We start from the raw sequence: 115,343 nt of genomic DNA, 5'->3' as shown, positions 1-115,343 counted from the left end.
TCGAGGCGGACCTTGGCGGGGGACGCCGCCAGCACAAGATCGAGGACCAGCGCAAGCAGCAGGACCCCACACACCAGCAGGACAGTCAGCCAGGCCGGAAACACCACCAGTGGCACCAACCCGGCAAGGGCAAGGGCTACAAAGCGACCCGTGATGGCCATTCAGGCTCCCCGGATCGGGCAAGCAGAAATCATCGCGGCACCGGAACCGAGGCGAGGATGCTACCGAGGACATCGTCTACGTGAATGCCGTCCATCTGGGCTTCAGGCCGCAAGCCCACCCTGTGCCGGAGACAGGGAAGTGACAATGCCTTGACGTCGTCAGGGGTCACGAAGGTCCTGCCGGACAGCCAGGCCCACGCCTTGGCCGTGTTGAGCAGCGCCGTGGCACCACGGGGGGAAACACCAAGCTGGAAGGACGGTGCGGACCGCGTCGCACGGACAATGTCGACGATGTACGACAACAGCTCCGGAGCCACGGCAACCTGCGCCACAGCCGCTTGCGCCGTCGAGAGGTCCGAGGCTCCCGCCACAGGCCGGACACCAGCCGCGGCCAGGTCCCGGGGATCGAATCCGTTGGCGTGGCGCCGGATAACCTCGATCTCCTCCGAACGTCCAGGAAGGGGCATGGTCAGTTTGAGGAGGAACCGGTCAAGCTGTGCCTCGGGCAGGGGATAGGTGCCTTCGTACTCCACCGGGTTCTGCGTCGCTGCCACGATGAAGGGAACCGGCAGCGGACGCGAAACACCGTCTACGGAAACCTGCCGCTCTTCCATGGCTTCCAGCAGCGAGGCCTGGGTCTTCGGAGGTGTCCGGTTGATCTCGTCAGCCAGCATGATGTTGGTGAAGACCGGGCCTTCGCGGAACGTGAATTCGGATGAGTGGGAGTCATAGACCAGGGACCCGGTGACGTCGCCGGGCATCAGGTCCGGAGTGAACTGCACCCGCTTGGTGTCCAGGCTCAGGGCAGTGGACAAGGCCCTCACAAGGAGCGTTTTGGCCACACCCGGGACGCCTTCCAGGAGGACATGCCCGCCGCAGAGCAGGGCGATCAGCATCCCCGTCACTGTAGGATCCTGTCCAACCACGGCCTTGCCCACTTCGGCGCGGACGTTCAGGAGCGACTGGCGTGCCGGGTCCTCGACGCGCCGCGCTCCACCCGTGTACTGGCTGTTGCTGTCCGTGTAGCTGTTCGGCTGGCTGCTCATCGGTTCTTCGCCTCCTCTTCCATTCGTTCAAGTTCTTGTGCCCATTGCACCAGTTGCCCTTCGGTCCCCGGCATGAAGTCGACCAGGACGGAGTGGACTTCAGGTCCTGGCCGTTCCAGACGGCGGGCGGCAGCGTCCACCACCGCGTCCGTGGTGGCGTCCGCTCCGAGGTTGAAGTGCCGGGCCAGGCGGCTCAGGGTACCTGCCCTCAGGTTCCCGGCTGCACGGTTGATGGCCCGTGCGTCCTGGTACAGGCGGGCCCTTCCCTCGGCAGTCTCTGCCGCTTTGACCACTACCGGGAGGGGCTCGAACACCAAAGGTCCCATGCGGCGGCCGCGCCAGAGGATCGCCAGCAGCGTCACTGCGCCCAACCACGGCCCGGCGTAGGCCAACCATGCGGGGGCAAGTTCGCTGAGCGTTGGAGCCTTGTCCGTTGCGGCGACGTCCTTGACCCCGGGCAGGTACCAGAGCAGCTCCGGGTTGTTCCCGAGGGTGCGCAGGGCCAAAGCGGCGTTGCCTTGAAGGGCCAGGTGCTCGTTGTCCAGGATGTCCGTGCTCCCGAGGACGATGACCCGGCCGTCCGCCGAGGCCGCATACAAACCTGTTCCCTCGGTGGGCCCGGAGTAACACACCTTGGGTCCGGAAAATACGGATCCCTGAGCGGAGACGGGTCCCGCCGCCGTCGCATCCTCCACGGAGCAGCCAGGCTCGACGACGGTCTGGTCTCCCGGAATCACACCGCCGGGCTTGAAAGCGGGTCCGAGTCCGTTGAGGGTCTTGAGCCGGGGCTTGACCACCACCACACGGTCGGCGGCGGCAGCGAGTTCCTCCACCCGGGCGCGGTCGAGGTACCCGCGGGGATCGTAGAGCAGGATCGTGGCCCGGTCCTTGTCCGAGGCCACCGACATGGTCTGGTCAAAGGAATCCGTGGTGGTCACGTTCACTCCATGACGTCCCAGGATCTCCGCAGCAGCCATGGCTCCGTCCGGGGCCGGGTTCCGCGCGGATAAGGTCCGGGGATCCGCGGTTCCGGACATATTGGTTACGGCAAGATAGGTCACCAAAGCCACCAGCACGGCTCCGAGGGCCAGCCACGTGCGGTGCTTCCGGATCCAGCTGGAGAGACCCGGCCCGGTGGATCCCCCGGCTTGATCCGACTCCACGGGAGGGGCCTCGTTGGCAACCATCGTCATCGCGGTACCGCGAATCCTGAGTCGACGGACCCCGCGAAGTCAGGCTTCATCGTCAGCAGTTCGGCATCGAGGTCCCGTAGGAACCCGTAGTCTCCCCGCGTCGCACTTTGCTCCCCGTAACGCACGGCGTCGAAGAGGCTCGCCGCAGCGTCCAGCCGCTGTTGCGCCGCGCCGAACGCCTGACCCAGCTGGGCAGATACTTCGTCGGCGGTCCTGCCGGCGCGCACATCGATGATGTCGCGCTCTTCAGCCGACCGGACCACCGCGCGGAAGTGGTCGACGACGGCGGCCGCCCAGTCGCCGTCGTCGGCAGCTGCTGACGCGCGCGTCCGGTAGTCGTCGGCATTCATGGTGCGGTCGGCGCCGTAGATGTCCTCCTGCCGCGATGCCCGGCGTGCGTTCAGGCGGGGCCGGACCACCACAACGGCCACGACGATGAGTGCAACGGCCAAGATGACTATCAGGGGCAGGGCAAAGTTGGTGTCGGCACTTGTACCGTCTCCCTCCAGCGAGGACAACCAGTCAAGGAAATCCCGCCACAGCTGCTCCAGCCATCCGGGCGTGGCGTCAGGATATTGGGGTTTCGAGAGTTCCTCGATGGCCCATCGCCTGGCCTCCTCACGGTCCGGAGTCACAGGCGGTTCCATGGAAAGCAGGGGAACGATGACCTCGGCGGAGATTGCCGTCATGCCGGCGGCCAGGCTGCCGTGCCCGGCTGGACGAAAGGGCCACCCGGTACGCCGTCAGGGTTGGCACCGGTTTCCGCCATCCGCATCAGTTCGACGTCCAGTCCCTCGCGGCGCATGCGCAGGTCCATGTAGATCAGTGCGGAGACCGAAGACTGGAAGGCGAACGTCACAGAGCCCACCAGCGCTTGAATTGCCGTGGAAACGACAGTGCTGACCATCAGCAGGGACGCGGTGCTTTGTTCGTCAGGGTGGGGGGACACGGTCCCGCCAATGAAACCGATGGCCAGGGAGGCTGGAATCTGCACAATCTGGGCAATGATCCCCAGCATGATTGCCACGACGAGGGTGATGCCGAAGATCCTCCACCAGTTGTTCCGGGTCAGCCGCCATGAACGCAGCAAGCCATCGTAGATGCCCGTGTGCTCGACCACGATGACTGCGGGTGCGAGCATGAGTTTGAGGCCGATCCACACAAAAACAACCACCGAGCCAAGACCCAGGGGAAGCACGATCAGCACGGCACCAGGTCCCATGGCCGTAATCAACAACACGGCAATGCCCACTACGGCGGCCACGGCCAGCAACCCGCCCACGGTGAGCAGTCCTGCAACGCCCAGCAGCGGCAGGATCCGTTTCCCTGCCAGCTTCCACATCTGCGCGAAACCGGTCCGCCGGTTCAGGACCGAACGCGCCACCGGGACCGCCAACACGCCCTGAAGCACCGATCCCAGGAGGCCGATCAGGACGGAGGCGCCCATTGCTCCCGCGGCCAGCGCAATGAAGGGACCCATAGCCTGGTCGAATTCCGCCCTGGAATCAACGGACTCAAACGTAACCGTCATCTGGAACATCAGGAACGTGATGACGCCGATGATCACCGCACCCAGCGCCTGCACAATCAAGGCAGAGCCAAACATCGAGGCAGCGTTGCGGCGGATGGTCTGGAAGGAGCCGTCCAGGATTTCGCCGAACTGCAACGGCCGCAACGGGATAACCCCGGGCTTGGGAGGAGCAATGTACTGGGGCTGGCCATAGGGGGCACCCGGGGGCCAGCCTGGGGCACCTGCCGGCCAGCCGGGGGCAGGCGGGTTTTGCGGGCCGGGCCCGTACCCCGGCGGAGGAGGCCACGCGGATGCTCCGCCCCACTGCGGCTGGTTTCCCCATGCCGGTGGGTTGTTCTGCGGCTGGTTTCCCCACGCCGGTGGGCCGCCGGGTGGCCGATTGTGGCCGTGCTCAGGCTGTGACACGTTTCCTCCCCTTGAGGTCCTGTCCGCCGACATTCGACGTCCCCCATGCGGACCTCCGCACCCAGCCTATAGTCCCGGCGTCGTCCCTCATAGCCCGCCGCACGGCCGGTGTTTGCCGGTGACCCGTGCCTTGGTGCAGTACGGTGGAATTGCCCCTTGGGCGCCATGCCGTGCGCGGCGGCCAACAGGACAAAGACTTGGTGATAAGGGAATATATAACTATGAAGGCACGCATTCTGGTAGTTGACGACGACGAAGCACTCGCGGAGATGATTGGCATCGTCCTGCGCAATGATGGCTTCGAGCCGGTGTTCTGCGCAGATGGCGGCCAAGCTCTTGAGGTGTTTCGCTCGTCCAAGCCGGACCTGGTGCTTCTGGACCTCATGCTGCCGGGCTCGGATGGTATCGAGGTATGCCGCCAGATCCGGGGGGAATCGGATGTCCCGATCGTCATGCTCACCGCGAAGTCGGATACCTCGGACGTGGTCAGGGGACTCGAGTCCGGCGCGGATGACTACGTGCCCAAGCCTTTCAAACCAGCCGAACTCGTTGCCCGGGTCCGTGCGCGGCTCCGCCCGGGCGAACAGAAGGCCCCCGAGACTTTGCGTATCGCGGACGTGACCATCGACGTCGCCGGCCACTTGGTGACCCGCGGAGGCGAGCGTATCTCGCTCACGCCCCTTGAGTTCGACCTCCTGGTGGCCCTGGCACGCAAGCCGTGGCAGGTTTTCACCCGCGAATTGCTCCTTGAACAGGTGTGGGGATACCGGCACGCCGCTGACACGCGCCTGGTCAATGTGCACGTCCAGCGTCTGCGCTCCAAGATTGAACGCGATCCTGAGGCGCCCGAGGTCGTTTTGACGGTGCGTGGTGTCGGATATAAAGCAGGTTCCTGAGTCTCCAGCCGGAGACGCCGGCAAGTCGGATAGCGTCACGGAGTCAACAAGTACGGCCGAACACGCCGTGGGCACCGGCACCGCTGAACAGCCCGGCGCATCCGCTCAGTCCGACACGACTGAACCAACACCGCCGCGTAAGACCCGTGACCTGCGGTGGTTCCTGACGCGTGCCCGCATCTGGACCCGCCGAGGGCTGATCCTGATTCTCCGGGTTTCCCGCCTCGTTACCATTGGCGTACGCCAGATCAGGCCGGGCCTGCGCTTCCTGTGGCGTTCGATCCTTCGCCGTTGGCGGCGGTCCCTCGAATTCCGCACAGTCCTGACCACCCTGCTCCTTGCGGTGACATCGTTTGCCATCGTCGGCGCTTATCTGTCCAACCAGATCGCCAACAACCTGTTCCAGGAACGGCTCGCCCAGGCAGAGTCCGAGTCGAGATACAACGTCAAGCAGGTTCAGGACACGTTCGACGGCGCGCAGGTCACCGACCAGTCCAGCGTCATCACCCTGGTGTACGACACCTTGACGGCGGTGGAGGGCCGTGGCTCGGTCATCCAGCGAAGGTATGTCTTCGAAGCTGCGCCCGAACAGACCAAGCCCCGCAACCGATGGGTGGAGTCGCGTGCCTCGGACCAGTTGACCATCCGCGTGATTCCCCCTGATCTACGCAAAGCTGTCCAGGAAGGCGGCAAGCAACAATTCTGGGCTCCCACCCAATTCCCAGTGGGCAACGAGGACCGCCCCGGAATCGCGGTGGGAAACAAAGTGACCTTCAACGGCACTGTCTATGAGCTGTACCTGATCTATGACCTCAACACCGCACAGCAGACATTGGACGAGATCCAGAACGTTCTGTGGGCCGGTGGCGCAGCCCTTGTCCTGATGATCGGGGCGATCGCCTGGTACGTGACCCGAAACGTCGTCAGTCCGGTGAGCCATGCCGCCGTCGTGTCCGAGAAGCTGGCCGCCGGGCAGCTGCAGGAACGGATGGTGGTCAAGGGTGAAGACGAAGTGGCCAGGCTGGGGGCATCCTTCAACCACATGGCGGCGAGCCTCCAGGAGCAGATCACCCAGTTGGCCACGTTGTCGCAGATGCAGCAACGGTTCGTCTCCGATGTTTCGCACGAACTGCGTACCCCGCTGACCACCGTGCGGATGGCGGCTGAGGTTCTGTTCGACGCGCGTGATGAATTCGACCCCATGAACAAGAGATCGGCGGAGCTTCTCTACTACCAGGTTGAGCGTTTCCAGTCCTTGTTGTCGGACCTGTTGGAAATTTCGCGTTTCGACGCCGGTGCCGCCGTCCTCGACGCCGAACCGCAGGACATCTTCCAGGTGGTGGCACAGGTCATGGAAGGCGCGGCACCCGTGGCCGAGGAGTATGGATCCGAAGTCCGCCTCAATGCCAGGCAAAAGTCCGTCATTGTCGAGATGGATTCGAGGAGGATCGAAAGGATCCTCCGCAATCTTTTGCTCAACGCCCTTGAACACGGCGAAGGCAAACCGGTGCATATCTCAGTCGCGGCCAACCACGACGCCGTGGCCGTCTCCGTCAGGGACCACGGCATCGGGATGAGCCAGGCCGAAGCCGCCCGGGTGTTCGACCGCTTCTGGCGCGCGGACCCTGCCCGGGCCCGGACCACCGGCGGCAGCGGCCTCGGATTGTCCATCGCGGCCGAGGACACCAAACTCCACAACGGCTGGCTTCAAGCGTGGGGCCGCAAAGGTTCGGGATCCAACTTCCGGTTGACTCTGCCTCTTCGCCAGGGAGAGACCATCGCCAAGTCGCCGCTTCAGCTCGAGCCTGCAGACATAGAGTTTCCCGGCTCGGCCAGTGAGCGCCAGGTATTGGTCCTGGGCACGGAAGCTGCCAGTTCCCGGCCCGGTTCTGCACCGAAGGACGACAACGCCGCTGCCACGGATCACGAAGCGGGGGATAAGCCATGACCAAGCCCGGACCCCGGAACCGCCGGGCGATCGTGGCACTGCTTGCGGTGCTTATGCTCCTCCTGTCCTCCTGCGCTCAGATTCCCCGTTCCGGCCCGGTGGGCAAGAGCAAGGACGAAGGCGCAGGAAATCCCAACGCGCCGGTCTTCTTCCCGGCCGCGCCCCGGGCAGGGTCCAGTCCTGAGTCGATCATTGAGGACTTCTACATGGCCGGCAGCGGCTACGAGGACGACTATCCTGTGGCGCGGCAGTACTTGACCCAAGCGCAATCAGTTACATGGAAGCCGGATAAGAGGGCACTCGTTTTCCGCTCGGCGGAGGTGGTGAAGTCCGCTGTGGAGAATGAGTACCTTTACCTTCTGGACCTCGCCTACTCCGTGGACGCCGACGGCGTTGCAACCCAGTATCCGCCTGGGACGAAGGAGACCATCCCACTGACGCTTGAACAGGTGGAGGGGCAGTGGCGGATCTCCAAAGTCCCTGATGGGACAGCCATTCCGGAAGAAACGTTCAAAGTGATCTACGGGGCGTTTCCCATCTACTTCTACGACCCGACGTTCACGTTCGCCGTGCCTGATTACCGCTGGTTCATCAAGAAGAACACGGTCAAATCCATGACCAGCGCCCTGCTCGCCGGCCCTGCGCCCTACCTTCGTGGCGCGGTTGTCAGTGCTTTCCCATCCGGCATGAAGCTAGCCCGCGAATCGGTGCCGGTTGTCTCCGGCGCAGCCCAGGTGGATCTGTCGGCCAAGGAATTGTTTGATGCATCCGCCGAGGACAGGCAAAGGATGCAGAACCAGCTGGCGCTGACCTTCCGCAGCCAGCCGGACGTCATCAATGTCCAACTGCGCGCCGACCAGGACCTGGTCCGGGTGGAGGACAACGGAACAGTGCTGCCACCTGTGGTGGATAAGACAGTTCCTGCCCATCAGATCGCAGTGAACAACGGTGAATTGGTCCGCTACGAAAACAACCGGATCACGCCCCTGCCTGACATCCAGTCGGTCGCCGGGCTTGGACCGCATTCGCCGGCGGAGTCACCTGCTTCCCAGACGGCTGCTTTCCTGAACGGCGACAAGACCACCCTCTATTCGATCGAACCGGGACAGGCGCCCCGCCAACTGACCACCAGGAGTACGCTGACCGGTCCATCCTTCAGCCCGCAGGACTGGGTCTGGACGGCGGGCCCCGGGGCAAACGGGGCGGCCGAGGTCGTGGCCTACAAACCGACAGGGATCGCGCCGGGAACAGCCATTCCCAACGTCACCATCACTCCGTCCTGGCTCTCAGGCCGCACCGTGAAGGACTTCAGGGTCTCCAGGGAAGGGACCAGGGCATTGGTTATCTCGGAGTCTGCCGGAAAATCCACGGTTCAGATCACCGGCATTGTCCGTAATCCCGACGGTGCGCCCAAGGACCTCACTGCTCCCATCACCCTGCTGACTACCGGCGGGGCGAACCAAGGAGTCTGGGTGAATGCGTCCACTGTGGCGGTCATGGCCGGTTCGGCTACATCCACGGTGGTCCCTGAACTGTTGTCCCTGGCCTCGGGTGAGGCGCAGCAACTTGCGCCGTGGGACGGCCTGACCAGCATCAGTGCCGGCAATGGGCCCGAGCAGATCTATGGCCAGTCGGAGGCCGGAGTCTTCCAACGTGTTGGCAACGGATGGGAGCTTCAATTGAAAGGTCCCACGGAACCGGCTTTCCCAGGCTGACACTCTCTCCGGCGGGCGATGTCCCGGCCATCGAGCCAGATTCTGTGATGTGGCGGGGATATCCACATAGGACGCCGGGAGCCTTCTTTTCCGGATAGCGGGGGCGCAGGCTGGCTACATGATCGATCCACCCAGCGGCCCCTTCACGGGAGTGCAGCCAAACCGTCGAGGCAGGGATCCGGACCTGGCTGCGCCGGATCCCGTCAGTGCGCGTCGCCGCGGAAGGGACCGCAACCGGTTTGGCCGCTTGGTGAGGGCATTGGAAGGGACCCTGCAAGACTTCCGGGCCGTCCTGGTTCCCGTCGAGTGCATCTGCTGTGGCGCCGAAGACACGGTGCTGTGCGCTGATTGTTCCAAGCGCATACGCAGGATTTGTGCGCAGCCTTTCCGGGCAGAGCACCAATCGCCTGCTCTCGTCATGGTCGACGGCGTGGCCGGACTCGGAGTGGTTGCGGCAGGACCTTACCGCGACGAGTTGGCTCAGTGCCTGCTCTCTTTCAAGCACTTTGGCCAATGGCGTGCGGGCGGTGTGCTGGCAAGTTGCCTGGGCAAGGCTTTGGATGTGGCTCTGGGGCATCATGCCGGCTTCACCCTTGTGCCGGTCCCGACCAGCGGCAGGGCGTACCGCCAGCGCGGGTTCAGCCCCGTGCATCTGATCCTGCTCATCCTGCGTTTGCGCCGGATACACCCACAACACCGGCATCTGGACGCGTTGGAAAAGGTGCGGGTTCCGCTGTCCCTCAAGGGCAGCCTGACCCTGGTAATGGATTGGCTGAGGAGTGCCGTGGACGTTGTGCTCGAACGGAAAGGCCCCCACGGGGCATCCGGCCAAAAGGGGCTGGGACGTGGCGAACGGGCCCGGAAAGTCCGGGGATCCATGCGGGTCAAGCCTGGACGGGCGGGGCAGGTCAGGGGCCGGCGATGCATCCTGGTGGACGACGTTCTTACCACGGGTTCAACCCTCGCGGAGGCAGCACGGGCCGTGGAAGCCGCCGGTGGGGCAGTCTGCGGAGCAGTTGTTCTGGCGGCCACGAGGCCACCAGCCTACGCCTCAACGACAGTGCTCGGCGACCAGCGATGAAGTCATTAAGACTCAATCAAAAAATAAGTGGCCAAAGGATGAATAACGCGTGGCGATGAACTAACGTCGGTTGTGGGTACCAAGAAAAGATGTACCTGTCGATAGCGGCTCGGAAAGGGGCTCGACTGTCCGTCAGACCAGCCCCCAACAGTGCCGTTGTCGTGTCACCTGAGTTATTTGGAGGGCACCATGGAGTTCATGATCAGCGGACGAAATCTGACTGTTTCAGACCGCTTTCGCGAATATGCCGGCGAGAAAATCTCAAAGATTGAATCGCTGGGGGACAAGGTCCAGCGGGTAGACGCCAAGGTTTCGAAGGAAACCAACCCCCGGCAAACGCCGGGCGAGCTCACCGTCGAAGTAACTGTCCTGGGCCGTGGCCCCGTTATCCGTGCCGAGGCTACGGCCGCTGATAAATTCGCTGCCTTCGATCTTGCGTACAACAAGTTGCTCGAGCGGCTTCGTCGCGCGAAGGACCGGAAGAAGGTGCACCACGGCCGCCACACACCCAAGGCGGTGCGGGAAGCTACGGCAACCCTTGAACCTGCAAGCACCAATGAGCCGCTTTATGTCGAGGCCGGCAACCACCAGGAAGCCAACGGGCAAGCGGAAGAACGTTCGCCCTATGAGATCGAAAACGACATCCCGGCCGGAGATTCACCGGTCCTGATCCGTCGCAAGGTATTTCCCGCTGCATCCCTGACACTGGATGACGCCGTGGACAACATGGAACTGGTGGGACACAACTTCTACTTGTTCCTGGACAAGGAAACCAACGCACCGTCGGTCGTTTACCGACGCAGCGGTTGGACTTATGGTGTGATCAGCCTCGATTCCACGTGTGAGCCTGGCGAAGAAGCCGTCGAGGAAAAGATCATCGCCTATCGCTCCGACGATCAGGCCGCCAACGCCAAGTAAGGCCTGTACCTGACGAAGGGATCCCAATGACCGCTTCGCTGAGCCTGTCGCAGGCACGGCGGATCGCATTGGCAGCTCAAGGATTGGCCAAAGTCCGGCCCACCGGCCCCGTGACACCACGGGCGGTGGGCCGGACTTTTGACCGATTGCAGCTTGTCCAGATCGATTCTGTAAATGTCCTGGCACGAAGCCACTTTCTTCCCTTCTTTTCCCGGCTGGGAAACTACGATCCCGGCATACTTTCCGCCATGGCCGGAAGGAAGCCCCGCAGAATGATGGAGTACTGGGCGCACGAAGCAAGCTTCATCCGCCCACAGCACTTCCCCGATCTGCTCTTGTGGCAGAAGCGCGCGTGGGTTGGGGCACATCGCCTGGATCCCGGAATCCGCCGAGACATGGAGGACCGGATACTCTCGGCATTGGCGGTTGGCCCTCCCATGACGGCAGCGGAACTCACCGCGAAGCTGGGGCATGTCCCTACGGCAGAGCGGGAGAACTGGGGCTGGAATTGGAACATCGTCAAGAGGGTCCTGGAACACCTGTTTGAAGAAGGCCGGGTTTCGGCTGCTTCGCGAACACCGCAGTTCGAACGCAAATACACCCTCACCTCAAGGGTTCTCGCTAGCGGCACTGTGGCTGCCACCGACACCGGGGAAGCCCTTGATCGACTCATCGACGCGGCCGCCCAGGCCCACGGCATCGGCACGGTCCGGTGTTTTTCCGACTATTTCCGGACGCCGGTCAAGGCCGGAGCGGAGTCTATCCGAAGGCTCGTGGATGCCGGCGTCCTGGAACCGGTGTCCGTTCGGGGGTGGGACCGGGAGATTTTCAGGCATGTCAGCGCAAAGCTTCCCCGGAAGGCCGAAGGGCGGGCGCTCCTGAGCCCTTTTGACTCCCTCGTGTTTGAGCGGCGGCGTCTTGAGGAGCTTTTCGGGTTCCACTACAGGATCGAAATTTACACACCTGCTGCCAAACGCCGTTTCGGTTATTACGTGCTGCCATTCCTGCTGGGGGAGCGCATCGTGGCCAGGGTCGACTTGAAGGCTGACCGCGCAACCGGCCAGTTGCTGGTGCGCTCTGCGTACGGCGAGCCGGACGCCCCGGCAGATACCGCCGTCGAGCTGGCAGCTGAACTTGGGCTTATGGCGACCTGGCTTGGCCTGCACGAGGTGGTGGTATGGCCGGCAGGGGATCTTGCCGGCGATCTTGCGGCGGCTGTCAGGGGACAAACCGGCCCTCCCGTGGCGGAACCGCAAAACGCCGGTCCGCTCAGAGGTGAACCCGGACACGCCGCCTGGGTCTCTCCCGTAGACTGAAACAGCCAGAATTCGGCAGCATGAGACTGGGAGCACTTTCACGTGGCATCACTAATCGAAAAACTTCTCCGCACGGGTGACAAAAAGACCCTGAAGCAACTGCGGAACTATGCCGATTCCATCAATGCCCTGGAAGAGTCGTTCAAGTCCTTTACGGATGCTGAACTGCGCGCTGAGACGGACCGCCTCCGGTCCCGGCACCAGGACGACGGCGAGTCGCTCGATGCCTTGCTGCCCGAAGCCTTCGCTGCCGTGCGCGAAGCGTCCTCCCGCACCTTGGGCATGCGCCACTTTGATGTGCAGCTGATGGGCGGTGCGGCTCTTCACCTCGGCAACATTGCCGAAATGAAGACCGGTGAAGGAAAGACTCTGGTTGCGACGGCGCCGGCGTACCTGAACGCGCTTACCGGCAAGGGCGTCCACGTGGTCACGGTGAATGACTACCTCGCCGAGTACCAGTCCGAACTTATGGGCCGCGTTTACCGCTTCCTTGGCTTGACCAGCGGCTGCATCCTGGCAAACCAGGATCCCGCCGTGCGTCGTGAACAGTACGCAGCCGACATCACCTATGGCACAAACAATGAATTCGGCTTCGACTACCTCCGGGACAACATGGCCTGGGATGCCAGTGAGCTCGTCCAGCGCGGACACAACTTCGCGATTGTTGATGAAGTGGACTCCATCCTCATCGACGAGGCCAGGACCCCGCTCATCATCTCCGGTCCTGCACAGGGCGACACCAACCGCTGGTACAGCGAGTTCGCCAAGGTGGTCCTTCGGCTCCAGCCTGAGGTCGATTATGAAGTGGACGAGAAGAAGCGGACAGTTGGTGTGCTCGAAGCCGGCATCGAAAAGGTGGAGGACTACCTGGGCATCCAGAACCTCTACGAATCGGCCAACACGCCCCTCATTGGTTTCCTGAACAACGCCATCAAGGCCAAGGAACTGTTCAAGCGCGACAAAGACTATGTGATCCTCGACGGCGAGGTCCTGATCGTTGACGAGCACACCGGCCGCATCCTTGCCGGTCGCCGCTACAACGAAGGCATGCACCAGGCCATTGAGGCCAAGGAAAACGTCGAGATCAAGGCCGAGAACCAGACCCTGGCCACCGTAACGCTGCAGAACTACTTCCGTATGTACTCCAAGCTCTCCGGCATGACCGGTACAGCCGAGACCGAGGCCGCCGAGTTCATGAGCACGTACAAGCTCGGCGTGGTCCCCATCCCCACCAACCGCGACATGCAGCGCATCGACCAGCCGGACCTTGTCTACAAGAACGAGGTCGTGAAGTTCGACGCCGTCGTGGAGGACATCGCCGAGCGCCACGAGGCCGGCCAGCCTGTTCTGGTCGGTACCACGAGTGTTGAAAAGAGCGAATATCTCTCCAAGCTTTTGGCCAAGGAGGGTATCCGCCACGAAGTCCTGAACGCGAAGAACCACGCGCGTGAAGCGTCCATCGTTGCCCAGGCCGGACGCAAGGGCGCCGTGACTGTGGCCACCAACATGGCTGGCCGTGGTACCGACATCATGCTCGGCGGCAACGCGGAATTCACCGCCATCGCCGAACTCGCAAAGCGCGGACTCGATCCGGAGGAGAACTCCGAAGAGTACGAGGCCGCATGGCCCGAGGCACTCGCCGCAGCCAAGCAGGCTGTCAAGGATGAACACGAAGAAGTGCTGAACCTGGGCGGGCTCTACGTCCTGGGCACGGAGCGGCACGAGTCCCGCCGGATCGATAACCAGCTGCGCGGCCGCTCCGGTCGTCAGGGCGACCCCGGTGAGTCCCGCTTCTATCTGTCCCTTACCGACGACCTCATGAGGTTGTTCAACTCAGGGGCGGCCGAACGGCTCATGAACAGCTCGGTGCCGGACGATGTCGCTCTTGAGTCGAAGCTTGTTTCCCGTGCCATCGCCTCCGCCCAGGGCCAGGTCGAGGCGCGTAACGCCGAACAGCGCAAAAACGTGCTCAAATACGATGACGTCCTGAACCGCCAGCGTGAAGCCATCTACGGTGACCGCCGTCGGATCCTTGAAGGCGACGACCTCCACGAGAAGGTCCAGTACTTCCTTGAAGACACCATCAACGCCCTCATCGATGCTGCAACGGCAGAGGGCAACGGGGACGACTGGGACTTCAACCAGCTGTGGACCAACCTGAAGACCCTGTACCCGGCCACCGTCACGCCCGAAGAAGTCATCGAAGAAGCCGGCGGGAAGTCCCGGATCACCGCTGATTTCCTGAGGGAAGAAATCCTTTCCGACGCGCGCCTCGTCTACAAGGCCCGCGAAGAAGCCATCGGCTCCGAAAGTATGCGGGAACTCGAGCGGCGCGTTGTCCTGTCGGTTCTTGGACGCAAGTGGCAGGAACACCTCTACGAGATGGACTACCTCAAGGAGGGCATCGGCCTTAGGGCAATGGCACAGCGCGACCCCCTGGTTGAATACCAGCGTGAAGGCTTTGTCATGTTCCAGAGCATGATGGAGGCCATCCGTGAGGAAAGCATCGGGTTCCTGTACAACCTTGAGGTGGAAGTGACACCGGCCGAAGACGTCGTCGTGCCGGATGACTCCGCCGCCGGGGGACACACAGAACATCACGATCCGCAGATCCGGGCCGCGGGCCTGCAGGCGCCGGAGAAACCGGCCCAGCTGCAGTACACCGCACCTGGCGAGGACGGCGCCACGCAAACCCGGATCGAGGGCCGTGGATCCGGGCGCTCCGGCAACCCGGCCAAGGCTGCAAGCCAGGATCAGCGCAAACCCGCCAAGAAGAAGCGCCGCTAAGCTGGATCCGGCATCTGACCGGTAATCATCGCCAACGAAGGGGGCGATCCAAAGGACTCAATGTTCCCAGGGATCGCCCCCTTTGGCATGTGAAGGCGGAGGCCATTGGTCGAAGGATGGACCTAGCCGATCTCCAGCGCCGTAACCTGCCACACGCCATCTGTTCGTTCAAGCCGCATGGCGACAGCCCGGCAGCGGCCTTCCTCCGCGACAACGATGCTTGCTTCACAAATTGATTCGCTGATGGAACAGGCGCGCACCGACCGGACCATCGGGCTGAGGTGTGGCTGCGGATTCCCCTTGCTCCGCGCTGCATGTTTGCGTGTCAGGGCAGCCCGGTGCTGTAGGGCCACATAACAGTCGGGGTCCAATGATCCCGATAGTTGAACGAGTGGACGGGTACCTGCAAGCACTTCCACAGCGGCTTGGGCAATACTCCGTGCCACCAATCGGATGTCTGTATCGGCGGCACCCTTGGCGGCGGATGAAGCGGCGGCTCGTTGGACCCTTTGGCGGATGGGTGGCCGGTCTGCTGCAACGACGGACATGGTCATACCTCTGGCATTCACTACTTGAGCGAAAGCGCGGGGAACGCTCATGCTCGGGTGGCTTCTGCTGGGATGACGCTGGGTTTTGAGGTTGAGGCTTGATTCCGCCCCTGAGTGGACGGTTGCTGGATCAGGGAGTCTGGATCAGCCACGCGTTCGTGGCGGGCTGGAGCTGCTACGCGGGCTCTGGAGGTTGAAGGATCTGCCCCGGGATGAGCACGGACGGATCGGCCCCAATGATCGAGCGGTTGGCGGCGTACCACTTTGGCCAGGCAATGGCTACATCCACATCAGTCGAAAAAGGTGCAAGCCTCGCCGCGGCAATTGACCACAGCGTGTCGCCGGCTTTCACCTCGACGCTGGACCTGCCCGCTGGTGGGGCTTCCCTGGAGCCAGCCCGGCTGAGCAAGCCGGGAACAACCACTGGCGGCTTGGGCTGCCAGCTTGGATCGGGCACGTTCTTCGCCGGGCCGTTCTCCGCCGGGCCCTCGCCGTCGGCTGTGGGCAGCGGGGAGCCCGCTCCATCGACGGAGACCTGGTTCATGGCCCCGGGGGGTGTGCTGCTATGGGTCGAAGTCGGAAGCCACTGCGGGTTCGGAGCGGCGTCTGCGTACGCGAGACCAACGCCGAGAAGATTGATCCCGAGGACGGCTGCAGCGAGCCTGACCATGAAGGCGGGGCTGAATTTCGAGACGGTATCGGCTCTCTTGCCGGCCCCCGTCTTGTGCAGGAACGCTGCCACGAATGCCACCGCCAGGGAAAAAGCCCACCAGGCGACTATCGCGGTTCCAGTGGCACTGGCACAAAATCCGGCCAGCAGGTCGAACGAGAAATTCTGGTTGTGCCGCTGGGCGTTCTCCCACTGGATGACAAGGGTGTTGCCTATCAGGGCAAGGAGAAGTCCAAGCCCCAGAATCATCACAGCCAGTCCGGTGTCCCTGCGCAAGGATCGTGCCATTCAAAGCCCCCAAGCTTCATTTGATGCAGTTTGATGCAGTTTGATCAACCTTGGAGTACATTCTCAACACACTTTTACCCGCCTGTCCAATCGCGGGACAGGTCGCAGGACGGAATTGGTCTTGGCTCCGTTATGCAGCCTAGTCTGACCCCATGAGATGGGACTCTCTCTTCAACGATTTGGAAGCACAATTTTCGGCAGAACGTTCCTTGGAGAAGGAAACGGAGATCACCGAGCGGGCCAGAGTAGAGCTGGCAGGCATTGAGCTCCTCGATCGGTTGCGTGCTGTCGGTGCTGGCCGGGTCAAAGTTGTCCTGTCCGGGGGATCCGCACTCCTGGGAAGCATCAGTCATTTGGGAAACGAGTGGTTCGTCCTGGACGAAGGCGTCCGGCAGTGGCTGGTTCCCTTCCCCTCGGTACTCACCTATCAAGGAGTGGGACGGCTGGCAATGAAGGCTGCTCCGCGGCTTGTGAAACCGTTGGGCTTTGCTGCGGCCTTAAGGGCACTGTCCAGGGACCGCGCAACGGTGGTCGTCCATGTGGGGGCGTGGGGGCAGCAAAATCTTGAAACAAGGGGAGTCATCGACCGCGTAGGTCGGGACCACTTCGATCTCGCTGTGGTGCAGGAGGGTGAAGTGCGACGGGTGGGAAATGTCGTCGGTGTTGTGACGATCCCCTTCGGAGCGCTTGTGGCCGTCAGTTCAGCCAGTGCCCCGGAGTTTTAGGTGCGGCGCTGCCCCGTCAGCGTGACTTGGACTTGGACTCTTCAATCATTCGGCTGGCTTCTGCGTACCGGTCCTGAATGTACTGCTCAAGCATCGTTTCCTCGATACGCCACTGCCCACGGCCGCCCACCTGGATTGCCTTGAGTTCGCCACTGCGGACCAGGGCATACGCCTGCGGGGAGTTGATCTGGAGTTGTTCGGCGACATCGGCCAATGTCAGGAATCGGGGCATGGCTCCATATTGCCACTCCTGTAGGCGTTTGGTGTAGTTATCCACAGTTTCGCCCTCTTTGCAGCCGAACGCTTTGGTTGGCGTTGGCCCGCCGGTAAGAATGAGGAGGCAGGTCCGCCGACCATGCCTCTAGCCAACCCGGGGAGTCGAATACATGGGTCCGAGCGCAAGTCCTGCCGCCGCACGAATCAGCAAGCCATCGTGGAGGGATCCCCGGCTGCTGGTAGGCATCCTCTTGGTTTTCCTGTCTGTGGCCGGAGTGGTCGCACTCGTTGGAAATGCCGACAAGACGACCCAGGTGTATGCCGCGAGGGAAGACATCGCTGTGGGCCAACAGGTAACGGCTGAAGACCTTTCCATCGTCAAAGTGCGGTTGGATGAAGTTGAGGCAGGCTACGTAACTGTTGAGGATGGTCTGTCCGCGGGAAAAGTCGCGCTGCAACGCGTGGCCAGGAACCAACTCTTGCCTCGTGAAAGCCTCGGCACTGCCGATGCTTTGAACAGGAAACCCGTGGCCATCTCCATGGAGGAGGAGCTGCCGGCCCAGGCTGTTCCCGGTGCCCGTGTGGATGTCTGGGTTGCCATGCCGGGAACGGGAACGGCCTACGACAATCCGCAGTTGCTGCTACCCGGAGCCGAAATTGCCGGGATCACCCACGGCTCCACCACTCTCGGAGCATCAAAAACCACAACGGTGCTTGTGCTTGTCACGGATGCCCAAATGCCGAAACTGCTCGCTGCCCAAGCCAACAAGGCCAAAGTTTCGGTGGTCTGGAACCCGGCGGGCCTCGCCTCATGAGCATCCCGGTCGTAACGGTCGGCGCCACCCACGAAGCCGTGGTTGATGGCTTGGAGCGCCTGCACGGCCCGGTAACCGTTGTTCGCCGTTGTGCCGAACTCACCGAGCTGCTGGCTGCCTGCCAGAGTGGCCTGGCGCTCGCAGCCGTCGTCGGTGACGGATCGGAAGAACTTACAACTACGCTTGTGGACAGGCTGGGGGCCGTGGGCGTCTGCGTTGTTGCCTTGACGGACAACCCGGACGAGACGAAGCGGCTCCGCTCCATAGGAGTAGTCGCTGCCGCTGCGGATATTAAACCGGTGGTACTCGCGGCCGAGATTTCCCAGGCGGTGGAACGCGCCAGCAGGTATGGCCAGGCTGAGAGTCCACGCAGCACAGGTTTTGCCGATCCCGGCGGAGGTTCTGCCTTGCTGCCGCAGGCGACGGAGGTCCCGGAAGAGCCGGATGGTTCAGGGCGGATTTTTGCTGTGTGGGGACCCGCGGGTGCCCCTGGCCGGACGCTGCTTGCCGTGAACATGGCAGCGGAGCTTGCCGCCGATGGCCAGTCGGTCATATTGGTTGATGCTGACAGCTACGGTGCGAGTGTGTCGGCGATGCTGGGCCTTCTGGATGAGTCGGCCGGGTTGGCGCAAGCATGCAGGCTTGCCGACCAAGGACTCCTCGACCTTGAAGCTTTAACGACCACGGCGAGTGAGGTTTACACGAAGGCGGGCTCCTTCCGCGTATTGACCGGTACCACGCGGGCCGATCGTTGGACCGAACTGCGGGCCGCGGCTCTCACCCTTGTACTGGAAAGAGCCAGGCAACTGGCGGACATCGTGGTGGTTGACGCCGGCTTCTGCCTCGAAGCTGACGAAGAGCTGAGCTTTGACACATTGGCTCCCCGGCGCAATGCATCCACCCTCCGCAGCCTTGAGTTGGCGGACGTCGTGTTCGCTGTGGGATCCGCGGACGCCATCGGGGTGCCCCGACTTGTGCGGGGCCTGGCTGAACTCGAAGTGGCTGTTCCGCAAGCATCGCCGCGGGTGGTGCTCAACAAGGTCAAACGCTCAGCCGTTGGGTACGCCCCGGAGCAACAACTGGACGATGCGTGGAACCGGTACGGCCCGGGCATCAGCATCGAGGCGTACATTCCGTCGGATCCGGAAGCTTGCGATGCTGCGTTGCTTTCAGGCTCCGTCCTCCTGGAAACAGCGCCCGAATCGGACATCCGACATGCTATCGCCGGACTCGTATGTGCTGCTGTCCATCAAAAACGCCGATCCTTTGGACGAAGTACCAGAGCTCTTCGTCGCCTTAAGCGCTAGGCTCGGCATGTGGGCTGCAGAGTCGCAGCAATCAACTTGTGATGGAGGCGTTTGTCGATGTCGTCAGGATCCAGCGTGGAGGATCGGTCCGATGCAGCAGTTGTCCGTGAAGGGTTCTTCGGTGACTACTACGAGCACCTCGCAGAGGAGGACGCCGGGGCCTACTCCCCGGAACTGCTGATATCCAGGGCCACCAAGCACAAGGCCGTTGCGCAGTCCCGACGACCCGGCAATGCCGTGGTTGAGATCGGCAGCGAGTCTGACCGGAACGTTGTTTACATTGTTACCGACGACATGCCTTTCCTGGTTGACTCGGTCAACGCGGAGCTCGTGCGCCAGAATTGCGCCATCCGCATGGTCATGCACCCCTTGTTCGTCGTCACCCGGGACCGGGTCACCGGTGAGATGAGCAGCGTTTCGCGCGTTCCTTCCACTGTGGGAATTTCCAGTGGTGACACCGCTGCCCTGCCCAGCATCGCCCATCTTCTTGGCGATGGGGACAACGCATCCCATATGGAGTCTTGGATTGCGGTCGAAATCGACCGCGTCAGTGATGAGACGCGTGAACAGTTGATCGAAGGACTGCACCGCGTCCTAGGAGACGTGCGGGCCGCCGTCGAGGACTGGCCGAAAATGCGCAGCAAGGCGCTGGAGCTGGCCGAAGCACTGGGGGGAGTCTCCCACCCGGAACAAATTGCTGAACTGCGCCAGGCCCAGGACCTTCTCCGATGGCTGGACAACGGTAACTTCACTTTCCTGGGGTACCGCGAATACGACCTCGTGAATGAAGACGGCGAGGACGTACTCCAGCTTCGTGAGGACAGCGGTCTGGGGCTCCTGCGCGCCGGAGAGGGCAACCGTCAGGTCCAACACCTGACAGACGCCGGCCGCAAGAAGGCCCGGGAGAAGCGCGCCTTGGTAATCACCAAGGCCAATTCCCGCTCGACAGTCCACCGGCCTGCATACCTTGACTACATTGGCGTCAAGAGCTTCGACGCCCAAGGCAACGTCAACGGTGAACGCCGTTTCATCGGGTTGTTTGCTACGAGCGCCTACACCGGCTCTGTCCGCAGCATCCCCATTGTTCGGGACAAGGTGGATGCAGTACTGCGCAACGCGGGGTTCCCGATTGATTCGCACTCGGGCAAGGACCTCCTCGGCATCCTCGAGACCTACCCCAGGGATGAACTGTTCCAAATCGAGGTACCGGACCTGGCCGCGACGGCCATGGGAATCCAACGCCTGCAGGAGCGCCGCAGGACAAAGCTGTTCCTGCGGCCGGACATCTACGGCCGTTTCATGTCCGCTGTCGTCTACCTGCCCCGCGACCGCTACACCACCAGCGTCCGGCTCAGGATCGAGCAGGAACTTCGCGAGACGTTCCAGGCCGAGACCATCGACTACGAGGCCCGGATAACAGAATCCGCCCTTGCCCGTGTCTTCTTCCGGATCAGGCTTCCGCGCACCGCAGAACTCGCCGAGGTCAATGCACAGGAGCTTGAGCACCGGTTGATGCGGGCTTCGAGGTCCTGGAGCGAGGGCATCACCGAGGTCCTTCGCGAACACCATCCGGCCGAAACCGCCGATGCCCTGTCGGCCCTTTGGGCAGAAGCCTTCCCCGCCGGATACCGCGTGGATTATGAAGTTGAAGACGCCCTGCAGGACATCGAACGCTTCGAGAAGTACGGTGCCCAGGCAGAGCGGACCGGCGAGCCCATCAGGAACGTCAGGCCCGGGGTCCACGTCTATCTGCCTGAAGGTGCCGGCGAGGCATTGGAAGAGGACGCCCGCGTCAAGCTTTACCTGATGGAGCCGAAGAGCCTCAGCCAGATCCTGCCCTACTTCCACAACCTTGGCCTGGAAGTGCTGGACGAGCGGCCGTTCGAGATCGAAACCGCCGATCACCGCGACTTCTTCCTCTACGACCTCGGGCTGAAGTACCCCGCGGGAGTCGATCCCCTTGCCACCGGAAGCCTCTTGGCCGATTCCTTCGGCGCTGCGGTAACCGGCGCCGTGGAGTCGGACAACTTCGACCGCTTGGTGCTGCGTGAAGGCATGCACTGGCGCCAGGTAGTCATGCTCCGGGCTTACGCCAAGTACATGCGCCAGATGGGAAACACGAATTCCTTCGGCTTCATTGCCGATACCCTCCTGGGCAACCCGGATGTGGCACGTGGGCTCATTGACCTCTTCTCGGCACGGTTCGACCCATCCGTGCCGGACGATGTACGCGATGAACGCCAGGATGCAGCACGGGCCTCCTTGGCTGAGGCTGTAGAGCAGGTTGCCACTTTGGACGCGGACCGTGTCCTGCGCACCTTCATCAACCTCATTGAATCCACCCTGCGGACCAACTACTTCCAGAACAAGGAGTACCTCAGCTTCAAGCTGGACCCGACCTCCATAGAGGGGCTGCCGTTCCCGCGCCCGATGTTCGAAATCTGGGTCTACTCGCCACGCGTTGAAGGCGTCCACCTTCGCTTCGGCAAGGTGGCCCGTGGCGGTCTTCGCTGGTCGGACCGCCGTGAGGATTTCCGGACCGAGATTCTCGGGCTGGTCAAGGCCCAGACAGTCAAGAATGCAGTCATTGTTCCGACAGGTGCCAAAGGCGGGTTCTTCGCCAAGAAACTGCCCAACCCCGCCGTGGACCGCGCCGCATGGATGGCAGAAGGCATCGAAAGTTACAAGACGTTCATCCGGGGCCTGCTGGACATCACCGACAACCTCGTGACGTCGGGCGACGGCGAAAGGCTCGTCCCGCCGTCGGACGTCGTTCGGCACGACGGCGACGATTCCTACCTTGTGGTGGCGGCCGATAAGGGCACCGCTACCTTCTCGGACACGGCCAACGGGCTCGCAGCCGAGTACGGCTTCTGGCTGGGCGACGCCTTCGCTTCCGGTGGTTCAGTAGGCTACGACCACAAGGCGATGGGCATCACGGCCCGCGGCGCCTGGGAGTCGGTCAAGCGTCACTTCAGCGAGCTCGACCTGGACACCCAGACCGAAGAGTTCACCGTCGTGGGCGTGGGCGACATGTCAGGGGACGTCTTCGGGAACGGAATGCTGCTCTCACGGCACATCCGCTTGGTGGCGGCCTTCGACCACCGCCACATCTTCCTCGATCCGACACCCGATGCTGCAGTGTCCTTTGCTGAGCGGCAGCGTCTCTTTGAGCTGCCCCGCTCCTCCTGGGACGACTACGACCGTTCGCTCATCAGCGAGGGCGGCGGAGTTTATGCCCGCCAGGCCAAGACCATCCCGGTTTCGGAACAGGTGCGGAAGTCCCTGGGCCTGCCCGACGGCACGACACAACTCAGCCCACCGGAACTGCTGCGGGCGATCCTGCTGGCACCGGCGGACCTCCTTTACAACGGCGGCATCGGCACCTACGTCAAGGCCAGCACGGAAACCCATGCAGCTGTGGGGGACAAGGCCAACGACGCCATCCGTGTTGACGGGCGTGACTTGCGGGTCAAGGTTGTAGGGGAAGGCGGAAACCTTGGTTTGACCCAGCGGGGACGTATCGAGGCCGCCTTGCAGGGCGTCATCCTCAACACCGACGCCATTGACAACTCCGCGGGTGTGGATTGCTCGGACCATGAGGTCAATATCAAGATCTTCGTGGACCGGATGGTGGCGGCAGGCAAGCTCCAGGAGACTGAGCGGGCTGCCTTCCTCGCCGACATGACCGACGAAGTAGGCCGCCTGGTGCTCCAGGACAACATCGACCAGAACATCCTGCTGCTCAACGACCGCACACGGGTTGCCGAGTGGAGCCCCAGCTACGAGCGGCTCATGGACTGGCTGGAGAAGTCCGCCGACCTCAAGCGTGACCTTGAAGCCTTGCCGACCACCGACACCCTTCGTGCCCGCCTGGAACAAGGTCAAGGCCTGACGTCGCCGGAACTGGCCGTCCTTTCGGCCTACGCGAAAATTGAGCTCAGTACTGCGCTGCGCGACAGCAACCTGGCTGATGATCCCTGGTTCTCGGACACGATCCGCAACTACTTCCCGAAGCAGTTGCGCGAGAAGTTCGACGCCGATTTGGATACCCACCCGCTGCGGCGCGAGATCATCGCAACCGTGGTGGCCAACGACATCATCAACCTCGGTGGCATCACGTTCGCGTTCAGGGCCATTGAGGAAACCTCGGCCAACGAGGTCGCGGTAGCGAAGGCATTCGTAGCTTTGCGCGAAATCTACGACCTCGACCCCATGGTGGCGGAGCTGAACGCGATGCCGGCCTCCTTCCCGACCGAACACTGGAGCGAAATCCACCTGGACATCAGGCGACTGCTTGACCGGGCCGTGCGTTGGGTACTGGGGCAAGGAATTGCCTCCCAGCCCATCGCCAGCGTCGTGGATGCGTTCAAGCCAATGATGGCGCCCTTGCGCGCCAAGCTTTTGGACTACCTGCGTGGAGAAGACAAGGTCCGAATCAGCGGCTGGCTCGACAAGGCGCTGGGATGGGACCTTCCCGAACACCTTGCCCGCAGGTGGGCCGAGCTCTTCGAAAGCTATGCCCTTCTGGACATCGCGCGGATTGCCCAGACAGGCAAGGAGAGCGTTGAGAACGTGGCCCACGTGTACTACACGGTGTTCAACCGCTTCCACGTGGATTCGCTGCTGGAGCGCATCAGTTCCCTGCCGCGCGATGACCGCTGGCAGGCGCTGGCCCGCGCAGCCCTTCGGGATGACCTGTACTCAACAGTTGCCGACATGACTACTTCGGTCCTTGAAGCAACGGAGTCCAACGCATCCGCGGAAGACCGGTTGAAGGACTGGGAGGAGCTGAACGCCGAGCAACTGGGCAGGGCGAAGACCATGTTCGATGAGGTCAATGCACTCGAGGCCGACGACATGGCCTCACTGTCGGTAGCATTAAGGCTCTTGAGGTCAATCGTCCGACGCTAGGAAGTTCTCCGCGTCGCAAATGGAGGTGCAGTGGCAATCTTTACAGACCCCATCAGGGAACACGCTGATTTCGGGCCTGGAGATGCCGAATGGCTGCACCTCCTGGTTGGCGACTGGCAAATGGTCGCTGATCTGGCTTTCGCGGACCTGGCTCTTTGGTTTCCGCACCCCGAGTTTGGCTACATAGCCCTCGCCCACGTCCGTCCGTCGACATCGCATACGGTGTTCCACGCGGACTTCGTGGGCGAGGGCATTCGCTCGGACCTTCGTCCATTGGTGGAGAAGGCCTGGAACAGCAGGGCCATCGAACGCTCCAGCGAAACCAGTTGGAGCAGCGAGATGGCTCTGCGGGTTGAAGCAGTGCCCATGGTGCGCAACGGAAGAACTCTCGCCGTCGTGACCTCACACATGGACCTCTCCAGTTCCCGCATGCCCTCGAGGCTGGAACTGACTTATCGGCAGTGTGCCTACGATCTCCTGCGCATGGGGACCCTCGGGCTCTGGCCGGACTTTGCTTCCCCGACCGGCTCGCGTCGGGGCGCGCCCCGTGTCGGCGACGGACTGATCCGGCTCGATGCAGACGGCATCGTCCAATACGCAAGCCCGAACGGGGTCTCCGCGTTCCGCAGGCTCGGCGAAGTTGAGTCCCTGGAAGGCAGGTCGCTGGCGGAGGTCACCGCAGGTCTGCTGAAGGACCGCCGGATGGTGGATGAGACACTGCCCCTGGTAGTGACCGGTCGCATGCCCTGGCGAAGCGAGATCGAATCGAGGGGCGTCAGCCTGTCCCTGCGTGCCATCCCTTTGCGCGATGAACAACATCGGTTCGGCGCCTTGGTGCTGTGCCGCGACGTCTCCGAACTCAGGCGTCGGGAGATGGAACTTGTCACAAAGGACGCCACGATCCGCGAGATCCACCACCGGGTCAAGAACAACCTGCAAACGGTGGCCGCCCTCCTGCGTATGCAGTCACGGCGAATGGTCAGCGATGAGGCAAAGCAGGGCCTCGAACAAGCGATGCGGCGTGTGGCAACCATTGCACTGGTGCATGAGACCCTGTCCCAGGGCCTGACGCAGAGTGTCGATTTCGACGAGTTGATCGGGCGCCAATTCCGGCTTTCGGCGGAGGTGGCATCACCATCCCAACAGGTCAGAACTGAACGTTCAGGTCTATTCGGGGAATTGCCCAGTGATTTTGCCACCCCGTTGGCCTTGGTCATCAATGAACTCGTTACCAACGCCGTTGAGCACGGACTTGAGGGCCGCACAGGTACAGTGTGGCTTGTGGCGGACCGCGCTGAGGGAGACGGCAAGGACGAATTCCTGACAGTAACGATCGCCGACGACGGCGTCGGGCTGCCTGACGGACAATACACCGAAGGGTTGGGCTTGCAGATTGTCCGCACTTTGGTCACCAGCGAACTCGGAGGAACCATTCAGTGGAGCCCTCGGGAGGGCGGCGGGACAGCCGTGCAGATCGTACTGAATCTCGCACGCGCCTAGCCCGCCTGCACTGCCGGAGTTAAAAAGCAGAGGCCGCGGACCTGATGGTCCGCGGCCTCTTTCGCTGCTGCTTCTTAGGAGGCGCGACGTGCGCGTGCTGCGCGACGCTTGAGGGCGCGCCGTTCGTCTTCACTCATTCCGCCCCAGACGCCTGCATCCTGCCCGGACTCCAATGCCCACTGCAGGCAAGTGTCCACGACGGGGCAGCGGCGGCAAACGCTCTTGGCTTCCTCGATCTGGAGAAGTGCGGGTCCCGTGTTGCCGACTGGGAAGAAGAGCTCCGGGTCCTTGTCGAGGCAGGCTGCGCGATTACGCCAATCCATGCTGATCAGTCACTCCATTCGTGAGAACTAGAAAGGCCTTTTGTGAAAACATTCACGAGAGGCTCCAAAGGAAAGGGGCCCGCATGGGCCCCCTTGGTCGTCTGAGTCAAGCGTTTCATGTTAACGCCTTGTAAACAAGGGGTGTTAGTGGTCGAAATGCTCGGAATCCGTGAGCGATGCATCACATCAGCCGCCAGTGCCCTCACTGCTAGATGACTATGTCCGGTAGTGTGCCAGTGTGTCAAGACCTCCTGTAAACCCTGCCCAGCCACACTCCGGCCCTGATGGAAATGACGATTCCGACTGCCCAGGTCCGGGCAACGTCGGGACGTCGCGACCTCGCGGGATAGTCATTATTTCCATCGTCGTTGCCCTCGAAGCCACAGCCTTGCTCGCTGCTGCCGCTTGGTACGGTTTTGAACTCCTTACAGGTGCTCCCGTACTGACTTTTTGGGGAGCCGTCTTTACCTTGGTCCTGCTCCTGGCTTTCTCGGCCTGGCTGTTCGCGGTAGGGCATTTCCTGTTCCGGGGCTTCCGATGGACGCGCGCGGCTGCCTTGGTCGCCCAACTGTTCGTCCTCACCATTGGCTTCCCCACGATGACAGGTGGCCTTGTACTCCCTGGGTTGGCCATGATTGTTCCGGCACTGGCCGCGATCATCTTCCTCTTCCAGCGCGATGTCATCTCCTTTGCTTCGCGGGCGGGTGGCAGCACCGGCGCCCTGTGACCCAGCTGCTCCCGTGACGCAGCAGTTGCTGTCACTCTGGGGTCGGAAATCCGGCGGAAAGTACCCCTTGAAAGGGAATTGCTTCTCCTCGGTCAATGATGAAGCCCCTGCCCGGACGGCGGCCGGGGTCAGCGGGGAGCCGTACGCCCAGCAGCTCCCCATCAAGAGGGCTTCCGTGCGCCAGCAGCAAACCCATTCCTGACGCCTGCACTTCTTTGACCAAGGGAAGGTGGTGCAGGGCTGGACCGGGAGTGGCCGTCAAGATGATGCCGGCGACCTGGTCGGCCAAGGTGTCCAGAGCCCGTCGGCCCGTGGCGTCCAGGGAGTCGACGTCGTCCACCAACAAGACACTTTGCGGGTTGAGGTTTCCGTCGGCCGCCGCCGACGCCTTTGAAGCCCAGAAGGCTCCCGCAGCTGACCCGTCCGGAGGGAAAAGCCAAGGGATCTCCGGGTTCAAGCTCACCAGCGATCGGAGAACGGTGGTCTTGCCTGATCTTGGACTGCCGAGGACGATGCTGACGCCTCTTGTCTTCAGGGGGAACGCCGCCGGCGAAGCGTCGTCCCCGGCAACGCCGATCCACAGTGGCTCCGGGGTGTGGGGATCGAGCTGCAATTTTTCGTGGGGCGCACCGTCAGATGATGCACCGCCGCGTTCCGTCGCCGCGCTGGGTGCACCGCCGACGTAGCTGTCACCGCCAGCGCCCTGGAGCGTCGGCACTGGGGCATATCCGGAAGGTGGGGATGCGTCTTTGCGGCTCAGGAAATCTTCATGTGTCAGCAACAGGGGGAGCGGACGTAAACGAAACGGCGGTTCAGCTGCAGTGCGCTTCCCGAACGGCCACGTACCGGCCGCAGGTGCCTCTCTGAACTGCGCCGTCGCCGGCCGGGATTCGACAATGTTTCCCGAAACGAAAGCGCGCCCCGGGACGGCTTCCATTTCAGGCAAACGAGGCCAGTGGAAACGCGACTCCTCAGTGGTGCCCAGGGGGAAGTATGCGCGGTTTGGTATTGCCGCGAACAAGCGCGAGCTGACCAGTTCCCGTTCACCTGAGATCAACAACGTGATACCCAAGGGGCCTCCGTCCCTGGCGATGTCGTGGAGCATGCCCTCCGCCCACTCATAGGAGCCGCCTCGCAGCGCCGACATCCATGAACACCAGCCGGCGACAATCACCACAAGCGGCGAACGGTCATCAGGCAGATCCGGGGCTGCGCGCCTCGTCTCCATCTCAGCTGCCAACCGCGACAGGATCCGGGCCGCGAAGCCAAGTTGGTCCAAGCCTGCGTAAGCACCGATTTCTGGACCAGCTTCCACGTCGCACAGCAGCCGGTTTGCGTCCAGTATGTACAGGTGGGGTTGGGGTGCCTGGGTTGCCAGCATGGCGGCTACAGCCCGGAAACTATGGGTCATGCCGCTGGAGGGGCCGCCGACCATTGCGAGATGTCCGTGCGTGGCGGGCAACCAGTACAAGCAGTCCACGCGCTGCAGGGTGGGTTTGTCGAGGAGCGCAATGGGTCCCACCCGCCACGGCTCTGCAACGCTATCGGGCATCCCCGGCGGTTCCTCCACGAACGCAAGCCTGTCTTCCCAAGGGATGCGCTGCGGCAGCGGGGCGGCGATGGGGCTCCGGGGAGAGGGCTTGCCGAGGTAACCCCAGGCTTCACCTATGACAGACACGAGCCGTTCGACGCCCGTCTCCGTGTGGTTATCAACTTTCTCCATTCGGGGTACCCCACGCAAAGCACCCGGGGTAACGGTAGCGGGGGATTCACCGAGTGCTTGAGCAGCGGACTGAACCACTGGTCGAAGGGGGTCAACAATGCTGGCTGCCAATTCTGCAGAGCCTGAAGGTGCGGTGTCCGGATACAGGTAACTCAAAGACGCTGTCTGGAACTCCTGAGGCTCCTTGGCGGCCGTAGCAAGGAAGGCCCGGCCCGGGACATCAACGCCTATGGACGCAGCATCCTTGGAATTGATGATGTCCACGGATTCCATGTCCGACTGGACGCGAAGGGCGATGCTGGAGGTGACGTTGGCCCGGATGTCGGCGGTCAGCGCGCCCTGTGGTCTTTGCGTTGCCATCACCAGATGAATTCCCAACGAACGACCTATGGTGGCGATGCGCATGAGCTCGCGAAGGGCCGCCGGTGCCTCATCGACAAGAATGCGGAACTCGTCAATCACCAGAAACAGGTGCGCCAGTCCGACGCCTTCGGTACCAACCGATTTCTGGTAGTCAGCCAGGTCGGCTGCCCCCTGGACAGCGAAGAGCCCCTCCCGGTACTTGACTTCTCCCCGCAACGACTCCAGTGCGCGATCAATGTTCTGCCGGCTGAGATCGGTCAGCAAGCCCAGGCAATGCGGCAGCGAGGCCAAGGGACCCAGACCGGAACCGCCCTTGAAATCCAGGAACAGAAACGTCGCCTGTTCAGGCGGGACACTCAGGGCTATGGACGCAACGAGTGTCCTGAGGAGTTCCGACTTTCCTGAACCGGTGGTACCCGCAACCAGGAGGTGGGGACCGTCGCGCTTGAAGTTAAAGGTGAGCGGTCCATCGTGGCCTTCTCCCAGCACGGCTGTCACGCCGTCCTTCCAGGAGGCGGAGCGCCATCTGTTAAGGACCCGGCGGTGTCCGTACGGCAGTAGCGCGGCCAAGGAAGAACTACGCGGAAGCTCGCCTTCGCGGCGGCGCTCCGCCGTGCTGGCTGCTGCGGCGACGGTACGGCAGAAGAGGTCGAAAACATCGGCTGGGACGAGGTCGGGCACGAAGTCCAGGCGCTCGCCGTCGGACTCGAAGGATGCAGCTGTTCCGGAGGGCTCGATGGTGATGGTGCCCGCTGATGCTCCAGTTGCGCCCTGGCAATGCAGTACTTGCCAGTGGACGCGGTGGGCGGTTTGCACAGTTTTCCGTACGGCCTCATCGTCGTCGAAGGCAGGGCTTCCCATCACCACGAGCCGCCCATGGGGGTTATGCCTGAGTGTGTTCAAGGTGGCCAGGGCAGCTGTTGTGTTTGAAGCGAGCGTCACCTGGGGAAGGAACCGGGCGCTCAGCGGGAGCCTGCCGGTTGGTCCCAGGATGATGACCGGAGCGTCGGCTGAAGCCGGAAAACCGGCGAGCTGCATGAGCATGAATCGAAGCAGGCCTTCCACGTGCCCCTCGTCTCCGAGAATCGCAACGCTCCGATGCTCCGGATCCAGCGTCACGGGGCACGGGCCGAGCCGCGGCGGAGTGAAGTGGGGATCCTCCGGAACCACGCGGATATTCGCCGAAGATTCGGTGGTGCCCAGTCGTAACCAGACCGCGTGGTTCTCCAGTCGTGGTTCACCTTTGGAATCAGGCTGCGGAGTTGGATGAGCCCCACCCGTTTCGAATTCGTGGGCAGCGGGATCCTTGGCGAAGGCGGCGAGCATGATCTCAGCGGCGGAAGGGGCACGCCGGCGACGCCTGCCGGCATCGTCCTCGACCGCACGATCAAGGGCCCGCCGGTAATGCTGCCTGCCCTGCCTGCCCCGCATCAACGGGAGAAGTACACCGAGCGCCGATAGGGAAGTAAAGGCCAGATACATCCACATGCCGGTGGCCGCTGCGAGGCCTACGCCTGCAATCAAGGGCAGGCCGGCCGCCAGGGCAATGGTTGCACGATCCCCGTGGGTTCTTGTGCCGGGTACCTCAACAGGGTCTTTCACCGAACGGCCCGCATCCGTTGCGAGTACGGGAAAGTTGGTGCTGTCAGAGGAGAGGCTGAACGATGTTCGACCACAAACGATTGAGGAACGGGAGTTGACCAACAAGCGGCGGGTGGGGCGTCCGTCAACATAAACCGGATTCGATGCTGAGACGGCAGCTATCTCAAGTTGTTTCCCCGACACCTCCAGCACTGCGTGGTGCCTCGACATTGTTGGATCCGCTATTGAAATGTCTGCAGCAGCCCTGCCGATACCGTGCTGCCCCCGCGCAATCCGGAAGACGGATCCTGCACCCGGGCCGGTATGGACCAACAACATCAGTGGCAACGGTGGGTCGGGGGTCTGTGGCGGCGGGATCAAACCGTCCACCAAAACAGCTCCTGACACCAGGGGCGGCAGCCCGACAGTGAGCTTCGCAAGATCCTCCATGCCAACTCTGAGCGGGCCGGTATCGCGGGCTGCCTTGAGCAGATAAGCCAGGTGGGACCCAGACGTCCCGGGCGCCACGGCGATGGATAGTTCCTCCGGTCCTGCGGACGCGGCGGCACCGGGACCGCGAACCAGTGTGCACTCAAATCTCATGCTTTGTCTTCCCTTTCCACCACCATCGTTAGGGACGACCAAAGCGGACGGCAGCCTCGTTTGGGCTCTATGTGGACAACTTCGGCACCGCCATGGCAGATCCGGCCCTTGACGCCGCGGCTTTGTGTCTCGGCTAAGATGAAACTCGTTGTCGCGTGTGCTCAATGAGGAAGGACCTTCACCGGTGATAGTGGTTGCTGAGAGCGCCGATGTTTCAGACGAGGCGGTAATTGGTGATGGATCAAAGATCTGGCATCTGGCCCAAGTCCGCGAGCAGGCCGAACTAGGCGTCAATTGCATCGTTGGACGCGGGGCCTACATCGGCTCCGGAGTCAAGATGGGGGACAACTGCAAAGTCCAGAACTATGCACTTGTCTACGAGCCCGCGGAACTGGAGGCCGGGGTCTTCATTGGCCCCGCCGTAGTCCTGACGAACGACACCTACCCCCGGGCGGTTGCCCCGGACGGAACGTTGAAGAGTGCCCATGACTGGGAGCCAGTGGGCGTCACCATCCGTGAAGGCGCCTCCATTGGAGCCCGCGCTGTATGCGTTGCTCCCGTCACTATTGGCCGCTGGGCCACCGTGGCAGCGGGCGCCGTTGTGGCCAAGGACGTTCCGGATTTTGCTTTGATGGTCGGAGTGCCGGCCAAGCGCCATGGTTGGGTCGGCAAGGCCGGTTTCCCGCTGCAGCGCAGCGGCGATAACTGGGTATGCCCGGAAACCGGCGCCACATATGTTGAACAGAACGAGACCCTTCGAGAGGTAGAGGCATGAGCCCCGAATTCATTCCCCCCGCCAAGCCCATCATCGGTGATGATGAGCGCAAGGCAGTAGAGGCTGTTCTGGCCTCCGGCCAACTTGCACAGGGTTCGGAGGTTGCGTCCTTTGAACAGGAATTCTCGCAGGTCCTCCTTGACGGCCGGGCGGCCGTGGCAGTCAACTCAGGAACGTCCGGCTTGCACCTCGGGCTCCTTGCCGCAGGCATTGGTCCCGGCGACGAAGTCATTGTTCCGTCATTCACCTTTGCCGCTACAGCCAACTCCGTGGCATTGACGGGCGCAACCCCTGTCTTCGCCGATGTGGACATCAACCACTACACGCTGGATCCAGCTTCGGTCGAGTCGAAAATCACTGACCGGACGGCTGCCATCATGCCGGTTCACCTCTACGGCCACCCCTTTGATGTGGACGGAATCGGTGCAGTCGCTGCCAAGCACGGCGTAAAAGTCTTTGAAGACGCTGCCCAAGCCCACGGTGCCGCAGTCAACGGCCGCAAGGTGGGTACCTTCGGCGACTTTGCAATGTTCAGCCTGTACCCCACCAAGAACATGACTTCCGGCGAAGGCGGCATGGTCAGCACCGGTTTGGCCGACGTCGAACGGCGGCTTCGGTTGCTGCGGAACCAGGGCATGGAACGCCAGTACGAAAACGAGCTGGTTGGCTTCAACGCCCGCATGACCAACATCCACGCAGCGATTGGCCGCGTTCAGTTGACCAAGGTCGAGGGCTGGACGAAGACCCGTCAGGAAAACGCGGCGTTCTTCGATGCCAACATCGAAGGTGTCGTTACCCCGAAGGTTGTAGAGGGCTACGAGCACGTCTACCACCAGTACACCATCCGCATCGCCGAGGACCGTGATGGTTTCGCCAAGGCTCTGCGCGAGGAGTACAACGTGGGCTGCGGCGTGTACTACCCGATCCCGAACCACCGTCTCGCCCCGTTCCAGACCTCTGATGACCTGCCGGTCACCGAAGAAGCAGCATCCACCGTGCTGTCCCTTCCTGTGCACCCGTCGTTGAGCCAGGATGACCTGGACAGGATCGTTGCGGCTGTCAACGCTGTGGCAAAGGCAGGTAGCTAGTGGCTAATCTGCGCGCTGGCCTCATCGGACTCGGCATGATGGGACGACACCACGCACGCGTTATCCGCGAGCTTGACGGTGTCGACCTTGTTGCCGTTGCTGATTCCTTTGGGGACCCACACAACGTAGCCAGTGGCTTGGAGGTCTGCAGCTCCGTTGAGCAGCTCATCGGGAAGGGCATCGATATGGCTGTCGCAGCCGTGCCGACAATCCTGCACGAGGAAGTTGCCTTGCAGCTTGCCGAAGCCGGAGTGCACTGCCTGGTGGAAAAGCCCATCGCCAATGACTCGGTGTCGGGCCGTCGCATCGCCGAGGCTTTCGATGCCAAGGGCTTGATCGGTGCCGTGGGACATATTGAACGCTTCAACCCGTCCCTGCAGAGCCTCCGCGACCGCCTTGGCAATGGCGATCTCGGCGAGGTTTACCAGATCTCCACCCGCCGCCAGGGTCCCTTCCCCTCGCGGATCGCCGATGTTGGTGTGGTCAAGGACCTCGCGACCCACGACATCGACCTCACGGCATGGTTGGCTCAAAGCAACTTCGTCAACGTGGTGGCGCACACCACTTCCCGCAGCGGGCGCGAACACGAAGACATGGTCACAGCCATCGGGCACCTCAAGGATGGGGTCGTTACCAACCACATCGTCAACTGGCTCTCTCCCATGAAGGAACGCACCACTGTTGTTCTGGGCGAGCGCGGTGCGTTCATTGCAGACACGATTTCGGCGGACCTGACGTTTGTCGAGAACGGCACTTTCCAGACGGACTGGGACTCCATCGCGGCCTTCCGTGGCGTCTCCGAAGGTTCTTCGACCCGCTTTGCTCTGGCCAAGCGCGAACCGTTGAAGATGGAACACGAGGCCTTCCGCGATGCGGTCCTCGGCAAGTCCATGAACATTGTCACAATGGCCGAAGGGCTTGAGACCCTCCGCGTCGCTGAGGCCGTGCTCAAGTCGGCCGAAACCGGCGCCGTCGTCGCGCTTTAGCCGAAGGATACTTCGCACATTTGAACGGGAGGCTGGCGCTGGCCAAGCCTCCCGTTCGTTTTTCAGGTCAATCGCCGCCGTCCTTCCGCGCGCCCCCCGAATCGGGATTAGATCGTAACGTCGGGTAGCCTTGACCAGTAGACGTGGGCATTTCTGTGCCCGCACGCCAATACACAGGAGAGTTTGTGAACGCTGATCTCGTCGTCGTCGGCTCGGGTTTCTTTGGCCTGACCATTGCAGAACGCGCCGCTACCGAGTTGGGGCTGAAGGTTGCGGTGCTTGATCGCCGTCACCACATTGGTGGAAACGCCTACAGCGAGAACGAAGCAAAGACGGGAATCGAGGTGCACCGCTATGGAGCCCACCTCTTCCACACGTCCAACGAACGCGTTTGGGAGTACGTGAACCGGTTCACCAAGTTCACCAACTACCAGCACAAGGTGTACACCAGCCACAAGGGCGAGGTGTACCCCATGCCCATCAACTTGGGCACCATCAACCAGTTCTTCCGCTCGGCCATGAGCCCCTCGGAAGCGAAGGCGCTTATTGCCGAACAGGCCGGCGAACTTGCCGGAACGGATCCCCAGAACCTGAATGACAAGGGCATCCAGCTGATCGGACGCCCGCTGTACGAGGCGTTCATCAAGCACTACACGGGCAAGCAGTGGCAGACGGATCCCAAGGACCTGCCTGCGGAGATCATTTCCCGCCTTCCCGTGCGCTACAACTACGACAACCGCTACTTCAATGACACCCATGAAGGGCTGCCGGTTGACGGCTACACCGCCTGGATTGAGCGTATGGCGGATAACCCCAACATTGAAGTTGTCCTCAACACGGACTTCTTCGACGACGGCGAGTTCGGCCGCTCATCGGTCCTTGGCCAGGTGCCTGTTATCTACACCGGCCCGGTGGACCGCTACTTCGACTACGCCGAGGGAGACCTTTCCTGGCGCACGATCGACCTTGAGGAAGAGGTCCTGCCCATCGAGGACTTCCAGGGTTGTGCTGTTATGAACTACCCCGATGCCGAGGAAAAGTACACCCGCATCCACGAATTCCGCCACTTCCACCCCGAGCGCGACTACACCAAGGACGCCACGGTCATCATGCGCGAGTTCTCGCGTTTTGCTGAGAAGGGCGACGAGCCTTACTACCCCATCAACACCTCCGACGACCGCCAGAAGCTTCTCGCCTACCGCGATCTCGCCAAGGGTGAGAAATCGGTGCTGTTCGGTGGACGCCTTGGTACCTACAAGTACCTTGACATGCACATGGCCATCGGCTCGGCACTGTCAATGTACGACAACAAGATCAAGCCGCACTTCACCGGCGGCGCAAAGCTTGAAAGTGGGGGAGTGGACGCGTGACCGCCACAACAAATGAAAGCCAGGAGATCGCCATGACGGCTGCTACCGCCGCGGATGTTCCCGGTTCAACGGAAGAAAACCTGCGGATTGTTCAGCGGGTCATTTTCCCGGCGAACCGCGACCTTGACACCCTTCCCCTCTACGTGGACCCCGACACGAGCACGGTCCAGAAGGGCAGCCAGGGAAGCTCGGAAGTTCAGGCAGTAGGCATCGCCCGGCAGCTTCACCCCGAAGACATCCTTGACCGTGGTTCCGTCCAGGTCCGCCGCGGAGAACGTCTCTCATTCGGTTCCTACTTCAATGCCTTCCCTGCCAGCTACTGGCGTAAGTGGACGATTGCCACGAAGACCGTCCTCCACCTCGAAACCGAGGGCGAAGGAACCATCATCGTCTACCGCTCCAATGCCCGGGGAGCTTCCCAGCGCGTGGATTCCGTACTGGTTGAAGGGTCCGCTGCCAACGATTTCGAATTAACGCTGGCACCGTTTGGCGACGGCGGCTGGTACTGGTTCGACCTCATCGCCGGCGGCGAGGGTATGGCGCTGAAGAGCGCCCACTGGGCCGTGCCCGACGAGGGTCGCCCCCACGGCCGTGTCACCTTGGGTGTCACTACCTTCAACCGTGCGGACTACTGCCTGGAAACCATCAAGGCCATTGATGGCGACGCCGGCCTGCGGGAAATCCTTGCCGAACTGATCATCGTTGACCAAGGAAACAAGAAGGTCGCCGACGAAGCCGGCTTTGACGCCGTCGCTGAGTCCATGGGTGACCAGCTGCGGATCATCAACCAAGGCAACCTTGGCGGTTCGGGTGGTTTCGCCCGGAACATGTACGAGATGCTCGTGTCCGACAAGAGCGATTACGTCATGCTGCTCGATGACGACATCGAACTGGAGACAGAGGGCGTGATGCGCGCGGTAGCGTTCGCCGACCTCTGCAGGAAGCCGACCATTGTTGGCGGTCACATGTTCGACATGTACAACAAGTCGGTTCTGCACGCCTACTCCGAGGTGGTCAACTTCTACCGGTTCCTTTGGGGTCCGGTCGAAGGTCTGGGGAACCACGACTTCTCGCAGGCGGGTCTGCGCTCAACGCCGCAGCTGCACCGCCGCTGGGACGCCGACTACAACGGTTGGTGGATGTGCCTCATCCCCAAGGCCGTGGTTGAGACCATCGGGCTCTCACTGCCTGTGTTCATCAAATGGGACGACGCCGAGTACTCGCTTCGTGCCCGTGCCGCCGGCTTCCCGACTGTAACCCTTCCTGGTGCGGCGGTCTGGCACGTTTCCTGGGCCGATAAAGACGACTCCGTGGACTGGCAGGCGTACTACCACGAGCGGAACCGCCTCATCGCGACTCTCCTGCACTCGCCCTTCCCCAAGGGTGGTCGAATCCTCCGGGAGAGCCTCAACGCGGACATCAAGCACTTGGTCTCGATGCAGTACTACCCTGAGCAGGCCCGCGTTATGGCCCTGCGTGATGTCCTGGCCGGACCAGGCGATCTTCACAAGCAACTGCCCACCACCATGCCGAAGCTTCGTGCCATGCGTGATGAATTCCCGGACTCCCAGATCAAGACGGACCCTTCCGCCTTCCCGGAGGTCTTCCGGAAGCGTCCGCCGAAGAAGCCCCAGTCCTACAAGCAGCCCGGTGCCCTCGGCCTTCTTCCGTGGGCTGTCAAGACTGTCTTGAAGCAGACGCTGGCTCCTGTGCGTGACACCGCCAAGGCCAACCCGGAGGCCCAGGTGGCCCACCAGGACGGGAAATGGTGGAGCCTGGCGCATCTGGACAGCGCGGTGGTCTCGAACGCAGATGGCACCGGCGCATCCTGGCACCTGAGGGATCCCAAAATGGCCCGCCAACTGGTGGTTGAATCCGCCAAGCTGCACGCGCAGCTTTTCTCCAACTGGGAGACCCTCCGCACGCAGTACCGCGATGCACTTCCGGAGATTACCTCGATGGAATCCTGGCGCAAGACGTTCGAAGCATCGGAGCCTAACAAGTAGCAATGGCCACTTCCACTGATACATATGCTGTTCCGGGGGTAGGTGCCGGTCTGCTGGACGTTTACCGACGCCGGTACCTCCTGAAGTTGATTGTCCGTAAGGAACTCCGGGTCCGCTACCGTGGTTCGGTCCTCGGTCTGGCTTGGTCCTACGTCAAGCCCTTGGTCCAGTACGTGGTGCTGTTCTTCGCCCTGGGCATTGTGCTGCGTGTTGGGGACCAGATCCCCAATTACGCGCTGTACATGTTCTCCGGTGTCATCGTCATCAACTTTTTCTCCGAAGCGTTCTCGAACGCCACGCGCTCCATTGTTTCCAATGCTGCCTTGGTGAAGAAGATCTACTTGCCGCGCGAGCTCTTCCCGGTGGCATCGGTGTGGGTGGCCGCGGTTCACTTCCTGCCGCAGCTGGTGGTACTGCTTGCCGCTGCCCTGCTCACGGGCTGGCATCCGGATGTCTTCCAGCTCATCGGGGCGGCACTGGGCTTTGTCATCGTTGCCGTCACGGCTACTGGTCTTGGTTTGCTGGCCGGCGCCATCAACGTCTTTTTCAGGGACGCTGAGAACATCGTCGACATGCTGATGATGATCGTCACCTGGACCTCGCCCGTTCTGTACGACTGGACCATGATCCGGCGCCTGGCCCCGGAATGGGTGCTGGCGATCTATCAGCTGAATCCCATCACCGTAGCCGTTGAGCTCTTCCACTGGGCGTTCTGGTACCCCACCGTGAACCGACCCGTTGAATTGCCCCCGCACCTGATGTGGACGGGACTGCTCGGGTTCGGAATGGCTGCATTGTTCCTCATCATCGGCCAGCTTGTCTTCCGACGGCTTGAGGGCCACTTTGCGCAGGAGGTCTAAATGGGTGCTGCTGTAATAGTCAAGGACCTCAAGAAAACGTTCAACCTACGCCACTCGCACTCCTTGAAGGAGACACTCGTTTGGCTTGTTAAGGGACGCCGGGGAGACCTCACCAGGAAGTTTGATGCCCTCCATGACGTCAGCTTTGAAATCCAGCCGGGGGAGACCGTTGCCCTGCTGGGCTTCAACGGTTCCGGCAAATCAACGCTGCTGAAACTCATTTCCGGCGTTATTCTCCCTGACAAGGGCACGGTTCGCACCAAGGGCCGTGTAGCCGGGTTGATCGAGGTTGGCGCGGGGTTCCACCCGGACCTGTCCGGGCGCGAGAACGTTTTCCTGAACGCCGCCATCCTCGGCATGACGGAACAGGAGATCAACGAGAAGTTCGAGGACATTGTCGCCTTCTCCGAGATTGAACAGTTCATCGACACCGAGGTCAAGTTCTATTCCTCCGGTATGTTTTTGCGCCTTGCCTTTGCAGTGGCGGTGCATACCCAGCCGGATATCTTCCTCGTGGACGAAATCCTGGCCGTGGGCGATGAGCCGTTCCAGCGGAAGTGCCTGGCCAAGATCAAGCAGCTTTCCGACGAGGGCCGCACGCTCGTCGTGGTCAGCCACGACCTCGACATGATCTCCAGGATCTGTGACAGGGGAGTGGTGCTTTCCTCCGGCACGGTGCAGTTCGAAGGCCCTGCGGACGAAGCCGTGGCCTGGCTGCGGGAGCACTGAACCCCTAAGGGAGCCACAGCCACCCGAATCAAAAGGCCGTTGCGCCTCTGTTCACGCAGAGGCGCAACGGCCTTTTGTTGTCCACTTCCCCTTCCGGAAGGGGAGGCTGGAACCCCCAGCTTCATACATGCGAAAAGAGCGTCCACCCGTTGGGGTGGACGCTCTTATCCTGGCTACAGCCGTTCAGCGGGCTATACGGTGACCTTTTCGGCCGGTTGCTGGATTACCTGCCCGGCAGACTTCCCGCGGCGGTAGCGCCTTACGTAGTGGAACACGGTGAACAGCAGAATTCCGAACCACGCAGCAGCCTGTGCTGCCAGTCCCATGGTGAGTCCCGGCGTCGTGAAGGAGATGTCCACGGTCTTGGCACCCACGGGGAGGTCCACCATGATGACGCCGGCAGGGCCCTGGGTCAGTTGCTGCGTCTGGCCGTCTACCTTGACGGTGTAACCGGGCCAGGCGAGGCGGGCGAAGGTAAGCTTCCCGCCGCTCCCATTGCCAGACAACTGGACGTGCTCGTCATTACCGGTCCTCGTGGAGTCCTGGACTGTAATGCCGTCAGACACCCACGACACCGTCCCCGGGTGCGGCAAGGGGTTCTGGCGCTGGAGGATCGTCCGAGTCTCGTCCGATGCCACGATTGACCAGCCCGGTGCAATGTTCAGCTGATCCGGAGCGATCAGGGTCTTCTGGACGGCGACGGTCTCAACCTGGAGGACGTCGGCCAGAGTCGCGTTGATTTCCGGTGATGCCTGCTTGAACAACTCGGTGTAGGCCAGCGGGCACGTTTCACCGCGGTAGTTCATGCACAGGGCATTGACGTACGTAGTGAAGCTGATTCCGCTGTAGCGGCCCATGCTGTTGTTGACGTCGGCATTGAGGATCTGGTTGCCGTAGAGGAGGCGTCCCTCGGTGAATTCCTCACCAGTGATCTTCATGGTGTTGAAAATCTGGATGGTGTTGCCCTTGTAGTTGCTGGTCGAGTCCCGCAGGGTATCAGCATCCACGGGAGAGCCGATGCCGGCCACTGCGTTGTTGGGTACGAACTGCCGGGATTGCATGCCCAAGGTGGCGATGGTGCCGACGACCATCACGGCGGCAAGGCCACGGTATCCGAACCGCTTCCAACCCAGGACAGCAAGCGCGACAAGGACCAATGTCACGGCCAGCGTGAAGATCTGCCACTTGCCGCCCTCCGGCACCATGGACCACGCGCGGTAGGTGCCGAAGCCGAGAATGGCCACCGTGATGACCAGGCGCTTCTTCCAGGCAGTCGTTTTCAGGCCTGCCGATGCTACAACGGCCACCAGGACAATGACGCCAAGGTACACGTACTCGATAAGACGGATCGGCCAGCGGAAGACCAGAACCTGGGAAGGAGCAAACGTCAGGAGGAAGTAGATTCCCGTGATGATGTAGATGCTGAAGATCTGGCGGGACCGGTTGCGGAAGCTCCGGAAGTCAAGCCAAGGAAGCAACGGCAGGACGAACCAGGCCAGGTAGCTCGAGGGAACGTTGTCGATGGGGGCCCAGAAGTTGTTGATCCGGGGCCGCATGGAGGAGGTACTCATCGTCAACAGGGAAGACATGTCAGGCGAGAGGAACAGATCGTTGAGAATCTCGCTCTGCTGGCGCACTGTAACCGCGGAGCTCAGGGGCAACGGGAAGTACACCAGGACGGCGGTCAGACCAACCAGCGCGCCCACGATGACGATGGGAATCAGGCGACGCCAGTGCCGCATCAGCATCAGCTCGATGGCAACCGCAGCGAGAACCAGGATCACGCCGATAGCGCCATAGGGATTTCCCGCCGTCATGGTCATGAAGCCAAGAAGGAACGGCAGGAACGGTGAGGTGTTTCGACGGGCGTATCGGCGCACTGACCACCAGAAGACCGTGATCCAGGCGAACGCCATCAGGCCGCCCGGCCAACGGGCGGCCTCATAGAAGAGGGTAAAGCCGCTGAACGGAATGGCGACGCCGGCGGCAAGGGCCAGTGGCCTGTTGGAGCCGTAATCGCGGGCGAGCATGTAGGTGCCAAAGGCCAACAACGCGATGAACTGGACGATGATGAAATAGCTCGCCAGCGACAGGTTCTCGAAGTTGGAGACGATGACGGAGTTGACGATATTGACGGGGTTGAAGATTCCATAGCCCACTTCGGCAACAATGTTGCCGCCAACCCAGCCACCGGGTTCCATCAACGGGAACCGGCCGGAGCGGATCTCTTCACCCATGTGCCGCCACAGGGGAAGGAACGACTGCATCATGTCATCCCAGTAATAGAACGTGGGATTGAACAGCCTGGGAATGATGGAGGAGATAGCCGCGATGGCGGCGGTAACGATGCCCCAATGCCAGTCGTGCTGCATGAAATAGCGCCGCCTGGTGACCGGCTGGCGCTGGGCAGTGGCCCCGGAGGTTACTGCTGTCATGGTCGTACCTTGCTCCTTAGCGCGCGGCATAAGTTCGGATATTGCCCCGAAGAACGCCCGGGAATCATTGATTCCCGGGCGCGGGAAAGACCCACAGCATCAGCTGGGCTCTGAGGTGCTTTCTCCGGGTGATTTGGAAGCTGACTGTTGGCGCCACCGGAAGTGCACAAAGGCGATGCCGACGCAGAGCAGGTCTGCGACGGTGAACATGATCCGGGACAGCGCGGCAATTGCCGTTGCAGCACCGGCCGTCATCATGCCGGCCAATGCGAGGATGAGGATGGCCTCCCGCGCTCCCACGCCGGCGGGAAGCAGGAACGCGAGCACGCCCAAGGTCATCCCGAGCGCCAGGGCTCCTGTGAGGACCAGGAATGTAGCGAGATCCAGGGTTGCCTCGTGACCGACCAGGATCCACAAGTGCAGGCCGTAGCAGAGGTACATGAGGACGCCGAGAATGAAGGCCTTGACCATGGTGTTCGCCTGGATGCGCTCAGGCAGCGGCGGCCGACGGAACACCTTGAGCACGAGGTTGACCAGGAAGGTCACAACGTTCGGGTTCATCGCCAGGATGACGACGGGCAGGATCACGTACAGCCACTGCAGGTTGGGCTCGCGCTGGACGAGGATCGGCAGCGCTGAAGCTCCGACCACCAATGCCGCGCCGATGGTGATGCCGGTGCTCACCAGCGAGGCCACGAAGACCTGGGCCCTTGCGATGCCGTTCTTTCGGCCGAGCTCCATCTGGAGGACGAATGCCCACACGGAACCGGGAAGGTACTTGCCGATCTGGCCAACGAGGTAGATCTGGTTAAGGACCAAACCCTGCGGCTCGACGTCCACCGCCTTGAGCAGGCTGGACATGACGACCCGCCACATGTACATGCCGAGAAGAACACCCGGAATGAGGGCCAGCAGGGAAAGCAGGACCTGCCACCATTCCAGCGCAAAGACCGTGGCTTGGACCTGGGGCCATTGGACCGCAATGAAATAGACAGCAGCGGCAAAGACGATGACCACGAGGGCGCGCCGGGCAAAATCCACCAGCTTGGCTTTGGTGGATTTCGCGGGCGGCTGTTCCACGTTCACGTCGTTCTCGTTTGACGGGGTTTCTGCGATGGATCCTGTCATGAGGCGTGGGTCCCAGCGCTGGGGGCGGCTGCGAGTTCATTTTTCCGGCGGCGCATGGCCACCAGGCCTTTGAACATCTTGACGACGTCGGCAGTCCGGATGGTGGTTTCGCCGGGTTCGTCGTCGGGGGCCAAAGTGACGGGAACTTCCACGATGTCGAATCCCTGCTTTTCAGCGGCGTAGACGACCTGGGTGCTGAAGAGGAAACCGGGATCGTCAAAACGATGCACCATGCTCCGCAACCAGCCGCCGTCGACGATCAGCGTGCCCTGGGAATCGCCAACCTTGGATCCAAGAATCACCTGTCGAAGTGTCTTGAATCCGAAGGTGGTCAGTCCCCGCAGGGGGCTGCGCTGGATGTTCGAATTCTTGTGCGCCTTGGAACCGATGACCACGTGCGGCTTGGGGGTGAGCTTTGCATCTTCATCAAGATCATCCGTCCCGAAGGGGAGATCGTCCGCGGTCAGGAGGACGCGTCGACCGGAGCTGGCTTCAATGCCTTTCCGGTATGCGTTGCCCATCCCTTTTTCGCTTTGGAGAACATGGAACGTGACGTTCGGAGTGTCCACCGCGTGCTCACGGGCAACCTGAAGTGTGTTGTCGGAAGATCCGTTCTCCACGATGATGATCTCGGAGTTGCCACTGGTTAGATAGCCGGAAAGGCGCGCCATGGTTGCCGCCAATATCCGTTCTCCGTTATAGACCGGGATCACAACGGAGAGATCCGGTTGGCCTGCCTGGTCGAAAGTCAAGACTCTCCTCGGTAGTTCCTGCCGACGAATTCTTGACGCCAGCCGCAGCCCGCAACGCTGGCGTCACGAGGTCCTTGCAAACCCTCAGTCTAGTTCATGAGTGCAAACGTTCCGTGGAAGCACGGATGCGCTCACGGAACCCAGCCACGGAAAGGGGTGCACCGGATATTCTCCGATGCACCCCTCGAAACGGCAAGCCGGCGGTTCAGTCCACTAGGGGAGCGACGTGAATCCTTGCCATCCTGTTCCTACTTGACCCCAGGCCAGCCACCCACCGGTGCCGTTGCCTGGGTAGAGCCACAGATTGCCATTGGCATCCCTGGCCAGGACATCGGCCTTGCCGTTGCCATTGAAATCGCCTGGGCCGAGGAGTGCCGTCATGCCACCCCAGCCGCTGCCGATCTGGGTGCGGGTGCCCCAGCCGCCGGTGCCATTGCCCGGATAGAGCCAGAGGGCGCCGCCGGTATCCCGGGCGATCACATCAGTCTTGCCATCACCGTTGAAATCGCCGGTGCTGAAGATGGCATTCATGACGTTCCAGCCGGCCCCGACCTGTGTTGCCCCTGCGGTGAACTTACCCAGACCGTCGCCCTTGTAGAGCCACAGCACCCCTGATGCATCCCTTGCCAGAAGGTCGGACTTGCCGTCTCCACTGAAGTCGCCGGGAGCGACGATTGCCGTCATTCCACTCCAACCACTTCCCACGGACACAGCCGGCTGCCAACCGCCTGTTCCATTGCCTTTGAAGAGCCACAGTTGTCCGGCGGCATCCCGGGCGAAGACATCGCTGCGTCCATCTCCACTGAAGTCCTTGGTGGGAATGATCAGGTTGTAGTTGTTCCAGGAGGTACCAGTGTTGACCTTGCCCAGCCAACCGCCTGTGCCGTTGCCCGGGTAGAGCCACAGTGTTCCGGCCGCATCGCGGGCCAGGACGTCATTCTTGGCATCTGAGTTGTAGTCCTTCCAGGTATTGGCGGGGGCCGGAGGCACGGTGTAGGTCTGCGAGGCGACCGCCGATTGGTTTCCTGCGGTGTCGACGGCAAAGTACTTCACCGTGGTGGTTGCCGTGGGCGTGATCGTCACCGTCGTCGTTCCAACCTGGCTGTTCACAGTCGGGGTGGAATTATCGGTGGTGTAGTAGATCTTTGCCCCGGCCTCAGTAGTCAGCGTGACGCTTTGTCCCAGGGTGATGTTGCCGCCCTGGGGGCTGGCCGTGACAGTCGGCGCAACGTTGTCCAACACGTACACCTGTGTCTGTGGCGCAGAGGCGTTGTTCGACGCATCCACCGCCATGTACTTGAGCGTCTTGCTGCCCATCGCGATGGGGGCGGTGTAAAGCGTGCTGGCCGTAGTGGGTGTGCTGCCATCTTCCGTGTAGTAGATCTTCGCGCCGGCTTCATTGGCCGTGAGCGTGATCTTGCTCGACGGGCCGTAGGTGCCGGCGACGGGATCCGCCGTCACGGTCGGTGGTGTTGTATCAGCGACGAAGACCGTGAAGTTCACACCGGCCACCGTCGTGTTCCCCGCAGCGTCCCGGGCTTCAACTTCGAACCTGTTCGGACCGTTGGCGATGTCGGCGTAAACCTTGGGGGAGGTGCAGGCCGTGAAGGCATCTGTCCCCAGCCGACAGCGGAACCCGGTTACGTCCGGTGAAGTGGAAGCGAACTGGAACTGGTATCCGGCACCGACTGTGGCGCCACTGGCCGGAGCCGTGATTGCCACCTGCGGAGCCGTGAGGTCCGCTGTCACGTTCAAGGAAGCAGCAGGGCCGACGTTGCCGGCGGCATCCGTGCTCCTGATGCGCAGGGTGTGCGCACCTTCTGTGGTCAGCGTGAAGGTGTCACCCGGTACGCACGCCTTGAAATCAGCGTCCGCCGTGGAATCAACCGAGCAACTCAGCGTGGTTCCGGCTTCGAAGGTCGCACCGAGTACCGGCTTCCCGTTCACTACCTGTCCGCTGTTTGGCGCGGTGAAGACAGGCGCGGCAGGGGCCACGGTGTCCACGGTAAACGTCCGCGAAACAGGAACGCCTCCCGGAGCCGGCCGTACTGAGAACGTCTGCGGTCCGTTTGCCAGGACAGCTGAGGTGTACGTGCCACTGGTGCAATCCGTCCAGGCCCCACCGACGGAGCATTCCAGAGCGCTTCCGCTCGGATCCGCGCTGACACCAAACGTCGGTGTTGTGTCGTTGGTGTACGCGGGATTAGGCGACTGCGCCCCACTTGCCAGCGTCGGGCCGGAGGTGATCTGGGCTACGACTCCGCCCAGGAGGCTCATCTTGCCTTGGCCGGTAGCCGGTGTCGCGTTCAGCTGACCGGGATCGTCCAATACCAGCAACTGGCCACCACGCATGCCGAGGCCGCTGATCTTGCTGAAGCCCAAAGCCCAGGAGTTGTCGACAACCCCGGTGTCCAGATTCAGTCGTGAGACCTTGTCCTTTCCAGCATCGGCCGCAGTGGTCCCGGTGCTGGTGCCCGTGTAGATGATGTGGGCATCGTAGTCGTAGTAGATCGACGAGGCGACGCCAACGTTGTAGGACGCCAGCGGCACATAGTTGGTCATGTCGCCGTCGTCCGGGGCCGAAAAGGCCCGAAGTCCGGTGGTTTCCAGCACGTAGACGCTGACGTGACCGTTGCTGTCCCAGCCCGCGGCCACCAGGCCCAGGGCCTTGGTAGTGACCGAGGCGATGGTTTCGATGCTCGGGTGCTTGATGGTCGGATCAACGATCTTGATGATCGAGCGCGCATTCGCAAAGGAAAGGTAGATGTTGCCGTCGGGTCCGTCGCTGACGGCGTTCGGCCGGACATCGCCATCCAGGATGGAGAGCGTGCTGCTGTACTCGAAACGGTTAAGGGAAGGACTCCATTCGGCGCGTACCAAATGCGAGCTTCCCACCGAGGCGTCAGGAATGAACGCTATCTCGTCACCGCTGCCCACCTTGGCGGGCGTGGGATCGTAGATGCTGGCCACTCCGGGCACCTTTGCACCTTGCCCCGATCCGGGCAGGCTACCGCCCAGGCAGGTGTCCTTTTCTACGGTGCCGGGTTGTCCGTTGGTTGGCTCGGACATGCGGCAGAAGCCGGCGACACTGTCCGAAACCCATACTTTGCCGACGGGATCCACGACTGTGCCGGCAGCCTTGGTAAGACCAGTGCCGACCACTTGGCGCTGTTGGTCGGCGAAGGCCGGGGTGCTGGAGACGACGGCGGTCATTCCGGCAACGGCCAAAGCCGCTGCCGCCACCAATGTTGTCAGTTTCCTGCCGCGGAGCCGGCCTGGGGTGAAGACTCGGGCTGTGGACTGTTCCATCACGCCACTTCCTTCAGCCACTTGGTCAGGACTGCCGACTGAGGCGCCATGGGGGCCAGCGTCAGTGCGCCTTTGACGATCGGCGCCCCACCGAGCCCGTACAGCGCGGTACTGATGGTGGGGGGATTGCTGCGGGTGCATGCCTTGACTATTGCCAGGCAGATATCCGCCCGGTTACCGGAGGCCCCGGCTTCAATCGCGACGTTGACGGCAGCGTTTTCCTCGGCTTCAAGGACCTGGGGCTGCGGGCCGACGTAGGCAACCCGGACGTCGGCGAATTTCTTGTACTGGGTATTCGCCCAGACTTCCGGAAGGCTTGACAGGACCGCGAGCGAGTTTCCATCCGCCCCACGACAGTCAAACTTGTACCTTTTTACCGGTTCCGGTCTTTCGCGACGAGGAGTGTCGGCATCGCCGGCATTCGTTACGCCCAGCCGGAACGGCTCAACTTTTTGCGTGGCTTGGACAGAGCAGCCCGTAAGAACGAGACCGGCAAGGCCAAATTGGACGACAGCGCGTCTTGGCATATCCACCGAGGGATCCCCACTTCATTCGGATGCTCCCCAGCTCCGCATGCAGTTGGATGTTCGCCCCAGCCGTTGCCGGCTGCATTACTCCATCTTCTCCCATATTCCGCATTTGTCACTACTTAAGACGTCTTTTTCTGCAAGAAGAATTCCGGCTTGTCCTTCGACGGCGCCACCGGCCGCCTTTTGGCCGCCATCCGGCCCTTTGACACTCCAGATGCAGCCTTCCGGGGGCGTTTTCCGGAGATGGAATCTACCGGCGGCCAGGCCGCCGTCGCCCACTGCATGTTCGCCGTCACCGGCGCGGGCGCCGGCGGCCCACAGTGCAATGATCTTTCCTTGGGGCGCTTTAGGGCACAGCTGGCTGGCAGCCTGCAGGAGCTGGCGGCTGCTGCCGCCAAAAAGCTGCGAAGCGGAATCATCGCTGACGCGGGTGCAAAGTCCCAACGCCGCCAAGTAGGACTCCAGGCCTTGGGTCGGGTCCTTGCCGGGCTCGGCGATGGCAATGATCCTGGCTTCGTCTTCGGTGGGTTCGTAAGGTTGTGGACCCTGGTAGTTGGCCGTGCAGGAGTCCAAACGCACATAACCTGACGATGCCCAGACCTCGGCCAGGCTCGAGTAAGTGGTGTCGGGTACGCCATTGAGGCTGGTACAGGAGTAGGAGAAGCGGCCCGAGTCGTCCGGATCGCCGGCACCCTGTCCGCTGCCTTCGCCTGGGTCGCTGGAGGGATCTGACGGAGTTTCCGACGGCGGTGCGGACCGCGACGGAGAGGTCGGGCCGGCAGGGGCTGAGGACGTGGCGGACGTCGTGGGTGTTGGCCCCGGAGCTGAGGAACAGCCCGAAGCAAGCAGCAGCACCGCCGCAGCTGCGCAAAGGTAGTGAAATCGCATCAGGGCCTCCAGCTCCATGGTTCTCCGGAGCAGTCAGCCGGGTCAATGGAATGCCCGGCGAATCGGGTATCGATACCGCTACGGTTTGTGCAGCGGGTGACGCAGGAGTAACGAAGGCCCCGGCCAATGGCCAAGGCCTTCGAACCGCTTCTGCTTTACAGGGCCAGCATCTACTTAGGCCAGCATCGAGTTCAGGGTGTTGATAATGGTGGCTTCCACACCGCCGGTTCCACCGATGAAGTGGGCAATGTGGCCGTAGACGGTCATCGACCCGCCAGCGATCCCGGGATAGTCGGGATCCCATCCACCCTCATAACTTCCGCCCACCGAGTATGGCGGCAAAAACTGGGCGCTCGGCAGGTAGTAGCAGGACTCATTACCGTAGCCGCCCACAATGACGCCGTTTGCTCCGCCGTATTTCGAACGGAAATATGCTGCGTAGCCGCTGACCAGCTCCCCGCCGACAATGCCGATTTTCAGTTGCGGGCTTCCACCGAATTTCCAGACCTGGAACGGGCACGTGACGGTCGTGGCGTAGCTGCCGCTGTCGATTCGTCCGATCATGACCTGGGCGTGGCGTCCGTACCAGGCAGGGTTGCCGTCGAGGTTCGGCAGACGTGAAGCGTAGGCGGCCCTTACCGCTGCAAGGTTTCCAGCCGTGGGCGTGATGTCCAGCGGTATCTGGATCTCTTTGTAGCTTGTCTGCAGCGGACTGCCGATGGTTCGACCGGCAGTTTGCATCGCGATCGACACGGCTGAACCAAGTTTGGTGGCATATTCATCGCGAAGGTCCCAGCTGGGCTCACCCATGGGGTTTTGGTCGCCGGCTGCTCCTTGGAGGAACAGGGCAAAACAATTCGTGTTGTTGTTTTCGATGTAGTTGCAAGCTCCTGCCGGGAAATCTCCGTCGAACAGAGTCCGCATACCGGCAGCCACTGGGTGGCAGGCATAGTTGAAAATGACTGCTCGTGCTTTCCCGTTCGAGCGGCGGGCGACAATGACGGGAACCGTGTCTTCCAGGTACGGCAAACCCGCCCTGTTGTAGGCGATGCTCGCCGTCGTGACCTTGTAGTCGAGCGTAACCGCTGTCTGCGCGTTGTTCAGTGCTTTCTGGGCTGCATCCACGAGGTCGTCCTCGAGCTGCTTGCTGTAGGTTTCCACCATCGACAAGTCAGACAATCCGTAGCACATGAACGGGTGAAGGGTGTCAACCACTACCGGCCCGTTATGGGTGTGTGTCGACTGGATCAGGATGTCGCCGTTGGTCCAGCTTGCCAGCTGAAGGATCCTTGCCCTGGCACTCTGGTGTATTGAATGCGGCAAGGCGAGGATATCCACACTCATGATGAGGTTCGGCGAGCCGTCCTCCCACAGTACGATTGCACGGACCCACAGGGATTCGTAGGGTGCACTGCTGGTTGCCTCACGACCACCGTCCAGGGTCCCGTACCCCGCCATGTACGGATTGACATCTATGGACGGGGAAATACTGACCTTGGCCGTGGAAACGGTAAACGCCATGAAAGATCACTCCTTGATTGTGCGACAGTGGTGACCTTCGTTTGCCCCCAAACAAAGCCCGTTTCCCATTGCGCTGAACAGCCAAAACGTGAGACCACCTTCATTAGACCACGCAATCTTCGGATATGACGCCCATCCATTGCAGCGGAGAGCAATTGTTTCATTTCCGACGCTTTCCGGTGAATACCGGAAAGGGCCCGCATGCTCCATTCTGGAGTTTGCGGGCCCTTCCCAAGAGCTCGTTCCTTGCTTTGGCTACCTTGCTGCCGGTGAGAGGATTTTCAGGCCACCCCAGCCGGACCCGATCACGCTGGGCGAGCCCCATGTACGGTTTTGCCCGACGGGGTAGTAGCGAAGTTCACCGCCGGTTGTTCGACCGATGATTCCGGTTGAGTTCGCTCCCGCAAATCCGCGGATGGCTCCGTAGCTGTTGATGACATTCCATCCCGTCCCGACGGTTGACGGAGCTTCCGTGATGAAAACCCCGCTGCCGTTCGACCGGTACAGCATGAGGTTGCCGGAAGCATTCTTCGCCAGCAGATCGGCGTTGGAATCCTTATCGAAGTCCATTTGGACGATGTCCAGGCCTGACCAGCCTGTTCCGATCTGGGTACGCGTTCCCAGGGCGCCGCCGGAGGGATTGCTGATCTGGAACAAACGGCCTGCCGGGTCATAGGCCACGATGCCCGGCCGGGCATCGGACTTTTTCCACCGTCCCACGGTGAGGGTCCAGTCCTGCCAGCCTGTGCCGAGGCTGAGGGGGGCGCCGAAGCCGCGGCCCTGCACGCCCGGGTACATGCTCAGCCTTCCATCGCTCCATTGCGCGAGGATGTCCAAGGCACCGTCGCCGTTCCAATCGGTCAGGAAACCAGCCTTCAAGCCGGTCCATTGCGTGCCGATGAGCTCAGGAGAGTTCAGGGAGCCGGAGCCTGAACCGGCGTAGCGATACAGGTTGCCGTCCTGCCGAACGGCCAGGACATCGGGCTCGTCAACGCCCAGGGTGGACTCAACATTGACTGGCGCGCCGCCTATGAGCATGGCGTCGTTCCACCCCAAACCAGTCAGGAAGCGGTTGCCCCAGGAGCCGCCCGCGGCCGGGTAATAGTAGAGGTCGCCGTTGGCAGCGCGGGCCTGCAGTCCCTGCGAACCCGCACCATTGAAGCCCGCTGAAGAGCTGACGGAGGTCATGGCCGACCACCCGTTGCCAATGACCTGTGCCGGTTCGGAACGGAACGATCCGAGTCCGTTGCTGCGGAACAGCCGCATGGTACCGTCTGCGGTTCTGGAGACGAGGTCCTGGCTGCCGTCGCCGTCGAAATCCAAAAGGTTGAACTGGTGCCCGCTGAACCCGGTACCGATCTGGACGCCGCCGCTCAGCGCACCTCCCGAAGCATTTTGGTACCGGTACAAGTTGCCGTCGCCATCCTGGCCAATGACCCCGGGGAAAGCATCCCTTGAGTTCCACCATCCGGCGGCCAGTGACATTTCCTGCCACCCGCTGCCCACCTGGATCGGTGTGCTGAAGCCACCGCCGGAGGCACCTCGATAGACCTGCAGTGTGCCGTCGGCCCATTGGGCAAGGATGTCCTGGACACCATCCTGGTTCCAGTCGACAACATGGACCGACAGGGCATTGCCCCAGCCGGAACCGATGGTTACCGGGCCCGATATCCGACCTTGGCCGTCTGCTGGAAAGTTATCGAGCCGCCCGGAGGGCATTGCCGCCAGCACGTCCGCACCTGAACGGATCGAGGGATTTGACGGGGCAGGTACACCGCGGGCGAAGGTACGGAGCTCGTCGTAGGTGCCGTTGAAGATGTTGGAGTCGCCTTCAAAGGGGCCGGTGCTGCTGTACTGCCACATGGAGTAGTCGTTCCAGCTTGCCGGCAAAGACCCGGGCGCGTTGGTGGGGTTGTTCCAGTACGAGGCGATCCACAGGGGATAGTTCCCGAAGGTGCTGTTGCCAACGCAGGTGTTCCACCAGTCGGTGGTGCTGTAGATGACCGGGAATCTGCCGGTCAAGGCCTTGACGGTGTTGCCGAAGTCGGCTGCCCACTGGCCCAGTTGTGCCTTCGACATGTCATAGCAGGTGTTGCCGAAGTAGAAGCCGTTGATGGTGCGTCCGGCGTAGGGGTTGTACTCGATGTCCAGGACCGGCGGGAGGGTGTAGCCATCTGCCGACCAGCCGCCCCCGTTGGCCACGAAGTACCGGGCCTGGTCAGCACCGGATGACCAGTTGGGGATGGCGAAGTGGTACGCACCGCGGACCATGCCGACATTCCGGGAGCCGTTGTACTGCTGGGCGTAGTTTTCGTTGAGGTAGTAGTTGCCTTCGGAAGCCTTGACGTAGGCCCACCGGGAGCCTTGGCTCCATTGGCTTTGCCAGTCGACATTGCCCTGGTGGGCGCTGACATCCTGGCCTTGGATTCCGATGGTCGGACGCCAGTGGTCCGGATCGGCTGCCATTGGTACCAAAGCCTGGACCGCCCCGCCGACGGACTTGGCGCGGGCGGGTGCGGCCGCTTCCTTGTCCTTTTTGGCTGTGACGACCCTGGGGGAGCGCTGGCCCATTTCTGCGCCGCCGGCCGGGATGGACGCCCGCATCGCGGCCTTCATGGTCTCGGCGTCCGGCGCATTGCCCGGCATCGCCTTCGGCTTTGCTGCCTGCGCTTCGGCTTTGCTGTCGGTGCCGGGCGCGGGTGTGGTCGCTCCGCCAGGAGAAAGTTCGACGCCGGTGATAGGCGCTTGCTGGTCAGGCAATCTTCCGGGGGGAGGGCTGTTGTCGGCAGGAGTTGAAGCGGGGCCGTTTCCTGCTGGCTTCGGGCCCTGAGGTGATCCCGGTGCCGGAGCCCCGGAGGCCGGTGCCGGTTGTGGGGCGGGGGTTTGTGCCCAGGCGGGCGCGCCAAGGACGCTGCCGGCCGTGAGGGCGACGGTCAGCGCCAGCCCTATGCGCAGCGAGGGAATGCGTCCCGCCGGGACCATCAATTTATGTTTCATCATCATATCCGGCCCTGTACCGCGGCTCAGCGGTGCATGGTGTGGCTTAGGGACAAGCTTCGGGCGCCTGCGCGTGAGACCATAGGCCAGCTCCTAACGGGCTTTACCCTAACATTCTGAAACACGAGTGACTAGTGGGATTGAGGGTGCTGTTGTGACTGGAGTTTCCTAGTTATCCACATGGCCCCGCGACGGACTTGAGGCCGACCCATGGCTCACTTAGCGTAAGTCACTCGAGATGCGCCTCTCGTTTACGCAATCGTGACCATTGGGGAGAGCTGTGGATGCAGTAAGGATCGTCGAGGGAGAAGTCCGGGAGCTGATCCGGCGTCGAGGCTTGGATCCGCTCCAACAGACGGGCGACGTCCGCTCCCTGGTGGAGGAGGCGGTCAACGACTACGACGAACGGGCCCTCCTTGCACCGCTTCCTCCGTTAGGTCATCTCGAGACTGCCCGGCGCCTCATTTTCGACGCCGTCGCGGGTTTCGGGCCGCTTCAGCCGTTCCTTGACGATGATGCCATCGAAGAACTCTGGATCAACGCTCCCCATGAGGTCTATGTGGCCCGTAACGGGGAGTCCGAACTGACCACCGTGAGTCTGAGCGAGCAGCAGGTCCGTGATCTGGTCGAGCGGATGCTGAAGACTTCCGGACGCCGGCTGGACTTGTCATCGCCCTTCGTCGATGCAGCGCTCCCGGACGGCTCCAGGCTCCATGTCGCCATCCCCGACATCACCAGAAGGCACTGGGCCGTAAACATCAGAAAGTTCACCGCCAGGGCCAGCAGGCTGGAACACCTCGTTGAGCTCGGCAGCTTGTCACCCCAGGCGGCAAGGTTTCTCGGCGCAGCAGTGGCCAGTGGACTCAATATTCTTGTCTCAGGGGCCACACAGGCTGGAAAGACCACCCTGCTCAATTGCCTTGGGGCCCACATTGGCTCCCGGGAACGCGTCATCACCGTTGAGGAGATCTTCGAACTGAAGTTGCCATTGCGTGACGTCATTGGCCTTCAATGCCGTCAACCGAACCTGGAAGGTGAAGGCGAGATACCACTCCGCCGACTGGTCAAGGAAGCCCTGCGAATGCGGCCGGACAGATTGATTGTTGGCGAAGTCCGGGAAGCTGAAAGCCTGGACATGCTGATCGCGCTGAACTCCGGACTTCCCGGGATGTGCACCGTACACGCGAATTCAGCCCATGACGCCGTCACCAAGATCTGCACGTTGCCCCTGCTGGCCGGAGCCAACATCGCCAGCGCTTTCGTGGTGCCCACTGTGGCCTCGTGCATCGATCTGGTGGTCCATTGTGGCCGGCATCAATCAGGGCGGAGACAAGTCACCGAAGTCCTTGCTTTGGGCCGACGGGTGGAAAACGGGATCATCGAGTCATCCACCGTGTTCGGGATGACGGCAGGCCAGCTCCAGCCCAGACCCAATGCGATGCCGGCCGCGGAGAAATTCGCCCGCGCGGGCTTCGATGTCTCCGCTCTGCTCGAGGTGAATTGATGGCACCGCTCCTGGGAGTTCTGTGCGGCTTCGGGCTGTTTCTCATCTGGTGGTCGATGTGGGAGCAGCCGGTTCCAAGGCTTGGAAAAAACAGGCGGCGCGGGTTGGACCAGCTGCTTCTGTCGGCCGGGATAGAAAGGGTTACAGGGCCCACGCTCCTCCTCACCTGCGGGGGCTTTGGCCTGGTTGTAGCTATCGTCTTCTACGTCCTTACAGGATCGCCTGCAGTTTCGTTGTGCTTCGGGTTGTTCGGATCCTGGGTGCCTGTGGGGATCGTCCGCTGGCGGGCACGAAAGCGGCGTGCGGCGCTTCGCTTGCTGTGGCCTGATGTCGTGGACCACCTGCGCTCTGCCATTCGTGCCGGCCTTGCGTTGCCTGAGGCCCTCATCCAGCTGGGCTACAAGGGACCGGAAGAGCTGAGACCGCTTTTCTCTGACTTCGGTGCGGACTACCGCGCCGGCGGGAACTTTGATGGAGCCCTTAACAGGTTGAAAGACCGGCTCGCGGATCCGGTGGCAGACCGAATCCTTGAAGCCCTGCGAATGACCCGCGAGGTGGGTGGATCTGACCTGGGCCGGATGTTGGGAACGTTGTCGGACTTCCTCAGGGACAATGCCCGTACCCGCAGCGAGTTGGAGGCAAGACAATCATGGACCGTTAACGCGGCCAGGTTGGCAGTCGCTGCCCCGTGGATAGTACTGGTAGTGATGGCCAGCCGGCCGGAGGCGATGTTGGCGTACAACTCAGCGGCCGGTGCCATGGTACTCCTGGGAGGCTTGCTGGTCTCGGTGCTCTGCTATTCGTTAATGCTTCGCGTAGGCGCATTGCCTGATGACGAACGTGTTCTTCGATGAGCGCATCATTGGCCTTGGCCGTATGTGCCGGAGTGCTGCTTGGAGCCGGATTCTGGATGGTCCTGGTGCGTCTGCCGTTCATGCGTCGGGTGACTTTTTCCGAGCGCATCAGCCCGCAATTGAAGTCGAGGAATCTTGAATCCCGCCTACTGGCTGTCCCGGAACAAGACCTCACACCTTTTGGTCCGTTGGAACGGATTCTGCGTCCCTTTTTCCGGGACGCGGTGGTGGCAATATCGCGCTTGAACGTCGGGACAGCGGTCGTCTCAAAGCGGCTTGCCCGTTCGGGTTCCACAAAATCGATCCTTGATTTCCGGGTCGAGCAAATACTCTGGGCCGGTGGCGGCTTGGTCCTGGCGTTGTTGGTTGTCGCAGTACGTGCAGCAGCCGGACAGTTCAGTCCCGCCCTTTCATTCGTTGCCGCCATCGGGGCCGCCCTTGGAGGTTACGTGCTCCGCGATTTTGTGCTCAGCCAGCAGATACGGCGACGGGAAAGAAGAATGTTGTCCGAGTTCCCCAGCCTCGCAGAGCTCATGGCGCTGGCAGTGGCAGCCGGAGAGAGCGCGTTGGGGGCCATGGACCGGGTGAGCCGCAGCTCGCAAGGGGAGCTCTCCCACGAGTTCAGTTTGATCCTGGCGGACGCCCGATCGGGGAAGCCCCTTGCTGAGGCACTCCAGGCCTTTTCCGGCCGTGCAGAGTTGTCTCCATTGGTCAGGTTTTTCGACGGCCTGGTGGTTGCTGTGGAACGCGGGACCCCACTGGCCGATGTCCTTCGGGCACAGGCAGCTGACGTCCGGGATGCAGCCAAACGTGAACTGATGGAATCTGCGGGTCGAAAAGAGATAGCCATGATGGTGCCGCTTGTTTTCGGCGTCCTGCCGCTCACAGTCGTATTCGCAGCTTTTCCGGCCATCGCAGCACTGCAGCTGAACCTCTGAGGCTGGTGGCCTCACACCCACCGGATACCTGCTTTCAGTCCGCTCAGGCAACAACGTCATTAGACCACCACGATTGGGGAGAACCATGAGAATCATCGCAAGCACGTTGTCCATTGCAACCACAACATCAGTCCGGACCCTCGCGGCCCGAAGCCTGCTCTCGGGCATTGTCCTTCGGGCCGTCCCAGGGCCTGGGGAACGGGATCGTGGAGACGTGCCTGGCTGGGTCATGATCACACTGATGTCCGCAGCGCTGGTTGCCGGCCTTCTTGCTCTGGCGACGCCTGCATTGAATGACATGTTCAATCAGGCCATGGCAAAGGTGGGCAAGTAATTCGTGGTTCGGCGCGGCAGTATCGGCCGGCCGAGGAACGGGGATCGGCTGTGGTCGATTTCGTGCTGGTCGGAGCACTGTTGACCGTGTTCTTCATGTCAGTCATCCAACTCACTTTGATACTGCATGTCCGCAATACACTCATTGACGCCGCAGCATCCGGCGCGCGCTACGGCGCACTGGCTGACCGGACGTCCTCGGATGCCGAAGCCCGAACGGCAGAGCTGATCACGTCCGCCTTGAACGCAGGATTCGCGCAGGACATCACCACTGCCGAAATGGACATTGATGGCATCCATACGCTGGAAATCAGGGTCAGGGCACCGATGCCCGTTCTCGGGCTGATGGGTCCTGGCGGGTCGATGGAGGTGCGTGGACATGCTGCTCTCCCTGGCTGATCATGCGCAGTCCCTCGGCCGAGGACTCCGGCATAGGGCATGCAGGGCGCTTTGCCTGGCCGGAACGTCGCCGGATAAGCATCTGGATGCCCGGAGCCTCGAACCACAACGGGGGAGTGCGGTCGTGGAGTTCACCTTCCTGGCGATCCTGCTGATGGTGCCACTGATCTACTTCGTAGTGACTATGGGGCAAATCCAGGGGGCATCGTTTGGCGTGGTCGGGGCGGCAGACCAGGCAGCCAAGGTTTTCGTAAGCCAGACGGATCCGGTGATGGCGAAGCTTGCCGCGGAGCAGTCCATAGTGGTGGCCCTGGCTGACTACGGACACACCCCCGAGCAGGCAACCGTGGAGATTTCCTGCGATCAGCCGAACTGCCTGGCGGCCGGGACCAGCGTTACCGTGACAGTTCGCCTGGACGTGCCCCTTCCGATGGTTCCTTTCGGAGACACGCTGCACCTGAACGCCAGCAGACTGAGCGCCTCCGCCACACAAATCGTGGGACGTTTCCGGTGAGCAGGGCAGGTGTACGCCAAACGGCATGTCTTGCCCACTCCGTCGGGACAGGCAACCTGCCCCCGAAGCGCAACAGGCCCGGCGATGACGGTCAAATCACTGTGCTCATCCTCGGATACGTCCTGTTGGCACTTCTTCTGGCCACCGTGGTGATGGCCGCTTCCTCCATGTATCTGGAGCACAAGAAGCTCCTGTCCCTGGCGGACGGCGCTGCGCTCGCGGCCGCGGATTCGTACCTGGTGGAGGACCTTCAAGGCGGGAGCGTGCCTGCTGTGACGCTGGCCGATGACCGGGTGCTGGCCACAGCGGGGTCCTATCTCGAGAAAAGCAAAGCCTTCGCAGCGCATGACAAGCTGGTGGTGGCGGAGGGAACCGGCAGCGAACCCGGTGGCACGGCTGTTGTGGTCCTCAGGGCAGTGGCCCATCCGCCGCTGGTCAGTTTCCTGGTTCCCGATGGGATAGTCATTGAGGCGAAGGCAACCGCACGCTCAAGGTTGAGGCAGTAATGATGGGGCGGGTGGAGATGGAACCGCCAGTGCAGCCCGGCCGATAGCGTACGCTGGGATAACCATGGCTGAAATTGATTTTCCCGCAGAAATCCGCGCACTTCGAGCAACGTACAGCTCCATCGAGAACGTCACTGACGTTGATGCCCTTAAAGCTGAAATCGCCGAACTGAGCGAGCAAGCCGGAGCCCCTGACCTCTGGGACGACCCCGCTTCGGCACAGGTGGTGACGTCCCGCCTGTCCCACCGGCAATCGGAAGTCGAACGCCTGGAGAAGCTTGAGGCCAGGATCGACGATCTCGAAGTCTTGGTGGAACTGGGCCAGGACGAGGGCGATGAAGCGTCCCTGGCTGAAGCTGCCAAGGAACTGGAATCCATTCGCAAGGCCTTGGCTGAACTTGAAGTTGTTACCTTGCTCTCTGGGGAGTACGACGAACGCGAGGCCGTCGTGACCATCCGGGCCGGAGCAGGCGGCGTGGACGCAGCCGACTTCGCCGAGATGCTGATGCGGATGTATCTGCGATGGGCCGAACGTCATGGCTACCCCACCACGGTGATGGACACCTCCTACGCCGAAGAAGCGGGCCTGAAATCGGCTACCTTCGAAGTCAAGGCACCCTACGCTTTCGGCACCCTCAGCGTGGAGGCGGGCACCCACCGCTTGGTGCGCATCAGTCCCTTCGACAACCAGGGCCGGCGGCAGACCTCCTTTGCGGCAGTCGAGGTCATCCCCCTGATCGAACAGACAGACTCCATCGACATCCCCGACAACGAGATCCGCGTCGACGTTTTCCGCTCGTCCGGCCCGGGCGGGCAGTCGGTCAACACCACTGACTCCGCAGTGCGGTTGACGCACCTTCCCACGGGCATCGTGGTCTCGATGCAGAACGAAAAGTCGCAGCTCCAAAACCGGGCGGCGGCCATGAGGGTCCTGCAGTCCCGGTTGCTGCTGCTTAAGAAGGAACAGCAGGACGCCGAGAAGAAAGCCCTGGCCGGGGACGTCAAGGCATCGTGGGGTGACCAGATGCGTTCCTACGTTTTGAACCCCTACCAGATGGTCAAGGACCTGCGGACCGAACACGAAGTGGGCAACACTTCGGCTGTGCTCGACGGCGACATCGACGACTTCATCGACGCCGGCATCCGCTGGCGCACGGGTAACCGCAACGCTGCAGCCAGCTCATAAGCAGGAGGCTGTCAGGAGGTTTCCAGACTCGCCTTTTATTCGACGACACGCCCCCTAAAGCCGCGGGATGCGGGCCCGCCCGTGCGTATAGTCGAATGGCCGGTGCTCTCACTTCCCCCATCGAAAGCCCGCGCTCCGGCTGTTGGACTGGGCGACTAATGTCATGTCCGGCGGGGTACTAAGGGCCATGATCAGATTTGAGAATGTCACCAAGGTCTACGACCAGAATGCCCGACCGGCGCTCGATTCTGTCAGCCTTGAGATCAACCGTGGCGAATTCACGTTCCTTGTGGGCGCCTCGGGCTCAGGCAAATCCACTTTCCTCCGGCTGATCCTCAAGGAAGACAAAGCCTCTGCAGGATCTGTCTATGTCGCCGGCCAGAACGTTGCCAACATTTCGAGCTGGCGCGTTCCCAAGCTGCGCCGCGGCATCGGTGTGGTGTTCCAGGATTTCCGCCTGCTGCCGCAGAAGAATGTTTTCGCCAACGTTGCCTTCGCCATGCAGGTCATCGGCAAGAGCCGCTCCATCATCCGTGAAACCGTTCCCGAGGTCTTGAAGACCGTTGGCCTTGAAGGCAAGGAGCGGCGCATGCCCCACGAACTCTCCGGTGGTGAGCAGCAGCGTGTGGCGATCGCCCGCGCCGTCGTAAACCGTCCGGGGATCCTCCTTGCTGATGAGCCGACCGGAAACCTGGACCCCATTACCTCGATGGGGATCATGGGCGTCCTGGACAAGATCAACCAAAACGGCACCACGGTGGTCATGGCTACCCACGATGACGACATCGTGAACGAAATGCGCCGCCGCGTGGTGGAACTGAAGAACGGAAAGGTCATCCGCGACGAAGCGAAGGCTCTGTACACGTCCATGATTCCGGTGGTCGGCGAGTCCCGTCGACTGCGTGATGCCAGTGGCGAGGAACTCGACCGCGCTCAGGGGGCAAAGCTGTGAGGCTGCTCTTCATTCTCGGGGAAATCGGCAGCGGGCTGCGCCGGAACCTGTCCATGGTGATTTCCGTGGTCCTGGTGACCTTTGTGTCCCTGACCTTTGTGGGTGCGGCGGGCATGCTGCAAATGCAGATCAACCAGATGAAGGGCTACTGGTACGACAAAGTCCAGGTAGCCGTCTTCCTCTGCAATGACGGCTCGACGGCGGTCGGTTGCGCTTCAGGGCCGGCCACCAAGGAGCAGCAAGACAACGTCCGGGCCATGCTGGAGTCACCTGCGGTCAAGCAGTACATCAATGATTTCCAGTTCGAGTCGCAGGCCGAGGCGTACAAGCACTTCAAGGAACAGTTCTCCAACTCTCCGATCGTTGATTCGGTGTCCCAGGACCAGTTGCCGGCCTCCTTCCGCATCAATATGAAGAACCCCGAAAAGTACCAGATCATCAGCGAAACGTTCTCCTCCCAGCCCGGGGTAGAGACGGTCAGCGACCAGAGACAGGTCCTGGAACGTATCTTCTCCTGGATGAATGGAGCGTCGGTGGCTGCCGTAGGCGTCGCCGCAGTGATGATTTTCTGTGCGGTGCTCCTAATTACCACCACCATCCGGCTGTCGGCCTTCAGTCGACGGCGGGAAACGGGAATCATGCGGCTGGTGGGGGCTTCGAAGACCGTGATCCAACTGCCGTTCATCCTCGAAGGGGTCATAGCCGCCGTCGTTGGAGCGGTTCTGGCCTCCGTGACCTTGTGGCTGATGGCCCATTTCTGGCTGAACGGCGACCTCTCCAAGCAATTCCTTAACACCCCGTTCATCTCCTCCACCCAGGTCCTGGTGATTGCGCCGGTGCTGATCGCGCTTGGTGCCGGGCTGGCGGGGATCTCGTCGCTGTTGACTCTCCGGAAGTACCTGAAGGTATAGCCATGCCCTTGTTCTCCGGACTTTCCACTGCTGCAATCGAAAAGGATTCCTGATGACCACGTTGGACCCGATTACACTGCGTAGGCGCTTTGCGTCGGGCCAGGCGCGGATGCTGGGTGCCGTCCTCGCCGTCGGGCTGGCTGTCAGTCTCCTCTCCGGAGCGCCGACGGCCCATGCCGATAACCTCGATGACCAGCAAGCCGCTCTGGAAGCGGAGGCTGCACGGGTTCAGGCATCCTTGGAGTTCGTCGACGCGAACATTGCCAAAGCCGCAGGCGATCTTGTGATCTACCAGGGCCGCCTTCCGGGCGCCCAGCAGGCTCTGCTCGAGGCGCAGGGCCGCGTTGCAAGTGCGGTCAAGGAAGTGGAGGCCCTGGCAGCGCGCGTCGAGTTGGCCCAGCAGAACAAGGCCAAGATCACTGAGCAGCTGGAAAATGACAAGCAGAAGATCACCGATACCAAGAAGCTGATCGGGCAGATCGCGTCCCAGGCCTACAAGTCCGGTGGGGTGCCCACCAACGTCGCCCTCTTGTTTGGCTCCAGTGAGTCCGGCAATTTGACCGAGTCCATGGACCTGGCAGACCAGGCCATGCGAAGCCAAAACGCGGCAATGACAAAACTGACCCAGCAAAATGCCACCAACGTGAACTCGCAGGCCAGGCTCGTGGCTGTAGAGGAAGAAATCCAGGACCTTAAGGCCAAAGCGGACGCCGCGCTTGAAAGGGAGAAATCGGCAAGGGACGAGGCCGCCAGCAAGAAGGCCGAAGTGGACAAGCTGATCGAGGACACAACGCGCCTCAACGGACAGCTGCAGGCAGCCAAGCCCGGCATTGAGGCAAACCTTGCCAAGGTCAAATCGGAGCAGGACTCTGTTGCTGCGGAGATTGTGGAGCGTGACCGGAAGCTGCGCGAAGCCTGGGAAGCAGAACAGCGCCGCCTCGCCGCAGAGGCAGAAGCCGCGGCAGCTGCAGCGGCCGCTGCCGCCGGCAAGCCGGCACCTCCCGAGACGCCGTACGTCCCGCCGGCTGCCGGGTCGCCGTCGGCCTTTGGTCTGCGTCATCCTTTTGCCAGTTACGTTCCCATCACATCCGGCTTCGGATGGCGTGCGACGCCGCCGGGAACCATCGATTTCTACGGCACCGGCGGCTACATGCACACCGGCATCGACTTTGGCGCCCCCTGTGGAACGCCGGTCTACGCTGCCGCAGCCGGCGAGGTCTTTAACTCGGGGTGGAACTCGGCCGATGGCGGCGGCTGGCGCGTCAAGCTCTCGCATGGCGTCGTGCAGGGAAACTCGCTGACCACCATTTACTACCACAACAGCAGCATCGTGGTGGCGAATGGACAGAGGGTCGCGCAGGGGCAGCTCATTGCCTATTCGGGGAGCACCGGTAACTCCACGGGTTGCCACGCGCACTTCGAGACCTGGCTGAACGGCACCGCAGTGGATCCCATGACCCTGCTCTAGGGTCCGTCGGATGTGCGCCGCTGGCGTACACTGGTTCAAATCCGCATTTACTAAGGAGTTCTACCGTGCCCAAGGAAAGTGGCCGTAAGGTAGTGGCCACCAATCGGAAGGCCCGGCATGACTACCATGTCCTCGATACCTACGAGGCCGGCATTGCGTTGATGGGTACAGAGGTGAAATCCCTCCGTGAAGGCCACGCCTCCATGGTGGACGGCTTCTGCACCTTCTACAACGACGAGCTGTGGATGGAGGGCATCCACATCCCCGAGTACAACCAGGGCAGCTGGACCAACCATGCCGCCCGTCGTCGTCGTAAGCTCCTGCTGCACCGCGAGGAACTGAACAAGATCTCGCACAAGATCCGCGAGTCCGGCTTCACCGTGGTGCCATTGCAGCTGTACTTCCTGGACGGCCGTGCCAAGGTGGAAATCGCAATCGCCCGCGGTAAGAAGGACTACGACAAGCGGCAGACGCTGCGCGAGCAGCAGGACAAACGCGAGTCCCTCCGCGAACTGCGTGAACGCAACCGGCGGTGATAACACGCGCAGTGCCGGGCGGGAATGACAAGCCAGCCGAATGCGTTATGATAAGTAGTCCGACAGGGGCCTGAAAGCCCTTGCCGGTTTGGTAACAAAATACGGGGATGATCGGTTTCGACGATGTTAGTCGCGACAGGTGAAGCGGGCCGAGGATGCAGAATTATCTCGTAAACGCTGTCTGCAAACCAATAAGTGCCGAATCTAAGCGCACTGACTTCGCTCTCGCTGCCTAAGCAGTAAGACAGTCCGTCAGCCCGGGGTTGCTATCGCCCCGGTTCCTGGCGTCATTTAGATAGCCACTGCTGTTTGCCTTCGTCATTGAGGTAAACGGGACTTTTAGATGACTGGGCCCGGATCAGCCACCTGTTCGCAGGATGGCTGGGGCCGAGAAAATCCGACGCGAACTGCGCCCGGAGAAGCCCTGACAACACGACATCGGACGGGGGTTCAATTCCCCCCATCTCCACTCTGGGAAAGCCCCTGGACCCTCGCGGTCCGGGGGCTTTTCCGTGCCATGGGGTCGGTGGCACTGGATCCCAACCGCAAACCAGCCGTTCACCCACGGCGTAGCGCGCGCAGGACTACCGGCGCGGCGTCGACCGTTGAACTGGATAGGCGCTTCGCCGGATCTGCCGGCAAGCAGCGCTCGTGAGGCAGCGGGAGGCACAAGATGAGCATCGAGCCGGATTTCGCGATGGAGGACCCGGACGAGGGCCGAGCCCTTGATGATTACTCACGGGTGGTGATCAGGGTGGCGGAGTCCGTAACGCCCCATGTTGCCGCCATCGAGATGATGAGCACCGGCCGCCGGGGCCAGGTCCGCGTCGGCAGCGGTTCCGCAGTGGTCTTCACCGCGGACGGTTACATGCTGACCAACGCCCACGTGGTTGCCGGTCTCCAATCCGGCAGGGCTGTCTTCGCCGATGGCAAGCAGACGGACGTTGAATTGGTCGGGGCGGATCCCTTGTCGGACCTTGCCGTAGTACGTGGACTCAAGTCCACCCCTGCACCGGCCCTGCTGGGCGATGCCGATACCCTGCGCGTGGGCCAACTGGTGATTGCAGTCGGGAATCCGTTGGGACTCGCCGGCTCAGTGACCGCCGGCGTAGTGAGCGGCTTGGGAAGGTCCATTCCCGTCCGGGCCGGCGAGCACAGGAGGGTCATCGAGGACGTCATCCAAACCGACGCGGCCCTCAACCCCGGGAACTCGGGAGGCGCTTTAGCGGACACCAAGGGCCGGATCGTAGGGATAAACACCGCTGTCGCAGGCTTGGGACTCGGCCTGGCCGTGCCCATCAATGCGACAACCCAACGCATCATCGGTTCGCTCCTGCGGGACGGCCGCGTCCGCCGGGCCTATCTGGGACTGGTGAGCACTCCTATCCCGCTCGACGCCACCGCCGTGGTGAGGACAGGCCAGAAAGAAGGCCTGCGGGTGGTGGAGGTCATCGCGAACTCGCCCGCCGAGAAATCCGGGCTGCTGCCGGGAGACCTCGTACTACGTGCGCAGGGCCGGGCGGTGTCCAGCGCGGAAAGCCTCCAGAAGCTGCTCTTTGAAGGAGCCATCGGCCAAGCTTTTCCGTTGACGGTGCTCCGGAACGGCAAGACCGTCCAGTTGACCGCTGTCCCGTCGGAAATGAGTCAGCAGTGACGGCAGCTCAGGCCTTGTCCTCCGGCACGTCCACGACCCCGACAAAGCGGCTGCCCACGCCGTCGTACTCACTCCGGACTTCACCAAGGAAGAGCTTGGGCAGCTCGCTGTTCCTGTGGGTTCGGCAGTAGACGAAAGAAAAGTCAGGCCACCATTTCTTGGGCCGGACAGCCTCGGTGTAGCCGCACACCGCGCAGCTGAGGTGCACCCAGACAGGCCGCTTCCCTGTCCTGTTGGCCCGGGACTGCACCAGCCACGCCGGAGGATTGTCCTGCAGCTGCCGAAGATCAGCCTCGGAGAGGCGGGACGGAATGCCGTGGCGTTGGGCCATTTCCATCGGAATATCAAGGGCCAAGGCGGCATCACGTCTGCTTATCACCATTCAACGATACGGGACGTGGCGGGCGTAGGCTGTGCTCATGACTGACGCTCCTGCCCTGCCACCGAGTACCCCATTGCAAAAACGGGTGCTTGTCGTGGCAATCGTGGCGTCTTTCATCGCCATCCTGGACGGTTTTGTGGTGAATCTCGCATTGCCGGCCATCGGCAGGGAACTGGGCGGCGGCCTGGTCATCCAGCAGTGGGTGGTGGACGCTTATCTGCTGACCCTGGGGGCGCTGATCCTGGTGGCGGGTTCCTTATCCGACCATTTCGGCAGGGCTCGGATCCTTGAGTGGGGCCTGGCCGGCTTCGCTGTCACATCCATGCTTTGCGGTTTGGCGTGGACCGGCGAAATCCTGGTCGTTTCGAGGGCCCTGCAGGGGATTGCCGGCGCACTGCTCGTGCCAAGTTCATTGGCGATGATCATTACGTCCTTCTCCGGGCCCGCCCAGTCCAAGGCCATCGGCCAATGGTCGGGCTGGACCAGCGCAGCGGCAATTGTTGCCCCCTTGATCGGTGGCGCTGCGGTGGACCTCCTTTCCTGGCGTGTCATCTTCTTCATCAATGTGGTTCCGGCAGTGGCGATCTGGCCGGTGCTAGCAGGCCTTCGTTCCTCGGATGCGGCCCGGGACAGGACAAAGCGGATCGACTACCTTGGCGCATTCCTGGCCATGGTCGGCCTGGGCGGACCGGTCTTCGCGTTCATTGAGCAGGGCCGCCTGGGATGGGGGAGCCCCCAAGTATGGGCGCCGCTGGCGCTGGGTGTGCTGGCGATGATCCTGTTCCTGGTCCATGAAGGGCGCACCTCGGATCCCATGTTGCCGCTGGAGTTGTTCGCCATACGGAATTTCGCGTGGGGGAATCTGGCTACGCTGGCCATTTACGCCGGGATATCGCTCGGTTTCTTCGTGATGGGAATCTATCTGCAGCAGGTTGGCGGACTGGGCGCCACGATAGCGGGTGTTGCCTTGCTACCGGGAACCGTGATCCTGATGGTTGGGGCGTCCTACTTTGGTGGCCTCGCCGGCAAGTACGGTCCGCGCTGGTTCATGACGGCCGGTCCGGTGCTCTGCGGGGTGGGCTTCCTGATGTCACTGTCAGTGCAGGAGCCCCTCAATTACTGGACGCAGGTGCTGCCGGGGCAGATTCTTTTCGGGATTGGGCTGGCGACGTTGGTTGCGCCGCTGACGGCAGCCATCCTCGGAGCAGTACCGCAAAGCGAAGCCGGGATCGGTTCGGCGGTCAACAACGCCGTCGCCCGTATCGCAGGCTTGATCTCCATCGCTTTCGCGGGCGTCATTGTGGGGCCGGTCTTCACCAGGCAAGGGCTTTACAACGCCTTGGTGGCAACGGCGGTCCTGTTTCTGGCCGGGGCAGTTGCGTCCGCCGTCGGGATCCGTAACCCGTCCGCGCAGGCGACGGCCGCCGCTGACCGTGAACCTGGCGCAGCGTCCGACGACGGCGGTCCCGCCGGGCGGCGCAGCTGAACCTTTGCTGCCGCGATGGTCAGCGGGCGGGAAGCACGCAGCCCGGGTGGGGGCCTGCGCTCTGAACCCACAAGGCGGAGGCGACTTCGTCAGCGAGATCGAATTCGCGGCCGTTTTGGCCGCCGCCGATCCTGACCACCAAGGCCCCGCCAAAGGGCTTACGGCCCACCACCTCGACAGGAGCGTCCAGCGGAATGTCCTCTGAGGCCAGATACCTCAGGAGTTCGGGGTTGTCATCGCTGATGCGGGTGATGCGGCCCGAGTGTCCCTGGTCGAGCTCGTTCATGCGGTAGGCGTGCGGCAGCTCCACGGTGCCGTCTGCCGAGGGAATGGGATCACCGTGCGGGTCGCGTTCGGGATGGCCCAGCTTGGCAGACATGCGTTCGATGAAGGTATCGGACACAGCATGCTCCAGCATTTCGGCCTCGTCATGGACTTCGTCCCAGCTGTATCCGAGTTCCTCCACCAAGTACGTTTCGATGAGGCGGTGCCTGCGGACCATGGACAGGGCAAGGCGCATGCCCTCCGGAGTCAGGCGGATGGCGCTGTAGGGCTGATGGTCAACCAGGCCTTGGTCCTTGAGCTTGCGGACCATCTCGGACACTGATGAGTTGGCGACGCCAAGGCGCAGGGCGAGCTGCGAGGACGTGATCGGCTTGTCCTGCCACTCCGTGTAGGAGTAAATGACCTTGACGTAGTCCTCGATCGAGGAGGAGGGCGTACTGGTCTTCACACTCCAAGCCTACCGTGGCAAGGCATTGTGGACTTTATATGCCCGCCAGGTCTGCGTCAGGTAGGGCAGCTGGACGGTATCGCCGGGCGCATGGCCGAGGTGTTCGTAAAGGTACCACTGCAGGTTGCCCATGACTTTGGCGCGGGTGGCTTCGTTGGCGCGAAGGTAGTAACTGCGCGACTTGGTCAGCTCCATGATGTCCTCAGGCGTCAGCGGATCCTCCCACTCAGTGAGGTGGCGCTCCAACCTTTGGAATTCCGGACCGATAACTGGCCGGAATCCCGGCTTATGGACATCTCCGGCGTGCATGATGCGGGAGAGCCGGTGGACCCATGGAATGGAAGTATCCAGCTGGTTCCAGATCAGGCCCAATACGCCGTGGGGGCGGAGGATTCGTGCAATTTCCGTGCTCGCCTTAAGCGGCTCGCACCAGTGCCAGGCCTGGGCAACGCTGACGACGTCGAATGCTGAGTCCGCCAGCCCTGTTGCCTCGGCCGTTCCCTCCGTTGCGCGAATACCGGGATAGGCCTTTCGCAGTTGCTCCAACATGTCGGTGGAAGGATCGACGGCGGCAACCTCAAGTCCGCGTTCGGCCAAAAGGGCACTGAACTTACCCGTACCGGCGCCGAGATCTGCCGCTGTCTTTGAACCCCCGGGTACGAGCCATTCCACGGAGTCCAGCGGATAGCCGGGCCGCACACGGTCATAGTGCTCTCCGCCGTCCTGGAAGCTCCGGCCAAGCTCGTGCCGGCGCGAGGCATGGAGCTTGGGTCCACGGGGGCCGGCGGGCCCGGGTATGCCGGGAGCGCCATCCGGTGTACGCAGGGACACGCAGAACTCCTTCACGGGGTAGCCAAAAGATACCCTACGAATTTACCCTCGGTCCGGCATTTACGCTTGCTCAGCTGCGCCGTTGGCCGACGCTGCGCTCTTTAGTCGACAGTGCAGGGAGCTGCGCCCGCGGTTCCCGGGGTGTTGGGCGCCCACTCGGGGTAGGTGCGGTGGTCGTTGGCAGGTACCCAGCGGCCTTCGTCCACCACGTAGTCCCAGCCCAAACCGTTGCACTTGAGTTCCTGGATGCCCGCAAGCAGCCTGGTGGCGTCCTCCAACCGGGAGCCGACGCCGAAGCTTGCCCGCAGGGAACCCGATGGCAGCCCCAGTCGCTTGAGCAATGGGTGGGCACAGAAACGGCCATCCCGGAGGCCCACACCGTGCTCGGCGGCCAGATAGGCGGCGACCAGCCCGGCGTCGAATCCTTCAACGGAGAAGTTGACCACACCGATGGTGTCCTCCGAATCGCTGAAGATCCGGTGGACCGTTACGCCGTCGATGGCCTCAAGGCCCTCGACCAGGTAGCTGCGGATGCCGGCTTCGTGAGCGTGCCAGGCGTCCTCGTCCAGGGTCGCGAGGACCTGGGTCGCTCGGGCGAGGGTCGCCGCTCCGAGGACATTGGGGGAGCCGCCTTCGTGCCTGGCCGGACCCGTGGCCCAGCTGACCGAATCCAGACGGGCCTCACGGACAGCGCCGCCACCTGCCAGGTGCGGGACGCCGGCGTCGAGCCAGTCCGGGCGACCAACAACGACTCCTGCACCGAACGGCGCGTAGAGCTTGTGGCCGGAGAACACGATGTAGTCGACATCCGCTTCTGCGATGTTGACGCGGCGGTGCGGAGCAAGTTGGGCGGCATCCACGACGATCCTCGCCCCGTACTGGTGCGCCAAGGACGCCAGCTGGGCGATGGGCAGGATCTCACCGGTGACGTTCGAGGCGCCCGTTACTGCGAGCAGGCTGACGCCGCCCTGGGCCAGTTCAGCTTCGATTTTGGCTACTGTGCCGGCCAGGGTGGACTCCGCAACGACGCTGCGGTGCGGGACTCCCTGCCAAGGCAGCAGGTTCGCGTGATGCTCAATGTCCAAGTACAGGACCTCGCCAGCGAACTGGCCGTCCTCCTGGGGAAGGCAGCCGGCCAACAGGTTCAGCGAGTCGGTGGTGTTCCGGGTGAAAATGACGGAGTCGTCGGCACGTCCACCAACAAACTCACGGACAATGTTCCGCGAATTTTCATACACCGAGGTGCTGATCTGTGAGGCGAATCCCGCCCCGCGGTGGACGCTGGCGTAGTAAGGCAGGACCTCGTTGAGGTAGGCGGAAACGATCGTCAACGCTGGGGCCGATGCACCATAGTCGAGGTTCGCATAGCGGACGTGGCCACCCTGAATCAGCGGGGCCTGCAGTTCCGCGCCCGTGACGGCAGCGAGCGGACGGGCCGCGGCAGCTGTGGGGGAGTCTTCGATGAAGGAAGGAACGATGTTTGAGTTGAACGTGACAGTGCTCATGGGACCTCACTCAAGAGGGACCCCCTCAGGGGGATCCGCGCTTGCCGCATCCGTTCCGGACCGGCCGGGTCGTCACCCGGGGCACCCCACCGCGAATGGAGGGTTGCCGGCCAGCTAACCGGGGTTTAGCGCTGGCACTCGTGACCTGTAAAAAAGGCTAAGGCACGTCCGTGAAAGGGTCCAAAGCCGGAGAGTTTTGTTAAGCCGATTGTTACGCGGGTTGAAAATTGCCCGTTCTTGCGAATAAAAAGCGGCGGCTGCTCGCAAATGGGGGGCAGCCGCCGTCGAAAATTCGATGAACCGGAGGTGGCCCGGACTCAGGCCGGGGGCTGGAGGAGATCGTCCAATCCGGGGTTCAGGCGCTTCAGGACCTCCGAGTGGAGGATCGAATTCGTGGCCAGGGCGTTGCCGCCGAACGGGCCGTCTTCGCCTTCCAGGGAGGTAAAGCGCCCCCCGGCCTCGGTGACGATGGGAACAAGAGCGGCCATGTCATAGAGATTCAGTTCGGGCTCGCAGGCGATGTCCACAGCTCCTTCGGCCACCATGCAATAGGACCAAAAGTCACCGTAGGCGCGGGTGCGCCAGAGGTCCTCGGTGAGGCCCAGGAACTCGTCCAGGTTTCCACGTTCCTTCCAGCCGGAGAGGCTGGAGTAGGACATGGAGGCGTCGGCCAGGCGGGAAACGTTGGACACCTTCAGGCGCGTTGCCGATGCCAGGGACCGGCCCATGTAGGCGCCCATGTCCTTGGCTGCCCACCACCGCTTGCCCAAGGCGGGAGCGCTGACCACGCCTACAACGGGTTCGCCTTCGTCCACCAGCGCAATCAGCGTTGCCCACACGGGAACACCCCGGACAAAGTTCTTCGTGCCGTCTATGGGGTCGATGATCCAACGTCGCGAGCCGTGACCGCTGCTGCCGAATTCTTCGCCAAGGACCGCATCACGGGGACGCGAGCGCGACAACTGACCGCGGATGGCTTCCTCAGCGGCCTTGTCCGCATCGGTGACAGGTGTGAGGTCGGGCTTGGTTTCGATCTGCAGGTCCAGGGCCTTGAAGCGATCCATGGTCTGGGCGTCGACGGAATCGGCGAGGACGTGGGCAAGGCGCAGGTCGTCGTTGTAGGTGGAAGCGGGTTGGGTCATGCCACCAAACTATCCTGAAACGCCCGCAGCAGTGGGGACGTTAAGGCATATCCCTCAGTTAACCGTGCCCAGCTCTTTGGCTTCCTTGGCCTCCAGGCGAGGGTCCGCGCCCAGGAGGCGTCGCAGGGATGCCAGACGCGCTACACCGGAAGGCCCGGCATGGCCGTCGTTGACCCAAGCATCCAATCCGCAGTTCACGGCGGTCGCGTCATGCTTGCAGCCGCGGTCACAGGTCTCGGTGCCAGGCTCGAGATCCGGGAAGGAGTGCAGTATCCGATCAGGATCCACGTGGGCCAGGCCGAAGGAGCGGATGCCGGGGGTGTCAATGATCCAGCTCCCGGAGGGCGCATCGGCCAACTTGAGGGCCAGGGCCGATGACGAAGTGTGCCGGCCCCGGCCGGTCACTGCGTTCACGCCGCCGGTGGCACGTTCAGCTCCGGTCAGGGCGTTGACCATCGTGGACTTTCCCACGCCGGAGTGGCCAAGCATGACCGTCACTTTCCCGCCCAGGTAAGAGCGGAGTTGGGACACGGCATCCCGTTCCAAACGGGCTGAGAGGCCGTCATCGGAGCGGGCGTCGATGCCGCTGGCCTCGGAATCGGCAGTACGGCTGATGATCACGGGAAAATCGAGGCTGAGGTAGTTCGCCAGCAACTCCGTGGGATCCTTGACGTCGGCCTTGGTGATCAACAGCAAGGGCTCAATGCCGGCGTCATAGGCCGCCACGAGGGCTCGGTCGATGAATCCCGTGCGCGGCTCCGGGTTGGCGGCTGCAACCACCACCACGAGCTGGTCGGCGTTGGCTACCACTACGCGTTCAATCGGATCTGTGTCGTCCGCGCTGCGGCGAAGCAGCGTCCTGCGTTCTTCCACCCTGACCAGGCGTGCCAACGTGTCGGGCGAACCGGAGACGTCGCCCACCAATGCCACAAAGTCGCCGGGAACAACAGGGTTGCGGCGAAGCTCGCGGGCGCGGGCGGCGATGACGACGCGCTCGTCGGGAGTGTCTTCATCCACGATCGCCCGGTAGCGTCCGCGGTCAACGGTGATGATGCGGCCGATGACAGCGTCGTCGTGGCTGGGGCGGTCCTTTGTCCTTGGCCTGGTGCCCTTTTTGTTCGGCCGGATCCGGACATCGGATTCATCCCAGGAACGTGCGTCGCGTCCCATGGTCAGTTGTTGTCCCCATCCGCGGTGGCGGATTCGAGCATCCGCGTCCACATATCGGGGAACTCGGGCATGGTTTTGGACGTGGTGGCGATGTCCTCCACCTCAACGCCTTCGACGGCGAGTCCCAGGATGGCGCCGGCGGTTGCCATCCGGTGGTCGGCGTAGCTGTGCACCACCCCGCCATGAAGGGCCGCAGGGCGGATTACCAAGCCATCGGCAGTCTCCTCGGCGTCTCCGCCAAGCCGGTTGATCTCGGTGACCAGCGCGGCGAGGCGGTCGGTTTCGTGGCCGCGCAGGTGGGCAATGCCGGTCAACCGCGAGGGGCTTTCGGCCAAGGCGCACAAGGCGGCGACCGTGGGTGCAAGTTCGCTGGTTTCGTCGAAGTCGGCGCCCTGGATGGATGCTCCGCCGGTCACGGTCAAGGTTCCCTCATGCAGGCTCACCGTGGCCCCCATGGCTGCCAGGATGGTGCGCCACATATCGCCCACCTGGGTGGTGCCGGCGGGCCAGTTCGGGATCCGGACTGTGCCGCGGGTGGCCAGGGCTGCCGCCAGGAACGGCCCTGCATTGGACAGGTCCTGCTCGATCCGCCGGTCGAAAGCGTTGATGGTGCCGGGAGCTACGCGCCAGTGGTTCGGCACTGAATCATCAACAGTGACCCCGACGCTCCGGAGGACCTCAACGGTCATCGTGATGTGGTCGAGGCTGGGAACGGGTTTGCCGACGTGCTCCAAGTGGAGGCCCTCAGTAAAGCGCGCGCCCACCAACAGCAAGGCGGAAACGAACTGTGAGGAAGCGCTGGCATCGATGACGAGGTGCCCGCCCCGCACCTCGCCGGTGCCTTCGACCTTGAAGGGAAGGGCCGACGGCGTCCTGCCGCCTTCCGCTGCAACCGGTACTCCCAAAGCGATCAGTGCCTCGATGATGGTCCCCATTGGACGGTTGCGTGCATGGGGGTCGCCGTCGAAAATGGTTGCTCCGCTGCGCAACGCAGCCAGCGGGGGCACGAACCTCATCACGGTCCCGGCCAAACCGCAGTCGATGGCGGTTTCATCGCTGGAGGCTGTGGGATCCAGGGGAGTGATTTCCAGGTCGGGTCCGTAGTCGCCGTCACCGGGAACCTCTGTGACCGTAGCCCCCAATTGCCGAAGGGCCCGGATCATCAGCGCAGAATCGCGCGAATGCAGGGGAGCCCGGAGACGCGAGGGACCATCCGCCAAAGCTGCCAACACGAGGAACCGGTTGGTCAGCGATTTTGAACCGGGGACAGTCACTGTGGCATCGACTGGCCCTTTGGCATAAGGAGCCGGCCACAGCGGAAGGTCGGCGGCTTTGCCTGTTGCGGTATTGGCGGAGGTGGTTCCTGTCATGCTTCCTTATGCTCCAACTGCGTTGTCTACGGCCTTGCGCACCGCTTTATCTGCCTTCTTGATCTGCTTGCCGGTCACCTTGCGGGCATCGGCTGCCAGGTGCTCTGCCCGCCAGGCGATGCTTGGCCGCCCTTCAGTGTCCACCGATGCCAGCAGCACGCCGCCGGTCAGTGAAATGTTCTTCAGGAGCTGGGCCTTCCGGGCGCTGCGGGCCTCTTTGGTGCTGATGTCCGCCGAACGCCATTCGACGTAGGAGTTCAGGGCCGATGTCAACGCCAGAACCGTGGCGGCGAAACGGGAAAGCTTGCCGAGTCCGAGCAGCACCCCTGCACCAAGCTGCGCACCTCCAAGAACACGGGCGAGGGTCTTCTCATCGGTTCTGAAGGGAAGTGATTCCGAGGCGCGTCGCAGGACAGGGGAGAGCTGCTTCGCGGTGTCGTCAGCGTTCTTGAGCTTGTCCAGGCCTGCCACGACGAAGCTGGACGCAAGCATGGGCCGTGCGAGAAAACGGATAAAAGACATGGTGTGCCTCCTGGGTGGCTTGCCACACTGTTCGATGATTGTTGTGTTCACGGGGTGCAGTCGGGTTCTAGTCTTGCACCTTTGCGGAATATTTACCCAGCGGCGACCGTTGTGAGTTTCAGGTGCGGTGAAGACCGGACTGCGGCACGTCGTTGCCGCTGGCTGAACGGAGTTGGTTTTTTGACTTTGGTGAAGGACCGCATGGTTCTGCCCGAGGCCGGGTATGGGGTGCAGCCGGATTCTCCCAAGCTGACAGTAGACTTGGCAACGATGAGCACCATTGAACCGGCCGCAGCGGCCATGTACGAAGCAGCCGAAGCGACGGACGACGACAACGGTTCGGAACAGGCCGCCGTCGATGTCGCAGCGGAAAGCCCTGAGCAGCGGCGCGAACGTTTTGAACGCGACGCCATGCAGTATGTGGACCAGCTGTACTCGGCCGCCATGCGGATGGCTCGGAACCCATCGGACGCGGAGGACCTCGTTCAGGAGGCCTACACCAAGGCATTTTCGGCGTTTCACCAGTACAAGCCCGGCACCAACCTCAAGGCCTGGCTGTACCGGATCCTGACCAACACCTACATCAACCTCTATCGGAAGCGGCAACGTGAGCCGTTGCAGTCCAATTCGGACACGATCGAGGATTGGCAGCTGGCCAAGGCCGAATCGCATACCTCCGCGGGCCTGCGTTCGGCAGAAGCTGAGGCGCTTGACCATTTGCCGGATTCAGATGTCAAGAACGCGTTGCAGGCAATTCCTGAGGAGTTCAGGCTGGCTGTCTACTTCGCGGACGTCGAGGGATATGCCTACAAGCAAATCTCGGAGATCATGAACACCCCGATAGGCACTGTCATGTCGCGGTTGCACCGTGGCAGGAAGATGCTCCGGGACATGCTGGCGGACTACGCCGCCGACAGGGGCTTCAAGGCCCACACCGAAGATCAGGCCGCGGCCGGAAGCAACAATCAGGAGAAAGAGAAATGAGCGACTGCCAGGGATTGGGCGATTGCGACGATACGCGAATGCAGCGGATCTATGAGTACCTCGACGGTGCGTTGACCCGCGAGGACCTCACGGAGATCAAGCAGCACCTGGACACGTGTGAAGAGTGTGCCGAACAGTATGACCTTGAGTGCCTTATCCGCACCATGGTCAAGCGCTCGTGCACGGAATCCGCGCCCGAGAACCTCAAGAACTCCATCCTGGACAGGATCCATTCCATCAAGCCTGTTGATGCCTGATCCAGGGACTGGTTCGCAGCACCCCTGCTGATGAGTGCTTAACGCCAAGGGCCCCGGAAACCGCATGGTTTCCGGGGCCCTCGCTCTTTAAGCCTTGACGCTAAGCCGCTGGCTTAGGTGTTGGGACGCTTGCCGTGGTTCGCGCCGCCGCGCTTACGGTCACGACGCTTACGTGCACGCTTGCTCATAGCTGGCCTCCTTCGATGATTGATACTCAATAGAGCTGCCCTCCAGTTTCGCACATCAGGGTGCCGCGTCGCGAACCGGTCAGCTGTTCAGCGAATTCCGGATGGAGATCCGCGCCTGCTCCAGCACCGCACGCACGGTCTCCAATGCCACCGGTGTCAGGGGCCGGGAGGCTCCGTGCTGGCGCAACTCCACCCGTATGTCGTCCCGGAAGGCCTGCACCATCAGTTCTGCTTCCTTGAGGATCCGCTGGCCTTCAGGTGTGTAGCCGGCCGTGCGGCTGCCGAATGTTGCGGAGGAAGCGCCGGCACGGGCCGCCTCGGCGGTAGCGGCCAGATCCGCGCGCAGGCCGCGCATGTTGCTGCGGATGTCGGCCCGCAAATTGTCCGCCAGCCGCCTGACCGAAGCCGAGATGGTGTCTTCCACATCCGCCAGTTCTTCCCTGCGGCTGTCCAGTTCAGCGCGTCCCGCCGCTGTGATGGAGTACTTGGTGCGGCGGCCTTCTGTCTCCGTGGCGACGAGCCCTTCCTCTTCCAGCTTTCCCAAGCGTGGATAAATGGTTCCGGCGCTGGGGGAGTAGGTCCCGCCGAAGCGGTCACCAAGGGCCTTGATCAGCTCGTAGCCATGTTTTGGCCCGGACTCCAGCAGCGCCAGCAGATACAGCCGCAGGGCGCCATGAGCGAACACGGGGGGCATCACAGACCTGCTTCCCCTGGCGGGTGCGGGCGGTTGCCCGCCGCAGGTGCGGAGCCGTGGATGATGTACGTCTTGCCGGAGACTGTATTGGTGCGGACCAGCATGAGCCTCTCATCCGGACCCACGATGGTGTGCACATTGCTTCCCGGCTGGGCGTAGAGCTGGTCATCGATCACCACACTCCCGCTGGCCGACTTCGCCACGATGTCCAGCCCTACATCGTGTGGGAGCCTGATGGTCAGATCGCCGGAGACCGAGTTGGCTCCAAGGTCGTTCGTGTAGTCCTGCAGATCGAAGCTGAGGTCGCCGCTGACGGTACTGGCGCGGACGCTGGTGAAGGTTCCCGACGCCGTAACTTCACCCGAAACGCTTTTGGCGGTCAGGACGCCGTCGTGGTTCCTGGCGATAACCTCGCCACTGACCGTGTTCACGTGAAGTTCTCCGTTGGTGCCGTCCGCCATGACCGAGCCGGAAACGGTGTTAAGGCGGGTGCGGCCACTGATGCCGGAGACCATGCCGTCGCCGCTCACCGTTCCAGCTTCTACGTCGACGCCGGGTGGCAGCGCGATCCCGACCACCACCGAGTTGGTGCTTGTGTTGTTGACCGTTCCCATCAGGTTGCGGAACCACCCTTGGGGGCCCTGCAGCTGGTGGCGCACTTCCAGGCGTCCGTCCACAAGCGTCACTGTGAGGGGGTCGCCCGTGATTTCGCTGATTTCGATGCGCACGAAAGGTTCCTCGTGCGTAACGATGGCGAAGCGGCCTTTGACGATGCCCAGCTTCAGGGAGCGAACGTTGTCCACTTCGATGGTTTGCGGGCCCGTCACGGTCCATAGTTCCTCTGACATGATCCCTCCAAGTTGCGATATATCGCATTGATAAAATCACGATATATCGCGTCTTGCGAGAAGGCAAGGACTTCCAGGGTCAGGAAGCGCGGTACAGCTTGCCGATCAGGCCGCGGGCGATCACAACAGCGGGATCGCGCCCGTCGGCAGCCGGTGCCAGATTGGTCCAAACAATCAGCGTGACGCCGTTGGTGGGGTCGCTGCCCATGAAGGTGTTGAATCCCGGCAGCTCGCCCGTGTGGCCGTACAGCTTCCCGAACTTCGCTATTCCCAAGCCGTAGGAGGCGCCGTTGGGGTCCTCAGGTTTGGTAGGGAAGAAGGTCTCGAGGCGCCTTTTCTGCAGCTCCGCATTGAGGAGCTTCCCGTTGACCATCGCTTCGCCCAAGGTTTTCAAATCAGCGGCGGTGGAAATTCCCGAGCCGGCGGCCCATGCCCAGGATGGGTTCACGTCAGTGACGTCGTTGGGCTTCAGCGCGCCCGTGGACGCTTCCTTCTGCATGTCCCCGGGAAGGGCGGGATTGGTCATCGTCAGTACGTTATCGCCGTAAAAGTAGCCCTTCGGATGCGGTTCGGGGATGCTGTTGGACGAAATGTCCGGAAAGAGCGTGCCCTTCAAGCCAAGGGGCTCGAAAATGCGTTCCTTGAACAACTGTCCCAAAGGCTTGCCTTCGACCTTCTCGGCAACCAGGCCCAGAAGCACTGTATTCGTGTTGGAGTAGTGGAACCCTTGTCCGGGGGCAAAATACGGGGGATGGGCAAAGGCCAACGCGAGGAGTTCTTCGGGGTTCCACTGCCTTTGCGGCTGGTTGTCCAAGGCCGTGTTGAGCTCAAGGGTTTCCGTGTAGTTGAAGAGGCCGCTTCGCATGGTCATCATCTGTTCAAGGGTGATGGCGTCACCATTGGGGACATCAGGACGATACTTGGACACCGGGTCGGTCAGGGCCAGCCTGCCCTCCTGGACCAATTGGAGGACCACTGTGGTGGTCCAGGTCTTGGTGACAGAGCCGACGCGGATGTGGTCTTCCGCCGACACCGGACGATCGGAGCCGCGCACCCCTGTCCCGTAGGTCGAGGAGAGGTTCCCATCCGGCGTCTGCAAGAGGACGACGGCGCCGGGCACCATGACTTCCTTGGCGGCGCGTTCGAACTCGGTGCTTAACGTGCCGGCGTCGAACGGCTGCAGGGCAGCGTTTGCCGAGGCAGAGGCGGTGCCGCTGGAAGACCCTGCCGGAGGCGCAGGGGGTGGGGAACTGCAGGAAACTGTGGCGAGGAGGACGGCAGCGACGGTGGCTGCCAACGATGCTCTTACAGAAAGCTGCGCGTTCCGCGTCATGGCTACTCCGGTTGGGCGATATTAAGCCACTGGAACCAGCCCCGGTGCAGAACCAGCCACGCAATCAATCCGTAGCCTGCCTGGCCCGGTGTTCCCCCATTGGCTGCGAGGTCCGTCCTCCACTGCTCATGATTGAGCAACGGGGAGAAGGTGTCAACGTAGTGATGGTTCCTTCTTGTAGTGACATCCGCGAACGCAGTATTGAGTTCAGCGAGCCGCTTGTTGCGGGCCGGGTCAAGGGTGGGCGGCGGGCCCACAACAAAGACCTCGACGCTGCTGTGGGAAGCGCCGTCAAGGATGTTCGCCAGGTTCAGGCGGCTGCGCGCCGTCGAGAGGCCAAACTCGAGGTCACGACCAGACAGGCCAATCACCAAGCGGTTTTCGTGGGTATCGCTGAAGCGCCGGCCCGCCTCGTCCTGCCAACGGGCGGCCAGGCCCTCTGTACCTTCCATGGGACAGGGGAGCGCAAAGCTTTCCACCACGACGGAGTCCTGGGGCGTGCGGGCAAGGACCCTGCCGAGCCAGCCCAGGGCGCGGGGATCCCCCAGGCCCGCGAGCAGTTCATCTCCAACAGCTGCGATGCGCAGCTTCCTGTCTTCCACGGTTACCTCTTCACACTCGTTACGGTCCTTGCACAATTTCCGGATCATCAGCCGGTTTCAGGACCGGGGTTCAGTCCCATTAAACAGAACTGCCCGGCCTGAGGCGTGTTTATCGCTCCTCAGGCCGGGCAGTTTCGTTTTACTTACGTTCGAATGCCTGCTTGATCAGGGCATCCTGTTCCGCGGCGTGACGCTTCATGGAACCGGCAGCGGTGGAAGCCGACGCCGGGCGGGACACCAGGCGCAGCTTGCGATCGAGTTCCGGAGCCAGGTTCAGGCCCATGAACGGCCACGGCCCCTGGTTGGCGGGCTCGTCCTGTGCCCAGATGATGTCAGCGTTCGGGTACTTGGCGAGCTCCGCCTCGATCTCAGCCTTGGGCAGCGGGTAGAGCTGCTCCACGCGGATGATGGCGGTGGAGGTGTCGCCGGACTTCTGACGGTTGGACAGGAGGTCGTAGTACAAACGGCCCGAGACCAGGATGACCCGGTCCACGTTTGCAGGCTGGACTTCCGGATCCCCGATGACCGGCTTGAAGCCGCCCGTGGTGAAATCTTCGACGGCGGACGCGGCACCCTTGAGGCGCAGCAACTGCTTGGGCGTGAAGATGATCAGCGGCTTGCGCGGACGGCTGTACGCCTGGCGACGCAGCAGGTGGAAGTGCGAAGCAGCGGTCGTCGGGTTGGCGACGATCATGTTGTCTTCGGCACACAGCTGCAGGAAACGCTCGATGCGGGCAGAGGAGTGGTCCGGTCCCTGGCCTTCGTAGCCGTGAGGCAGCATCAGGACCAGCGAGGAGCGCTGGCCCCACTTCTGTTCGGCCGAGGAGATGAACTCATCGATGATCGTCTGGGCGCCGTTGACGAAGTCGCCGAACTGGGCTTCCCAGAGAACCAGGGCGTCGGGACGCTCCACCGAGTATCCGTATTCGAAGCCCATGGCTGCGTATTCGGAGAGCAAGGAGTCGTAGATCCACAGCTTGGCCTGGTTATCGGAGAGGTTGCCCAGGGGCAGCCACTCGTTGCCGTTGGCGCGGTCGTGGAAGACAGCGTGGCGCTGGACGAAGGTACCGCGGCGCGAGTCCTGGCCTGCGAGGCGCACGGGCACGCCTTCCATGATCAGGGAACCAAAGGCCGCGATCTCGCCAAAGCCCCAGTCGATGCCGCCTTCGCGGGACATCTGCTCGCGCTTTTCCAGGAGCTGCTTGAGCTTGGAGTGGACGGTGAAGCCTTCCGGAATCTCCAGGTGTGCCTTGCCGATACGGGCAAGGGTCTCGGCGGAGATAGCGGTTGAAGTGGGCGAGTTGGTGCCGAAATCGGCCTGCTGGGCAATCGGGCGCTCGATGTCCGAAACCGCTGCGGAGTCTGCGGTGATGATCGGAATCGGAGAGGTCTGCGCAGCGTGGGTCTCGGCGAAGACCCGCTCCAGGCGTTCCTGGTAGTCGCGCAGCAACTGCTCGGCTTCCTCTTCGGTGATGTCGCCACGGCCGATGAGGGACTCGGTGTACAGCTTGCGGACGGAACGCTTCGCCTCAATGAGGTTGTACATCAGCGGCTGGGTCATCGAGGGATCGTCGCCCTCGTTGTGGCCACGACGACGGTAGCAGACCATGTCGATGACGACGTCCTTGTGGAACCGCTGGCGGAACTCGTAGGCGAGCTGCGCGATACGCACCACGGCCTCGGGGTCGTCGCCATTCACGTGGAATACCGGTGCCTGGATCATCTTGGCAACGTCCGTGGAGTACGTGGACGAACGCGAGGACGAAGGCGCGGTGGTGAAGCCAACCTGGTTGTTCACGATCACGTGGATCGTGCCACCGGTACGGTAGCCGCGCAGCTGGGAGAGGTTCAGCGTTTCCGCCACCACGCCCTGGCCGGCGAAGGCTGCGTCACCGTGGACCATGATCGGAAGCACGGGGAAGGATTCGCCCTGGTCGAGGCGGTCCTGCTTGGCGCGGACAATGCCCTCGAGGACGGAGTCCACTGCTTCGAGGTGGGACGGGTTCGCTGCCAGGTACACCTTGGTCTGCTTGCCGTTGTCCGAGGTGAAGGTTCCCTCGGTGCCAAGGTGGTACTTGACGTCGCCCGAGCCCTGGACGGAGCGCGGGTCCTGGGTGCCTTCGAATTCGCGGAACACCTGTGCGTAGGTCTTGCCCGCGATGTTGGTCAGCACGTTGAGGCGGCCACGGTGGGCCATGCCGATCGCGACTTCATCCAGACCGTCGTCGGCGGCATCGGAGATGATGGCATCCAGCAGCGGGATCAGCGATTCGCCGCCTTCGAGCGAGAAGCGCTTCTGGCCCACGAACTTGGTCTGCAGGAAGGTCTCGAAAGCTTCGGCTGCGTTCAGCTTGGAGACGATGCGCAGCTGCTCTTCGCGGCTGGGCTTGGAGTAGGGGTGCTCCAGCTGGTCCTGGAACCACTTGCGCTCGGCCGGCTCCTGGATGTGCATGTACTCGATGCCCGTGGTGCGGCAGTAGGCATCGCGCAGAACACCGAGGATGTCACGGAACTTCAGCATCGGCTTGCCACCGAAACCGCCGGTGGGCCACTCACGGTCCAGATCCCACAGGGTCAGGCCATAGGTCAGGACATCGAGGTCCGGGTGCTTGCGCTGGACGTACTCCAGGGGATCGGTGTCCGCCATGAGGTGGCCGCGCACGCGGTAGGAGTGGATGAGCTGCTGGATGCGGGCAACCTTGTTGATCTCGTCAGCCGGATCCACCTGAAGGTCCGGGCTCCAGCGAACGGGCTCGTACGGAATGCGGAGGGCCTCGAAGATTTCATCGTAGAAGTTCTGCGCACCGAGCAGGAGCTGGTGGACGAGCTTCAGGAACTCGCCGCTGCCTGCACCCTGGATCACGCGGTGGTCGTAGGTGGAGGTCAGCGTGAGGATCTTGCTGATGGCGTTCTGGGCGATGATCTTCTCGCTCGCGCCCTGGAACTCCGCCGGGTAGTCAAGGGCGCCGACGCCGATGATGGCGGCCTGGCCCTTGGACAGGCGCGGAACCGAGTGCACGGTACCGATGCCGCCGGGGTTGGTCAGCGACACGGTGGTGCCTGCGTGGTCGTCAGCGGTCAGCTTGCCGTTGCGGGCGCGCTTGATGAGGTCCTCGTACGTGTGCCAGAACTCGGCGAAGTCCATGGTTTCGGCCTTCTTGATGTTCGGAACCATCAGGAGGCGGGTGCCATCGGGCTTGGGCATGTCGATGGCGATGCCGAAGTTGACGTGCGCGGGCTGCACGGCGCTGGGCTTGCCGTCAATCTCGTCGTAGTAGACGTTCATCGACGGGAACTGGGACAGCGCGCGGACCACGGCGTAGCCGATGAGGTGCGTGAAGGAAACCTTGCCGCCGCGGGCCCGGGCAAGGTTCGAGTTGATGACAACACGGTTGTCGATAAGCAACTTGGCCGGGACGGCTCGGACGCTGGTAGCGGTGGGAACTTCCAGGCTGGTCACCATGTTGGTGGCGATGGCCTTGGCTGGACCGCGGAGGACGGAAACGACATCCTCTTCCGGTGCAGTGGGAGCCTTGTTGCTCTTGGGCAGCTGGGCAGGGATTGGCTGCGCAGTGCTGCCGGCGGCGGGCTTCTTTGCACCGTCCCGGGCAACTGTTGCAGGTTCTTTCTTCGCCGGAGCGGGTGCTGCCGGAGCCGCGGGGGCGGCGGCCGGTGCCGCTGCGGGGGCTGCCGGCGCCGGTGCCGGAGCCGCTGCAGCCGGAGCTACGACGGGAAGTACTTGGGTAGGGGGATTGGCAGCTGCTGGAGCTGCGGAGGTTCCGTTGGAAGAAGTGCCGTCAGCGGAAGCAAAGGATTCGAAGAGGGGCCACCACTTGGTGTCCACCGAGTTCTTGTCCTGCTGGTACCGCTCGTACAGTTCGTCAACGAGCCACTCGTTTCCGCCAAATTCCTCTGGTAGACGGTGGCTGGGCTGCTCTGGCACTTGAAATACGCCTCTTCCATGAGTGTTGTTTTCCCGCTGGCCAAAGTTGCTTTTCCGCAACGATGGGACAGGGTCCGGGTCCCGCGAACTCAGACCCCTGACAGTCTAGTTAGGATCGTTGGTTAACTGCCAATAGTGGTGACCTAAATCATGTTGCTGTCGACTCAGTGGGTTCAGCCGGCATTTCGTGTTGCGATTTAAATCCTTCCACGGGGAGCCTGAAGCAGGCGGACTGTAGACTGAAGTTCTTATGGACAGTAAATCTAGGTGCCGGCCTGGGAACTGTCGGGGGAGCCAACCTGGCAACTCCGCACAGCGTGCCCGCCGAGCCGGCAATACCCGTTCACATGCCCATCATGCGCCGGCGTTCACTGCCGGTGGTGCCACGGACCATGCCTCCGCAGCACCCGACCAGCCTCCGCCGGGGCGAAACCCCGCGCCGAAGGTCCTGATCCCATTACACGTGCCTGCCCTTGGAGGGATGCGCTAAGTGGAATGGTTTCTTCTCCTGGCCGGTTTTGCCCTGATTTTCGGGACCGGCTTCTTTGTTGCGGTTGAGTTTTCCTTGGTTGCCCTTGACCAGGCAAGCGTTCAGCGTGCAGTCGATAACGGTGACCACGCCGCGGCTCCACTGCTGAAGTGCCTCAAGTCGCTCTCAACCCAACTCTCCAGTTGCCAGCTCGGCATCACGCTGACCACCCTTTTGACGGGTTTCGTCATGGAGCCCTCTGTTGGCCAACTGCTGCTGGGGCCGCTCAGCTTGCTGGGCCTTCCCAGCGAGGCCGTCCACTCTGTCGCATTGATCGTGGCCATGGCCTTTGCCACGTTGTTGTCGATGCTGCTGGGGGAACTGGTTCCCAAGAACATGGCCATCGCCCTGGCGTTCCCGCTGGGAAAGCGCCTGGCCCGCCCGCAGCTGATCTTCACCGCCGTCTTCAAGCCGGCCATCGTGGTGCTGAACGGGTTCTCCAACAAAGTGCTGAACCTGTTCGGCCTTGAGGCCAAAGAGGAGATCTCGGGGGCGCGGACTCCCGCAGAGCTCGCCTCCTTGGTGCGTCGCTCCGCCGAGCTTGGGACATTGGATGCGGGAACGGCGAACTTCGTCGCCCGGACCCTGAACTTCTCGGGGCGCACGGCGGCAGATGTCATGACGCCCCGCATCCGCATGGAAACCATCGACGCCGACCAGCCGGTGACCGACATCCTCGACGCCGCAAGGCGCACCGGGTATTCGCGTTTTCCGGTCATCGGCGATTCCACGGATGACATCCGCGGTGTGGTCCACGTGAAGAAGGCTGTTGCAGTTCCCGCGGAGCGTCGTGCCAAGCTCCAGGCGGGTGCCATCATGACCGATGTCCTGCAGGTCCCCGAGACCATCCACCTTGACGCCCTGCTGTCTGAACTGCGCGAGGGCAACCTGCAACTCGCCGTCGTGCTTGACGAATACGGCGGGACCGCCGGCATCGCCACCCTTGAGGACCTGGTTGAAGAGATCGTCGGTGAGGTAGCGGACGAGCACGACAAAGTGCGCCCCGGAGTGCTGCAAAGTGCCACCGGCGATTGGTACTTTCCGGGCTTGCTTCGGCCGGACGAAGTATCCGAGCAGATTCCGAACCTCACTGTTCCGGATGAATCCGCCTATGAAACTGTGGGTGGCTACGTCATGAGCCAGCTGGGCAGGATTGCCAAGGTGGGCGACGTCGTCGAAACCCCGGATGGGACCCTGACGGTCACCAGGATGGACGGCCGCAGGATCGACCGGATCTGTTTCCACCACATTGTCCGGGATGACGGCCAAAACGGTGCCGAATCCACGCAGCACGAGGCAGGTGCCGTATGAGTGACTGGGCAGGAATTGTTTGGCTTGTCATCCTGCTGATCGGCAATGCCTTCTTTGTGGGCGCCGAATTCGCCGTCATGTCGGCGCGCCGCAGCCAGATCGAGCCCCTGGCCGAGGCCGGCTCCAAACGCGCGCAGACGACACTTCGCGCCATGGAGAATGTGTCACTGATGCTCGCCTGTGCGCAGTTGGGCATTACCGTCTGCTCGCTCCTGATCCTTCAGGTTGCCGAGCCTGCCATCCACCATCTGCTGGCCGAGCCGTTGGAGCTTGTCGGTGTGCCGGTCGAGTTGGCGGACATTCTGGCCTTCGTGATCGCGTTGCTGTTCGTGACGTTCCTCCATGTCACGTTCGGTGAGATGGTCCCCAAGAACATCTCGGTATCCGTGGCAGACAAAGCGGCCCTCCTGCTGGCGCCACCGCTGATGTTCATTGCCCGGATAGTCAACCCGGTCATCTGGAGCCTCAACTGTCTGGCGAACCACATCCTGAGGTTGATGAAAATCGAGCCGAAGGACGAGGTCTCTTCTTCCTTTACGCTCGAGGAAGTGCAGTCGATCGTCCAGGAGTCCACCCGGCACGGCCTGGTGGATGACGAAACCGGGTTGTTGAGCGGCGCGTTGGAGTTCTCGGAGCACACGGCGTCCCACATCATGGTTCCGCTGGACAAACTGGTGGTGCTCAAGACGGCCTCAACGCCGGTAGACCTCGAGAAGGCGGTCAGCCGTACCGGCTTCTCCCGCTTCCCGATGGTGGACGACGACGGCGAACTCGCCGGATACCTCCACGTCAAGGACATCCTGTCCATCCCTGACGAGGGCCGCCGGCACCCCATTGCCGAAGGGCGCATCCGTTCGTTGGCCAACCTGTCTCCGGACGATGAAATCGAGCGGGCCATGTCCGTTATGCAGCGCACAGGCTCGCACCTGGCCCGGGTCGTCGGCGCGGGGGGTGACACCCAAGGTGTCCTGTTCCTTGAGGATGTCATTGAACAGTTGGTCGGCGAGATCCGCGATGCAACGCAGGCAACAGGCATTCGTCGTTTTGGTGCACAGGAAGCCTGAGGCCGAAGGCGGATAGCTTTTAAGGGCGGGCATCGGTGGCAAAACGATGCCCGCCCTTTTTCCTAAATAGGAATGATTCCTATTTAGGGTTACACTGGTTCCTGCCAGCAATTGTGTTTGATTCTCATTTTGAGTAGATCCGAGGTCTTCGTGCGTCGTACCGCCGCCCGCCTGTCCGTAGCCGCTTCCGCAGGAATCGCAGCGCTCCTGCTTTCCTCCTGCGCCGGTACCGCCGGGGCCAACAGTTCCTCGGCCGCCGGAGCCATTGAGGTTGTCACTTCCACGAACGTCTACGGCGACATCGTGAAAGCCGTCGGCGGCGACAAGGTCAACGTCAGCTCCATCATCACCAAGACAAGCCAGGACCCGCACTCCTACGAGGCCAGCGCCCAGGACAAACTCGTGATCTCCAAGGCCAAGCTCGTGGTGGAGAACGGTGGGGGCTACGACGAATTCCTGCACAAGATCGCCGATGAAACCAAGGTCGGCCACGACAACATGATCAGCGCCGTGGACATTTCCGGGCTTGCTCCCGCCGAGGCAGGCCACAGCGAAGACGCGCACTCCGAAGAAGGCCACAGCCACAGCCATGGCGACTTCAACGAGCACGTTTGGTACAACCTGGATGTTATGGGCAAGGTTGCCGATGCTGTGGCAAGCAAGCTCGGCAGCCTTGACGCGGCATCCGCCTCAACCTTCACGGGCAACGCCGATGCCTTCAAGGCAAAGCTCAAAGACCTGACCGGAAAGCTCGATGCCGTGAAGGCGGCAAACGAACATGCCCCGGTGGCGATCACCGAGCCCGTACCCCTCTACCTCCTGGAAGCCGCGGGTTTGGAGAACAAGACTCCAGAGGCCTACAGCGCCGCGGTCGAAGAGGGCTCTGACGTCCCGCCCGCCGTCATGAAGGAGACCACCGACCTTCTCAGTGCCGGTTCGGTCCGGTTCCTCGCCTACAACGAGCAGACCGCCGGCCCCCAGACCGAAACCGTCAAGCGGGCCGCCGAGTCCGCGAAGGTGCCGGTGGTGAACTTCACTGAGACCCTGCCCGATGGCAAGGACTACATCCAGTGGATGACGGACAACGTGGAGTCGGTCTCCGCCGCGCTCAGGAAGTAGTACCTTCCAGCTCCCGTAATGCGGTGAAGGGCCCCGCCGGCGTCCTAAGATGTTGAGGATGGCTGCGGGGCTTTTTGCTTGCCGCCACCAGGCAAGCAATCGCCCACGCCGGATAACCCCGGGCCGTTACACAAGGAATTACGTTCCAGCAACGTATGGATAGAGGACAACTTTTGACACCCGTAGTGAGCCTCCGCGGAGCCAGTCTGCAGTTCGGCAAGAGGACACTCTGGAAGGACCTTGACCTCGACATCAACCCGGGTGAGTTCTTTGCCGTCCTGGGTCCGAACGGCAGCGGCAAGACCAGCTTCCTGAAGGTCCTCCTGGGGTTGCAGGAACTCCACGCCGGAACGGTTTCCCTTGCCGGGCATCCGGTGGAACGCGGCAGCAAGCAGATCGGTTACATTCCCCAGCAAAAGTCCTTCGCATCGGACACCCCCTTGCGTGCCCGCGACCTGGTGGGCCTGGGCATCGACGGCCATCGCTGGGGGATGCGGCTCGCTTCAGGCAAAGTCAACCAGCGCATCGACGAATTGCTTGAGCTGGTCGGGGCATCGGACTACGCCAAAGTGCCGGTTGGCCAGCTTTCCGGAGGCGAACAGCAGCGGCTGAGGGTGGCCCAGGCGCTGGCTACCGAGCCGCAGGTGCTGCTCTGCGATGAGCCGCTGCTCTCCCTTGACCTCCACCACCAACAGGGCGTCAGCTCCTTGATCAACAAACAATGCCACGAGCGGAACAGCGCCGTGGTCTTCGTAACGCACGAGATCAATCCCGTGATCGAGTACGTGGACCGTGTGCTCTATCTGGCCGGTGGCCAGTTCCGTGTGGGAACCCCGCAGGAAGTCATGACCACGGAAGTTTTGTCCGAACTGTACAACAGCCATGTGGAAGTCATCCACACCAACGGAAGGATCGTCGTCGTCGGCCTTCCGGACGCCACCACGCACTTCCATGACGATGCCCACGCGACCGCAGGGGAGGAGCTCTAAGTGGACCTGGCCGGGATTCTGCAGACCATTTTCAACTTCGAGAACTACGGCGAACTGCTGGTGCTCGTCCAGAATTCGCTGTGGGCCGGTGCTGTCCTTGGGCTCCTAGGAGGCCTGGTGGGCACGTTCGTGATGAAGCGGGACCTGGCGTTCGCGGTCCACGGGATCTCCGAACTGTCCTTTGCCGGGGCAGCTTTCGCGCTCTTGATCGGGGCCGATATCATCCTCGGTTCCCTGATCGGCTCGGTGGCTGCCGCCGTCCTGCTGGGCTTCATGGGAGTCAGGGCCCGGGACAAGAATTCGATCATTGGCGTCATCATGCCCTTCGGGCTGGGCCTCGGGATTCTCTTCCTGGCGCTCTACGAAGGCCGTGCAGCGAACAAATTCGGGCTGTTGACCGGCCAGATTGTCTCCGTGGATACCGTCCAGCTGCAGGCTCTCGCAGGAACCGCCGTAGTGGTGATGATTGCGTTGATCGCGATCTGGCGCCCCCTCAGCTTCGCCAGCGTGGACCCGGAGATGGCAGAAGCCCGCGGCGTTCCCGTACGTGGACTGGCCATCGGTTTCATGGTGCTTCTGGGAGTCAGTGTGGCACTGTCCATCCAGATCGTTGGCGCTCTGTTGGTGCTGGCTTTGCTGATCACGCCGGCGGCCGCAGCCTTGCGGGTGACAACCTCGCCCAAACTGGTGGTCGTGTTGAGTGTTGCCTTCGCCCTGGCCTCGACGGTGGGAGGCATCCTACTGGCCCTCGGCAGCCGCATCCCGATCAGCCCCTACGTGACAACGTTGTCATTCCTGATCTACGTGGTGTGCCGGATCATTGGCCGGCTGCGGGTGAACCGTGGCTTGAACGGCCGCGTGACGCGGGACCAGCCTGCCCGGGCGCTCTAAAGCTTTCCGGCGGCCTTCTTGGCGGTGCACTCCGGGCACAGGCCAAAGATTTCCACCGTGTGCGCTACTTCCGTGAAGCCGTGCTCCGAGGCAGTGCGGGCTGCCCAGGTCTCGACGGCGGGTGCTTCGACTTCCACGGCCTTGCCACAGTTCCGGCAAAGCAGGTGGTGGTGGTGTCCGGTGACGGCGCAACGACGGTAGACGGCTTCGCCCTCGCCGTTGCGGAGGACGTCGATAAGGCCGTCGTCGGCCAGTGACTGCAAAATGCGGTAGCTGGTGGCCAAGGACACCGAGATGCCCTTGTTCTGCATCAGGCGGTACAACTCCTGGGTGCTGACGAAGTCATCCAATTCGTCCAGCGCTGCGCTGACGGCCAGGCGCTGCTTGGTGACGCGCTGCTCCTTGACTCCGCCCGTGGCCGCAGCGGCCGGCCTGCTCGGGTCGGTCGCGGCGGAATTGGTGCCGTGTGGCATTGAAAGGCTCACTTCCGTGGGGATGCTGGCAAACTTCGATTTTACCAGTTGGCGATCCTTGGAAACTGTCACAGGCCGCCCATAGGCTGTCCCCATGAAGCTCACCAAATACACCCATGCCTGTGTCCGTTTGGAGAAGGATGGGAAGGTCCTGGTCATCGATCCCGGCACCTTCTCCGAGTCGGCGGAAGCCCTCGAAGGAGCCAGCGCCGTGCTTGTTACCCACGAGCACAATGACCACATTGACCGTCCGGCAGTACTGGCGGCCTTGCGAAGCAACTCGGAACTGGAAGTGTACGCGCCCTCGGCAGTGGCCTCCGCGCTGAAGGAAGACAGTGACGTAGCTGCGCGCGTCCACGCGGTCGATCCGGGTTCGGCCTTTGACGTGGCGGGTTTCGGCATCCGGACGTTCGGGGGCCAGCACGCTGTGATCCACCCGCAGATTCCGGTCGTGGCCAACATCGGGTACCTGGTGGATGAAAACGTGTTCCACCCCGGCGACTCGTTCGTGGTGCCGGACGGGATCAGTGTCCGGACGCTCCTCGTCCCCATCAATGCCCCGTGGTCGAAGGTCGGGGAGGTAGTGGACTTTGTGATCTCGGTGCGTGCGCCCAAGGCCTTCCCCGTCCACGACGGACTGCTCAACGACCTCGGACGCGGAATCGTCGAAGGCCATGTCACAAGGATCGGTGCCCGCTACGGGACCAGCTACACCAAACTTGCCCCGCGGGACTCCGTCGAGGTCTAGCCCGTCCAGACCCCTGTGTCGTGGAAGCGGTTCAGCACTTGCTCGTGCGGAACCGGGTCCAGGCCATGGGAAGCCAGCCACCCGGCGTCGTAATAGCTGCCCACGTAACGGTCACCGGCGTCGCACATCAGCGAAACGATGCTGCCCTTGCGGCCTTCCGCCACCATCTGTGCCACCAGTTGCCATACACCCCACAGATTGGTTCCCGTGGAAGGCCCGGCATGGAGGCCGGTGAGTTTACGGAGGTGCCGCATGGCGGCAACGGAGGCGGCGTCAGGCACCTGGATCATGTGGTCAATCACCGCCGGCACGAAGCTTGGCTCCGAGCGGGGTCGGCCGATGCCCTCGATACGAGAGGGGAGCCCCGTGGCGGTAGTTGCGTTTCCGTCCCGCCACGCCGGGTAGAAGGCGGAGTTTTCCGGATCAACCACGGCCAGGCGGGTGGCGTACCTGTTGTACCGAAGGTAGCGGCCAATGGTTGCGCTGGTTCCGCCGGTCCCGGCGCCCACGACGATCCATTCCGGCACGGGGTGCTCTTCGAGCGCGAGTTGTTCGAAGATCGACTCTGCGATGTTGTTGTTCCCGCGCCAGTCCGTGGCCCGCTCAGCGTAGGTGAACTGGTCCATGTAGTGGCCGCCGGATGTCCGGGCGGTTTCTTCAGCGACGGCGTAGACCTCCGAGGCGTGGTCCACCAGCAAGCAAGAGCCTCCAAAGTCCTCGATCAAGGCGATCTTCTCGGGGCTCGTGGTTTTGGTCATGACAGCGATGAACGGCAATCCGATCAGCCGGGCAAAATAGGCCTCTGAGACGGCAGTGCTGCCGCTGGAGGCTTCCACGATGGTGGTTCCCTCGGTGATCCACCCGTTGACCAGGCCGTACAGGAACAACGACCTCGCCAGGCGGTGTTTCAGGCTGCCCGAACGGTGCGTGGACTCATCCTTCAGGTACAGCTGGACGCCCCAGTGCTCGGGAAGTGGAACGGCGTAAAGGTGCGTGTCCGCCGAACGGTTGTTTTCGGCCTCGATGGTGCGGATGGCCTCGCTGGCCCAGGTCCTGTCCTGAATACACGAATTGCTCACCGGATAAGCCTAGGCTGGAAACGTGGTTCCGGCAGCACCGCCGCCCGCACCCCCAATGAAGGAGAACGCATGGCCACCCTGATGACTGTCCCGGAACTGCACCAGCGCCTTGAAACAGGGGAGCGGACCGTTGTCCTGGACGTTCGGTGGGTCCTTGGCCGGGATGACGGGCACGTGAACTACCTCGCCGCCCACGTGCCGGGTGCGGTGTTTGTGGACCTCCCCACCGAGCTGGCAGACCATGCCGAGGCAGGACTGGGCCGCCACCCCTTGCCCTCCCCGGACCGCTTCCAGGAAGCTGCGCGGCGGTGGGGCATCAACGACGGCGACACGGTCGTTGCGTACGACGACAGCGGCAGCATGGCGGCAGCACGCGCCTGGTGGATGCTTCGGAATGCGGGAGTCGAGTCCGTTTACCTGCTCGACGGCGGCCTGGCCGCCTGGCGGGCCGCCGGCTACCCGCTGGAGCCAGGGGAGGTGACCGCCGTCGTCGGCAGTGTTTCCCTGAGTGATGGCCGCATGCCGTCCATCACCGAGCAGGAGGCCTCGAAGTGGAGCCGCGAAGGTGTGCTGCTGGACGCCCGGGCCGGAGAGCGGTACAGGGGCGAAGTGGAACCCATCGATCCCAGGGCCGGCCACATCCCGGGTGCCCTGAGCGCTCCGACGACGCAGAACGTATCTTCGGACGGTACCTTCCTCCCGGCTGGGGAGCTGCGACGCCGTTTCGAGGACCTGGGGCTGGATGAAAACTCCAACGTTGCCGTCTACTGCGGCTCGGGCGTTACGGCCTCCCACGAGATCGCGGCACTGGAGATCGCGGGCTTCAAGGCGGCCCTGTACCCCGGATCCTTTTCGCAGTGGTCGAACAACGCAGCGAACGACGTCGCCGTCGGTGACGCGCCGTTCGAAGACGGTGCTGGAGGCCCAAGTAGCATGAGCCCTGCTGACGGGAGTAGCGTCGAAGCATGAATCCTGGACGCCCCGTGCCCCCACCCCTCGCGAAGACCATCACCCTCGACACCTCCGAAGCCTCCGCCGGAGTGTTGGCGGCGGCGTATGGTGCCACCTCGCCCGATAGCGGCCTGGTGCCGTTGACAGTGGCACGCCGCGAGCCAGGTGAGGACGACGTGGAGATCGCCATCGAATTCTGCGGCTTGTGCCACTCGGATGTCCACGCGACCCGCGGAGAGTGGCGTGTGCCCCCGTACCCGCTGGTGCCCGGCCATGAGATTGTTGGCCACGTAACCCGCGTGGGTGCCTCGGTTGAGGACTTCTCCGTAGGTGACCGTGTAGGGGTCGGATGCATGGTTGACTCGTGCCGCGAGTGCGACAGCTGCCTTGAAGGCCTGGAACAGTATTGCGAGCGTGGCAACGTCGGAACCTACGGCGCTGCCGATCCCCGCCATGCCGATGCCATCACCCAGGGCGGCTATTCGACGTCGGTAGTGGTGGACAAGGGATTCGTGCTGCGGGTGCCCGAGTCGCTGGACCCGGCAGCAGCGGCACCGCTTTTGTGCGCTGGAATCACCACCTATTCACCGTTGAGGTACTTCGATGTCGAAGAGGGCGACTCGGTAGGAGTGGTCGGATTGGGCGGGCTGGGGCATATGGCCGTCAAGATCGCCAAGGCCATGGGCGCGGAGGTCACGGTCTTTACTACTTCCGAGTCCAAATTCGATGCCGCCCGTGAACTCGGAGCAGACCACGTCGTGCTCTCCAAGGATGCCGACGCGATGGAGGCCGCCAACCGGAGCATCGATGTCATCATCGATACCGTAGCCGCTCCCCACGACCTCAACCCGTACTTCCGCACCCTCCGGCTCGATGGGGCACTCTTCCAGCTGGGTCTTCCCGCCGACGACATGCCTCCGGTCAGCCCGGGCCTGCTCATCCGCCGCCGTCTCGCGTACGCGGGCTCGTTGATCGGCGGCATTGAGGAGACCCAGGAGATGCTGGACTTCTGTGCAGAGCACGGCGTAGCCAGCGACATCGAAATCGTCCGCGCGGACCAGCTCAACGAGGCTTATGACCGCATGGTGGCCGGCGATGTGAAGTACCGTTTTGTGCTGGACACCGCAACACTTCAGGAACCAGCTGAAAGGGCAGACGCATGAGTACCTTGTTCACCAGGATCATCAACGGGGAGATCCCGGGCCGCTTCGTGTGGAAGGACGAGGACCTGGTGGCGTTCCTGACCATCGCCCCCATCACCCAAGGCCATACCCTTGTGGTCCCGCGGGAGGAAGTCGACTCCTGGACGCACGCCACCCCGGAGCTTCTGGCCAAGGTCATGGACGTCTCCCAAAGCATCGGCAAGGTGCAGGAAGAGTTGTTCTCCGCCAAGCGCGTGGGTGTCCTGATGGAAGGCTTCGAGGTGGACCACCTCCATGTGCATGTGTGGCCCGCGTATTCCACCGCGGATTTTGAGATCCACAATGTCGACCACAACCCGGACCCGGCCGTGATGGATGCGACGGCTGTGAAGCTCCGTGCGGCGTTGCGGGCGGCCGGACACGGCGAGGCTGTCCCGGAGGACTGATGATATCCCTGCCAGTTAACCCGGCGGTGCTGTAAAGGCATCGCCGGGTTTTCTGCGTCTCCAGCTGTACGTCTAGGCCGGGGCGAGCGCCTGGTTCAGTGCTGTGCGGATCCGCTTCTCCGACACGGAGTAGGCCGTCCCGAGTTCCACTGCGAAGAGGCTGACCCGCAGCTCCTCGATCATCCAGCGCACCCGGGTTAACTCAGCGCCTGCCCGACGTCCGGGCAGCAGCGCGGACACGGCGTCGTCATAGTCGTCTTCCAAGGCCTGGACGATGCCCATGTTGAGGCTGTCCCGCTGGACATTGCCCGACAGCTTTTCCAGGCGCTTCTCCATGGCCTGCAGGTATCGCGGCAACTGGCTGAGCTGGGCGTAGCCCGTTTGTGCCACAAAACCCGGGAAGACCAGCTGCTCCAGTTGGCTCTTCATATCGTTGAGCGCACTGATCAACAGCAGGCTTGCGTTGGATTTGAGCGCCTTCTGGATGCGTCGGGTGCTGGCGAGGATACGTTCGACGACGGCGGTCACCGTGAAGACGGTATCTATCAGTTCTGCCCTGACTACTTCGTAGAGCGCATCGAAGGACTCCCGGTCCCACGGCAGTTCCTGGGGTACCAGCTTGTCGATCGCAGCCAACGCGCAGTCGGCAATGAGGGCACTGACTGACCCATGGGGATTCTGGCTGAAGGTCAGCTTTTCGGTGTTGCTGAGGTGTTCGAGCACGTAGCGGTCCGGGGAAGGGATCCGCAGGGCCAACAGCCGGATGACCCCGCCGCGCATGGCTGATTCCTGTTCGGCCTTGGTCTGGAACACGCGCAATGCCACGGACTTGCCCTCGTCGATCAAGGCCGGGAACCCGGTGACGGCGTGGCCTTTGACGGTCCGGCTGACCTGCCGGTCCACGTTGCCGAAATCCCATTCGGTGATCCCGGTCCGTTCTGCCACCGCGCCCTCGGTTGAGGCAGGGTTGCCGACCGGCGCGGAGCCGCCCGAGGGCGGTGTCGCCTGGCCGCCCGGCACGACCGAACCGTTCCCGCGTGAGGCGCGGGACGTCGTCGCGGGCGTGGCTCCCAGCGATTCGGCGATGGCGCGGCGGGTGGCCGGGGCAAGTTTTTCCTGCAATTGCGCGAGGTCCTTGCCCTCATCCAGGACCTTGCCCTTGCTGTCCACCACTTTGAAGCTGACACGCAAGTGGGGCGGCACTGCCTCCCAGTTCCAGGAGCCCGGCGGGATGATGTGCCCGCGAAGCCGCCGCAACACCAGCTCCAAAGACGGTTCCAGCTCATCCACTTCGGGATCGAAGCCGGCTTCCAACGCTTCGGTAGCCTGCCTTGCGACGTCCGGTGCGGGCACGAAGTTCTTCCGTACCTGTTTGGGCAGCGACTTGATAAGGGCAGTGACAAGGTCCACCCGCTGGCCCGGAATCTGCCAGCGGAAGGGAGCATCATCCAGTTGGTTCAGGAAAAGCACCGGAACCTCGGCAGTCACGCCATCGGAGGGATTGGGAGCAGAGCCTGGCGCCACGGGGTGGAATTCATAGCTCAGGGGCAGTTCAAAGCCCTTATGGACCCAGGTCTTCGGGTATGCGGAGTCGTCCAGGGCATCGGCCTCTTCGCTCATCAACAGCGACTGGTCGAAGTCCAGCAGATGGGGGTCCGATTGGCGGGCCTCCTTCCACCACCTGTCGAAGTGCCTTTCGGAGACTACGTCCTTGCCCACGCGGGCATCGTAGAACTCGAACAGGGTCTGGTCGTCCACCAGGATGTCCCGGCGGCGCATGCGGGTTTCGAGTTCCTCGATCTCCTGCAACAGGGCCCGGTTGCGATGGAAGAACTTGTGGTGCGTCCTCCACTCGCCCTCCACCAGCGCATGGCGAATGAACAGCTCACGGGACAGTTCGGGATCAATGCGTCCATAGTTCACCCGACGGTTCGGAATGATCGGGACGCCGTACAGCGTCACCTTCTCGTGGGCTAGCACCGCACCCTGGCGCGACGACCAATGTGGTTCGCTGTAGGTGCGCTTCACCAGTTCGGGGGCCACCTGCTCTGCCCAGAGGGGATCGAACTTGGCTGCAACACGCGCCCATAGCCTGCTGGTCTCCACCAGTTCGGCTGCCATGACGTACGTGGGCGACTTCTTGAACAGGGCCGAACCAGGGAAGATTGCGAACCGGCTTCCCCGGGCACCGGCGTATTCGCGCTTCCGTTCGTCCAGCAGTCCAATGTGGCTGAGCAGGCCGGACAACAAGCTGATGTGGATGCCCTCGTAGTTTCCTACGGGGTCGGCCTCGCGTTTGTTGTCCAGGCTGATGCCCAAGGGCTTGGCGAGTTGGCGGAGCTGCGTGAAGAGGTCCTGCCACTCACGAACGCGCAGGTAATTGATGAATTCGTTGCGGCACAGCCTGCGGAACTGCGTGGAAGAGAGCTCGCGCTGCTTTTCCTGCAGGTAGTTCCAGAGGTTGAGGTACCCGGTGAAGTCGGAGATTTCGTCACGGAAGCGTGCATGCTTTTCTGCGGCAAGCTGCTGTTTGTCGGTAGGGCGTTCCCGGGGGTCCTGGATGGTCAGCGCTGCGGCAAGGATCATGACTTCCCGGACGCATCCGCGCTTGCCTGCCTCCACGATCATCCTTCCAAGCCGGGGATCGACGGGAAGTTGGGCCAGTTTCTGTCCGACGGCGGTCAGTCCGCCGCCGCTGCGTCCGTTGCCGCGGGCGTCAGGGGACTTCTGCGCGCTCAAGGCGCCGAGTTCGCGCAGGAGCGTCACGCCGTCGTTGATGGCCCTGGTCTCCGGAGGTTCCACAAACGGGAAGTTCTCCACGTCCTTGGGGCCGCGGGCCACCCCCATGGCGGTCATTTGCAGGATGACCGCGGCGAGGTTGGTCCGCAGGATTTCCGGATCAGTGAACTGCGGGCGTGACTCGAAGTCCTCTTCCGAGTACAAGCGGATCGCGATGCCTTCCGACACGCGGCCGCAACGCCCTGAACGCTGGTTGGCCGATGCCTGTGACACCCGCTCAATGGGCAGTCGCTGGACTTTGGTCCGGTGCGAATACCGGGAGATGCGGGCCGTGCCGGTGTCGATGACGTACTTGATGCCGGGAACGGTGAGGGAGGTCTCCGCCACGTTGGTGGCCAGGATGATGCGGCGCTTGCCTCCGGGGTTGAAGACGCGGTGTTGCTCCTGGAGGCTCAACCGGGCAAAGAGGGGAAGGACTTCCGTGCCTTCCAGGCGCCGGTTGCCTTGGATGCGGCCGTTGATGGCTTCTGCGGCGTCGCGGATTTCGCGCTCGCCGGAGAAGAAGATGAGGATGTCTCCCTGGGCCTCCTTGGCGAGCTCGTCCACTGCGTCGCAGACGGCGTCGAGGGGATCGCGGTCCTCCTCGAGTTCGTCGTCGGAGTCCTCATCGTCGGGGTCGACAGGCTGGGAGAGCGGCCGGTAGCGGATCTCCACCGGGTAGGTACGGCCGGAAACCTCGATGATGGGGGCAGGGTCGTTATCGCTGCCGAAGTGCTTGGCGAAGCGTTCGGGATCGATGGTGGCCGAGGTAATGATGATCTTGAGGTCGGGGCGCTGCGGCAGGATCCGCTTGAGGTAGCCAAGGATGAAGTCGATGTTGAGGCTGCGTTCATGGGCCTCGTCGATGATGATGGTGCTGTATTTCCGGAGCAGTTTGTCCCGCTGGATCTCTGCCAGCAGGATGCCGTCCGTCATGAGCTTGATCTTGGTGGCGGCGCTGACCTCGCCGGTGAACCGGACCTGGAAACCAACCTCCTGGCCGATTTCGACGTCGAGCTCGGAGGCGATGCGTTCGGCGACCGTGCGGGCTGCCAGGCGGCGCGGCTGGGTGTGCCCGATCAGTCCTTTGTCGCCAAGGCCCAGTTCAAGGCACATCTTGGGAATCTGTGTGGTCTTACCCGAACCGGTCTCGCCGGCGATGATGGTTACCTGGTTCGCGGCGATGGCCGCCATCAGATCCTCGCGGCGCTCGGATACCGGCAGCTCTGCGGGATAGGAAATTTGAAGTGTCATGGCTGCTGCCAGTCTACTGTGGCCGGACCGGCGGCGGCATCGAGCCGGCGCGAAAGGTGCCGGGCGAAGGAGCGGAATTCCTCCGGTTCAAGAATTTCGAAGTCCAGGTCCAGCGCAGCCAGGTAGGCTGCCGGCGCGGCGAGGTTATCCCATCCGGACCGCAGGATGGTCGCTGCCGGTCCGTCAGCGCTCAGCGTTGCGTACTGGGAACTGACGACGGCGGCCGCCTCGGCCAGTGGCGCGCGCAGCCGCACCACGACGTCGAACCTGTAGGGCGAGCGCGTAATGGATTGCTGGACGTACGCTGCCAGATCCTCCGCCGGGAGAGGCCGGGGAGTGTACTTCCTGCGCTCGCCCGGCAGGGAAGCAAATCTGTCTGCCCTGAAGGTGCGCCAATCCTCACGCTCCACATCCCAGGCAACCAGGTACCACCGGCGACCGGTGTCCACCAGCCGGTACGGTTCGACCAATCGCCGTGAAGCCTCGCCCTCGGAGGTGACGTAGTCAAAGGAAATCTGGCGACGATCCGATATTGCCGCCGAAACCACGGTCAGTTGTTGGGGATCGACGGTTGCGGCGTTGCTGGGCAGGGACGTGACCGCTGCCTTGAGCATGGCAAACCTGGGCCGGAGCCGGGCGGGCAGGACCTGTTCCACTTTGGCCAGGGCGCGGACGGAGGCTTCGCCGATCCCCGCAACAGGGCCCGCAGCTACAGAGTTCAGGCCCAAGGCGACGGCAAGTGCTTCGTTGTCGTCAAGGAGCAATGGTGGCAACTGCGCACCGGCACCGAGCTGGTAGCCGCCGGCAATGCCGGGGGAGGCGTGGATGGGATACCCCAGGTTCCGCAGTTTGTGGATGTCCCGGCGCACCGTCCGCTCGGTCACTCCCATGCGGTCGGCGAGATCGGGTCCCGTCCATTCCCGGCGGACCTGCAGCAGCGACAACAGCTGCAGCAACCGGGCGGAGGTTTGAATCATGCAAGTGAATCTAGCCCATCAGCGGTGCCAGGGAAGTGGCAACGACACAGAAGGACGCCCGCCGGTGCAAGGATCCCTGCAGTGATCCCTGAAACGGCAGGCGTCGGATGGGTGGGTTGGTCCGGCAGTGCATCAGCCCGGCGTGGCCTAGTAGATGCGGGGATTCCAGTATGGGCCGCTGGGTGCTTCAAACGCGGTCCAGGGTTCTTTTGAGGAGACGGGTGGGTTGTGGCCGCGCCCATCCTTCAGGAGCGCTGAGACGGTAGCTGCGACGGCGGTGATGAGGACGATGAAGAGGATGATTCCGAAGATTTCCATGTCTCAAGACTGCTCCCCGGCGGGCGCAAGAAACAGTGGCAGAAATGCCCCATATGGACAATTTTCTGCCACACTGGAGATATGTTGAAATCAGTGGCAGTGATCGTGGTTCCGGACTTCTCCGTGTTCGAGTTCGGCACGGCTTTCGAGGTCTTCGGCATCGACAGATCCGACCGCGGCTCCGGTGTTCCGGCCTTCGACTTCCGGGTGGTCACACCGGAGCCCGGAGACGTCCGCATGAAGTCAGGGCCCTCCCTCCACGTGGACCTCGGACTCGAAGCTGCGGCGGATGCCGATCTGGTGATCATGGCGCCGTTTGGCAGGGACAAGGATGTCCCTGAGTCCGTCCTGGAAGCCCTGCGCGCGGCCCACGCCAGGGGAGCCTGGGTGATGTCCATTTGTTCAGGAGCCTATGCGCTGGCCCGCGCAGGATTGCTGGATGGGCGGCGTTGCACCACGCACTGGCACTACTCCCAGGACCTCGCCGGCCGGTACCCCTCCGTCAGGGTTGATGAGAACGTCCTCTACGTCCAGGACGGGACCATCATCACCAGCGCCGGCACCGCGGCAGGGATTGACGCTTGCCTGCACCTGGTCCGTGTGGAGCTCGGCGCCAACGTAGCCGCTGCGATTGCCCGCGACATGGTGGTGCCGCCGCATCGGGATGGCGGCCAGGCCCAGTTCATTGACCGGCCCATGCCAAGCTGCGGATCGGCGCCCATGGAGGCTCTGCTCCGGTGGATGGTCGAACACCTGGATGAAGAACACAGTGTGAACGAACTGGCAGCGCGCCTGCACATGTCGCCACGCACCTTTGCCCGCCGTTTCCGCGCAGAAACAGGGACCACCCCCGCGGCGTGGTTGAACTCGCAGAGGGTGCTGCGGGCGCAGGAACTGCTGGAAACCACCGAGTTGAACATTGACGAGATCGCCCGTGAAGCCGGCTTCGGGCACTCGGTCCTGCTCAGGCACCACTTCGCGAAAGTGCTCGATACCAGTCCACAAAGCTACCGGCGGGCGTTCCGGGGGCAACTGGCCGAGGCCATCTAGGGCTGGCCTGCTCGGGGCTCCGGCTTAGCGTCGTCGGCCGAGGGTGCCCCTGGACTCGGACCCCTCGGCCTTGGCGCATTCGATCAATTCCTGCCACGGTCCGGTGACAGCACGGTCCGGAAGCGTGGCCCGGCGCTGCCCGGCCCTGATGGAGTACATGAACCGGTCCGGCTCATTGACTGCCCGGGCCTGGCTCTTGGCTTCGTCCCAGGGGCAGGCCTCGACAATAGGAAGCCACCGCTCCTTGTCATCGGGGGACACCGCGTCCACGCTCCAAACACGCGTCATCGCGGCGACACCCCCACTGCGTTGGACCGTGATTTTCATGAGCCGCTGCTTCTCGTCCTACCCCTGCTGTGCCAGCGCGCAGGCGGACCGGCTACAGGTCCGGGCGCGCGACTAAACCTTGACCTTCACAGTGTCCCACGCCTTCCGGACGGCGTCATGCTCCCGTGAACCGCTCCCGAACAGTTCCTCGGCCGTTGCCAGCGTGGTCCTGGCGAATTTGCCGAAAGTGCACGTGGCGGGGAGCGCTCCACTGGTCAGGGTCCCGTACCAGATCTGGCCGGGAGCCTCCCACGCGTGGCCCCCGAGCTCAGCAGCCACCACATAGAAAGCCCTGTTGGGAATGCCGGAGTTGATGTGGACGCCGCCGTTGTCCGCGCTGGTCCGGACATAGGTGTCCATGGAATCCGGCTGCGGATCCTTGCCCAGGACGTCGTCATCGTAGGCAGTGCCCGGAGCTTTCATGGACCGCAGTGCTTCACCCTGCACCTGGTCAGTGAACAAGCCTTGCCCGATCAACCAGCTGGCCTGCTCCGCGGTCTGCTGTTTGGTGTACTGCTCCACCAGCACACCAAACACGTCCGACATCGATTCATTCAGCGCTCCGGCCTGGTTGCGGTAGGCCAGGTTGGCTGTGTACTGCGTGACACCGTGGGCCAGCTCGTGCCCGATGACGCTGATGGATTTGGTGAACCGCTGGAAGATCTGTCCGTCGCCGTCCCCGAAGACCATCTGGCCGCCGTTCCAAAAGGCGTTGTCGTAGAGCTTTCCGTAGTGAACGGTCGCATCCAGCGGCAGCCCGGCGTCGTCAATTGAATCGCGCCCGAAAACTTCGCCATACAAGCGGTGCGTACCGCCGAGGCCGTCATAGGCTTCATCGGCGGCGGCATCACCCACCGGTGCCGCGCCCTCCTTGCGAACAAGGTGCCCCGGAAGATCCTCCAACGACCCGGCGTCGTAAATGGTCCGTTTGGGAGGCCCGGGCTTGGCCTGGCGGGCACTCGGCGGCGCTGCGGGGAGGGTGGCCGTTCTGATCGCCTGCAGGCCCTTGATCTGCAGGAGGGACTCCTTGGCAGCACGCGCGACAGCGCGGAGCCGGGGTTCGTCCTGGGCGGCAATCCTGCGAAGCATGTACGGCGGGACGATGGAACACATCACGGCAAACCCCTTTTGCTATCGGAAAGACCAACTGCAATCAGCCTAGGAGCCAGGGCCGACAATTTCGCGGCGTCGTCCCGGCAAGCCCGTAAGTGATAGTCAGTAGCCGGCAAAAGAAAAACCCCGCCAGCTGCACTGGCGGGGTTTTCGTTGTGCCCTCGATAGGATTCGAACCTACGGCCTTCTGCTCCGGAGGCAGACGCTCTATCCCCTGAGCTACGAGGGCATCCAGGGTATCCCTCCGTTGCCGGTGGGACGTCCTAGAGCTTAGCAGCCGTGACGCCGCAAAGGAAAACGGCTGCTTCAGGACCGTGCGAATGCCTCAGTAGCCTGCGAAGGAGTCCACGTGGACCCGCCGGGCGCCCGCGCCCCGCGCAGCGGCCCGCAGGGAATCAACACTCGCCGGCGAACCGGAGACGAACACCTCCCTGTCGGCGATGTCCGGAACCAGTTGCTTAAGGCGCGCGGCATCGATCCTTGAGGTGCCGGCGTCGAGCATGAAGTCCGGGGGAGTGGAGCCATCGGCAAGCCGGGCGATCACTGCTGCGCCGGAGGCCTCAAGCTGGTCCAGCCACGCCATGTCGTCACGGCTTTTCGCCAGGTACAACACCACGGTGTCGCGTGAGCTGCCGTCGGCTGCCAGCTGCGACAGGAACGGCGTGATGCCGATGCCCGCGGCTATCAACAAAACCGGCTTGCCGGCGTCGTGCGGCAAAACGAAATCACCGCCCACGGCGGTGGCGGAAACGGTATCTCCCGGCCGAAGGGCAAGCAATGCCTTCTTGGCCGTGGACAACGGCTCGGCCGTGCCCACACCAAAAGTCACCTCGGCTGCCCCCGGCGGGCTGGTGATGCTGAATGTCCGGCGGCGGCCCTTTCCATCGGACCCCGTGTGGGGCAGGTTCAATTCCATGAACTGGCCTGCGGCAAACCGAACGGGACGGGCAGGCTCGAAACTGAATTCGGTGCTCGCCGGCGTCAAGGCCCGCGAACCCTTGAAAGTCAGCTCCACGCCGCCCCGCTGGCCCAGGAAGAAAGCGATGAGATTGCCCAGCAGCAGCGCCAGTTCGGGGGAGTTCGCCACGAAGCCGAAGTTGTACGGGACCGCGAAAACAAAACCAACGACGGCGGCAAGCGCCAGTTGCTGCCAACGGCGGGGAGGAAGCGTAAGCGGCTCAGACAACATGAATCCGACAAAGAACAACAGGGGACGCTGGGCCAAGGTCTGCCACAAAGCCTGCCCCAGGGTCATGCTCCGGCTCAGCAGCTCCAGGGTTATGATGCTGGTTGCGACCACGAGGAAAACGGTGGCCATCAGCAACTTGCGGGTGCGGTAGAGGACCAGCAACACTCCCGGGACGAGCAACCACAGCATCGCTGGAGTCGCAGCCCACCAGGTGGCGATGTTCAGCCCGGTCAAACCTGTGATGAATGCCCCTGCGGCTGCCGGATTGAAAATATGTCTGCCACGGAAGGCCAGCGCGTATTTGGAGGCGCTCGCAAGAATGCAAGCCAGCGCCACGCCGGCCATGTCCGTAAGCCCGAAGGCCGGCCAAAACAGGAAATACAGCAGGAGTGCCGTGATGAGCGAGGATTCGGTGTGCGGCTTCACCTTGAAGATGGCGGCGAGCAAACGGTTCGACCCATAGGTGACGCCTAGGCAGAGGACCAGATGCACCAGCATCTCGGGCAGGCCGAACGTCAACCAGCCCAGGACGTTGAGGACCATGCTGTACACCACCAGCACACCCAGGACCCACAGGATCAGGCGGTACATGGTGAAGCGGCCCAGCCAGGTGTCGATACGGGACTTCGCGGCAATCATGTGAACAGTCTCCCCTCAAAGCCGCCCGAATACGTGGCAGCACCCGCAGAGGAGACGCGGAGCCACGAGAATTCGAACTCCTGCTCAAGCAACGCAGGTTCCATTATGAACAAGGCCGTGGCCAGGCCGTCGGCCTCCAGCGCGCCGGCGGCCATGGTCCAGGTTGCCACCGTGGTGTGGGTGGGCTTGCCGGTGGTCCCATCCAGGACGTGGTGGAGGCCGTCATCCCATACCCGGCGGTTGGACGCCGAGGCGCACAAGGCCGCGTTATCCAACTCCACAGTCCCAATGGCCTGTTTGGGATCGTAGGGATGTTCCAAGGCCACCGTCACAGGATGGCTCCCCGAGTGCAGCATGTCTCCGCTGCCATCCACCAGGAAGTCACTGTGTCCTGCCTCATGGAGCAATCCACCCAAAAGGTCCACCAGCTGGCCCTTCCCGGCCGCTCCGATATCCAGCACCAGGGGTTCCTTCGCAGTCATCGCCGTGCCGGTCCATTCAAGGACATCCTCCCAACGGGCAGGTGCTTGGGGCACTCCCGAAGGGCTGAGGGAGTAAGCGGCGTCGTAGCCCAGCCTTTCGAGGCTGCTGCCGATGAGCGGGGTCATTGCCCCCTGGCTCAGGCGGTACAGGACCGAATACAGCTCCTGGAGTCCGGCCGCGTGCTCCGGGAGCGTGATGCTGCCGGGGCTGCGGGAGAGGCCCGACACCAAGGAATCGGACCTGAACCGCGACCACGTCCGGTCATAGGCCTCGACGGTATCGAGCACCTTTTTCGTGAGTGCGGGAGCGAGCGGTTCAGGGGTCGAAATTTCCCACCTCGTGCCGATCCCCTCGAAGCTGAAGCTGCTCCAGCCCGGGTGGGCCATGATGTCTACTTCGCCTGGGATTTGATCTGCTGGAGGGCGTCGTTGAACCCTCCCGATGTCAGGGAGGAACCGGCCACTTTGGAGACGTTGAGCTCGTCCACGTTCTTCCCGACAATCTGTGACGCGATGCCACTGGCAAACTCGCCTTGGAACTTCTTGGTGTTGGGGTTGGAAGGATGCACTGTGATGTTCACCGCAGAGACCTTGTCGGCGGCCAGCGTCAGTTCAACGCCCACCGTCTCCTGCCCATTGGGGGAGGTGTAGGTTCCGTCAGCACTGTAGGTACCGTCCTTGTAAGTGCTGGATCCAGCGGAGGCGATGGGGGCAGAGGACTGAGTCGAGGACGACGGGCTGCTGGTTGATGCCTGGCCGCCTTCCTGGGTAGCGGGGGCCTGCGTGGCAGGTGCCTGGGTGTTGGGCGCCTGGGCACTGGGCGCGCATCCTGCCGCGGTTCCGGCGATGGAGAGGCCGGCGATGCCGACGAAGATGCTCTTGCGAAGTGGCGTAGTCATGGTTCTGCTCGTTTCAACTGGACAAGTTCAACTGGAAGTAGGTGGTCTGGGGCTCGTGGATCAGGGACATGGATGACCCCTTGATCAGGGATCCGGCCAGTGCCCATGTTCTTCACAACGTTGAAATCAGCGTAATGGTTCAGTCTGTGCCGGCAGCCAGCCATTGCTGTGCAACTGCTGTGGTCAAATTATCCACATACGGGTCCTCGAATTCCGCGTCTTTGCGGGCCACCGGTAGGCTAGATCCGTGACTCCCGAAGAACTCTCTGCTGCCATATCCGCCTGCCTTAAGGACGCTGTCTCCACTGGCGAAATCGCCTTGACGGAATCTGCTGTGCCCGACGCCGTGCGCGTGGAGCGACCCAAGAACCGGGACCATGGGGATTGGGCCACCAACATTGCCCTCCAGCTGTCCAAGCAGGCCGGGATGAATCCGCGTGAATTCGCCGGCATCCTGAGCACGCATCTTCGGGGCATCCCCGGGGTAACCGGCGTCGAAATCGCGGGACCGGGCTTCCTCAACATCACCGTGGACGCAGCTACCGCAGGAACGCTGGCCAAGACAATCGTCGAGGCCGGAGCGGCGTATGGCACCAACCAGGCGCTCGCAGGCCGCGTGGTCAACATGGAATTCGTTTCGGCAAACCCCACCGGACCCCTGCACATCGGCCACACCCGCTGGGCAGCACTTGGCGATGCCATCGCCCGCGTCCTGCGTGCCTCCGGCGCGGACGTCACTGCCGAGTACTACATCAACGACGCCGGCTCGCAGATGAACGTCTTCGCAAACTCCGTGCTCTCCCGCCTCCACGGCAGGGGCGTTCCGGAGGGCGGCTACCCCGGCGAATACATCCGCGAACTTGGTGACGAGGTCCTGAAGGCCCACCCGGACATCCGCGAACTCACTGACGAGGCTGCCCTTCCGGTCATCCGCGCTGCCGCCTACGAGGCCCAGATGGCAGACATCAAAGCCACCCTGGCCGACTTCGGCGTGGAGTTCGACGTCTTCTTCTCGGAGAAGGAACTTCACGACGCCGGTGCGATCGAATCCGCTGTCGCGCGCCTTCGCGAGCAGGGACACGTCTTCGACGACGGCGGCGCGGTTTGGCTGCGCACCACCGACTTCGGCGACGACAAAGACCGTGTCATGATCCGTGCCAACGGTGAACCCACCTACTTCGCCGCAGATGCTGCATACTACCTGTCCAAAAAGGACCGCGGGTTTACCGAGAAGATCTATCTCCTCGGTGCCGACCACCACGGGTACATCAACCGCCTCAAGGCCATCGCCGCGTGTGCCGGCGATGACCCGGAGGTCAATATCGAGGTCCTCATTGGCCAGCTTGTCTCCGTCAACGGTGCCAAGCTGTCCAAGCGCGCCGGCAATATCATCGAGCTGAAGGACCTCATTTCCTGGCTCGGCAAGGATGCGGTCCGCTACTCCCTGGCCCGCTTCCCCGCGGACTCGCCGCTGACGCTGGATCCTGAACTGCTCAAGAAGAACAGCAACGAGAACCCGGTGTTCTACGTGCAGTACGCGCACGCCAGGTCCCGCGGCACGGCCCGCAACGCAGCCGAGGCAGGCGTGGACCGCTCGGTCTTCGACGCCGCACTCCTGGACCACGCCACCGAAAATGAGCTGCTCTCCTACTTGGGCAGCTACCCGTCCATCGTGGCCAAGGCTGCCGAACTGCGTGAGCCGCACCGCGTGGCGCGCCACCTTGAGGTCATCGCCGGGGCCTACCACCGCTGGTATGACGCTTGCCGCGTCTCGCCCCAGGGCGACGAGCCGGTCCAGGACGTCAACCGGACACGTTTGTGGCTGAACGATGCCACCAGCCAGGTACTTGCCAACGGACTCGAACTGCTCGGCGTTTCGGCGCCGGAACGGATGTAGGGAAATGACCACAGAAGCCAGTCACGTTTCTCCCCTTGCGCCGGAATGGTTGGCCCTTCCGGAGGACCTCAACGCCCTGCAGTCACCCATGTGGGCTGCCGGGGTGGAAAGGAACGACGCCGGTGTCCTCACCATTGACGGCATTGCCGTCAGCGAGCTCAAGGAACGATTCGGCACGCCGCTCTTCGTCATGAGCGAGTCGGACTTCCGTTCCCGCGCCCGGGACTTCAAGGACTCTTTCGATGCTGCCTTCGCGGACATTTGCGGGGGAGTGGACGTTTACTACGCCGGCAAATCGTTCCTGTGCACTGCCGTGGCCAGCTGGGTGGCAGAAGAAGGTCTCCGGCTCGATACCTGTTCCGGTGGCGAACTGGCTGTGGCAGCCCGAGCCGGCATTGCCGGGCCCAACCTGGGCCTGCACGGAAACAACAAGTCGGACGCCGAGATCAATCGTGCCTTGGACATGCAGGTCGGCAGGATCGTGGTGGACAGCCTCGACGAACTCGAACGGGTCGCCAAGATTGCCTCGGGCAGGAGTGAAATTGCCAAGGTGATGCTCCGCCTGACTCCTGGTGTCCATGCCCACACGCATGAGTTCATCGCCACGGCCCACGAGGACCAGAAGTTTGGCCTCTCCATGGCCGAAGACTCCACTGAGGAAGCCGGATTGTCGGCTGCCGAGGAAGCGGTGGCCGCGGCGACGTCCTACGCCAGCATCGAACTCCTGGGCCTGCACTGCCACATCGGCTCGCAGATCTTCGAGCCCGACGGCTTCGCCGTGGCGGGGGAGAAGCTTCTGCGGTTCCTGGCTGCCATGCAGAGCAAGTACTCCATCGTCCTTCCTGAACTGGATCTCGGCGGCGGCTACGGTATCGCCTACACCCCGGTGGACACCCCCCGCCCGCCGGCCGAGGTCGCGCAGGCGATGGCCGCCGTCGTGCGTTCCACCTGCGCCGAACTGGGCATCACAGCCCCGCGCATTTCCATCGAGCCCGGACGCGCGATCGTTGGCAGCACGACGTTCACCCTCTACGAAGTCGGCACCCTCAAGACTGTCCGGGTTGACGCTCCCGGGGAAGCGGAAGGGCAGGAGAACGTTACGTATCCCCGCCGCTATGTGTCGGTAGACGGAGGAATGAGCGATAACGCCCGTCCGGTGCTGTACGACGCGGATTATTCGGCAATTTTGGCTTCGCGTGCCTCGGACGCCGCTCCCCAGCTGTCCCGAGTAGTGGGCAAACATTGCGAGAGCGGCGACATAGTTGTTAGAGATGTATATCTGCCCGCGGACGTGGCAGCCGGTGATTTGCTCGCAGTACCGGGTACCGGCGCCTACTGCTGGGCCCTCTCCAGCAACTACAACTACCTGGCCCGGCCTGGCGTTGTCGCTGTACGCGACGGAGCCGCCAGGCTCATTGTCCGCGGGGAAACCGAAGAAGATCTCTTGAACCGCGACATGGGAGTGGCGAATGTCTGAAGTGCGAACCTTGAAAGTGGCCCTGCTGGGCTGTGGCAACGTTGGGGCCCAGGTCGCGCGGATTCTGATTGACGACGCCGACGCATTGGCAGCCCGCAGCGGTGCCCGTCTTGAACTGTCCGGAATCGCCGTCCGCAATGTTGATTCCCCCCGTGACGTCGAGCTGCCGCGCGAGCTCTTTACCACGGACGCCGACACGCTGGTCAAGGATGCCGACCTGGTGATCGAACTCATGGGCGGCATCGAACCTGCCCGTTCGTTGATCCTCACCGCAATCCAGAACGGTGCCTGCGTTGTCACCGGCAACAAGGCCCTGCTGGCACAGGACGGACCCACGCTGTACGAAGAGGCCGATAAAGCCGGAGTGCAGTTGTCCTACGAGGCCGCCGTCGCCGGGGCTATCCCCATCCTGCGTCCCATCCGCGACAGCCTCTCCGGTGACCGGATCACCCGCGTGCTGGGCATCGTCAACGGCACCACCAACTTCATCCTCGACCAGATGGACAGCACGGGCGCGCAGTTCGCTGACGCCTTGGCAGAATCCCAGCGCCTTGGCTACGCCGAAGCTGACCCCACGGCCGATGTCGAAGGACATGACGCCGCTGCAAAGGCTGCCATCCTCGCGTCACTGTCATTCCACACCCGCTTCTCCCTGGACGATGTCTACTGCGAGGGCATCACCAAAGTCAGTGCCTCGGACATCGCATCGGCCAAGGAAGCCGGATTCGTCATCAAACTCCTGGCGATCGCGGAAAAGATCGACTCCGAGGACCACGGCAGCGGCATCTCGGTGCGCGTGCACCCCACTTTGCTCCCGCGTGAACACCCCCTCGCGGCGGTTCGCGGTGCCTTCAACGCGGTGTTCATCGAGGCAGAAAATGCCGGTGAGCTGATGTTCTACGGCCAGGGAGCCGGGGGAACGCCCACGGCCTCGGCAGTGCTCGGTGACCTCGTGTCCGCGGCCCGCCGTTTGGTGCTGGGTGGACCCGGCCGGACCGAGACCACCACCGGCCACGTTCCTGCACTGACCATCGATGCCTCCAACACCAGCTACTACATCGGCCTGGACGTCGCCGACCAGGCAGGGGTTCTCGCCCGTATTGCGCACATCTTTGCGGAGAACGGCGTGTCCATCGAAATCATGCGTCAAACGATCCACCGCGATTCTGAGTCGAAGGTTGAGTCCGCCGAGCTGAAGATCGTGACGCACCGTGCATCCGAAGCTGCACTCGCAGCAACCGTCGAGGCCGTCAAGGGCCTTGACGTCATCAATTCCGTCACATCCGTACTGCGGGTAGAAGGGGTCTAAGTGGCTCACCAATGGCGCGGAGTAATCCGCGAGTATGCTGATCGTTTGCCTGTAACGGAAGCCACGAAGGTCATCACCCTCGGCGAGGGCGGCACACCGCTGGTTCACGCCCAAAAGCTTTCCGAGCTGACCGGATCAGAGGTTTACCTCAAGGTCGAAGGTATGAACCCCACGGGATCCTTCAAGGACCGCGGTATGACCATGGCCATGACGGCAGCCGTCGAGGCCGGCGCCAAGGCCGTGGTTTGCGCCTCGACGGGAAACACCTCCGCATCCGCCGCGGCCTACGCAACGGCCGCAGGTTTGAAGTGTGCAGTGCTGGTTCCCGAAGGCAAGATCTCCATGGGCAAGTTGAGCCAGGCGATCGCCCACGGCGCCACCTTGCTTCAGGTCGACGGCAACTTCGACAACTGCCTGGACATCGCCCGCAAACTTGGCGAGTCCTACCCGGTGTTCCTGGTGAACTCGGTCAACCCCGCACGCATCCAGGGCCAGAAGACGGGCGCCTTCGAAGTAGTGGATTCATTGGGTGATGCCCCGGATATCCATGTCCTGCCGGTCGGAAACGCAGGCAACATCAGCGCTTACTGGAAGGGCTACAAGGAGTACGCCGCACCTTTCGAGACTGCCAACGGTACCCTTCCGGCCGTTTCCACCAAGACTCCCACCATGTGGGGATTCCAGGCTGCCGGCGCAGCTCCCTTCGTTGCCGGGCACCCCATCACTGAGCCGGACACGATCGCAACGGCCATCCGTATCGGCAACCCCGCATCCTGGGAGACCGCTGTGGCGGCACGGGACGAATCGGGGGGACTGATTGAAGCGGTCACGGACGAGGAAATCCTGGATGCGCACCGCTGGCTCTCTTCCAAGGAAGGCGTCTTCGTCGAGCCCGGCTCCGCTGCAGGTGTCGCCGGACTGATCAAGAAGCACGCTGCCGGCCAGGTGCCCTCGGGCAAAACCATCGTTATCACCGTCACCGGACACGGCCTCAAGGATCCCCAGTGGGCCCTCCGGACCGAAGACGGCAGCGAAGTGCAACCCGTCAAGGTGCCGAACGACGTTGTCACCGTTGCAGCAGAACTGGGACTGGAAGAAAACTAAAAGTGGAATCAACACAGCCCGCCGCGACAGATCGAGCCCTCGTCGCGGCAGGCCAACGGCTGACCGTCAAAGTCCCCGGTACAAGTGCCAACCTGGGTCCGGGCTACGACAGCCTTGGCCTTGCACTGTCCATTTACGACACCTTGACGGTGGAAACCCTCAGCACCGGAGAGCTCGAGTTCGAGCTCTCCGGTGAGGGCGCCGACACCCTTCCACGCGATGCCAGCCACTTGGTGGTGCGGGCCATCGATCTCGCTTTGGAGCGTCTCGGCTTCCAGCACAGTGGACTGCGGATCACTGCGGACAATGTCAACCCGCATGGTCGGGGATTGGGATCCTCGGCTTCTGCAGTGGTTGCCGCGGTGACGGCGGCGAACGCCATGGTGCCGGAAGAGGCGCAGCAGAACCGTCAGTGGATTCTTCAGCTGACCAGCGAAATGGAAGGCCACCCGGACAACGTCGCACCCGCGATTTTCGGCGGACTGGCGCTGTCCTGGCAGGACAGCGAGCAGTACAGCACCACCCGGGCCGACGTGGCTGCGTCCGTGATTCCCATTGTGGCTGTACCGGATTACGAGCTCTCCACCGAGACCGCCCGCGGCTTGCTTCCCGCATCAGTGGGCCATCACGCTGCGGCGATGAATTCAGGGCGTGCTGCCCTGCTGATCCACGCGCTGACCGCGGAGCCGGCGTTGCTGTTGCCGGGCACCGAAGACTACCTGCACCAGAGCTACAGGGCCCAGGCCATGAGGCCCAGTGCCGACCTCATCGCCGCCCTTCGCTCAGCAGGGCATGCAGCTGTCGTTTCGGGCGCAGGTCCGACGGTGATGGTGCTCGCCAACGGTAACGACGACGCCGCTGCGGTAGTTGATTTCATCAATTCGTTTACCTCAGCCAACACACCGGATGTTGGTTGGCGTGTGATGACGCTGGCTGTTGACGTTCAAGGTGCTAGAGTGGAAGTGCACCGCCGGTAAAACCGCGGGCAGTTCCCTGATTTTGGACTTCGGTGTTTCGCCGTACCTTTCGTCAACTGTGCCAACGTTGGTGGTGTCGTCTCTTTCCGGCCTGCATCAGGTCCGCAGAACTCTCTCTGTTTCCTGAATTTCAGGCTGGCTGTCCGGGTAACCGGTTCCAGTGAAGGCGATCAGTATCCGGCCCTGTTGGCCAAAATCCATCAGGCACGGCCAAAATCACCGGCTGCAGATCTGAACTGCAGCCCAGAACAATCATCGCGTCCAGCTCTCGCTCTGGACGCCGTCGAGGGGGAAGGATCCTTCGTGACAGAAACCACTGAGCTGGCTTCAGCTGTGGACACATCATCTTCTGCTGCTGAGTCGTCAACGGCAGCAACCAAGAGCAGCGGCCTCGCAGGCCTCAAGCTCGCCCAGCTCCAGGCTCTCGCGAGCCAGCTGGGTATTTCGGGGGGATCCCGCATGCGCAAGGGAGATTTGGTCACGGCCATCTCTGCCCACCGCGCCGGCACCTCCACGACCAAGGCTCCTGCCAAGGCCACTGCGGCCAAGGCTCCTGCCGTGGCCAAGGAAGCCCCGGTTGCCGAGGCCAAGGCCCCGGAGAAGAGCGCGCCCGTCGAGGCTGCCGTAGAGGCACCGGCCCAAGAAGCACCCCGCGGCCGCGGCCGTGGCCGCAGCCGCCGCGCAACGAGCGATGGCGTCGTCGCAGCTGCTGAGGCAGCCGCGTCCACAGCTGCCGCAGCCACTGCTGCACCTGCCGCAGAGCCCGCTGAAGCACCCGCCGTCGAGACTCCGGCAGCAGCCGAGGCCACCGACGCCGGCACGGAGCGTCGCCAGCCCCGCACCCGCAACCGCCGTCGCGGCGAAGCTGCCGCGGCTCCGGCTGAAGCAGCAGAAGCACCCGCGGCCGAGCAGCGCACCGAACAGCGCGAGCAGCGTACGGAACAGCGCGAGCAGCGCGCCGAACGCACGGAGCAGCGTGAGCAGCGCGAGCAGTCCGACTCCGGTGATCAGCAGCGTGAACGCCGCGACAACAACCGCGGACGCCGTGAAGAGAACAACGACGGCGAGGACACCGGCAACCGCCGCAACCGCCGCAACCGTCGTGACCGCAACGACCAGAATGACAGGAACGACCGCCGGGGCGGCCAGGACAGCCGGGACGGAAACTCCCGCAGCGACCGTTTCCGCGACCGCAACGAACGTCGTCGTGGACGCGCCCAGGGACCGGACGTCGACGACGTCGAGGTCACCGAGGATGACGTCCTGCTCCCCGTGGCAGGCATCCTCGATGTGCTGGAGAACTACGCGTTCATCCGTACCTCCGGTTACCTCCCCGGTGCCAATGACGTTTACGTTTCCCTGGCACAGGTCAAGAAGTACAACCTCCGCAAGGGCGACGCCGTCGTAGGTGCCATCCGCGCACCGCGCGAAGGCGAAGACCGTGGACAGCAGTCCGCCCGCCAAAAGTTCAACGCGCTTGTTCGCGTCACGTCGGTCAACGGCAAGACCCCCGAGGAACTCAAGGACCGCGTCGAGTTCGCAAAGCTCGTTCCGCTGTACCCGTCCGAGCGCCTGCGCCTGGAAACGGACCCCAAGAAGATCGGCCCCCGTGTCATCGACCTCGTGGCTCCGATCGGCAAGGGCCAGCGTGGCTTGATCGTCTCCCCGCCGAAGGCCGGTAAGACGCTCATCCTGCAGTCCATCGCGAACGCCATCACCACCAACAACCCTGAGGTCCACCTCATGATGGTGTTGGTTGACGAACGCCCCGAAGAAGTCACGGACATGCAGCGCACGGTCAAGGGCGAGGTAATTGCCTCCACCTTCGACCGGCCCGCTGATGACCACACCACGGTTGCCGAGCTCTCCATCGAGCGCGCCAAGCGTCTTGTGGAAATGGGCATGGACGTCGTGGTTCTCCTTGACTCCATGACCCGCCTGGGCCGTGCCTACAACCTGGCAGCACCGGCCTCGGGCCGCATCCTGTCCGGTGGTGTGGACTCCGCAGCCCTGTACCCGCCCAAGCGCTTCTTCGGTGCTGCCCGCAACATCGAAAACGGTGGCTCGCTCACCATCCTGGCAACGGCTCTGGTAGAGACCGGCTCCAAGATGGACGAAGTCATCTTCGAAGAGTTCAAGGGCACCGGCAACATGGAACTCCGCCTGTCCCGCCAGCTGGCAGACAAGCGCATCTTCCCGGCCGTGGACGTCAACGCTTCGGGTACCCGTCGCGAAGAAAACCTGCTCTCGCCTGAAGAAGTCAAGATCATGTGGAAGCTGCGCCGCGTCCTCTCCGGCCTGGAGCAGCAGCAGAGCCTTGAGCTGCTGACCAACAAGATCCGGGAGACCCAGAGCAACGTCGAGTTCCTCATGCAGGTACAGAAGACGACGCTTGGAGCGAAGTCGGACAACGACAAATAACGTTATCTGGGGTGGGGCCGTCGAGTAATATTGCCGGCCCCGCCCCTTCGCGTTGCTGCTGACGTACTGCGTACGTCAGCAGCAACGCTACGACAGGCCCGATGCCACTCCCGGGCCGGCAATATTACTCGACGGCGGTCAGGTCACCTTGGGCGTTGCCGTCACCTTCGCTGGCCGGCTTATTTGAGCGGTTGGTCGTTAAGACACCAATCGTCGCAACTAGACTTGTCTGCGAGTCGAAAGAGGTTTAAAAATGTTTGAGTCCGTACAGGGATTGCTTGATGAGCATGCTGCTATTCAGGCGCAGTTGAGTGATCCTGCCGTTTATGCCGACCAGTCTGCTGCCAGGAAGTTGGGGCGGCGCTCTGCTGAGCTTCAGGGCATCGTGGAGGCGTACAACAAGTGGCGCGGGCTCAACGACGATCTGGAAGCAGCCAAGGAAATGGCTGATGAGGATCCCGAGTTTGCGGCGGAAGTGGAGCAGCTCCAGGAGCAAATTCCGGCCGCGCAGGAGCGCCTGCGCCGCCTGCTGATCCCGCGCGATCCCGATGACGCCCGCAACGTCATCCTTGAAGTGAAGGGTGGCGAAGGCGGCGATGAAGCTGCTTTGTTCGCCGGTGACCTTCTGCGCATGTACATGCGGTACGCCGAATCACGCGGCTGGAAGACCGAAATGATCTCTGCCACGGAGTCGGACCTTGGCGGCTACAAGGATGTTTCCGTGGCCATCAAGGGCAACTCAAATGACCCGGCGCAGGGTGTTTTTGCCCGGTTGAAGTTCGAAGGCGGCGTACACCGCGTGCAGCGTGTTCCCGTGACCGAGTCGCAGGGCCGGATCCACACTTCGGCTGCCGGCGTCCTGGTGCTTCCGGAAGTCGACGAGCCCGAAGAGCTGGAAATCAACCAGAACGACCTCAAGATCGACGTCTACCGCTCGTCCGGTCCCGGCGGTCAGTCCGTGAACACCACGGACTCCGCCGTCCGCATCACCCACTTGCCCACGGGCATTGTTGTGGCCATGCAGAACGAAAAGTCGCAGCTGCAGAACCGTGAAGCCGGCATGCGCGTCCTCCGTGCCCGCCTTCTGGCGCACCAGCAGGAACAGATTGATGCGGCCAACTCCGAGCAGCGCAAGTCGCAGATCCGGACCATGGACCGCTCGGAGCGCATCCGCACGTATAACTTCCCGGAAAACCGCATTGCCGATCATCGCACCGGATACAAGGCCTACAACCTGGACGCCGTGATGAACGGGGATCTCGAGCCGGTCATCCAGTCGGCCATCGAGATGGACGAGCAATCGCGCCTGGATGCTATTGGCGAATAGCCGCCAGGCAAGGCCTTTCCACCTTCAGCAAGCTAGGCAATCCATGATGTTTTACCCAGGCCAAAGCCTCGCGGACGCTGTTCGCGAGGCAACCGCCGTCTTGTCCGAGGCCGGAGTCCCCAGCGCGCGTGTTGACGCCGAACTCCTGGCCGAACATTTGCTGGGCGTTGGGTTGGGCCGCCTGCGCGCAATGCTGCTTGGTGATGCTCCGGCTCCCGAGGGATACAGCGAACTGGTGCAGGAAAGGGCGAGCCGTGTTCCCTTGCAGCACATCACCGGCGTCGCCTATTTCCGGCATCTTGAACTGCGTGTGGGCCCTGGCGTTTTCATTCCGCGTCCCGAGACAGAGTCGGTGGTCCAGCTGGTCATCGACAAAGTAGCCGGTATGCGTGAACCCAAAGTGGTGGACCTCGGGACTGGTTCCGGCGCCATTGCAGGTTCCATTGCCCACGAGGTGCCTGGCGCTGAGGTCCACGCCGTGGAATACAGCACCTTTGCCCATGCTTGGGCCGCGCGGAACCTCGAACCCCTCGGCGTATTGCTGGTCCAGGGCGATCTCCGGGATGCCCTGCCCGAGCACAACGGGACCTTCGACGTCGTCGTCTCCAATCCGCCGTACATTCCCGCCGAGGCAATCCCTTCCG

96 protein-coding genes, 1 tRNA gene, 1 other RNA gene and 1 riboswitch (2 of these 99 only partly in view) are annotated in these 115,343 nt (G+C 62.6%); of the genes, 55 read left to right on the top strand and 43 right to left on the bottom strand.

What is annotated here, in order from left to right:
- The 5 genes in view from N5P29_RS13690 to N5P29_RS13670 are tightly spaced (at most 29 nt apart) and all read right to left on the bottom strand, a layout consistent with a single transcriptional unit that may run on beyond the window.
- Positions 1-161, bottom strand: the 5' end (the start) of a protein-coding gene (locus N5P29_RS13690; protein ID WP_262275438.1) for a DUF58 domain-containing protein. Its footprint begins 1,132 nt before the window's first position; 161 of the gene's 1,293 nt are visible here — the first part of the coding sequence; the start codon lies at positions 159-161; its stop codon lies off the left edge, out of view.
- A gap of 29 nt (positions 162-190) precedes the next feature.
- Entirely contained in the window at positions 191-1,207 is a 1,017-nt protein-coding gene (locus N5P29_RS13685) for an AAA family ATPase (RefSeq protein ID WP_262275437.1), read from the bottom strand.
- Positions 1,204-2,400 carry a DUF4350 domain-containing protein gene (locus N5P29_RS13680; RefSeq protein ID WP_262275436.1) on the bottom strand — a complete coding sequence of 399 codons (1,197 nt, stop codon included), beginning with the start codon at positions 2,398-2,400 and terminating at the stop codon, positions 1,204-1,206. The genes N5P29_RS13685 and N5P29_RS13680 overlap by 4 nt, the downstream gene beginning before the upstream one ends.
- The gene (locus N5P29_RS13675; protein WP_262275435.1) at positions 2,397-3,089 is read right to left on the bottom strand and encodes a DUF4129 domain-containing protein; all 693 of its coding nucleotides are present in this window, start codon (positions 3,087-3,089) and stop codon (positions 2,397-2,399) included. The genes N5P29_RS13680 and N5P29_RS13675 overlap by 4 nt, the downstream gene beginning before the upstream one ends.
- Positions 3,086-4,336: a DUF7847 domain-containing protein gene (locus tag N5P29_RS13670; protein ID WP_262275434.1), complete on the bottom strand. Its 1,251-nt coding sequence runs from the start codon at positions 4,334-4,336 to the stop codon at positions 3,086-3,088. The genes N5P29_RS13675 and N5P29_RS13670 overlap by 4 nt, the downstream gene beginning before the upstream one ends.
- Before the next feature lie 221 nt (positions 4,337-4,557).
- Here N5P29_RS13670 and mtrA point away from each other — a divergent pair, with 221 nt between their 5' ends.
- The 7 genes from mtrA to secA all read left to right on the top strand — a co-directional run bounded on the left by mtrA (position 4,558) and on the right by secA (position 14,997).
- Positions 4,558-5,232, top strand: coding sequence for an MtrAB system response regulator MtrA (gene mtrA / locus N5P29_RS13665; protein ID WP_144649950.1), 675 nt, complete (start codon positions 4,558-4,560; stop codon positions 5,230-5,232).
- A gap of 151 nt (positions 5,233-5,383) precedes the next feature.
- On the top strand, positions 5,384-7,180 hold the full coding sequence (mtrB, locus tag N5P29_RS13660; RefSeq protein WP_262278587.1) for an MtrAB system histidine kinase MtrB: 1,797 nt from the start codon (positions 5,384-5,386) through the stop codon (positions 7,178-7,180).
- A complete protein-coding gene (locus N5P29_RS13655) occupies positions 7,177-8,895 on the top strand; it encodes an LpqB family beta-propeller domain-containing protein (RefSeq protein ID WP_262275433.1) in 1,719 nt (572 codons plus the stop codon). Before mtrB ends, N5P29_RS13655 begins: the two co-directional genes overlap by 4 nt.
- Positions 8,896-9,013: 118 nt before the next feature.
- On the top strand, positions 9,014-9,976 hold the full coding sequence (locus tag N5P29_RS13650; RefSeq protein WP_262275432.1) for a ComF family protein: 963 nt from the start codon (positions 9,014-9,016) through the stop codon (positions 9,974-9,976).
- 189 nt (positions 9,977-10,165) lie between these two features.
- Positions 10,166-10,894 (top strand): ribosome hibernation-promoting factor, HPF/YfiA family, encoded by a 729-nt coding sequence (gene hpf, locus N5P29_RS13645; protein WP_262275431.1) that lies wholly within the window; start codon positions 10,166-10,168, stop codon positions 10,892-10,894.
- A 26-nt stretch (positions 10,895-10,920) separates the two neighbouring features.
- Positions 10,921-12,210 carry a winged helix-turn-helix domain-containing protein gene (locus N5P29_RS13640; protein ID WP_262275430.1) on the top strand — a complete coding sequence of 430 codons (1,290 nt, stop codon included), beginning with the start codon at positions 10,921-10,923 and terminating at the stop codon, positions 12,208-12,210.
- A gap of 42 nt (positions 12,211-12,252) precedes the next feature.
- Positions 12,253-14,997 carry a preprotein translocase subunit SecA gene (secA, locus tag N5P29_RS13635; RefSeq protein WP_262275429.1) on the top strand — a complete coding sequence of 915 codons (2,745 nt, stop codon included), beginning with the start codon at positions 12,253-12,255 and terminating at the stop codon, positions 14,995-14,997.
- 122 nt (positions 14,998-15,119) lie between these two features.
- Here secA and N5P29_RS13630 read toward each other — a convergent pair whose 3' ends face one another.
- Together N5P29_RS13630 and N5P29_RS13625 are read right to left on the bottom strand one after the other, a co-directional pair.
- Positions 15,120-15,545, bottom strand: coding sequence for an Rv3235 family protein (locus N5P29_RS13630; protein WP_262275428.1), 426 nt, complete (start codon positions 15,543-15,545; stop codon positions 15,120-15,122).
- Between the two features lie 175 nt (positions 15,546-15,720).
- Complete coding sequence (locus N5P29_RS13625) at positions 15,721-16,503, bottom strand: LysM peptidoglycan-binding domain-containing protein (RefSeq protein ID WP_262275427.1); 783 nt, start codon at positions 16,501-16,503, stop codon at positions 15,721-15,723.
- A gap of 152 nt (positions 16,504-16,655) precedes the next feature.
- On the opposite strand from N5P29_RS13625, the gene N5P29_RS13620 reads away from it, so the two are divergent.
- Entirely contained in the window at positions 16,656-17,228 is a 573-nt protein-coding gene (locus N5P29_RS13620) for a hypothetical protein (protein ID WP_262275426.1), read from the top strand.
- A gap of 16 nt (positions 17,229-17,244) precedes the next feature.
- Here N5P29_RS13620 and N5P29_RS13615 read toward each other — a convergent pair whose 3' ends face one another.
- Positions 17,245-17,460: a helix-turn-helix domain-containing protein gene (locus N5P29_RS13615; protein WP_144659791.1), complete on the bottom strand. Its 216-nt coding sequence runs from the start codon at positions 17,458-17,460 to the stop codon at positions 17,245-17,247.
- A gap of 154 nt (positions 17,461-17,614) precedes the next feature.
- Here N5P29_RS13615 and N5P29_RS13610 point away from each other — a divergent pair, with 154 nt between their 5' ends.
- Genes N5P29_RS13610 through N5P29_RS13595 form a run of 4 tightly spaced genes read left to right on the top strand, consistent with a single transcriptional unit; the run spans position 17,615 to position 25,980 of the window.
- Positions 17,615-18,259: an SAF domain-containing protein gene (locus N5P29_RS13610; RefSeq protein ID WP_262275425.1), complete on the top strand. Its 645-nt coding sequence runs from the start codon at positions 17,615-17,617 to the stop codon at positions 18,257-18,259.
- Positions 18,256-19,566 (top strand): CpaE/TadZ family protein, encoded by a 1,311-nt coding sequence (locus N5P29_RS13605; protein ID WP_262275424.1) that lies wholly within the window; start codon positions 18,256-18,258, stop codon positions 19,564-19,566. The genes N5P29_RS13610 and N5P29_RS13605 overlap by 4 nt, the downstream gene beginning before the upstream one ends.
- A 57-nt stretch (positions 19,567-19,623) precedes the next feature.
- Positions 19,624-24,480 (top strand): NAD-glutamate dehydrogenase, encoded by a 4,857-nt coding sequence (locus tag N5P29_RS13600; protein ID WP_262275423.1) that lies wholly within the window; start codon positions 19,624-19,626, stop codon positions 24,478-24,480.
- Positions 24,481-24,510: 30 nt separating this feature from the next.
- Positions 24,511-25,980, top strand: a complete 1,470-nt coding sequence (locus N5P29_RS13595) for a sensor histidine kinase (protein ID WP_144659795.1) — start codon at positions 24,511-24,513, stop codon at positions 25,978-25,980.
- A gap of 74 nt (positions 25,981-26,054) precedes the next feature.
- Here the strand turns inward: N5P29_RS13595 and N5P29_RS13590 are convergent, their stop codons facing one another.
- A complete protein-coding gene (locus tag N5P29_RS13590) occupies positions 26,055-26,303 on the bottom strand; it encodes a WhiB family transcriptional regulator (protein WP_003804966.1) in 249 nt (82 codons plus the stop codon).
- A 238-nt stretch (positions 26,304-26,541) separates the two neighbouring features.
- On the opposite strand from N5P29_RS13590, the gene N5P29_RS13585 reads away from it, so the two are divergent.
- Positions 26,542-27,030, top strand: coding sequence for a hypothetical protein (locus N5P29_RS13585; protein WP_262275422.1), 489 nt, complete (start codon positions 26,542-26,544; stop codon positions 27,028-27,030).
- Between the two features lie 31 nt (positions 27,031-27,061).
- Here N5P29_RS13585 and N5P29_RS13580 read toward each other — a convergent pair whose 3' ends face one another.
- Positions 27,062-31,300, bottom strand: a complete 4,239-nt coding sequence (locus N5P29_RS13580) for an FtsK/SpoIIIE domain-containing protein (RefSeq protein WP_262275421.1) — start codon at positions 31,298-31,300, stop codon at positions 27,062-27,064.
- Between the two features lie 157 nt (positions 31,301-31,457).
- Here N5P29_RS13580 and N5P29_RS13575 point away from each other — a divergent pair, with 157 nt between their 5' ends.
- The 7 genes from N5P29_RS13575 (at position 31,458) to N5P29_RS13545 (ending at position 39,114) form a co-directional block, all read left to right on the top strand.
- Positions 31,458-32,075, top strand: a complete 618-nt coding sequence (locus N5P29_RS13575) for an acyltransferase (protein ID WP_373458764.1) — start codon at positions 31,458-31,460, stop codon at positions 32,073-32,075.
- Positions 32,072-33,163: a DegT/DnrJ/EryC1/StrS family aminotransferase gene (locus N5P29_RS13570; RefSeq protein WP_262275419.1), complete on the top strand. Its 1,092-nt coding sequence runs from the start codon at positions 32,072-32,074 to the stop codon at positions 33,161-33,163. Before N5P29_RS13575 ends, N5P29_RS13570 begins: the two co-directional genes overlap by 4 nt.
- Positions 33,163-34,149, top strand: coding sequence for a Gfo/Idh/MocA family protein (locus N5P29_RS13565; RefSeq protein WP_262275418.1), 987 nt, complete (start codon positions 33,163-33,165; stop codon positions 34,147-34,149). The genes N5P29_RS13570 and N5P29_RS13565 overlap by 1 nt, the downstream gene beginning before the upstream one ends.
- A gap of 185 nt (positions 34,150-34,334) precedes the next feature.
- The gene (gene glf, locus N5P29_RS13560) at positions 34,335-35,519 is read left to right on the top strand and encodes a UDP-galactopyranose mutase (protein ID WP_262275417.1); all 1,185 of its coding nucleotides are present in this window, start codon (positions 34,335-34,337) and stop codon (positions 35,517-35,519) included.
- A complete protein-coding gene (locus N5P29_RS13555; protein WP_262275416.1) occupies positions 35,516-37,525 on the top strand; it encodes a glycosyltransferase in 2,010 nt (669 codons plus the stop codon). The genes glf and N5P29_RS13555 overlap by 4 nt, the downstream gene beginning before the upstream one ends.
- A 2-nt stretch (positions 37,526-37,527) precedes the next feature.
- Positions 37,528-38,385 carry an ABC transporter permease gene (locus N5P29_RS13550; protein WP_144659803.1) on the top strand — a complete coding sequence of 286 codons (858 nt, stop codon included), beginning with the start codon at positions 37,528-37,530 and terminating at the stop codon, positions 38,383-38,385.
- Positions 38,386-39,114 carry an ABC transporter ATP-binding protein gene (locus N5P29_RS13545; protein WP_144659804.1) on the top strand — a complete coding sequence of 243 codons (729 nt, stop codon included), beginning with the start codon at positions 38,386-38,388 and terminating at the stop codon, positions 39,112-39,114.
- A 191-nt stretch (positions 39,115-39,305) separates the two neighbouring features.
- Here the strand turns inward: N5P29_RS13545 and N5P29_RS13540 are convergent, their stop codons facing one another.
- The 8 genes from N5P29_RS13540 to N5P29_RS13505 form a co-directional block, all read right to left on the bottom strand.
- Entirely contained in the window at positions 39,306-41,549 is a 2,244-nt protein-coding gene (locus N5P29_RS13540) for a glycosyltransferase family protein (RefSeq protein ID WP_262275415.1), read from the bottom strand.
- A gap of 99 nt (positions 41,550-41,648) precedes the next feature.
- Positions 41,649-42,677, bottom strand: a complete 1,029-nt coding sequence (locus N5P29_RS13535) for a lysylphosphatidylglycerol synthase domain-containing protein (protein ID WP_262275414.1) — start codon at positions 42,675-42,677, stop codon at positions 41,649-41,651.
- Positions 42,674-43,429: a glycosyltransferase gene (locus N5P29_RS13530; RefSeq protein WP_262275413.1), complete on the bottom strand. Its 756-nt coding sequence runs from the start codon at positions 43,427-43,429 to the stop codon at positions 42,674-42,676. The genes N5P29_RS13535 and N5P29_RS13530 overlap by 4 nt, the downstream gene beginning before the upstream one ends.
- A 213-nt stretch (positions 43,430-43,642) precedes the next feature.
- Entirely contained in the window at positions 43,643-46,738 is a 3,096-nt protein-coding gene (locus N5P29_RS13525) for a chitobiase/beta-hexosaminidase C-terminal domain-containing protein (RefSeq protein ID WP_262278586.1), read from the bottom strand.
- The gene (locus tag N5P29_RS13520) at positions 46,738-47,265 is read right to left on the bottom strand and encodes a hypothetical protein (protein WP_262278585.1); all 528 of its coding nucleotides are present in this window, start codon (positions 47,263-47,265) and stop codon (positions 46,738-46,740) included. The genes N5P29_RS13525 and N5P29_RS13520 overlap by 1 nt, the downstream gene beginning before the upstream one ends.
- 84 nt (positions 47,266-47,349) lie before the next feature.
- Positions 47,350-48,156: a hypothetical protein gene (locus N5P29_RS13515; protein WP_262275412.1), complete on the bottom strand. Its 807-nt coding sequence runs from the start codon at positions 48,154-48,156 to the stop codon at positions 47,350-47,352.
- 174 nt (positions 48,157-48,330) lie between these two features.
- Complete coding sequence (locus N5P29_RS13510) at positions 48,331-49,677, bottom strand: hypothetical protein (RefSeq protein ID WP_262275411.1); 1,347 nt, start codon at positions 49,675-49,677, stop codon at positions 48,331-48,333.
- 255 nt (positions 49,678-49,932) lie between these two features.
- Entirely contained in the window at positions 49,933-52,680 is a 2,748-nt protein-coding gene (locus N5P29_RS13505; RefSeq protein WP_262275410.1) for a GH25 family lysozyme, read from the bottom strand.
- A 274-nt stretch (positions 52,681-52,954) separates the two neighbouring features.
- Here N5P29_RS13505 and N5P29_RS13500 point away from each other — a divergent pair, with 274 nt between their 5' ends.
- The 14 genes from N5P29_RS13500 to N5P29_RS13435 all read left to right on the top strand — a co-directional run bounded on the left by N5P29_RS13500 (position 52,955) and on the right by N5P29_RS13435 (position 64,429).
- Entirely contained in the window at positions 52,955-54,178 is a 1,224-nt protein-coding gene (locus N5P29_RS13500) for a TadA family conjugal transfer-associated ATPase (RefSeq protein ID WP_262275409.1), read from the top strand.
- A complete protein-coding gene (locus tag N5P29_RS13495; protein ID WP_262275408.1) occupies positions 54,178-55,032 on the top strand; it encodes a type II secretion system F family protein in 855 nt (284 codons plus the stop codon). The genes N5P29_RS13500 and N5P29_RS13495 overlap by 1 nt, the downstream gene beginning before the upstream one ends.
- Positions 55,029-55,970 carry a type II secretion system F family protein gene (locus N5P29_RS13490; RefSeq protein WP_262275407.1) on the top strand — a complete coding sequence of 314 codons (942 nt, stop codon included), beginning with the start codon at positions 55,029-55,031 and terminating at the stop codon, positions 55,968-55,970. The genes N5P29_RS13495 and N5P29_RS13490 overlap by 4 nt, the downstream gene beginning before the upstream one ends.
- Positions 55,971-56,055: 85 nt before the next feature.
- Entirely contained in the window at positions 56,056-56,304 is a 249-nt protein-coding gene (locus tag N5P29_RS13485; protein ID WP_262275406.1) for a hypothetical protein, read from the top strand.
- A 50-nt stretch (positions 56,305-56,354) separates the two neighbouring features.
- Positions 56,355-56,702 carry a TadE family protein gene (locus tag N5P29_RS13480; protein ID WP_410007877.1) on the top strand — a complete coding sequence of 116 codons (348 nt, stop codon included), beginning with the start codon at positions 56,355-56,357 and terminating at the stop codon, positions 56,700-56,702.
- A gap of 124 nt (positions 56,703-56,826) precedes the next feature.
- Positions 56,827-57,216, top strand: a complete 390-nt coding sequence (locus N5P29_RS13475; RefSeq protein ID WP_315973350.1) for a hypothetical protein — start codon at positions 56,827-56,829, stop codon at positions 57,214-57,216.
- Complete coding sequence (locus N5P29_RS13470) at positions 57,213-57,722, top strand: pilus assembly protein TadG-related protein (protein WP_315973349.1); 510 nt, start codon at positions 57,213-57,215, stop codon at positions 57,720-57,722. Before N5P29_RS13475 ends, N5P29_RS13470 begins: the two co-directional genes overlap by 4 nt.
- 64 nt (positions 57,723-57,786) lie before the next feature.
- Complete coding sequence (gene prfB, locus N5P29_RS13465) at positions 57,787-58,908, top strand: peptide chain release factor 2 (protein WP_262275404.1); 1,122 nt, start codon at positions 57,787-57,789, stop codon at positions 58,906-58,908.
- Positions 58,909-59,095: 187 nt separating this feature from the next.
- Positions 59,096-59,860, top strand: a complete 765-nt coding sequence (ftsE, locus tag N5P29_RS13460; protein WP_262275403.1) for a cell division ATP-binding protein FtsE — start codon at positions 59,096-59,098, stop codon at positions 59,858-59,860.
- Positions 59,857-60,771, top strand: a complete 915-nt coding sequence (gene ftsX / locus N5P29_RS13455; protein WP_262275402.1) for a permease-like cell division protein FtsX — start codon at positions 59,857-59,859, stop codon at positions 60,769-60,771. Before ftsE ends, ftsX begins: the two co-directional genes overlap by 4 nt.
- Positions 60,772-60,823: 52 nt before the next feature.
- On the top strand, positions 60,824-62,239 hold the full coding sequence (locus tag N5P29_RS13450) for a M23 family metallopeptidase (RefSeq protein WP_262275401.1): 1,416 nt from the start codon (positions 60,824-60,826) through the stop codon (positions 62,237-62,239).
- 65 nt (positions 62,240-62,304) lie between these two features.
- Entirely contained in the window at positions 62,305-62,775 is a 471-nt protein-coding gene (smpB, locus tag N5P29_RS13445; protein ID WP_262275400.1) for an SsrA-binding protein SmpB, read from the top strand.
- Between the two features lie 103 nt (positions 62,776-62,878).
- Positions 62,879-63,247, top strand: a transfer-messenger RNA (tmRNA) gene (gene ssrA / locus N5P29_RS13440).
- Between the two features lie 201 nt (positions 63,248-63,448).
- Complete coding sequence (locus tag N5P29_RS13435; protein ID WP_262275399.1) at positions 63,449-64,429, top strand: S1C family serine protease; 981 nt, start codon at positions 63,449-63,451, stop codon at positions 64,427-64,429.
- 7 nt (positions 64,430-64,436) lie between these two features.
- Here the strand turns inward: N5P29_RS13435 and N5P29_RS13430 are convergent, their stop codons facing one another.
- Positions 64,437-64,811, bottom strand: coding sequence for a hypothetical protein (locus N5P29_RS13430; protein WP_262275398.1), 375 nt, complete (start codon positions 64,809-64,811; stop codon positions 64,437-64,439).
- Positions 64,812-64,848: 37 nt separating this feature from the next.
- Here N5P29_RS13430 and N5P29_RS13425 point away from each other — a divergent pair, with 37 nt between their 5' ends.
- Entirely contained in the window at positions 64,849-66,297 is a 1,449-nt protein-coding gene (locus N5P29_RS13425) for an MFS transporter (RefSeq protein WP_410007876.1), read from the top strand.
- Positions 66,298-66,316: 19 nt separating this feature from the next.
- Here the strand turns inward: N5P29_RS13425 and N5P29_RS13420 are convergent, their stop codons facing one another.
- The 7 genes from N5P29_RS13420 to N5P29_RS13390 form a co-directional block, all read right to left on the bottom strand.
- On the bottom strand, positions 66,317-67,030 hold the full coding sequence (locus N5P29_RS13420; RefSeq protein WP_262275396.1) for a metal-dependent transcriptional regulator: 714 nt from the start codon (positions 67,028-67,030) through the stop codon (positions 66,317-66,319).
- A 9-nt stretch (positions 67,031-67,039) separates the two neighbouring features.
- A complete protein-coding gene (locus N5P29_RS13415) occupies positions 67,040-67,861 on the bottom strand; it encodes a class I SAM-dependent methyltransferase (RefSeq protein WP_262275395.1) in 822 nt (273 codons plus the stop codon).
- Positions 67,862-67,962: 101 nt separating this feature from the next.
- Positions 67,963-69,366: an aminotransferase class V-fold PLP-dependent enzyme gene (locus N5P29_RS13410; RefSeq protein ID WP_262275394.1), complete on the bottom strand. Its 1,404-nt coding sequence runs from the start codon at positions 69,364-69,366 to the stop codon at positions 67,963-67,965.
- Between the two features lie 32 nt (positions 69,367-69,398).
- Positions 69,399-69,512, bottom strand: a riboswitch (SAM riboswitch).
- Positions 69,513-69,683: 171 nt separating this feature from the next.
- Positions 69,684-70,508 carry a histidinol-phosphatase gene (hisN, locus tag N5P29_RS13405; protein WP_144659826.1) on the bottom strand — a complete coding sequence of 275 codons (825 nt, stop codon included), beginning with the start codon at positions 70,506-70,508 and terminating at the stop codon, positions 69,684-69,686.
- Between the two features lie 54 nt (positions 70,509-70,562).
- On the bottom strand, positions 70,563-71,678 hold the full coding sequence (locus N5P29_RS13400; RefSeq protein ID WP_262275393.1) for a ribosome small subunit-dependent GTPase A: 1,116 nt from the start codon (positions 71,676-71,678) through the stop codon (positions 70,563-70,565).
- A 2-nt stretch (positions 71,679-71,680) separates the two neighbouring features.
- On the bottom strand, positions 71,681-73,048 hold the full coding sequence (aroA, locus tag N5P29_RS13395; protein WP_262275392.1) for a 3-phosphoshikimate 1-carboxyvinyltransferase: 1,368 nt from the start codon (positions 73,046-73,048) through the stop codon (positions 71,681-71,683).
- 6 nt (positions 73,049-73,054) lie between these two features.
- Positions 73,055-73,570: a DoxX family membrane protein gene (locus tag N5P29_RS13390; protein WP_144659828.1), complete on the bottom strand. Its 516-nt coding sequence runs from the start codon at positions 73,568-73,570 to the stop codon at positions 73,055-73,057.
- 180 nt (positions 73,571-73,750) lie between these two features.
- Here N5P29_RS13390 and N5P29_RS13385 point away from each other — a divergent pair, with 180 nt between their 5' ends.
- Positions 73,751-74,554 carry a sigma-70 family RNA polymerase sigma factor gene (locus N5P29_RS13385; RefSeq protein ID WP_144659829.1) on the top strand — a complete coding sequence of 268 codons (804 nt, stop codon included), beginning with the start codon at positions 73,751-73,753 and terminating at the stop codon, positions 74,552-74,554.
- Positions 74,551-74,811 (top strand): mycothiol system anti-sigma-R factor, encoded by a 261-nt coding sequence (gene rsrA, locus N5P29_RS13380; RefSeq protein ID WP_018776387.1) that lies wholly within the window; start codon positions 74,551-74,553, stop codon positions 74,809-74,811. Before N5P29_RS13385 ends, rsrA begins: the two co-directional genes overlap by 4 nt.
- A gap of 113 nt (positions 74,812-74,924) precedes the next feature.
- Here the strand turns inward: rsrA and N5P29_RS21095 are convergent, their stop codons facing one another.
- The 6 genes from N5P29_RS21095 to N5P29_RS13355 all read right to left on the bottom strand — a co-directional run bounded on the left by N5P29_RS21095 (position 74,925) and on the right by N5P29_RS13355 (position 82,419).
- Complete coding sequence (locus N5P29_RS21095; protein ID WP_369299106.1) at positions 74,925-74,999, bottom strand: 50S ribosomal protein bL37; 75 nt, start codon at positions 74,997-74,999, stop codon at positions 74,925-74,927.
- A 79-nt stretch (positions 75,000-75,078) separates the two neighbouring features.
- Positions 75,079-75,693, bottom strand: a complete 615-nt coding sequence (locus N5P29_RS13375) for a PadR family transcriptional regulator (RefSeq protein WP_262275391.1) — start codon at positions 75,691-75,693, stop codon at positions 75,079-75,081.
- Complete coding sequence (locus N5P29_RS13370) at positions 75,693-76,541, bottom strand: DUF4097 family beta strand repeat-containing protein (RefSeq protein WP_262275390.1); 849 nt, start codon at positions 76,539-76,541, stop codon at positions 75,693-75,695. The genes N5P29_RS13375 and N5P29_RS13370 overlap by 1 nt, the downstream gene beginning before the upstream one ends.
- Before the next feature lie 79 nt (positions 76,542-76,620).
- On the bottom strand, positions 76,621-77,874 hold the full coding sequence (locus tag N5P29_RS13365; protein ID WP_262275389.1) for a serine hydrolase domain-containing protein: 1,254 nt from the start codon (positions 77,872-77,874) through the stop codon (positions 76,621-76,623).
- Positions 77,875-77,876: 2 nt separating this feature from the next.
- A complete protein-coding gene (locus tag N5P29_RS13360; protein ID WP_262275388.1) occupies positions 77,877-78,524 on the bottom strand; it encodes a GDSL-type esterase/lipase family protein in 648 nt (215 codons plus the stop codon).
- Between the two features lie 91 nt (positions 78,525-78,615).
- Entirely contained in the window at positions 78,616-82,419 is a 3,804-nt protein-coding gene (locus tag N5P29_RS13355) for a multifunctional oxoglutarate decarboxylase/oxoglutarate dehydrogenase thiamine pyrophosphate-binding subunit/dihydrolipoyllysine-residue succinyltransferase subunit (protein ID WP_262275387.1), read from the bottom strand.
- Positions 82,420-82,909: 490 nt separating this feature from the next.
- On the opposite strand from N5P29_RS13355, the gene N5P29_RS13350 reads away from it, so the two are divergent.
- The 5 genes from N5P29_RS13350 (at position 82,910) to N5P29_RS13330 (ending at position 88,322) form a co-directional block, all read left to right on the top strand.
- Positions 82,910-84,259, top strand: coding sequence for a hemolysin family protein (locus N5P29_RS13350; RefSeq protein WP_262275386.1), 1,350 nt, complete (start codon positions 82,910-82,912; stop codon positions 84,257-84,259).
- The gene (locus N5P29_RS13345) at positions 84,256-85,323 is read left to right on the top strand and encodes a hemolysin family protein (RefSeq protein WP_262275385.1); all 1,068 of its coding nucleotides are present in this window, start codon (positions 84,256-84,258) and stop codon (positions 85,321-85,323) included. Before N5P29_RS13350 ends, N5P29_RS13345 begins: the two co-directional genes overlap by 4 nt.
- A 117-nt stretch (positions 85,324-85,440) precedes the next feature.
- Positions 85,441-86,442, top strand: a complete 1,002-nt coding sequence (locus tag N5P29_RS13340; protein WP_262275384.1) for a metal ABC transporter solute-binding protein, Zn/Mn family — start codon at positions 85,441-85,443, stop codon at positions 86,440-86,442.
- 173 nt (positions 86,443-86,615) lie between these two features.
- Entirely contained in the window at positions 86,616-87,431 is an 816-nt protein-coding gene (locus tag N5P29_RS13335) for a metal ABC transporter ATP-binding protein (protein WP_262275383.1), read from the top strand.
- Positions 87,432-88,322 carry a metal ABC transporter permease gene (locus N5P29_RS13330; RefSeq protein ID WP_262275382.1) on the top strand — a complete coding sequence of 297 codons (891 nt, stop codon included), beginning with the start codon at positions 87,432-87,434 and terminating at the stop codon, positions 88,320-88,322.
- Here N5P29_RS13330 and N5P29_RS13325 read toward each other — a convergent pair.
- Positions 88,319-88,795, bottom strand: coding sequence for a Fur family transcriptional regulator (locus N5P29_RS13325; protein WP_262278582.1), 477 nt, complete (start codon positions 88,793-88,795; stop codon positions 88,319-88,321). The genes N5P29_RS13330 and N5P29_RS13325 overlap by 4 nt on opposite strands.
- A gap of 94 nt (positions 88,796-88,889) precedes the next feature.
- On the opposite strand from N5P29_RS13325, the gene N5P29_RS13320 reads away from it, so the two are divergent.
- On the top strand, positions 88,890-89,543 hold the full coding sequence (locus tag N5P29_RS13320) for an MBL fold metallo-hydrolase (protein WP_262275381.1): 654 nt from the start codon (positions 88,890-88,892) through the stop codon (positions 89,541-89,543).
- Here N5P29_RS13320 and N5P29_RS13315 read toward each other — a convergent pair.
- On the bottom strand, positions 89,540-90,622 hold the full coding sequence (locus tag N5P29_RS13315) for an L-cysteine desulfhydrase Cds1 (RefSeq protein ID WP_262275380.1): 1,083 nt from the start codon (positions 90,620-90,622) through the stop codon (positions 89,540-89,542). The two genes, N5P29_RS13320 and N5P29_RS13315, sit on opposite strands and share 4 nt — an antisense overlap.
- 69 nt (positions 90,623-90,691) lie before the next feature.
- Between N5P29_RS13315 and N5P29_RS13310 the strand changes: the two genes are divergently transcribed.
- The 3 genes from N5P29_RS13310 to N5P29_RS13300 are packed head-to-tail and all read left to right on the top strand — an operon-like array spanning position 90,692 to position 93,161.
- Entirely contained in the window at positions 90,692-91,591 is a 900-nt protein-coding gene (locus N5P29_RS13310) for a sulfurtransferase (RefSeq protein ID WP_262275379.1), read from the top strand.
- A complete protein-coding gene (locus tag N5P29_RS13305) occupies positions 91,588-92,736 on the top strand; it encodes an NAD(P)-dependent alcohol dehydrogenase (RefSeq protein ID WP_262275378.1) in 1,149 nt (382 codons plus the stop codon). Before N5P29_RS13310 ends, N5P29_RS13305 begins: the two co-directional genes overlap by 4 nt.
- Complete coding sequence (locus N5P29_RS13300; RefSeq protein WP_262275377.1) at positions 92,733-93,161, top strand: HIT family protein; 429 nt, start codon at positions 92,733-92,735, stop codon at positions 93,159-93,161. Before N5P29_RS13305 ends, N5P29_RS13300 begins: the two co-directional genes overlap by 4 nt.
- A gap of 72 nt (positions 93,162-93,233) precedes the next feature.
- Here the strand turns inward: N5P29_RS13300 and hrpA are convergent, their stop codons facing one another.
- The 3 genes from hrpA to N5P29_RS13285 form a co-directional block, all read right to left on the bottom strand.
- A complete protein-coding gene (gene hrpA / locus N5P29_RS13295) occupies positions 93,234-97,193 on the bottom strand; it encodes an ATP-dependent RNA helicase HrpA (protein ID WP_262275376.1) in 3,960 nt (1,319 codons plus the stop codon).
- On the bottom strand, positions 97,190-98,170 hold the full coding sequence (locus tag N5P29_RS13290) for a helix-turn-helix transcriptional regulator (RefSeq protein ID WP_262275375.1): 981 nt from the start codon (positions 98,168-98,170) through the stop codon (positions 97,190-97,192). Before N5P29_RS13290 ends, hrpA begins: the two co-directional genes overlap by 4 nt.
- A gap of 147 nt (positions 98,171-98,317) precedes the next feature.
- The gene (locus N5P29_RS13285; protein ID WP_262275374.1) at positions 98,318-98,488 is read right to left on the bottom strand and encodes a hypothetical protein; all 171 of its coding nucleotides are present in this window, start codon (positions 98,486-98,488) and stop codon (positions 98,318-98,320) included.
- Positions 98,489-98,569: 81 nt separating this feature from the next.
- On the opposite strand from N5P29_RS13285, the gene N5P29_RS13280 reads away from it, so the two are divergent.
- Positions 98,570-99,538: a GlxA family transcriptional regulator gene (locus N5P29_RS13280; RefSeq protein ID WP_144659848.1), complete on the top strand. Its 969-nt coding sequence runs from the start codon at positions 98,570-98,572 to the stop codon at positions 99,536-99,538.
- A 24-nt stretch (positions 99,539-99,562) separates the two neighbouring features.
- Here the strand turns inward: N5P29_RS13280 and N5P29_RS13275 are convergent, their stop codons facing one another.
- The 6 genes from N5P29_RS13275 to N5P29_RS13250 form a co-directional block, all read right to left on the bottom strand.
- A complete protein-coding gene (locus N5P29_RS13275) occupies positions 99,563-99,865 on the bottom strand; it encodes a protealysin inhibitor emfourin (protein WP_262275373.1) in 303 nt (100 codons plus the stop codon).
- Positions 99,866-99,937: 72 nt separating this feature from the next.
- Entirely contained in the window at positions 99,938-100,978 is a 1,041-nt protein-coding gene (locus tag N5P29_RS13270; RefSeq protein WP_262278581.1) for a M4 family metallopeptidase, read from the bottom strand.
- A 156-nt stretch (positions 100,979-101,134) separates the two neighbouring features.
- Positions 101,135-101,207, bottom strand: a tRNA-Arg gene (locus N5P29_RS13265).
- Positions 101,208-101,303: 96 nt separating this feature from the next.
- Positions 101,304-102,806, bottom strand: a complete 1,503-nt coding sequence (locus tag N5P29_RS13260) for an FAD-dependent oxidoreductase (protein ID WP_262275372.1) — start codon at positions 102,804-102,806, stop codon at positions 101,304-101,306.
- On the bottom strand, positions 102,803-103,675 hold the full coding sequence (locus N5P29_RS13255) for an FAD:protein FMN transferase (protein ID WP_262275371.1): 873 nt from the start codon (positions 103,673-103,675) through the stop codon (positions 102,803-102,805). The genes N5P29_RS13260 and N5P29_RS13255 overlap by 4 nt, the downstream gene beginning before the upstream one ends.
- Positions 103,676-103,680: 5 nt before the next feature.
- The gene (locus tag N5P29_RS13250; protein WP_262275370.1) at positions 103,681-104,187 is read right to left on the bottom strand and encodes an FMN-binding protein; all 507 of its coding nucleotides are present in this window, start codon (positions 104,185-104,187) and stop codon (positions 103,681-103,683) included.
- Between the two features lie 247 nt (positions 104,188-104,434).
- Here N5P29_RS13250 and argS point away from each other — a divergent pair, with 247 nt between their 5' ends.
- The 8 genes from argS to prmC form a co-directional block, all read left to right on the top strand.
- On the top strand, positions 104,435-106,084 hold the full coding sequence (gene argS, locus N5P29_RS13245) for an arginine--tRNA ligase (RefSeq protein WP_262275369.1): 1,650 nt from the start codon (positions 104,435-104,437) through the stop codon (positions 106,082-106,084).
- 4 nt (positions 106,085-106,088) lie between these two features.
- Positions 106,089-107,561, top strand: coding sequence for a diaminopimelate decarboxylase (gene lysA, locus N5P29_RS13240; protein ID WP_262275368.1), 1,473 nt, complete (start codon positions 106,089-106,091; stop codon positions 107,559-107,561).
- Positions 107,554-108,870, top strand: coding sequence for a homoserine dehydrogenase (locus N5P29_RS13235; RefSeq protein WP_262275367.1), 1,317 nt, complete (start codon positions 107,554-107,556; stop codon positions 108,868-108,870). Before lysA ends, N5P29_RS13235 begins: the two co-directional genes overlap by 8 nt.
- Positions 108,871-109,974, top strand: a complete 1,104-nt coding sequence (gene thrC / locus N5P29_RS13230; protein WP_262275366.1) for a threonine synthase — start codon at positions 108,871-108,873, stop codon at positions 109,972-109,974.
- A gap of 2 nt (positions 109,975-109,976) precedes the next feature.
- Positions 109,977-110,951, top strand: coding sequence for a homoserine kinase (gene thrB, locus N5P29_RS13225; protein ID WP_262275365.1), 975 nt, complete (start codon positions 109,977-109,979; stop codon positions 110,949-110,951).
- Positions 110,952-111,254: 303 nt separating this feature from the next.
- Entirely contained in the window at positions 111,255-113,372 is a 2,118-nt protein-coding gene (rho, locus tag N5P29_RS13220) for a transcription termination factor Rho (protein ID WP_262275364.1), read from the top strand.
- A gap of 253 nt (positions 113,373-113,625) precedes the next feature.
- Positions 113,626-114,699 carry a peptide chain release factor 1 gene (gene prfA, locus N5P29_RS13215; protein ID WP_262275363.1) on the top strand — a complete coding sequence of 358 codons (1,074 nt, stop codon included), beginning with the start codon at positions 113,626-113,628 and terminating at the stop codon, positions 114,697-114,699.
- Positions 114,700-114,742: 43 nt separating this feature from the next.
- Positions 114,743-115,343: the 5' portion of a peptide chain release factor N(5)-glutamine methyltransferase gene (prmC, locus tag N5P29_RS13210; protein WP_262275362.1), read on the top strand. It continues 272 nt past the right edge of the window; only the first 601 of its 873 coding nucleotides appear in the window; it begins with the start codon at positions 114,743-114,745; its stop codon lies off the right edge, out of view.

It is taken from the genome of Paenarthrobacter sp. JL.01a (assembly GCF_025452095.1).
Lineage (GTDB): Bacteria > Actinomycetota > Actinomycetes > Actinomycetales > Micrococcaceae > Arthrobacter.
Note: the sequence above shows the minus strand (reverse complement) of the source record. Positions and strands in the feature narration are given on the sequence as shown.

What these genes read in the sequence shown, in the direction of transcription:
- N5P29_RS13685 (WP_262275437.1), bottom strand. Translation starts at nt 1,207, where the DNA reads ATGAGCAGCCAGCCGAACAGCTACACGGACAGCAACAGCCAGTACACG.
- N5P29_RS13680 (WP_262275436.1), bottom strand. Translation starts at nt 2,400, where the DNA reads ATGACGATGGTTGCCAACGAGGCCCCTCCCGTGGAGTCGGATCAAGCC.
- N5P29_RS13675 (WP_262275435.1), bottom strand. Translation starts at nt 3,089, where the DNA reads ATGACGGCAATCTCCGCCGAGGTCATCGTTCCCCTGCTTTCCATGGAA.
- mtrA (WP_144649950.1), top strand. Translation starts at nt 4,558, where the DNA reads ATGAAGGCACGCATTCTGGTAGTTGACGACGACGAAGCACTCGCGGAG.
- N5P29_RS13655 (WP_262275433.1), top strand. Translation starts at nt 7,177, where the DNA reads ATGACCAAGCCCGGACCCCGGAACCGCCGGGCGATCGTGGCACTGCTT.
- N5P29_RS13650 (WP_262275432.1), top strand. Translation starts at nt 9,014, where the DNA reads ATGATCGATCCACCCAGCGGCCCCTTCACGGGAGTGCAGCCAAACCGT.
- hpf (WP_262275431.1), top strand. Translation starts at nt 10,166, where the DNA reads ATGGAGTTCATGATCAGCGGACGAAATCTGACTGTTTCAGACCGCTTT.
- N5P29_RS13640 (WP_262275430.1), top strand. Translation starts at nt 10,921, where the DNA reads ATGACCGCTTCGCTGAGCCTGTCGCAGGCACGGCGGATCGCATTGGCA.
- N5P29_RS13630 (WP_262275428.1), bottom strand. Translation starts at nt 15,545, where the DNA reads ATGTCCGTCGTTGCAGCAGACCGGCCACCCATCCGCCAAAGGGTCCAA.
- N5P29_RS13625 (WP_262275427.1), bottom strand. Translation starts at nt 16,503, where the DNA reads ATGGCACGATCCTTGCGCAGGGACACCGGACTGGCTGTGATGATTCTG.
- N5P29_RS13620 (WP_262275426.1), top strand. Translation starts at nt 16,656, where the DNA reads ATGAGATGGGACTCTCTCTTCAACGATTTGGAAGCACAATTTTCGGCA.
- N5P29_RS13615 (WP_144659791.1), bottom strand. Translation starts at nt 17,460, where the DNA reads ATGCCCCGATTCCTGACATTGGCCGATGTCGCCGAACAACTCCAGATC.
- N5P29_RS13610 (WP_262275425.1), top strand. Translation starts at nt 17,615, where the DNA reads ATGGGTCCGAGCGCAAGTCCTGCCGCCGCACGAATCAGCAAGCCATCG.
- N5P29_RS13605 (WP_262275424.1), top strand. Translation starts at nt 18,256, where the DNA reads ATGAGCATCCCGGTCGTAACGGTCGGCGCCACCCACGAAGCCGTGGTT.
- N5P29_RS13600 (WP_262275423.1), top strand. Translation starts at nt 19,624, where the DNA reads ATGTCGTCAGGATCCAGCGTGGAGGATCGGTCCGATGCAGCAGTTGTC.
- N5P29_RS13590 (WP_003804966.1), bottom strand. Translation starts at nt 26,303, where the DNA reads ATGGATTGGCGTAATCGCGCAGCCTGCCTCGACAAGGACCCGGAGCTC.
- N5P29_RS13580 (WP_262275421.1), bottom strand. Translation starts at nt 31,300, where the DNA reads ATGAGATTTGAGTGCACACTGGTTCGCGGTCCCGGTGCCGCCGCGTCC.
- N5P29_RS13570 (WP_262275419.1), top strand. Translation starts at nt 32,072, where the DNA reads ATGAGCCCCGAATTCATTCCCCCCGCCAAGCCCATCATCGGTGATGAT.
- N5P29_RS13550 (WP_144659803.1), top strand. Translation starts at nt 37,528, where the DNA reads ATGGCCACTTCCACTGATACATATGCTGTTCCGGGGGTAGGTGCCGGT.
- N5P29_RS13545 (WP_144659804.1), top strand. Translation starts at nt 38,386, where the DNA reads ATGGGTGCTGCTGTAATAGTCAAGGACCTCAAGAAAACGTTCAACCTA.
- N5P29_RS13540 (WP_262275415.1), bottom strand. Translation starts at nt 41,549, where the DNA reads ATGACAGCAGTAACCTCCGGGGCCACTGCCCAGCGCCAGCCGGTCACC.
- N5P29_RS13535 (WP_262275414.1), bottom strand. Translation starts at nt 42,677, where the DNA reads ATGACAGGATCCATCGCAGAAACCCCGTCAAACGAGAACGACGTGAAC.
- N5P29_RS13525 (WP_262278586.1), bottom strand. Translation starts at nt 46,738, where the DNA reads ATGGAACAGTCCACAGCCCGAGTCTTCACCCCAGGCCGGCTCCGCGGC.
- N5P29_RS13520 (WP_262278585.1), bottom strand. Translation starts at nt 47,265, where the DNA reads ATGCCAAGACGCGCTGTCGTCCAATTTGGCCTTGCCGGTCTCGTTCTT.
- N5P29_RS13515 (WP_262275412.1), bottom strand. Translation starts at nt 48,156, where the DNA reads ATGCGATTTCACTACCTTTGCGCAGCTGCGGCGGTGCTGCTGCTTGCT.
- N5P29_RS13510 (WP_262275411.1), bottom strand. Translation starts at nt 49,677, where the DNA reads ATGGCGTTTACCGTTTCCACGGCCAAGGTCAGTATTTCCCCGTCCATA.
- N5P29_RS13505 (WP_262275410.1), bottom strand. Translation starts at nt 52,680, where the DNA reads ATGATGATGAAACATAAATTGATGGTCCCGGCGGGACGCATTCCCTCG.
- N5P29_RS13495 (WP_262275408.1), top strand. Translation starts at nt 54,178, where the DNA reads ATGGCACCGCTCCTGGGAGTTCTGTGCGGCTTCGGGCTGTTTCTCATC.
- N5P29_RS13490 (WP_262275407.1), top strand. Translation starts at nt 55,029, where the DNA reads ATGAGCGCATCATTGGCCTTGGCCGTATGTGCCGGAGTGCTGCTTGGA.
- N5P29_RS13485 (WP_262275406.1), top strand. Translation starts at nt 56,056, where the DNA reads ATGAGAATCATCGCAAGCACGTTGTCCATTGCAACCACAACATCAGTC.
- prfB (WP_262275404.1), top strand. Translation starts at nt 57,787, where the DNA reads ATGGCTGAAATTGATTTTCCCGCAGAAATCCGCGCACTTCGAGCAACG.
- ftsE (WP_262275403.1), top strand. Translation starts at nt 59,096, where the DNA reads ATGATCAGATTTGAGAATGTCACCAAGGTCTACGACCAGAATGCCCGA.
- N5P29_RS13450 (WP_262275401.1), top strand. Translation starts at nt 60,824, where the DNA reads ATGACCACGTTGGACCCGATTACACTGCGTAGGCGCTTTGCGTCGGGC.
- N5P29_RS13435 (WP_262275399.1), top strand. Translation starts at nt 63,449, where the DNA reads ATGAGCATCGAGCCGGATTTCGCGATGGAGGACCCGGACGAGGGCCGA.
- N5P29_RS13430 (WP_262275398.1), bottom strand. Translation starts at nt 64,811, where the DNA reads ATGGTGATAAGCAGACGTGATGCCGCCTTGGCCCTTGATATTCCGATG.
- N5P29_RS13425 (WP_410007876.1), top strand. Translation starts at nt 64,849, where the DNA reads ATGACTGACGCTCCTGCCCTGCCACCGAGTACCCCATTGCAAAAACGG.
- N5P29_RS13410 (WP_262275394.1), bottom strand. Translation starts at nt 69,366, where the DNA reads ATGAGCACTGTCACGTTCAACTCAAACATCGTTCCTTCCTTCATCGAA.
- hisN (WP_144659826.1), bottom strand. Translation starts at nt 70,508, where the DNA reads ATGACCCAACCCGCTTCCACCTACAACGACGACCTGCGCCTTGCCCAC.
- N5P29_RS13400 (WP_262275393.1), bottom strand. Translation starts at nt 71,678, where the DNA reads ATGGGACGCGACGCACGTTCCTGGGATGAATCCGATGTCCGGATCCGG.
- aroA (WP_262275392.1), bottom strand. Translation starts at nt 73,048, where the DNA reads ATGACAGGAACCACCTCCGCCAATACCGCAACAGGCAAAGCCGCCGAC.
- N5P29_RS13390 (WP_144659828.1), bottom strand. Translation starts at nt 73,570, where the DNA reads ATGTCTTTTATCCGTTTTCTCGCACGGCCCATGCTTGCGTCCAGCTTC.
- rsrA (WP_018776387.1), top strand. Translation starts at nt 74,551, where the DNA reads ATGAGCGACTGCCAGGGATTGGGCGATTGCGACGATACGCGAATGCAG.
- N5P29_RS13375 (WP_262275391.1), bottom strand. Translation starts at nt 75,693, where the DNA reads ATGCCCCCCGTGTTCGCTCATGGCGCCCTGCGGCTGTATCTGCTGGCG.
- N5P29_RS13370 (WP_262275390.1), bottom strand. Translation starts at nt 76,541, where the DNA reads ATGTCAGAGGAACTATGGACCGTGACGGGCCCGCAAACCATCGAAGTG.
- N5P29_RS13365 (WP_262275389.1), bottom strand. Translation starts at nt 77,874, where the DNA reads ATGACGCGGAACGCGCAGCTTTCTGTAAGAGCATCGTTGGCAGCCACC.
- N5P29_RS13360 (WP_262275388.1), bottom strand. Translation starts at nt 78,524, where the DNA reads ATGATCCGGAAATTGTGCAAGGACCGTAACGAGTGTGAAGAGGTAACC.
- N5P29_RS13345 (WP_262275385.1), top strand. Translation starts at nt 84,256, where the DNA reads ATGAGTGACTGGGCAGGAATTGTTTGGCTTGTCATCCTGCTGATCGGC.
- N5P29_RS13325 (WP_262278582.1), bottom strand. Translation starts at nt 88,795, where the DNA reads ATGCCACACGGCACCAATTCCGCCGCGACCGACCCGAGCAGGCCGGCC.
- N5P29_RS13320 (WP_262275381.1), top strand. Translation starts at nt 88,890, where the DNA reads ATGAAGCTCACCAAATACACCCATGCCTGTGTCCGTTTGGAGAAGGAT.
- N5P29_RS13310 (WP_262275379.1), top strand. Translation starts at nt 90,692, where the DNA reads ATGGCCACCCTGATGACTGTCCCGGAACTGCACCAGCGCCTTGAAACA.
- N5P29_RS13305 (WP_262275378.1), top strand. Translation starts at nt 91,588, where the DNA reads ATGAATCCTGGACGCCCCGTGCCCCCACCCCTCGCGAAGACCATCACC.
- N5P29_RS13300 (WP_262275377.1), top strand. Translation starts at nt 92,733, where the DNA reads ATGAGTACCTTGTTCACCAGGATCATCAACGGGGAGATCCCGGGCCGC.
- hrpA (WP_262275376.1), bottom strand. Translation starts at nt 97,193, where the DNA reads ATGACACTTCAAATTTCCTATCCCGCAGAGCTGCCGGTATCCGAGCGC.
- N5P29_RS13290 (WP_262275375.1), bottom strand. Translation starts at nt 98,170, where the DNA reads ATGATTCAAACCTCCGCCCGGTTGCTGCAGCTGTTGTCGCTGCTGCAG.
- N5P29_RS13285 (WP_262275374.1), bottom strand. Translation starts at nt 98,488, where the DNA reads ATGGAAATCTTCGGAATCATCCTCTTCATCGTCCTCATCACCGCCGTC.
- N5P29_RS13280 (WP_144659848.1), top strand. Translation starts at nt 98,570, where the DNA reads ATGTTGAAATCAGTGGCAGTGATCGTGGTTCCGGACTTCTCCGTGTTC.
- N5P29_RS13275 (WP_262275373.1), bottom strand. Translation starts at nt 99,865, where the DNA reads ATGAAAATCACGGTCCAACGCAGTGGGGGTGTCGCCGCGATGACGCGT.
- N5P29_RS13270 (WP_262278581.1), bottom strand. Translation starts at nt 100,978, where the DNA reads ATGTGTTCCATCGTCCCGCCGTACATGCTTCGCAGGATTGCCGCCCAG.
- N5P29_RS13260 (WP_262275372.1), bottom strand. Translation starts at nt 102,806, where the DNA reads ATGATTGCCGCGAAGTCCCGTATCGACACCTGGCTGGGCCGCTTCACC.
- N5P29_RS13255 (WP_262275371.1), bottom strand. Translation starts at nt 103,675, where the DNA reads ATGGCCCACCCGGGCTGGAGCAGCTTCAGCTTCGAGGGGATCGGCACG.
- N5P29_RS13250 (WP_262275370.1), bottom strand. Translation starts at nt 104,187, where the DNA reads ATGACTACGCCACTTCGCAAGAGCATCTTCGTCGGCATCGCCGGCCTC.
- lysA (WP_262275368.1), top strand. Translation starts at nt 106,089, where the DNA reads ATGACCACAGAAGCCAGTCACGTTTCTCCCCTTGCGCCGGAATGGTTG.
- N5P29_RS13235 (WP_262275367.1), top strand. Translation starts at nt 107,554, where the DNA reads ATGTCTGAAGTGCGAACCTTGAAAGTGGCCCTGCTGGGCTGTGGCAAC.
- prfA (WP_262275363.1), top strand. Translation starts at nt 113,626, where the DNA reads ATGTTTGAGTCCGTACAGGGATTGCTTGATGAGCATGCTGCTATTCAG.